Annotated in this window: 98 protein-coding genes, 2 tRNA genes, 1 pseudogene and 1 riboswitch (1 of these 102 running past the window's edge); of the genes and pseudogenes, 44 read left to right on the top strand and 57 right to left on the bottom strand. The window is 57.3% G+C overall.

What is annotated here, in order from left to right; translation table 11 throughout:
• The 6 genes from NT179_01210 to NT179_01185 all read left to right on the top strand — a co-directional run.
• A protein-coding gene (locus tag NT179_01210; GenBank protein ID MCX5720634.1) for a PstS family phosphate ABC transporter substrate-binding protein crosses the window boundary here: on the top strand, positions 1 to 861 show its 3' portion. 150 nt of this gene lie to the left of the window's left edge; 861 of the gene's 1011 nt are visible here — the last part of the coding sequence; its start codon lies beyond the left edge, outside the window; it ends in the stop codon at positions 859 to 861.
• Positions 862 to 939: 78 nt separating this feature from the next.
• Positions 940 to 1884 (top strand): phosphate ABC transporter permease subunit PstC, encoded by a 945-nt coding sequence (gene pstC / locus NT179_01205; protein MCX5720633.1) that lies wholly within the window; start codon positions 940 to 942, stop codon positions 1882 to 1884.
• Complete coding sequence (pstA, locus tag NT179_01200) at positions 1884 to 2807, top strand: phosphate ABC transporter permease PstA (GenBank protein MCX5720632.1); 924 nt, start codon at positions 1884 to 1886, stop codon at positions 2805 to 2807. The genes pstC and pstA overlap by 1 nt, the downstream gene beginning before the upstream one ends.
• A 1-nt stretch (position 2808) precedes the next feature.
• On the top strand, positions 2809 to 3609 hold the full coding sequence (gene pstB / locus NT179_01195) for a phosphate ABC transporter ATP-binding protein PstB (protein ID MCX5720631.1): 801 nt from the start codon (positions 2809 to 2811) through the stop codon (positions 3607 to 3609).
• A 4-nt stretch (positions 3610 to 3613) separates the two neighbouring features.
• Positions 3614 to 4306 (top strand): phosphate signaling complex protein PhoU, encoded by a 693-nt coding sequence (phoU, locus tag NT179_01190; GenBank protein ID MCX5720630.1) that lies wholly within the window; start codon positions 3614 to 3616, stop codon positions 4304 to 4306.
• 197 nt (positions 4307 to 4503) lie between these two features.
• The gene (locus tag NT179_01185; protein ID MCX5720629.1) at positions 4504 to 5196 is read left to right on the top strand and encodes a carbonic anhydrase; all 693 of its coding nucleotides are present in this window, start codon (positions 4504 to 4506) and stop codon (positions 5194 to 5196) included.
• 339 nt (positions 5197 to 5535) lie between these two features.
• Here NT179_01185 and NT179_01180 read toward each other — a convergent pair whose 3' ends face one another.
• The 6 genes from NT179_01180 to NT179_01155 all read right to left on the bottom strand — a co-directional run bounded on the left by NT179_01180 (position 5536) and on the right by NT179_01155 (position 7660).
• Positions 5536 to 5802: a hypothetical protein gene (locus tag NT179_01180; GenBank protein ID MCX5720628.1), complete on the bottom strand. Its 267-nt coding sequence runs from the start codon at positions 5800 to 5802 to the stop codon at positions 5536 to 5538.
• A gap of 20 nt (positions 5803 to 5822) precedes the next feature.
• On the bottom strand, positions 5823 to 6338 hold the full coding sequence (locus NT179_01175; protein MCX5720627.1) for a phosphate-starvation-inducible PsiE family protein: 516 nt from the start codon (positions 6336 to 6338) through the stop codon (positions 5823 to 5825).
• A 4-nt stretch (positions 6339 to 6342) separates the two neighbouring features.
• On the bottom strand, positions 6343 to 6468 hold the full coding sequence (locus tag NT179_01170; GenBank protein MCX5720626.1) for a hypothetical protein: 126 nt from the start codon (positions 6466 to 6468) through the stop codon (positions 6343 to 6345).
• Positions 6469 to 6520: 52 nt separating this feature from the next.
• Positions 6521 to 6904, bottom strand: a complete 384-nt coding sequence (locus NT179_01165; GenBank protein ID MCX5720625.1) for a CBS domain-containing protein — start codon at positions 6902 to 6904, stop codon at positions 6521 to 6523.
• Positions 6901 to 7209, bottom strand: a complete 309-nt coding sequence (locus tag NT179_01160) for a hypothetical protein (protein ID MCX5720624.1) — start codon at positions 7207 to 7209, stop codon at positions 6901 to 6903. Before NT179_01160 ends, NT179_01165 begins: the two co-directional genes overlap by 4 nt.
• A gap of 211 nt (positions 7210 to 7420) precedes the next feature.
• Positions 7421 to 7660, bottom strand: coding sequence for a hypothetical protein (locus NT179_01155; protein MCX5720623.1), 240 nt, complete (start codon positions 7658 to 7660; stop codon positions 7421 to 7423).
• A 260-nt stretch (positions 7661 to 7920) separates the two neighbouring features.
• On the opposite strand from NT179_01155, the gene NT179_01150 reads away from it, so the two are divergent.
• Together NT179_01150 and NT179_01145 are read left to right on the top strand one after the other, a co-directional pair.
• A complete protein-coding gene (locus NT179_01150) occupies positions 7921 to 8160 on the top strand; it encodes a hypothetical protein (protein MCX5720622.1) in 240 nt (79 codons plus the stop codon).
• A gap of 122 nt (positions 8161 to 8282) precedes the next feature.
• Positions 8283 to 8357, top strand: a tRNA-Thr gene (locus tag NT179_01145).
• Positions 8358 to 8426: 69 nt separating this feature from the next.
• On the opposite strand, the gene NT179_01140 is transcribed toward NT179_01145, so the two are convergent.
• Genes NT179_01140 through NT179_01130 form a run of 3 tightly spaced genes read right to left on the bottom strand, consistent with a single transcriptional unit; the run spans position 8427 to position 12810 of the window.
• Positions 8427 to 9869 carry a response regulator gene (locus NT179_01140; GenBank protein MCX5720621.1) on the bottom strand — a complete coding sequence of 481 codons (1443 nt, stop codon included), beginning with the start codon at positions 9867 to 9869 and terminating at the stop codon, positions 8427 to 8429.
• Positions 9870 to 9871: 2 nt separating this feature from the next.
• Entirely contained in the window at positions 9872 to 10345 is a 474-nt protein-coding gene (locus tag NT179_01135; protein MCX5720620.1) for a response regulator, read from the bottom strand.
• A 38-nt stretch (positions 10346 to 10383) separates the two neighbouring features.
• Positions 10384 to 12810: an ATP-binding protein gene (locus NT179_01130; GenBank protein MCX5720619.1), complete on the bottom strand. Its 2427-nt coding sequence runs from the start codon at positions 12808 to 12810 to the stop codon at positions 10384 to 10386.
• 369 nt (positions 12811 to 13179) lie between these two features.
• Between NT179_01130 and NT179_01125 the strand changes: the two genes are divergently transcribed.
• From NT179_01125 to NT179_01115, 3 genes are all read left to right on the top strand, one after another.
• On the top strand, positions 13180 to 13917 hold the full coding sequence (locus NT179_01125; protein MCX5720618.1) for a Crp/Fnr family transcriptional regulator: 738 nt from the start codon (positions 13180 to 13182) through the stop codon (positions 13915 to 13917).
• A 302-nt stretch (positions 13918 to 14219) separates the two neighbouring features.
• Positions 14220 to 18323: a PAS domain S-box protein gene (locus NT179_01120; GenBank protein MCX5720617.1), complete on the top strand. Its 4104-nt coding sequence runs from the start codon at positions 14220 to 14222 to the stop codon at positions 18321 to 18323.
• Positions 18324 to 18495: 172 nt separating this feature from the next.
• A complete protein-coding gene (locus tag NT179_01115; protein ID MCX5720616.1) occupies positions 18496 to 19221 on the top strand; it encodes a response regulator in 726 nt (241 codons plus the stop codon).
• 41 nt (positions 19222 to 19262) lie between these two features.
• On the opposite strand, the gene NT179_01110 is transcribed toward NT179_01115, so the two are convergent.
• Positions 19263 to 22901 (bottom strand): response regulator, encoded by a 3639-nt coding sequence (locus NT179_01110; protein ID MCX5720615.1) that lies wholly within the window; start codon positions 22899 to 22901, stop codon positions 19263 to 19265.
• Positions 22902 to 23318: 417 nt separating this feature from the next.
• Between NT179_01110 and NT179_01105 the strand changes: the two genes are divergently transcribed.
• On the top strand, positions 23319 to 24089 hold the full coding sequence (locus NT179_01105; protein MCX5720614.1) for a Crp/Fnr family transcriptional regulator: 771 nt from the start codon (positions 23319 to 23321) through the stop codon (positions 24087 to 24089).
• Positions 24090 to 24217: 128 nt separating this feature from the next.
• On the opposite strand, the gene NT179_01100 is transcribed toward NT179_01105, so the two are convergent.
• Positions 24218 to 25048, bottom strand: coding sequence for a hypothetical protein (locus NT179_01100; GenBank protein MCX5720613.1), 831 nt, complete (start codon positions 25046 to 25048; stop codon positions 24218 to 24220).
• Positions 25049 to 25170: 122 nt separating this feature from the next.
• Here NT179_01100 and clpB point away from each other — a divergent pair, with 122 nt between their 5' ends.
• Positions 25171 to 27765 (top strand): ATP-dependent chaperone ClpB, encoded by a 2595-nt coding sequence (gene clpB, locus NT179_01095; GenBank protein MCX5720612.1) that lies wholly within the window; start codon positions 25171 to 25173, stop codon positions 27763 to 27765.
• Between the two features lie 28 nt (positions 27766 to 27793).
• On the opposite strand, the gene NT179_01090 is transcribed toward clpB, so the two are convergent.
• The 3 genes from NT179_01090 to NT179_01080 are packed head-to-tail and all read right to left on the bottom strand — an operon-like array spanning position 27794 to position 30005.
• Positions 27794 to 28219, bottom strand: coding sequence for a hypothetical protein (locus NT179_01090; protein MCX5720611.1), 426 nt, complete (start codon positions 28217 to 28219; stop codon positions 27794 to 27796).
• Positions 28220 to 28254: 35 nt separating this feature from the next.
• A complete protein-coding gene (locus NT179_01085; protein MCX5720610.1) occupies positions 28255 to 28473 on the bottom strand; it encodes a hypothetical protein in 219 nt (72 codons plus the stop codon).
• Between the two features lie 2 nt (positions 28474 to 28475).
• Positions 28476 to 30005 (bottom strand): YifB family Mg chelatase-like AAA ATPase, encoded by a 1530-nt coding sequence (locus NT179_01080; protein MCX5720609.1) that lies wholly within the window; start codon positions 30003 to 30005, stop codon positions 28476 to 28478.
• A 117-nt stretch (positions 30006 to 30122) separates the two neighbouring features.
• Here NT179_01080 and NT179_01075 point away from each other — a divergent pair, with 117 nt between their 5' ends.
• Both NT179_01075 and NT179_01070 read left to right on the top strand, forming a co-directional pair.
• Positions 30123 to 30689, top strand: a complete 567-nt coding sequence (locus NT179_01075) for a hypothetical protein (GenBank protein MCX5720608.1) — start codon at positions 30123 to 30125, stop codon at positions 30687 to 30689.
• 19 nt (positions 30690 to 30708) lie between these two features.
• Positions 30709 to 30945 carry an Lrp/AsnC ligand binding domain-containing protein gene (locus NT179_01070; GenBank protein MCX5720607.1) on the top strand — a complete coding sequence of 79 codons (237 nt, stop codon included), beginning with the start codon at positions 30709 to 30711 and terminating at the stop codon, positions 30943 to 30945.
• Here the strand turns inward: NT179_01070 and NT179_01065 are convergent.
• On the bottom strand, positions 30942 to 31940 hold the full coding sequence (locus NT179_01065) for a Gfo/Idh/MocA family oxidoreductase (protein MCX5720606.1): 999 nt from the start codon (positions 31938 to 31940) through the stop codon (positions 30942 to 30944). The two genes, NT179_01070 and NT179_01065, sit on opposite strands and share 4 nt — an antisense overlap.
• A 175-nt stretch (positions 31941 to 32115) precedes the next feature.
• On the opposite strand from NT179_01065, the gene NT179_01060 reads away from it, so the two are divergent.
• Positions 32116 to 32913 carry a dienelactone hydrolase family protein gene (locus tag NT179_01060; GenBank protein ID MCX5720605.1) on the top strand — a complete coding sequence of 266 codons (798 nt, stop codon included), beginning with the start codon at positions 32116 to 32118 and terminating at the stop codon, positions 32911 to 32913.
• Positions 32914 to 33053: 140 nt separating this feature from the next.
• Positions 33054 to 33902, top strand: coding sequence for a hypothetical protein (locus NT179_01055; GenBank protein ID MCX5720604.1), 849 nt, complete (start codon positions 33054 to 33056; stop codon positions 33900 to 33902).
• A 79-nt stretch (positions 33903 to 33981) separates the two neighbouring features.
• On the opposite strand, the gene NT179_01050 is transcribed toward NT179_01055, so the two are convergent.
• Positions 33982 to 34404 (bottom strand): DUF423 domain-containing protein, encoded by a 423-nt coding sequence (locus tag NT179_01050; GenBank protein ID MCX5720603.1) that lies wholly within the window; start codon positions 34402 to 34404, stop codon positions 33982 to 33984.
• Positions 34405 to 35056: 652 nt separating this feature from the next.
• Here NT179_01050 and NT179_01045 point away from each other — a divergent pair.
• Positions 35057 to 37732: an SIR2 family protein gene (locus tag NT179_01045; protein ID MCX5720602.1), complete on the top strand. Its 2676-nt coding sequence runs from the start codon at positions 35057 to 35059 to the stop codon at positions 37730 to 37732.
• A 236-nt stretch (positions 37733 to 37968) separates the two neighbouring features.
• Here NT179_01045 and NT179_01040 read toward each other — a convergent pair.
• Together NT179_01040 and NT179_01035 are read right to left on the bottom strand one after the other, a co-directional pair.
• A tRNA-Leu gene (locus NT179_01040) sits at positions 37969 to 38057 on the bottom strand.
• A 160-nt stretch (positions 38058 to 38217) separates the two neighbouring features.
• On the bottom strand, positions 38218 to 38478 hold the full coding sequence (locus tag NT179_01035; GenBank protein ID MCX5720601.1) for a YtxH domain-containing protein: 261 nt from the start codon (positions 38476 to 38478) through the stop codon (positions 38218 to 38220).
• Between the two features lie 353 nt (positions 38479 to 38831).
• On the opposite strand from NT179_01035, the gene lgt reads away from it, so the two are divergent.
• Entirely contained in the window at positions 38832 to 39620 is a 789-nt protein-coding gene (gene lgt, locus NT179_01030; GenBank protein MCX5720600.1) for a prolipoprotein diacylglyceryl transferase, read from the top strand.
• Between the two features lie 74 nt (positions 39621 to 39694).
• Here lgt and NT179_01025 read toward each other — a convergent pair whose 3' ends face one another.
• The 6 genes from NT179_01025 to NT179_01000 all read right to left on the bottom strand — a co-directional run bounded on the left by NT179_01025 (position 39695) and on the right by NT179_01000 (position 47602).
• A complete protein-coding gene (locus NT179_01025) occupies positions 39695 to 40081 on the bottom strand; it encodes a metallopeptidase family protein (protein MCX5720599.1) in 387 nt (128 codons plus the stop codon).
• Positions 40082 to 40099: 18 nt separating this feature from the next.
• Positions 40100 to 40504 (bottom strand): tetratricopeptide repeat protein, encoded by a 405-nt coding sequence (locus tag NT179_01020; protein ID MCX5720598.1) that lies wholly within the window; start codon positions 40502 to 40504, stop codon positions 40100 to 40102.
• A gap of 13 nt (positions 40505 to 40517) precedes the next feature.
• Positions 40518 to 43868 (bottom strand): UvrD-helicase domain-containing protein, encoded by a 3351-nt coding sequence (locus NT179_01015; protein MCX5720597.1) that lies wholly within the window; start codon positions 43866 to 43868, stop codon positions 40518 to 40520.
• The gene (locus NT179_01010; GenBank protein MCX5720596.1) at positions 43861 to 47061 is read right to left on the bottom strand and encodes an exodeoxyribonuclease V subunit gamma; all 3201 of its coding nucleotides are present in this window, start codon (positions 47059 to 47061) and stop codon (positions 43861 to 43863) included. Before NT179_01010 ends, NT179_01015 begins: the two co-directional genes overlap by 8 nt.
• A gap of 100 nt (positions 47062 to 47161) precedes the next feature.
• Positions 47162 to 47323: a hypothetical protein gene (locus tag NT179_01005; GenBank protein MCX5720595.1), complete on the bottom strand. Its 162-nt coding sequence runs from the start codon at positions 47321 to 47323 to the stop codon at positions 47162 to 47164.
• A 15-nt stretch (positions 47324 to 47338) separates the two neighbouring features.
• Positions 47339 to 47602 (bottom strand): thioredoxin family protein, encoded by a 264-nt coding sequence (locus NT179_01000; GenBank protein MCX5720594.1) that lies wholly within the window; start codon positions 47600 to 47602, stop codon positions 47339 to 47341.
• A gap of 195 nt (positions 47603 to 47797) precedes the next feature.
• Between NT179_01000 and NT179_00995 the strand changes: the two genes are divergently transcribed.
• Complete coding sequence (locus tag NT179_00995) at positions 47798 to 48022, top strand: hypothetical protein (protein MCX5720593.1); 225 nt, start codon at positions 47798 to 47800, stop codon at positions 48020 to 48022.
• 231 nt (positions 48023 to 48253) lie between these two features.
• On the opposite strand, the gene NT179_00990 is transcribed toward NT179_00995, so the two are convergent.
• Together NT179_00990 and NT179_00985 are read right to left on the bottom strand one after the other, a co-directional pair.
• Positions 48254 to 49360: a DNA topoisomerase IV subunit A gene (locus NT179_00990; GenBank protein MCX5720592.1), complete on the bottom strand. Its 1107-nt coding sequence runs from the start codon at positions 49358 to 49360 to the stop codon at positions 48254 to 48256.
• Between the two features lie 8 nt (positions 49361 to 49368).
• Entirely contained in the window at positions 49369 to 51369 is a 2001-nt protein-coding gene (locus tag NT179_00985; protein ID MCX5720591.1) for a DNA topoisomerase VI subunit B, read from the bottom strand.
• A 338-nt stretch (positions 51370 to 51707) separates the two neighbouring features.
• Here NT179_00985 and lnt point away from each other — a divergent pair, with 338 nt between their 5' ends.
• The 5 genes from lnt (at position 51708) to NT179_00960 (ending at position 57995) form a co-directional block, all read left to right on the top strand.
• Complete coding sequence (gene lnt / locus NT179_00980) at positions 51708 to 53327, top strand: apolipoprotein N-acyltransferase (protein ID MCX5720590.1); 1620 nt, start codon at positions 51708 to 51710, stop codon at positions 53325 to 53327.
• A gap of 16 nt (positions 53328 to 53343) precedes the next feature.
• Positions 53344 to 54493 (top strand): peptide chain release factor 2 gene (gene prfB / locus NT179_00975; GenBank protein MCX5720589.1). Its coding sequence is split into 2 segments (ribosomal slippage): positions 53344 to 53409 and positions 53411 to 54493, totalling 1149 coding nucleotides; the frame shifts between segments, so codons are not numbered across the junction.
• Between the two features lie 28 nt (positions 54494 to 54521).
• Positions 54522 to 56003: a lysine--tRNA ligase gene (lysS, locus tag NT179_00970; GenBank protein MCX5720588.1), complete on the top strand. Its 1482-nt coding sequence runs from the start codon at positions 54522 to 54524 to the stop codon at positions 56001 to 56003.
• A gap of 2 nt (positions 56004 to 56005) precedes the next feature.
• Positions 56006 to 57286, top strand: coding sequence for a lipoprotein-releasing ABC transporter permease subunit (locus NT179_00965; GenBank protein ID MCX5720587.1), 1281 nt, complete (start codon positions 56006 to 56008; stop codon positions 57284 to 57286).
• An 82-nt stretch (positions 57287 to 57368) separates the two neighbouring features.
• The gene (locus tag NT179_00960; GenBank protein MCX5720586.1) at positions 57369 to 57995 is read left to right on the top strand and encodes an ABC transporter ATP-binding protein; all 627 of its coding nucleotides are present in this window, start codon (positions 57369 to 57371) and stop codon (positions 57993 to 57995) included.
• A 206-nt stretch (positions 57996 to 58201) separates the two neighbouring features.
• Here the strand turns inward: NT179_00960 and trpA are convergent, their stop codons facing one another.
• From trpA to NT179_00920, 8 genes are all read right to left on the bottom strand, one after another.
• Positions 58202 to 59020, bottom strand: a complete 819-nt coding sequence (gene trpA, locus NT179_00955) for a tryptophan synthase subunit alpha (GenBank protein MCX5720585.1) — start codon at positions 59018 to 59020, stop codon at positions 58202 to 58204.
• Positions 59017 to 60210 carry a tryptophan synthase subunit beta gene (gene trpB / locus NT179_00950; protein ID MCX5720584.1) on the bottom strand — a complete coding sequence of 398 codons (1194 nt, stop codon included), beginning with the start codon at positions 60208 to 60210 and terminating at the stop codon, positions 59017 to 59019. Before trpB ends, trpA begins: the two co-directional genes overlap by 4 nt.
• A 242-nt stretch (positions 60211 to 60452) precedes the next feature.
• On the bottom strand, positions 60453 to 61088 hold the full coding sequence (locus NT179_00945) for a phosphoribosylanthranilate isomerase (GenBank protein ID MCX5720583.1): 636 nt from the start codon (positions 61086 to 61088) through the stop codon (positions 60453 to 60455).
• A gap of 7 nt (positions 61089 to 61095) precedes the next feature.
• Positions 61096 to 61917, bottom strand: coding sequence for an indole-3-glycerol phosphate synthase TrpC (gene trpC, locus NT179_00940; GenBank protein MCX5720582.1), 822 nt, complete (start codon positions 61915 to 61917; stop codon positions 61096 to 61098).
• A 7-nt stretch (positions 61918 to 61924) separates the two neighbouring features.
• Positions 61925 to 62938, bottom strand: coding sequence for an anthranilate phosphoribosyltransferase (gene trpD, locus NT179_00935; protein MCX5720581.1), 1014 nt, complete (start codon positions 62936 to 62938; stop codon positions 61925 to 61927).
• Positions 62939 to 62961: 23 nt separating this feature from the next.
• Positions 62962 to 63525: an aminodeoxychorismate/anthranilate synthase component II gene (gene pabA / locus NT179_00930; GenBank protein MCX5720580.1), complete on the bottom strand. Its 564-nt coding sequence runs from the start codon at positions 63523 to 63525 to the stop codon at positions 62962 to 62964.
• A 24-nt stretch (positions 63526 to 63549) separates the two neighbouring features.
• Positions 63550 to 65046, bottom strand: a complete 1497-nt coding sequence (gene trpE, locus NT179_00925; protein MCX5720579.1) for an anthranilate synthase component I — start codon at positions 65044 to 65046, stop codon at positions 63550 to 63552.
• A 15-nt stretch (positions 65047 to 65061) separates the two neighbouring features.
• The gene (locus NT179_00920; GenBank protein MCX5720578.1) at positions 65062 to 65694 is read right to left on the bottom strand and encodes a LysM peptidoglycan-binding domain-containing protein; all 633 of its coding nucleotides are present in this window, start codon (positions 65692 to 65694) and stop codon (positions 65062 to 65064) included.
• 236 nt (positions 65695 to 65930) lie between these two features.
• On the opposite strand from NT179_00920, the gene ligA reads away from it, so the two are divergent.
• The gene (ligA, locus tag NT179_00915; GenBank protein MCX5720577.1) at positions 65931 to 67958 is read left to right on the top strand and encodes an NAD-dependent DNA ligase LigA; all 2028 of its coding nucleotides are present in this window, start codon (positions 65931 to 65933) and stop codon (positions 67956 to 67958) included.
• Here ligA and NT179_00910 read toward each other — a convergent pair.
• The 6 genes from NT179_00910 to NT179_00885 form a co-directional block, all read right to left on the bottom strand.
• Positions 67951 to 69231: a hemolysin family protein gene (locus NT179_00910; GenBank protein ID MCX5720576.1), complete on the bottom strand. Its 1281-nt coding sequence runs from the start codon at positions 69229 to 69231 to the stop codon at positions 67951 to 67953. The genes ligA and NT179_00910 overlap by 8 nt on opposite strands.
• Before the next feature lie 285 nt (positions 69232 to 69516).
• A complete protein-coding gene (locus tag NT179_00905) occupies positions 69517 to 70194 on the bottom strand; it encodes a septal ring lytic transglycosylase RlpA family protein (GenBank protein ID MCX5720575.1) in 678 nt (225 codons plus the stop codon).
• A gap of 2 nt (positions 70195 to 70196) precedes the next feature.
• Positions 70197 to 70607 (bottom strand): hypothetical protein, encoded by a 411-nt coding sequence (locus NT179_00900; protein ID MCX5720574.1) that lies wholly within the window; start codon positions 70605 to 70607, stop codon positions 70197 to 70199.
• A gap of 32 nt (positions 70608 to 70639) precedes the next feature.
• Entirely contained in the window at positions 70640 to 71047 is a 408-nt protein-coding gene (locus tag NT179_00895; GenBank protein MCX5720573.1) for a hypothetical protein, read from the bottom strand.
• A gap of 13 nt (positions 71048 to 71060) precedes the next feature.
• Entirely contained in the window at positions 71061 to 74600 is a 3540-nt protein-coding gene (locus tag NT179_00890; GenBank protein MCX5720572.1) for a vitamin B12-dependent ribonucleotide reductase, read from the bottom strand.
• Positions 74601 to 74941: 341 nt separating this feature from the next.
• Positions 74942 to 75313 carry a DUF4359 domain-containing protein gene (locus NT179_00885; GenBank protein ID MCX5720571.1) on the bottom strand — a complete coding sequence of 124 codons (372 nt, stop codon included), beginning with the start codon at positions 75311 to 75313 and terminating at the stop codon, positions 74942 to 74944.
• A gap of 166 nt (positions 75314 to 75479) precedes the next feature.
• Between NT179_00885 and NT179_00880 the strand changes: the two genes are divergently transcribed.
• Positions 75480 to 75776 (top strand): hypothetical protein, encoded by a 297-nt coding sequence (locus tag NT179_00880; protein MCX5720570.1) that lies wholly within the window; start codon positions 75480 to 75482, stop codon positions 75774 to 75776.
• Here the strand turns inward: NT179_00880 and NT179_00875 are convergent.
• Both NT179_00875 and NT179_00870 read right to left on the bottom strand, forming a co-directional pair.
• Entirely contained in the window at positions 75771 to 76988 is a 1218-nt protein-coding gene (locus NT179_00875) for an MFS transporter (protein MCX5720569.1), read from the bottom strand. The genes NT179_00880 and NT179_00875 overlap by 6 nt on opposite strands.
• A 196-nt stretch (positions 76989 to 77184) precedes the next feature.
• On the bottom strand, positions 77185 to 77595 hold the full coding sequence (locus tag NT179_00870; GenBank protein MCX5720568.1) for a hypothetical protein: 411 nt from the start codon (positions 77593 to 77595) through the stop codon (positions 77185 to 77187).
• 115 nt (positions 77596 to 77710) lie between these two features.
• Here NT179_00870 and miaB point away from each other — a divergent pair, with 115 nt between their 5' ends.
• The 3 genes from miaB to NT179_00855 all read left to right on the top strand — a co-directional run bounded on the left by miaB (position 77711) and on the right by NT179_00855 (position 80640).
• Positions 77711 to 79081, top strand: a complete 1371-nt coding sequence (gene miaB / locus NT179_00865; GenBank protein ID MCX5720567.1) for a tRNA (N6-isopentenyl adenosine(37)-C2)-methylthiotransferase MiaB — start codon at positions 77711 to 77713, stop codon at positions 79079 to 79081.
• A gap of 406 nt (positions 79082 to 79487) precedes the next feature.
• Complete coding sequence (locus tag NT179_00860; protein MCX5720566.1) at positions 79488 to 79619, top strand: hypothetical protein; 132 nt, start codon at positions 79488 to 79490, stop codon at positions 79617 to 79619.
• 73 nt (positions 79620 to 79692) lie between these two features.
• Positions 79693 to 80640, top strand: a complete 948-nt coding sequence (locus NT179_00855) for a hypothetical protein (GenBank protein ID MCX5720565.1) — start codon at positions 79693 to 79695, stop codon at positions 80638 to 80640.
• Positions 80641 to 80815: 175 nt separating this feature from the next.
• Here the strand turns inward: NT179_00855 and NT179_00850 are convergent, their stop codons facing one another.
• The 4 genes from NT179_00850 to NT179_00835 are packed head-to-tail and all read right to left on the bottom strand — an operon-like array spanning position 80816 to position 83171.
• The gene (locus NT179_00850; protein ID MCX5720564.1) at positions 80816 to 81529 is read right to left on the bottom strand and encodes a ribonuclease H-like domain-containing protein; all 714 of its coding nucleotides are present in this window, start codon (positions 81527 to 81529) and stop codon (positions 80816 to 80818) included.
• Entirely contained in the window at positions 81526 to 81918 is a 393-nt protein-coding gene (gene mutT, locus NT179_00845; protein MCX5720563.1) for an 8-oxo-dGTP diphosphatase MutT, read from the bottom strand. Before mutT ends, NT179_00850 begins: the two co-directional genes overlap by 4 nt.
• Before the next feature lie 17 nt (positions 81919 to 81935).
• Positions 81936 to 82616 carry an A/G-specific adenine glycosylase gene (locus tag NT179_00840; protein ID MCX5720562.1) on the bottom strand — a complete coding sequence of 227 codons (681 nt, stop codon included), beginning with the start codon at positions 82614 to 82616 and terminating at the stop codon, positions 81936 to 81938.
• Between the two features lie 3 nt (positions 82617 to 82619).
• Positions 82620 to 83171 carry a peptidylprolyl isomerase gene (locus NT179_00835; protein ID MCX5720561.1) on the bottom strand — a complete coding sequence of 184 codons (552 nt, stop codon included), beginning with the start codon at positions 83169 to 83171 and terminating at the stop codon, positions 82620 to 82622.
• A 366-nt stretch (positions 83172 to 83537) separates the two neighbouring features.
• Here NT179_00835 and NT179_00830 point away from each other — a divergent pair, with 366 nt between their 5' ends.
• Genes NT179_00830 through NT179_00815 form a run of 4 tightly spaced genes read left to right on the top strand, consistent with a single transcriptional unit; the run spans position 83538 to position 84703 of the window.
• Positions 83538 to 83864, top strand: coding sequence for a PilZ domain-containing protein (locus NT179_00830; GenBank protein MCX5720560.1), 327 nt, complete (start codon positions 83538 to 83540; stop codon positions 83862 to 83864).
• Positions 83865 to 83918: 54 nt separating this feature from the next.
• Positions 83919 to 84122 (top strand): hypothetical protein, encoded by a 204-nt coding sequence (locus NT179_00825; protein ID MCX5720559.1) that lies wholly within the window; start codon positions 83919 to 83921, stop codon positions 84120 to 84122.
• A 6-nt stretch (positions 84123 to 84128) separates the two neighbouring features.
• On the top strand, positions 84129 to 84392 hold the full coding sequence (locus NT179_00820; GenBank protein ID MCX5720558.1) for a type II toxin-antitoxin system RelE/ParE family toxin: 264 nt from the start codon (positions 84129 to 84131) through the stop codon (positions 84390 to 84392).
• On the top strand, positions 84389 to 84703 hold the full coding sequence (locus tag NT179_00815; GenBank protein ID MCX5720557.1) for a hypothetical protein: 315 nt from the start codon (positions 84389 to 84391) through the stop codon (positions 84701 to 84703). Before NT179_00820 ends, NT179_00815 begins: the two co-directional genes overlap by 4 nt.
• Before the next feature lie 218 nt (positions 84704 to 84921).
• On the opposite strand, the gene NT179_00810 is transcribed toward NT179_00815, so the two are convergent.
• The gene (locus NT179_00810) at positions 84922 to 85461 is read right to left on the bottom strand and encodes an NUDIX hydrolase (GenBank protein ID MCX5720556.1); all 540 of its coding nucleotides are present in this window, start codon (positions 85459 to 85461) and stop codon (positions 84922 to 84924) included.
• Positions 85462 to 85558: 97 nt separating this feature from the next.
• Here NT179_00810 and NT179_00805 point away from each other — a divergent pair, with 97 nt between their 5' ends.
• The 9 genes from NT179_00805 to NT179_00765 all read left to right on the top strand — a co-directional run bounded on the left by NT179_00805 (position 85559) and on the right by NT179_00765 (position 103142).
• Positions 85559 to 86737: a class I SAM-dependent RNA methyltransferase gene (locus NT179_00805; GenBank protein MCX5720555.1), complete on the top strand. Its 1179-nt coding sequence runs from the start codon at positions 85559 to 85561 to the stop codon at positions 86735 to 86737.
• 201 nt (positions 86738 to 86938) lie between these two features.
• The gene (gene lon, locus NT179_00800; GenBank protein ID MCX5720554.1) at positions 86939 to 89335 is read left to right on the top strand and encodes an endopeptidase La; all 2397 of its coding nucleotides are present in this window, start codon (positions 86939 to 86941) and stop codon (positions 89333 to 89335) included.
• Between the two features lie 654 nt (positions 89336 to 89989).
• The gene (locus NT179_00795; protein ID MCX5720553.1) at positions 89990 to 96283 is read left to right on the top strand and encodes a hypothetical protein; all 6294 of its coding nucleotides are present in this window, start codon (positions 89990 to 89992) and stop codon (positions 96281 to 96283) included.
• Entirely contained in the window at positions 96204 to 96971 is a 768-nt protein-coding gene (locus tag NT179_00790; GenBank protein MCX5720552.1) for a hypothetical protein, read from the top strand. Before NT179_00795 ends, NT179_00790 begins: the two co-directional genes overlap by 80 nt.
• A 513-nt stretch (positions 96972 to 97484) precedes the next feature.
• Complete coding sequence (locus tag NT179_00785; GenBank protein MCX5720551.1) at positions 97485 to 97913, top strand: DUF1810 domain-containing protein; 429 nt, start codon at positions 97485 to 97487, stop codon at positions 97911 to 97913.
• A gap of 686 nt (positions 97914 to 98599) precedes the next feature.
• Positions 98600 to 99025 carry a peptide-methionine (R)-S-oxide reductase MsrB gene (msrB, locus tag NT179_00780; protein ID MCX5720550.1) on the top strand — a complete coding sequence of 142 codons (426 nt, stop codon included), beginning with the start codon at positions 98600 to 98602 and terminating at the stop codon, positions 99023 to 99025.
• Positions 99026 to 99035: 10 nt separating this feature from the next.
• Positions 99036 to 100190, top strand: coding sequence for a GNAT family N-acetyltransferase (locus NT179_00775; protein MCX5720549.1), 1155 nt, complete (start codon positions 99036 to 99038; stop codon positions 100188 to 100190).
• A 142-nt stretch (positions 100191 to 100332) separates the two neighbouring features.
• Positions 100333 to 100426, top strand: a riboswitch (cyclic di-GMP riboswitch).
• Positions 100427 to 100526: 100 nt separating this feature from the next.
• Positions 100527 to 100880 carry a flagellar basal body protein gene (locus NT179_00770; GenBank protein ID MCX5720548.1) on the top strand — a complete coding sequence of 118 codons (354 nt, stop codon included), beginning with the start codon at positions 100527 to 100529 and terminating at the stop codon, positions 100878 to 100880.
• 75 nt (positions 100881 to 100955) lie between these two features.
• Positions 100956 to 103142: a radical SAM protein gene (locus tag NT179_00765; protein ID MCX5720547.1), complete on the top strand. Its 2187-nt coding sequence runs from the start codon at positions 100956 to 100958 to the stop codon at positions 103140 to 103142.
• Here the strand turns inward: NT179_00765 and NT179_00760 are convergent.
• The 5 genes from NT179_00760 to NT179_00740 all read right to left on the bottom strand — a co-directional run bounded on the left by NT179_00760 (position 103131) and on the right by NT179_00740 (position 110039).
• Positions 103131 to 106220 carry a CusA/CzcA family heavy metal efflux RND transporter gene (locus tag NT179_00760; protein ID MCX5720546.1) on the bottom strand — a complete coding sequence of 1030 codons (3090 nt, stop codon included), beginning with the start codon at positions 106218 to 106220 and terminating at the stop codon, positions 103131 to 103133. The genes NT179_00765 and NT179_00760 overlap by 12 nt on opposite strands.
• 1 nt (position 106221) lies before the next feature.
• Positions 106222 to 107403, bottom strand: coding sequence for an efflux RND transporter periplasmic adaptor subunit (locus NT179_00755; GenBank protein MCX5720545.1), 1182 nt, complete (start codon positions 107401 to 107403; stop codon positions 106222 to 106224).
• Positions 107404 to 107423: 20 nt separating this feature from the next.
• Positions 107424 to 108662, bottom strand: a complete 1239-nt coding sequence (locus tag NT179_00750) for a TolC family protein (GenBank protein ID MCX5720544.1) — start codon at positions 108660 to 108662, stop codon at positions 107424 to 107426.
• Between the two features lie 138 nt (positions 108663 to 108800).
• Positions 108801 to 109214: a hypothetical protein gene (locus NT179_00745; protein MCX5720543.1), complete on the bottom strand. Its 414-nt coding sequence runs from the start codon at positions 109212 to 109214 to the stop codon at positions 108801 to 108803.
• 189 nt (positions 109215 to 109403) lie between these two features.
• Positions 109404 to 110039, bottom strand: coding sequence for a peroxiredoxin (locus tag NT179_00740; protein ID MCX5720542.1), 636 nt, complete (start codon positions 110037 to 110039; stop codon positions 109404 to 109406).
• A 102-nt stretch (positions 110040 to 110141) separates the two neighbouring features.
• Between NT179_00740 and NT179_00735 the strand changes: the two genes are divergently transcribed.
• A complete protein-coding gene (locus tag NT179_00735) occupies positions 110142 to 110576 on the top strand; it encodes a DUF5069 domain-containing protein (GenBank protein MCX5720541.1) in 435 nt (144 codons plus the stop codon).
• 233 nt (positions 110577 to 110809) lie between these two features.
• On the opposite strand, the gene NT179_00730 is transcribed toward NT179_00735, so the two are convergent.
• The 5 genes and pseudogenes from NT179_00730 to NT179_00710 all read right to left on the bottom strand — a co-directional run.
• Positions 110810 to 111277 carry a type II secretion system protein gene (locus NT179_00730; protein ID MCX5720540.1) on the bottom strand — a complete coding sequence of 156 codons (468 nt, stop codon included), beginning with the start codon at positions 111275 to 111277 and terminating at the stop codon, positions 110810 to 110812.
• A 125-nt stretch (positions 111278 to 111402) separates the two neighbouring features.
• Positions 111403 to 111990, bottom strand: a complete 588-nt coding sequence (locus NT179_00725; GenBank protein MCX5720539.1) for a type II secretion system protein — start codon at positions 111988 to 111990, stop codon at positions 111403 to 111405.
• Positions 111991 to 112182: 192 nt separating this feature from the next.
• A pseudogene (locus NT179_00720) lies at positions 112183 to 113176 on the bottom strand (IS481 family transposase).
• Positions 113177 to 113315: 139 nt separating this feature from the next.
• Entirely contained in the window at positions 113316 to 113813 is a 498-nt protein-coding gene (locus NT179_00715; protein MCX5720538.1) for a hypothetical protein, read from the bottom strand.
• A 132-nt stretch (positions 113814 to 113945) separates the two neighbouring features.
• Positions 113946 to 115343: RHS repeat-associated core domain-containing protein (locus tag NT179_00710; GenBank protein ID MCX5720537.1), on the bottom strand; the 1398-nt coding region annotated here is incomplete at its 5' end.

The following is a 115343-nucleotide window of genomic DNA, read 5'->3' as shown; positions in this document are numbered from 1 at the left end:
GAAGAATTTCAGAAAGCGAACCGAGGGCACATACGAGTAACCGTGGGCATCGCAGGCACAGGGGGAGGATTCAAGAAGTTCTGTCGAGGTGAAACGGACATTGCGGATGCCTCTCGACCGATCCTCAAAGAAGAAATGGCCCTCTGTCAGAAGAACGGCATTGCCTATTACGAACTGCCCATTGCTTTCGATGCCTTGACGGTAGCGGTGAGCCCGAAGAACACCTGGGTCACCTCGATGACGGTTGAAGAGCTCAAGAAAATCTGGGAACCGGCCGCGCAGAGCAAAATCACCAGATGGAACCAGATCCACTCAGACTGGCCTGACGCACCGCTCATGCTCTTTGGCGCCGGCTCCGATTCCGGCACCTTCGATTACTTTACCGATGCGATTGTGGGAAAGCCCAAATCCAGCCGTGGCGATTACACCGCCAGCGAAGACGATAACGTGCTCGTTCAGGGGATCGAAAACAATAAGCATGCATTAGGGTACATCCCCTTTGCTTATTACGCCGCGCAGATGAAGAAGTTGAAAGCGGTGGCCATTGTCGGAAAGAGTGGACCGGTGCTGCCCAGTGCGGAAAGTGTCATCAAGGGCAGCTATCAGCCCCTCTCGCGTCCCCTCTTCATCTATGTCAGCGAGGCGGCAGCCAAGCGGACAGAGGTCAAAGACTTCGTCGTCTACTACCTGACGGAAGGCCCCAAGCTGATCGCAGAAGTCCGGTATATTCCGTTGCCGGAACAGGCCTATGGTATGGCGCGTGAGCGATTCACGAAAGGCGTCCTAGGGACCGGATTCGGCGGGGTGCCTGAGGTCGGACTGGCGGTTGAAGAAATCATGAGTCGCCCCCCCAAACAGTAGAGTTCCATGAGGCTCCTGTTGCAGCTCTGATTCTGGGGGCATGATGAAGAGGTCAGTCTGTTGATGAGCCAGTCTATGATGGCAGCACAGAAAACGATTCCGATCAAGAACCCAGGCGCAGGAGACGAAGCGGCTGCGCGCCGTCGTGCGCGGCTGCGATGCGAGAGGGCGATCGAAGGAGGATTGTTTGTCGCCGCGCTGACCTCCGTGGCCGCGACCGTGACGATCATCGCCGTGCTTCTTTCTGAGTCGATCGGATTTTTCAAGATGGTGCCGCTCACAGACTTCTTCACCGATACACTCTGGACCCCCCTCTTTGCCGATCCTCACTATGGGATCCTGCCGCTGCTCGCCGGCACGCTCGTCACTAGCGGAGTTGGGCTCCTCGTGGCGATTCCTCTCGGAACGGTGGCAGCGATCTATCTCTCAGAATTCGCTTCGTCGCGTGTGCGGGAAGTCATCAAGCCAGCGTTAGAACTCCTGGGGGCCGTTCCGACCGTGGTCTACGGATATTTTGCGCTATTGGTCGTCACACCGGGGCTCCAACGGATCTGGCCTGATCTGCCGGGGTTCAATATGCTTGGACCAGGCATCGTAATCGGCATTATGATCATGCCCTTCGTCATCTCGCTCAGCGAGGATGCGATGCGCGCCGTGCCGATGGTGTTACGGGAAGGTTCCTATGCGATGGGGGCCACCCGCCTGCAGACGGCCTGGCGCGTGGTCGTGCCGGCTGCCACATCAGGCCTTGTCGCCGCCTATGTGCTCGGGATCTCGCGCGCGGTCGGCGAAACCATGGTGGTGGCGATCGCCGCGGGACAAAATCCGAATCTGACCTGGAACCCTCTGGAGCCGGCCGCCACCATTACCGCCTACATTGTTCAAGTGGCGCTCGGCGATCTGCCCCACGGCAGCATTGGCTACCAGAGTATTTTTGCGGCAGGGCTGGTGTTGGCCGTGATGACCTTCGCGTTCAACATCCTCGGCCATATGCTGCGGAAGTGGTTTCGGGAGGCCTACTGATGTCCGTCCAGTCCTCTCGACAGAAGCACCCCTCTATCGCACGGCGAAAAATCGCCGAAGCCCTGTTCAAGGCTTTGGGGATCTGTTCACTTGCCATGGCAGTCGGGACACTCATGCTCTTGCTCGGCGCGCTCCTGTACCAAGGTGTCACACGCATCGACTGGCAGTTCCTCATGTCCTATCCCTCTCGTCATGCCGCACAAGCCGGTATCCTTCCCGCCTGGGTCGGCTCGACCTTGATCATGCTAGTCACGGCGGTCGTGGGTGTGCCGCTAGGCGTCGCCGCAGCCATCTACCTGGAAGAGTATGCGCGGAGAAGCTGGATGACCGAATTGATCGAGGTCACGGTCACGAACCTGGCCGGCGTGCCATCCATCATCTATGGCCTGCTGGCGCTCGGACTGTTCGTCTATATCCTGGGTCTGGGCGAGAGCATTCTTGTCGCGGGCCTCACCTTGGCACTGCTGATTCTCCCGGTGGTAATCGTCACGACGCGTGAAGCGATTCGCGCAATTCCCGTGGAGATCCGTGAGGCGGCCTACGCATTGGGCGCCACCAAGTGGCAGACGGTCGCGCATCACGTCCTGCCCTATTCTGCAGCCGGTATCCTCACCGGCATTATCCTAGCCTTGAGCCGGGCCATCGGTGAGACGGCCCCCATCGTCACGATCGGCGCCCTCACCTTCATCGCCTTTTTGCCGCCTGCTCCCTTCAGCACACAACCGCCCTATCTCTCGTTCGACTGGCTCCTGTCACCGTTTACGGTCATGCCGATTCAGATGTTCGGATGGGTGTCGAGGCCTGGCGAGGACTTCGCCAGCAACGCAGCGGCGGCCGGCATCCTCTTAGTCGGAATGACCCTCACCATGAACGGAGTGGCCATCTATGTACGATATCGCATGAGAAAGCAGGTGACTTGGTAGGATGAATCTCACCGACTCACCCCACGCTCAGGGTTGGCCCAAGTCCCTCAAGGCGGAAACGCGCGCCTTGAGTTTTTCTTATGGCAGCAGACTGGCGCTGAAGAACCTGTCGATCCCCATCGGTGAAAACCAGATTACGGCATTGATCGGGCCGTCAGGCTGTGGAAAATCGACCTTTCTCCGCTGTTTCAACCGTATGCATGACCTCTATGCCGGCAACCGCTATGAAGGGGAAATTCTGCTCTATCCTGATAGCCGCAATATCCTGGCAGCAGAGGTCGATCCCATCGAGGTGCGGATGCGGATCGCCATGGTGTTTCAAAAGCCGAATCCATTTCCCAAGTCAATTTACGAGAACGTCGCCTACGGCTTGAAGGTGCGAGGAACCACCGAGCGATACCTTCTAGATGAGAAGGTCGAACAGGCCTTGCGGAGCGCAGCCCTGTGGGAAGAAGTCAAAGATCGGTTACTCGCGCGGGCAACCTCCCTCTCCGGCGGCCAGCAGCAACGGCTCTGTATCGCCCGTGCCCTGGCGACCGATCCGGAATTGCTCTTATTGGATGAACCGACGTCAGCGCTCGACCCGATCGCCACGGCCAGCATCGAGGAACTGTTGCTCGACTTAAAACGGCGCGTGACAATCTTGATCGTCACGCACAATATGCAGCAGGCGGCGCGGGTGTCCGATTGGACCGCCTTCATGTACCTCGGCGAACTGGTGGAGTTCGGCCTCACGAAGCAACTCTTTACCACGCCGTCCAAGAAGCAAACAGAAGACTACATCACCGGACGATTTGGTTAAACTTATGACACAACGCCACTTTGACGAAGAACTCGCAGCCTTGAAGAGCAAGCTCTTACGCATGGCCGGTCTGGCAGAAGACCAGATCGACAAGGCCCTCGCCGCATTGGTGACGCGCGATTCAGCCCTGGCTCGCCAGGTGATTGAACGGGACCATCAAGTCAATGCGATGGATGTGGAGATCGACGAAGACTGCATTCGGTTGCTGGCCCTCCATCAGCCGGCCGCACGAGACTTGCGATTGGTCACGACGGCGATGAAGATCGCCACCGAACTCGAGCGCATCAGCGACCTGGCCGAGAATATCTGCGAGCGATCGATCGAGCTGAACGAGGAACCGCAGCTCAAGCCCTACATCGACATCCCGCGAATGGGAAATTTGGCGCGGATGATGGTGAAGGAAAGTATCGATGCCTTTGTGAAGGACGATGCCTCACTTGCTCGGAAGGTGCTCGCGAACGACGACTCCGTCGACGACCTGATGGAGAAGGTATTCCGTGAGCTGTTGGCATTCATGATCGAGGACCCTCAGACGGTTTCGCGCGCCATTCGCCTGAGTTTTATCGCCAAATACCTCGAACGGATGGCAGACCATGCGACTAACATCGCCGAGCTGGTCGTCTACCTCGTAGAGGGGAAAATCATCCGCCACACCACCCCGCCAGGCTCCTCAACGCAGGATCTCACGCCGCAGTAAGCTCCGCTGGCAGTTGGTTCCAGAATTAGGTTGATGACCACGGGAGAATGCCAGATGCCTGTTCGCATACCCCCTCTTCAGTGGAGGGCAATGTTGTTGTCAGGCGAAGGCTATGACGGTATAGTGGCCCATCCATTGCCGGATTGCCGTTTTCCGGTTCTGAAAACTCACGTCAGCGCATGGGAGAAAGAGAAGGTATGACCCGATCGAGACTGTTGGCGCTCAGCGTAAGCCTCAACGTGCTGGCCGCAAGTATCGTGCTGATCGGCTGGGTGGCCCCGAATGTGAAGACCACGTTCAACCCCGACGTCGATGTGCCGGTCATTGCCAAGACCGCGCGCATCCACCCGCTCGGGGCGGTCAGTGGCTCGACCGTCATCGGTGAGCACGTGTTTGTCGCTCCTGGGGCATCAGTTCGCGGGGATGAAGGAGAACATATTTTCATTGGCGATAACAGCAATGTGCAGGATGGCGTCGTCGTGCACGGACTTGAGACGTTCGAAGGAGGCCATGAGCTGCTTGAGAACGAAGTGGAAGTCGAGGGGAAGAAGTACTCCGTCTATATCGGGCAGCAAGTCTCGTTGGCCCATCAATGCCAGGTCCACGGCCCGGCTAAAGTTGGCAACGATACCTTCGTAGGAATGCAGTCGTTCGTATTCAGGAGCGAGGTTGGAGATCACGTTGTGATCGAGCCGGGAGCGAAACTGATCGGTGTCAAAGTCGCCGCAGGACGCTATGTGCCAGCCTTCTCCCTCATCACCAAGCAGGAGCAGGCCGACGCCTTACCCAAGATCTTCGAAGGCTATACCTATCAGAAGCTCAATGAAGGGGTTGTACGGGTTAACGTGCAATTGGCAGATGCCGGGCAGCCGCAACCAATCACTCGATAGCCGGCAATAAGACTCCGTTGTGCGGAGAGATTTCTTGCAGAGTCCCTTGATCGAAATCCACGATCACCACTTCAATCTATCGCGATAGCCGTCCCGCCCGTTCACTCGCTTCAGGCGCAGCAACAAGCCCCGCGAATCGTTTCGCCGCCGTCCCTCCTTATCGGAAAGGCCAGCGCTACAACCAGGCCATGAAATGCTAGTTTGCCTGGAAGATCAGCTACGCAGAGAGACTGTCGGATTTCGAACGGAGGCCGCTCCCTGCTGTTCCGATCAGCACCCGCTTACCGGAAAGCCTATGGAGCGGATATGAGGGAAGCGAACGGCGCGTGGAGGAAGTTATTAGGCGACGAACGTGGTTGAGAAGAGCGTGTAGTCACATCGGTGGCGGCGAAGGACAACCTTGTTGCATCGGGCCAGTTGGTCGACGCGGTGGAAGATTTGATTCCAACTGTACTCAGGCATGAGGCAAACGAGCGAGTCCAATGTGATGACGGTCTGCTCATCGAGATGGTCGAGAATGATTGCCGTCAGCGCATCGCCATCTGGCCGCTCCCGTTGTGAAGGATGTACTTCCGGAGTTGATTCAAGAAGAGAACTGACTGTCATAGGCACCTCCTGGTGAAAAATTAGGGACATGATGGTCCCGGTTGACTGGCCTGTTGTGTGAACGTCGCTGGCGTCGGGCTATATCGGATGGCCACGACGCGCATGAGCCCCAGCGTGATGACAATGCCTCCCAGTATCGCGAATTGATGCCACTCCCCGCCGGTGAACCATCGGGAGATGATCTCGGTCAGCATGACGACGAGCACCGTGTCTACGATAAAGGTGACGCGCACTCGTCCGTCCGAACAGTAGGTCAACGTCGTTCTCAGGACTTCCACGACTGCAAGCAAGGTGAGCGCATCGACAATGATGTGCCGGAGCGCGACTTCAAGATCGGTGGATAGGAGCAGCCGCAGGTCAAGAAACGTTTTGACGACGCCACCTGCCAGGCCAAGTAGGATCGTCAGGGTGAGCAGGCTCAGAATGAATCGCGTGCCCGCTTCCCAGACACGAGTGAAGTCGTAAGCCGTGAGCGTAATGATGAATCGCTTGGGCCAGCCGTTCGACAAAGTCTGCTCCATGGAGATCTGGGGCATGGTGTTACTCGTGTCCCAAGAAAGCACTCCGGAAATCTCGGCCAAGCGAGAAGAGGAACAGCATGCCGCCGAGGACGAGCGTGAGCTGCACGCCCATGGCAAGCAATGAGGTGAAGAGATCAAGTGCCATGTCTGCGAATTCCCTTTCTTGTGACGGATCGTGTGAAGCAAACCATGAATGCTTAAAACTCATCGATAGAAACCGGGTGCAATAGGTCGCGCACCGACAAGATCCCCACAATCGAGTTTTCTTTGAAGACGGCCAAATGGCGTGTCCCATGCCGCTCCATCAGATCGGCCGCCTCAGTCACAGACCGGCGTCCGTCGATGCCGATAACGGGGCTGCTCATGATATCTTCCACGGAGATGCCATAGGGCACCCCATCTACCCCAACGACTTTCCTGACAATATCCGGCTCCGTCACAATGCCGACGATGCGGTCATGCTTAGTCACGAACAGACTTCCAATTTTGTGGTTCTTCATAAGTTTCGCCGCATCAATGGCTGAGGTGCCTGTTGCGATATTGACCATGTGGCGGGTCATGAGCCGATCGACTGTGATCATAAGGCCTCCCTTGGTTGTACGAATGTGGTTGGGTTCAAGTCGATGGTGCGATTAAAGGATGATGCGCAGTGGGGGCAGATGATGGCATCCATCCTTGGGACGGATGTGATCATTGTGAGGGCATACCCCCCTGTCTGTGTCCGAAGAAGAGGGACGATGACTCGTGCGTGCATGGCTAGCAATGTTTGGATGGCCCGCACGATTGGCGCGGCGAGCAAGAGCGTGATGGTCAGCACGAATAGATAGGCGTCAGGGTTTTTCATCGCTTGCTCCAAGGTTGAGAGGGCGGTGTTCTGCATATTCATATGGCACTACCTTACCCAGGACACATTCCAGTTGCGTCAATTCCCTGTAAACTCCATGTAACATATGGATCGAAGGAGCTAAGGAGCTATTGAGCTACTCTGGATGGTGGCATGGCTGGTCGCTCCGGCCCATGCCGGAGCGATTCGGATCAGCAATTGATGCAGGTGAGTGGGTGCGGAGGGTTCTCGGCGACGAGGAGGAAAAGAGAGATTACTTCTCCCGTTCGATCATTCGCCAGCCTTCCTTCTGAATGCAGCGTTCCGTGGCGTTAATGAGGAGGAGCTGGCTGCCCTGCTGCAGTTTAGGGTCCCGCGCAGCGTCTTGCTGGCATTTATTGTAGTCGCTCGTGAAGGCGTCCCCTGGCTTGTTGGGGTGGACCCATTCTGTCGAGGAGCAGGCAGCCAGTAGAAATCCAATTACGATTAGTGGCGACATCGAGACCTTGCGCATCAGCTCCTCCTCAATGAGTAAATTGTAAGAGCACGATACCCCTGTTACCGGCGAACCGTCAAGCGGAAGAACCTCTGAACTTTGGAAGTTACAGGATCGATAGCTCAATTATTAATCTGACAGTAGCACGTTAGTGTGCCCAGTAAATACAATGCGTTATGATTGGAAGTTAAACTATTTAGAGATCTACTGTCCCTATGATTGCCGTAGGGATCAGGGTCTGGTATCGTGAGCCATCGATCACACGAACGGAGGCACTTGTGACAGCTGTTGATGGCCTGATGCTGGATGCGAAACAAGCGATCATGGAAGAGCATCTTCGCCGATTTCAAATCCTCCAGCAGGAAGGGCGCTGGCAGGAGGCGCTTCAACAAATTCAAGTGACCCTAAGCTGCACGACAGACCTGCTCAATGAGTCACTCCGGGTCCTCGACGAATTCCTGGAGCCCCAGGATGGTCCTACTACTGATGACTCCCCTCCCCCTCGCGGAACGATGTAGCCGCCTGGCACATGCTCACTGCCTGGCAGGTATCGGCAGGATTTTCTCGTAGCTTGACAGGCTGAGAGGCAGTTGTTAGGTTTTCGTAACGGTGCGCGTTCCCGCGCACCGATCTTATTCAGGCTGGCGTAGCTCAATGGCAGAGCAGCGGTTTTGTAAACCGCAGGTTGGGGGTTCAATTCCTCTCGCCAGCTCCACAACCGACTCCCCTCTCGTTTCCAGATCTTCTCGACGCCACGCAAGGGATACGGGTCCCCACATATCCGCTACAGCTCGGCGCATCCGTTATCGCCAGGGAACCTCAGCGTCAGGGAGGTGCCGCGGCCTGGCGTGGAGGCGATGTCGAGTCTGGCGCCCAGCTTCTGCGCGCGCGTATGGATATTGTCCAGTCCGTGCCCGCTGCCCTGGCGCGACTCCACGTCGAACCCGACGCCATTATCCACAATGTCGAGTCTCACACGATCGCCGGACAGCCCGAGCCGAATTGCGCTCGTAGTCGCCCTGGCATGTTTCGAAATATTGCTGATGGCCTCACGCAGGACAAACAGGATCTGCGTGCTGGTTTCCGCGTCCAATTGCGCGAGCGCTTCCGGATCGATGTTCAGGCTGAAGCGGGTCGGTGTCGTGTGGTGGGCGGCATGAACCAATGATTCCATCGCCCCATCCAGGTCCATGGGCAGCACGAAGTCAGCCGGCTCGCCCACGATGAAGTTTCGCAATTCCGCGATCACGTCGTTCACGCCGGCCCGGGCCGTTTTCAGGCGAGATGAAATCTCTTGGTGGTCGCTCCCGAGAAGCTGTAACATATACTCCAGGCCCAGTCCAATGCCGTAGAGCGATTGAATGCTTCCGTCGTGGAGGTCCAGGGCCAGACGCTCCTGCTGATCCAAGGTCCATCGCAGCATCTGCTCGCTTCGCTGAAGGGCCTTTTCCCGCTGCTGGCGCTCCGTCATATCGCGGGCAATGCCGGCCGTGCCGGAGAATCGGCGGTGGCGCTCATAGATCCCGGATGCATTCACGGCAAAGGTCTTCAGCTCGCCGCTCTTGGTCTTCATGCAGATCGGCAGTTCCCTGGTGGCCCGTAGCCCCGTGCGGCGCTCATGGAATTGGCGGCCATGGTGCGGCAGATAACTCTGGCAGAGAATCGTGGAATAGTGCGCGCCGATGAGTTCGTGGGGCGCATAGCCCAATGCGCTGATGACTGCGGCGCTGATATAGCGGAAACGCCCCTCCTCGTCCAACTCATACACCAGGTCGTTCATATTTTCGATCAAGCGGCGATACCGGTCCGTGGTCTGCGCCAGCGTCCGGCGCAGGTCTCGCTTTTCCGCGACTTCGCGGGCCACCAACGGCAGCTCCAACGCCATATTCGCCGATTTCTTGAGGTAGTAGTCCGCTCCGGCGCGCAACGCCGCAATGGCCACCTCTGTGTCTTCATGGCCTGTGAGCATGATGATGCCGGCATCGGGCGCCCGCAGCCTGATCTCCGGAAGGATCTCCAGTCCGGTCTTGCCGGGCATCTGGTGATCCAGGAAAATCATGGTCCAGTTCTGCTGCACGATCAGGGAGAGCCCCTCCTCCGCCGTCCGCGCGATGGTGATCGAGCTCTGCGCGTGCTTCGTTTGCAACGCGCCGCTGGTCAGCTCCGCATCGTCCGGTTCATCGTCGATCAGCAGGATGTACTCTTCGTGCGGTTCCGTTCTCTTCATATTTAACCGTTGCTGCCGGTCTGCCCGGCTATCCGGCCCAGGGGCGGCGGAGTATTGGTCAGGACCCAGTAGAGTTCCAAGGTCTTCATCGTTGAATAGAAGGTTTCGAACAGGACCGGTTTTCGAATAAACGAGTTTGCCCCCAAATCGTAGGATTGCACAAGGTCTTCATCCCGCTGCGAGGTGGTCAGTACGACCACAGGAATCCGCCGGAGGGTCGGCTCCTGCTTGATGCGTTTCAGGACTTCGATGCCATCCACTTTCGGCAACCGTAGATCCAGCAGAATGAGGCTGGGGGCGGTGCAGGGAGGATTCGCCGGGGTCCCGTCGCCGAGCAGATGGCGCAACGCATCGTCCCCGTCGCGGAGCACTGTCAGGCTATTGACGATCTTCCCGATACTCAGGGCAGCCTGGGTCAGCTCAATATCGTCTTCGTTATCTTCGATCAAGAGAATGTCGATTGCGGCAACGCTCATGCCCATGAGTCCTCCTCCATGTATGACAGCGCCAGCCCTCAGGCTCCCTGCGGGGGCTGCGTGGTAAAGATTGCTGTAGGCAGATGACTCTTGGGAGAGTCGGACGGCTTGGGAATGGTAAAGCGGAATGTACTTCCCTGTCCCACGACCGACTCCACCCATATCTTGCCACGATGGAATTCCACGACCCGTTTCACGATGGCCAGTCCCACGCCGGTTCCCGTATAGGCCCCCGACAGGTGCAGGCGATGGAACAGCTTGAAGATGCGTTCGTGAAATTCCGGCGCGATGCCGATTCCGTTGTCCTGGACTTCGAACAGGAAGTGAGTCTTCTCTTCTTTGCAACGCAGCACGATGCGCGGCACTGTGCCAGGCCTGACGTATTTTATCGCGTTGGTCAGGAGGTTCGTCCAGACCTGCCTCAGTCTCGCGCGGTCCGCCCAGAGTATCGGCATAGGGCCTTCGATGAGGATCGTGGCGCCGGATGCTTGAATCACGCTCTGGAGATCGTCCCGGACCTTCTCGAGCAGGTCGGCCATCGAGACCCAGTCAAAGGCCTGCGCCATTCGATCGATGCGGGAATATTCAAGCAGGTCCTGGATGAGGCTTTCCATTCGTCTAGTCCCGGCCTGGACGCGGGCCAGGTAATGCTGCTCCTGTTCGCTCAGATGGTCCTTGGCCTGACTGACGAGCAAGTCGGCAAAGCCATGGATCGCGCGAAGCGGGGTTTGGAGGTCGTGGGAGACGGCGTAGACGAAATTCTCCAGCTCTTGATTGCTGGCCTTGAGGGAGGATTTTGTCGTGCGCACATCCTGCAGTAGCAATGTATTTTCGATGAGGACGCCGGCCTGGCTGGCGAAGGCCACGATGATCTGTTCGTCCGTCTCGGTGAATTCGTCGCCGTCCTGCTTTTTCGTCAGATAGAGGCGGCCGAAGAGATTGCCATGGGCCTTGATGGGGACCCCGAGGAAGGCATGCATCGGAGGATGGTGCGCGGGAAATCCGATGGAGGACGGATGGGCCGTCAAGTCTTTGAGCCGCAGGGGATTGTCGCCATGAGCCAGCGCGCTCAATACGCCGCGTCCCTCGGGAGGCGCTCCGATGGCCGCCTTAGTCGCCTCATCCATGCCGACCGTGATGAATTCCGTCATGGTCGTGCCGTCCTTGTCGAACAGGGCCAAGGCGCCATAGCGGGCGTTGGTGAGGGCGCAGGCTGCTTCAACTAAGCGATAGAGGAAGCGCCCCAGATCGTCCGACTCCGCCGTGATCTCCTTGATGCTTTGCACGAGGAATTGCAGGGCTTCGGCCTGTTTTTTGAGGATGCTGGAGGTGGATTGGGCCGCGGCTTCTTGCGCCTTGAGGGTCTCAACCATCCCGGCGAGCTTTTTTTGCAGCATGCCGATCGCATCGGCGCGATTTGTGTCTTGCGGGATGATCACCGCCTGTCCTCGTTTGATCTGCTGGGCCGCGTCGGCCAAGGCTCTCAGCGGTTGCAGGACGTGACGGCTGGTCTGCCGCCAAATCAGCGCGAACCCCAGCAGCATACTGACCATGATCCCCGCGGAAATCGGGACAGAGAACGGCGTTTGGGACGAGCTTTCATCAAATGACGGGTAGACGCGAAGGTTCCATCCGAGGCCCTTATAGGCGCTAAAGCCGCTGGATGAGGCTGAGGCCAGTGGCAAGTCGGGAGTAAGAGGGCTCTCATTATCCTGGAACCGTCCGATCGGGTGACCCTCCTTGTCGAACAGGGCTACGCGGATCTTGTCGTATTGCTCCGTCGGCGTTTCCGCATACTGCATCATTTTGGCGATGGCCGATTCAGGGATACTGGAGGACCAGACACCAACCGTGCGGCCCTCTTCCCCCTTCGCAGGAGATCCTTGGATTCGCGTGGCAAAGGTCATCGTCCGCTGGGCGTTGGGGCCATAGACTTGCTGGACCAGCGGATCTGCTTGAAAATCATACACGGTAATCCCAGGACTCCTGAGCGCCTCTTCAAACCAGGCTTGGCCGCTGACGCTCTGTCCGACCAGTTGCGAACTGGCGATGGGGCGACCTGCCCCGTCGATGGTATTGACGGCCCTGATGATCCCCTTCCGATCGGCCACCACGACTAAGGTGTAATAGGGATTGTAGGTGTTGACCACCCCCCCTGCGATGGCAGTGAGGCGATCTGCCTCCATGGCACGCACTGCCGGCAACTGCGAGACGAGTTGGGTATCGCCATAGCGCTCGAAGATCACGCGGTCCAGGGTATCGAGGATATGGGTTGCCAGGGCTCGCGCATGTTCTTCCGTTGCGTTTTTGAGGTGGGAGTATTCTTGCTGCGCAAACCACATCGTGAGCGCCATGGGAGGAGCCGACGCCGCCAGTAGCAATACGATCAGGCGGACCTGTAGACTTCGCCTGGCCAGGGCCAGGATGCGAGTGGCGGCAGGCATTCGCAGGATTGACGTCCCCATCAATGACAACGGCTGCTGCTCCTTAAAGAATGGCATGGTTCACGCGTGAAAAATCAGTCGATACAATGACTTGCAATTCGGAGTGAGCCTACGTCAGTCAAGGCCGGCCAGGTGTTAGCCGAGGGAAATGAAGAATTTGCTACACTAGATCATGTGAAGTGTGTTGTATTAACAGGACCTTTATCAAAATACAATGATCCAAGATCATGCTTTGCCATGACGGAGCGCATAGGCCAGCGGGGTGGGAGCAATTATCCGATGCAGGACAATACCATCGCCACAGACTGTCGTGCAATTGAGCCGGAACATATGTGGTCGTCCCCTTCTCTGAAACGTCTATGCTGAACGGAGTACCCGGTGAAGCGAAGAATGTCTGACCCTGCGACGAGTGCTCGCGGAACGTGTTATGCCCCCTGCGATGCCTGTCGGGAGCAGTCCCATTGTCCCTTGCCTGCAGTGGCCAAGGGCTCGACTGGCCCCAGCGCGATCCATGTCTTCCAGACCCGGTACCGTGCCGGGCAGCACATTCTTAACGAAGGTGAACCGGTGACCGGGCTCCATGTGCTCTGCAACGGGTGGGCGACGGTGACGAAAAACGTGGGGACAGCGCAGGGCGATCGCACGCTCTATGTCGTGGGGGCCGGGGGGTTATTGGACGTCAGCGATAATCTTGCCGTATCCAAGACCTACTCTGGTACCGCAAAATCATTGACGAATTCGACCGTAGCCTTTGTCAGGAGCGATGAGCTTGTCACGCGACTGGAGAGCGATCACACCTTTTCCGGCAAACTCCTCCGGCTTCTCGCCAAGCAATTGCACGCGCTGGAGGAGCAATATATTTTCCACCAGTCCCAGGACGCGGCCAGCCGAATTATTCATGTGCTCGTAGCCTTCGCCAAGCCCTATTGCGTTGAGCCGGACAAATCGGTGACGGTGCCCATGAAATTGAGCCGATCCTCGTTGGCTGAGATCGTCGGAACCACGCCGGAAACCATTAGCCGCGCTATTTCCCGTCTGAAACAACAGCGCTATATGCTCGAAACCCCCCGTGAGACCATCATCCCCGATATCGAGCGGCTGCGCGCCCTCATTCAACCGGCGGCTTAATAGTGCATACCACCCTCCCCGTTCCTGCTCCTTCCTCTTAAGTTCAAGAACGAACAAGCCGAAGAGATAGGTGACGAGCAACGTTATAGATACCGACACCTGTCCACATCGGCGACGTCTGCTCCTGAGGCAGCTCAGTAGAAGCCGTAGCGCCGATCTCAAGGGGAGCAGGTGGAGCAACGCTGATTGCCGACAGCACTCGTTCCGGGTCGCACCGGAAGCCGGATGCCGGCATGCGAGCGCGATTGTTCCCCCTCCCTCTGGGTCGCTCACGCGAGCAGGTATCGGCACGAGGCGACCCTATGATGAATCAGCGCATCCGTTCCTACACTCACTGGCTACCGGTCTTGATCGTCGCCATCACGCTGGTCGCGATCCTGATCGGGGGCCTCGTCCTCCATTATGTCGAAACGACCATGGTGGCCGCTGCCGGAGAAAGCCTCTCATTGGCCGCAGTCAATATTGCGGACAAACTGGACATGCAGATGGCTGAGCGTTACGGCGACATCCAGCTGCTCTCGCAGTCATTGGAGTTTCAAGGGCACGATTATGCGGTAATGGAACGACGGCTTCACGCTTTAATGGCGGTCTATCCCGTGTATCGCTGGGCAGGAGTCACCGATGCCAACGGCCGGGTCCTGGTGGCGACCGATCGAACCAGCAAGGGACGCGATCTGAGTTGGGAGCCTGGCTTCCAGACTGTGAAGGCAGGAGAGGGCGCCGTTGTCCAGGATGCGATACCGGACGACGAGGGGGTCCTGACTGTGACATTCGTGAGTCCACTCCACGATGCGCGCGGCGCATTTATCGGGGCGGTAATATCGCAAGTGGGATTGCCGGTGCTGGAGGATGTCTTCGCGCGCGTCGTGAACGCGTTGCAGACGCAATGGGGATCTGGGACGCGCATCGAGTATCTGTTTTTGGATCATACCGGTACGGTATTCGTCGATTCGCTGCTAAGAGAAGAAGGGCTACTCAATCTCAAGCAACAGGGAGTTGCCTCGGCACTGTTGCTCGATACGGCCCCGGCCGGATTCATTGAGGAACAACATGATCGCCGGAAGGTCGATGTCGTGACTGGCTATGCCCAGACCAAGGGGACAGCAGAGCTCAAGGGACTGCAGTGGGGCGTGTTAGTGCGCGTAGACCGGAGCGACATCCTGATTCCAATCAGGACTGTTATGTGGAAGGTCGGAGCGGCAGGCGTCGGCATGCTGCTGCCGCTGTTCGGAGTCTTGCTCTGGAGTACCACCCGCCTCACGCAGTCGTGGGAAGCAGCGGACGAGGAGCGCAACCGGGCACAGGCGGCAGAACGCAAGTTTCACACGTTGCTGGAGATGGCGCCGGATGCCATCGTGATGACCGATACCGAAGGCACCATCGTGTTAACCAACCGCCAGGTGGATCTAGTGTTCGGCTACCCACCGGGCCAGTTGATCGGCCAACCCATCGAGATTCTGGTGCCGGAGTCTCTTCGGGATATCCACCGCATGCACCGAATACGCTACCACGAATCGCCCCAGCCCAGACTGATGGGGACCGGCCTCCGTTTTACCGGACGTCGACAGGATGGGACCGAGTTTCCGATCCAGACCAGCTTGAGCCATGCGGAGACAGCGGAAGGCTCCTTCGCGATGGCGGCCGTGCGTGATATAACTCAGCAACAAATGGAGGCAGTCGAGCGGGAACGCCTGAGTCGTGACATTCGTCTCTTACTGGATGCCGCGGTCGGAGGGTTGTATGGCATGGACCGTCAAGGCCACTGCACTTTTATCAACCGGGCCGGCGCTGAAATGCTCGGGTATCAGCCGGAGGAGTTGCTCGGCAAGAACTTGCATGAAGTTATGCATCACTCTCATCGAGATGGCTCGCCCTACCCCGTTGACGAATGCCCCATTTACTACGCATGCCAGATGGGACAGGGAGCCCAGCTCGATGACGAAGTGTTCTGGCGGCGAGATGGGACGTCCTTCCCCTCGGAAGTTATATCGCGCCCCGTGCACGAGGCCGGCCTGCTGAAAGGCGCGGTGGTGACCTTTTCCGATATCACCGAGCGCAAGCAGGCCGAAGCGGCACTGCGTGAAGGCGAAGCACGCTTGCGGACCGTCGTGGACACGGCGCTCGATGCGGCCATCACCATGGACGTGGATGGCAACATTATCGCCTGGAACGCGCAGGCCGAAACGGTCTTCGGCTGGACCAGCCAGGAGGCCATGAGCCGGAGGCTTTCACAACTCATTGTGCCGCTACAACACCGCGAGGCTCATGAGCGGGGAGTGACGCGCTATCTGGCCGACGGCGTAGGCCCTGCGCTCAATAAACGCATCGAAATCACTGCCCTGCGCAAGAACGGCGAGGAGTTTCACGTGGAACTCGCCATCACTCCCGTCCGCGTCGGGACCACAATGTTCTTTAGCGCGTTCCTGCGCGACATCACCGAGCGCAAGCAGGCGGATCAGGCCATACGCGATGCCCTGGCCACGCTGGATGCCACAACGGACGGGACGTTTATCTTCGCTCCCCACACCTTGCGCTTCAGCTATGTGAACGAGGGGGCCGTGCAGCAAACGGGATACAGCCGTGAAGAGCTGCTGCGCATGACGCCAGTAGATATTAAGCCGACGTTCAGCGAGCAGCAGTTCCGTGCGTTAATCGCACCGCTGGCAAGCGGCGAGTTGCGGACGCTCACATTAACGACACTCCATCGGCGTAAGGATGGTGAAGACATACCGGTGGAGATTAATCTGCAATGCGTCGGAGTCGGCACGGATCAGGCATGCTTCATCGCGATCGTACGCGACATCACCGAGCGCGAGCATGTGCAGCAAGAACTGCTGGCGGCGAAAGAACTGGCGGAGAAGAGCGCTCAAGCCAAAAGCGAGTTCTTGGCTACCATGAGTCATGAGATCCGCACCCCTATGAACGGGGTGATCGGCATGACCGGCCTCCTGCTCGAAACAGACCTCACGCCGGAGCAACGGGAGTTCGCCGAGACTGTCCGCAGCAGCGGTGATCACCTGCTTACCGTCATCAACGACATCCTCGACTTCTCCAAGATTGAAGCCGGCAAGATGAACCTGGAAATCATCGACTTCGACCTGCGCACCGCGGTGGCTGAATCGGTGGATCTGTTGGCCGAGCGCGCAGCCAGCAAGGGGGTGAACCTGGCCTGCCTGTTTCATGCAGATGTGCCAGGAGCCCTTCGCGGCGATCCAGGACGACTCCGCCAGATCCTGATCAACCTCCTGGGGAACGCCATCAAGTTTACGGAGCAGGGTGATGTCGTGCTGTCCGTCACGCTGCTGCACCAAACCGATACGGATGCCACAGTACGGATTGCCGTGCAAGATACTGGCATCGGCCTATCCCCTGAGGCGCAAGGGCAGCTGTTTCAGTCGTTCAGTCAAGGCGACAATTCGACGACACGCAAATTCGGCGGCACAGGGCTGGGGCTCGCCATCTGTAAACAGCTCACGGAACTGATGGGTGGACAGATCGGGGTGGAAAGCCAGCTGGGCGAAGGCAGCACGTTCTGGTTCACGGCTCAGTTCGGCAAGCAGCAACAGGCAATCGCCTCGACGAGCGCCATGTCATCACAGGATTTACAGGGGCTGCAGCTCTGTATCGTGGATGATAGCCCCATCAACCGGCGCATCCTGGAACTCTATGCCAAGCGATGGGGAGTCCGGTGTCTCATGGCGGAGGATGGCAAGAAGGCCTTGGCGCTTATGCGCAAGGCTGCGGCAGGGGGCCAGGCCTGTGACCTCGCGATCATTGACATGCAGTTGCCAGGGATAAATGGCCTGGAATTGGCCAAGACCATCAAGGCCGATCCCCTGCTGGCGCCAATCAAGCTAGTCCTCCTGACGTCTCAGGGCCAGCGCGGCGATGCCAAGGCAGCCCGCGAGGCCGGGTATGCCGCCTACCTCTCCAAGCCGGTGCATGCCCTGCAACTGCACACGTGTCTCACTGCCATGCTCAAACAATCCGCAGATAAGACTGCGCAACCAGCGCTGGTCACACGTCATAGTTTGGCTGAGAGGACGGCACAAGCCACGGCAAAGATTCTGCTCGCCGAGGATAATGCCGTCAACCAGAAGGTGGCCGTGCGTATCCTGGAAAAGTTTGGCTATCGAGTGGATCTTGCGGCCAATGGCCTAGAGGCCCTCGAAGCACTGGCGCGTACCCCCTATGATGCAGTCTTGATGGACTGCCAAATGCCGGGGATGGATGGCTTTGAAGCGACGCGAGAAATCCGCAGGCGAGAAGGTGATGGGCACGGGGCCAGAGCCAAAAGACGGCTCTTCCCCCTCGCCTCGTGCTTCGCGCCATGTGCCTATTATCGCCATGACGGCGAATGTCATGCAGAGGGAGCGAGACCTGTGTTTCGCAGCCGGCATGGATGACTATGTCGGTAAGCCCGTGCAGCCCAAGGTATTGGCAGAGGCCCTCGCGCGCTGGGTCACCATGCAGGCCCCGATCTCCGACTCAACAGATGACTGTCCGCGGCTGACCGCCTCAGGCGAAACGGCCGCTTGATCACCACAGTAGTACGGCAGACGACAAGGAACGAGTACGATGTCCATTCTGATTGTTGAAGACAATCCGGTCAACGCGAGACTGTTAGTGCTCATGCTGAGCGCCCACGGCTATCAAACGGTGGTAGCCAGAAACGGCAAAGAAGCACTGGAGACTGTGTCTGCAACGCCAGACATTCAGCTGATCATCACCGATTATATGATGCCGGAAATGGATGGGTTGGAGTTTATCGTGAAGGTCAGGGCCTTGCCGACATTTAACCAGGCTCCCATTATGATCGCGTCATCGCATGGCGATCTTGAAACCGTCAAACGTGTCCATGGCTTACAGTGCGATGGTTTCCTGGTCAAACCCCTCGAGAAAAAGCAGTTGATCAAGCGGGTTGAGCAGCTCTTGCGATCTCAGCCGCGCCTGCTTCTTGGCAAACAGCAAACGATGGACAGATTGGACATCGGGCTGGCGGAATATAACGATCTAGTCACTGCATTTGTGGCCCAATTGGCCGCAACCCTACCGCTTGTGGTACTGGAACAAGGAGACTCGGACGAGCCTATTTCCGAGAATCTTGGCCGGTTGCTCAAGGAGCTTGCGGAAAGCGCATCTATGCTGGGCGCCGATAAATTCGCACGATTGTATTCGCAGGGCATGGGCAGCGGCCTGCCAGCTCGGTCGCAATGTTGTATGCTTCTGAAGACGATTCAAGAATTGGAGACGGCGCTCCTAGCCTATCTACAGTCTCAACCAAATCCAGTGGTGAGGAGCTGACGCGTCCCCCCATCAGTCGTACGCTCCAGCGGGATAGGCATTTAGTTGTCGGGACTATTACTGCCGACATCCCGGCTGGGACTCTGGGGCACAGCCCGGTCAATCACAGACAATAATTCCTGTTTCGAAAATGGCTTTGCGAGGGTGTGGGTGACCTCGAACTGCGTGGCGAGCGAGAGATAGAATCCGGCCTCGACCGACCCTCCTCCGGACATGGCGATCGCTTTGATGTCTGGCCAGGCTCGCCGCACCTGCTGAACGGTTTCAAGCCCGTCGCGTTCCGGCATCAGCATATCGATGAGCAGGAGGTCCGCCGGATAGTCTCCGAGGCACTTCAGCGCCTCTGCTCCACTGGCACAGGTCCGCACCTCATACTGTTCAGCAGTCAAGAGGGCCTCGAGCATTGCGCGAATTTGCGCGTCATCGTCCACGACAAGAATGCGCAGGGCCTGACGGCTTGCCTCGAGACTCGATCCTGTTTCGGATAACGGACGTTCCAGCACCTCGCGCACCTTGCGCGCGAGGATCTCATTGGATACCGGTTTTTGAAGGATGTCCCCCAGTTCTTCGAAGGATTCACAGTCGGGAATCGTCGTATCCGCATACCCGGTGAGGAACAAGACCCGGAGACCAGGACGAACCTGTTTCAACTGCCTGGCGAGTGCCCACCCGTTCATCTCCGGCATGATGCCGTCCGTGAGGAGCAGCTGAATCTCGCCGGAATGTGCCGCGGCTCTGGCGAGCCCTGCCGCTCCATTCTCTGCTTCAAACACCGTATAGCCCTTCCCTTCCAACACCGTTTTCGTCAGGGCACGGACAGCGGGGTCATCCTCCACCAAAAGGATCGTCTCAAATCCCCAACATTCGTCCACCGCCGTCTGCACCAGAGGGCTGGGCTGGCCGGACGGCACAGATTGCGGAAGCGTAATCGTAAAGGTGGTGCCGGCCCCAACTACACTGGTGACCGTGATGGAGCCTCCACTCCGTTCCACCACACGATAAACCGTTGCGAGGCCCAAGCCTGTTCCCTTCCCGAGCGCCTTCGTGGTGAAAAACGGCTCAAAGATTCTCGCTTGGGTGATCGCATCCATTCCGACTCCGGTATCGGTGACGGTCAGCGTGATCAATCCCCCCTGATTCGGCGCATCCATGAGGGTAGGTTTGTGAGGCGTGATGGCCGTCTTGATCGTGAGCTCTCCCCCATCCGGCATCGCATCGCGCGCATTGACCGCAAGATTAATCAAAATCTGTTCCAACCCGACGGCGTCCAGGGTGGCGAAACAAGGCTGGAAGGCCAGGACGACTGAACATCGGATCTGCTCCCCAAGTAATCGCTGCAGCAGGGAGGCCGTGCTGGAGACGATCTCGTTCACATCCACGACCTTGGTTTCCAGCTCCTGGTTGCGGCTGAAGGACAAGAGTTGATTCGTGAGTCCGGTTGCCCTGTCTGCAGCCTTTTTGATCTGCTCGATCTTCATCCATGCGTCTTTCCGCATGTTGGTTTTTGCCAGCAGGAGCTCGCTGTAGCCCTTGATGATGGTCAGCAGATTATTGAAGTCATGGGCAATGCCTCCGGCCAACCGACCCATTGCCTCCATTTTCTGCGACTGGCGCAGTTGCGATTCCAGCAAGATCCGCTCGGTCAGGTCGGCAAAGGTGACCACCACGCCGGTCAATGTTTGCTCCGCGTTGCGAAGTGGGGTCACAACGTATCGCACGGTAAATGAGGTCCCGTCGCGACGCCACAATGTATCCTCCTCTAATTCGCAGGGCAGGCCTGTGCGGAGGGCTGTCATGATGGGGCAGTCTTCCAACTCATAGGCGGTTCCATCTTTCCGCGTGTGATGAATGAGTTGGTGCAGGACCTCTCCCACGAGGTCGTCCGGCCCATAGCCGAGCATCTGCGCCCCTGCGTGATTGATGAAGAGGCATCGGCCAGAGAGATCGAGGCCGTAAATGCCGTTCTGCACTGCGTCCAGGATCGCGCGATAGCGGTTCTGGGTCGCCGTCACGTCATCGAGCAGATGGGCCACCTCGATCGCCGCACCGGCTTGATAGGTCAGCACACTGATCAGTTGCTCATCCAGTTCCGTAAACTCGCCCGTTTCCGCTTCTGCGTCCTTCCCGTTCGTTAAGCCCGCAGCAGCAGTTCCCATCCGTTTCTCTGTGAGGTAAATGCGCCCGAACACCCGATCGTGAACCCGAATCGCTGTCCCCAGAAACGAATGCATCGGGGGATGATGAGGACAGAATCCTGCCGACGAGGGATGTTGCGTGAGATCCTTGAGCCGGAGGATGTCGGATTCCTTGGCCAGGGCGCCCAGCAGGCCCTTGCCTGTCGGGAGAGCCCCCATCCTCTGTCTTGTTGCGTCATCGATGCCGAGGGTGATGAATTCCTTGATCGCCGTCCCTTGCTCGTCAAAGGTGGCCAGCGCCGCATAGCGTGCCCCGGTTAATTGCTGGGCCGCCTGGAGAATGCGGGTCAGGAGCGCAGGCAGCGAGACGGCTTCTTGGACGAGGGCCCGGCTGATGACCGTCAAGGTTGTGAGCCGGACGATCTGGTTCTGCACCTCACGCTCCATGGTGGCCATCGTGCGCGCCAGTTCGCCAAGCTCGTCTTGGCTTTCGAGGAGCGCTCCAGGCAACGAAAATACCGGAGGCATGAGCGAGTGGGAATCAGGGGAAACAGACAGCACCTGAGATTGGGCAATCACGGCTTGGGCATGGGCAATTAAATGGGAGACCGGAGCCAGCAGGCGGCGCTGGATGACCAAGCCGAGCGCCACAATCCCTCCCAGCATGAGCAGGCCGGTTACGCTCCAAAGCGCCCATACTGGGAATCCCTGCTCCGCCTCCGGTTTCGGCGAATAGACCTCCACGCGCCATCCCATGCCTGGCCACCTCGAAAACCCTGACGACACCGCAGTCGCCGCTGGCGCGCCGGGGACTGCTGGTCCGATCGTGAGAATGGGGTTTCCGGAGAGAGTTTTTAACGTGAGGGAAGGAGCTGCATAGGTTGCTGCTGGCGCCTGCGAGCCGATCAGCGCCTCGCGCAAGGGCGTGAGCGCCATCCGAGCCGACCAGACGCCAAGGAGGTTCCCGTTGTGGGCGCGAATGGGCGCGGAGAAACTCATCACAGGGCCATGGTCCCGACCCGTCCGGTTGACCAAGGCATCGTCGTGGTAGTCCTCCACCTGCACCGGCTCAGAGCCGGCCAATGTCTGCTGAAACCAGGGCTCGTCCTTGACCGATTGCCCGATGACATCCTGGGCCGTCACCGCCTGCCCCTTCCCATCCATCCTGCTGGCGGTAATGATCCGCCCTCTGCTATCAGTTACCACGGCCAACGTATAGTAGGGAGCATAGGCCGTTAGCAGTTGCTCGGTCAGTGGTTCGAGCGACGCGCGCTCAAAGGGGCGGGACTGGCTGAGATGGGAGAATACGATCGCGTCGCCGTAGCGCTCGAATACGAGGCGGTCCAATACCGTGATGGCTTGCTGCGCCTCCACTTCCGCGCTGGAGAACTTTGTCTCGGCGAGGTCTCGTTGTGTGAGCGTGAAGACCCACAGGCTCGTGCCCATCACTGGGATCACCAGCAGAAATATTCCGAACCCGATTTTGAGGGATAGCCGACTCGGCAACCAGCCTGGCAAGGAGCCATTAACAGAATTCGACTTCATAAATGCCATTTTTGCCCTGCAGGGTCTATTGATTCGTCTGACAGAAACCGATAAAGACATACGGACAGCCGCAAGTGTAGCCAATCATCTGGTGACGCAATATGATTTAAGTCACACCCCCCACTGGCGCTGATCGTGCAGAGACGCCTGGAGGATGTGGTGAGCCTGCATAGAGGCCTTTTGCAAGAGCACATTAGGGAGACGAACGCGGCAGAAATCCGTGAACCGATCATACTGATAATTACGGAACCGGAGTGAGAGGTTTTATGGCCCTAACTGAAACCTAGCTATCGAGGGCTTACGGCCTTAATGGAAATATGTAGTCATCCTGGGCGTCAATGAACATGTGCCACTCTTCCCTACGGACAGACGCAGTGGCTGGCTGACCATCGGTCCATGTAAGAGGATGGGCAATTGATGAGGCTGAAACAGCAGAGACGCTCTGGTCCGCTGGCCACGGTCTCCTCACTCGCAACGCTCTGCGCAGGCTGTGATACGGCGCATATCTGCGCTGTCTCAACAGCCAACCAGACTTCCACCACCGCCGACGAACGCCGCCCCAAGCAAGGCGTCACGATGACGCATTATCGGGCCGGTGATTTCATCGTCCATCAAGGCGATCAGATCACAGATCTGGAGATGATCTGCCGGGGGCTTGCGATGCAGTTGTCGGTCGATCGGCAGGGCGAAGAATCGCTCGTGCGGATAATTGGGCCTGGAGGGATACTCTGTCTGTCGGAGTGGCTGCAAGCGAAGCCGACTCATTCGGCCTCGGTGAAAGCTGTCACCGATGTCTTTGTCTCAGGACTGAATTCCGAGGAGGCACGGGCGTGCCTCCTGCAAGACGCGGCGACGATTGACATCTTTCTCCGGCAAATCGGGTCAGACGTTCAACAGCTGGAATCCACAGCTGCCGGCCTTCGTTCACCTCATGCTTCCGCGCGAGTACTACAGTATCTTCTTCAATTGGCGAGCTGGCTGCATCTTAAGAATGCCCCGACTCTCCGTTTTCCCGTTGTCATCCCCCGTTGGGTGATCGCGAAAGCCACGGGCTTAAGGCCGGAAACCGTCAGCCGTGTCATGGCGCAGCTGTCCTTGAAACGTCTCATTGCCTATCATGAGCGCCGTATCGTCATCCCCCAGTGGAAACGATTGTCTACGGCAGTGGACGCAGGCCTATCGCCTTAACCACTTTCGCGAGCGTCCGAACGGTTTCTTCTCTCACAGCCCCCGCAACTTACCTCTAGCTGCTCACCATCCATTCCCTCCGGCAATGCCTCAGGAAGAAATAGAGGCGACTTCAGGAAGACAGCCTGCTAGCTGGTTCGATTGAATGGCGAGGCGAAACGTCGTTGGCGGCGAGAGAAGCCATGAAGCGAGGCAAAGAGATGGCCGCGGAACAAGAGCATGGCCACAGCCAGCGGCGGAGTGAGGAGTAGCCCGAGATACCAGCTGATTGACGAAGGGATGCCGGCATAGTCCAGCCAGCTGCCGAGGATCGCGAAGGGCAGCACGAGGAGCTGAAAAAAATCCAACCCCGCTCCCCTTCCCACTCGACTGGAGAGGGAGAAAAACGATTGCAGTCCCATTGGTGAGAAGACGGTGGGGATCAGGATCAGCGCAAAGGGAAGAAACCATTCAATCCAATTTTCGAGGACGAATTCATAGGAGCTTTTGAACACGTCCAGCGGAGAATCATGGCGCACTTGATAGATCACCTCCGGGGCCGGGTTCAGTAAGAGAAAGAGCAGCAGCAGCACGGCATAGGAGAGGAGCTGTCCATAGGGGTTGGTCTGCATGCTCATGTCGAGCGCCATGAGCGGCAGCCAGAGCACGAATCCGACGCCGATCACATCCCAGAAATAATGGCCGAGGCTGTCGCGAATGTCGTGGATCGTCAGGACTCTGGTCTGGGTGATCGATTGCTCGATCAGGCTCAGGGTGGCGCCAACCAGGAGCGCATTGGCTGCGCCAAGGAGGAAGCCTCCAATCATGCCGAGCGGCGCGGCGATTTGAGAGGCCAGGACCAACAGAAACCCGAACCCGACCACCGCCAGCATCGTCATCCAGCCGCGGGCGAGCGATTGTCCGGTTTTTCTGAAGGCGGTTCGGTAGAGTTCGATCGTTTCAGCTAGAATGCGCGACATGAGAGACAATAGTCTGCGAGAACTTCTCTGGTCAAGCAGGCCGCCCGGGAGGTTGACTTCCCCTATCCTATGATTATGTGGATAAGCAGCAGAATACACCGCCGAAGGGAGAGGAGTACCTAATGGACATGAACCGCATGACCGTCAAAGTGCAAGAGGCCCTTCAGACTGCCTCATCCCATGCCTCACGGCGAAGTCATCAGGGCATCGATGTGGAGCATCTCTTACTGTCGCTCGTGGAACAGGAAGGCGGTCTCGCCTCCTCTCTCCTCGACCAGGCGGGAGTATCGGCCTCATCCGTTCGTCAGGCAGTGGAACAAGCGCTCGCGAAACTCCCTCAAGTCCAAGGTGCCGGAGCAGGCCCGGGACAGCTTCATGTCACCTCCAGGCTCAGCCAGGTCTTGGCCAAAGCCGAAGACGAACAACGAACGTTGAAAGACGATTATCTCAGTGTCGAGCATGTCATCCTTGCCATGGTCCAGGAAGGAGGCGTCTTCAAGAAGCTCGGCCTGACGAAGGAACGGCTCTTGGGGGCCTTGCAGCAAGTACGAGGCTCGCAACGGGTCACAAGCCAGGACCCGGAAGGCACCTACCAGGCATTGGAAAAATACGGCCGCGACCTCACTCGATTAGCGGGGCAAGGGAAGCTGGACCCGGTCATCGGACGAGATGAAGAAATCCGCCGCGTCGTGCAGATCCTTTCGCGGCGCACCAAGAACAATCCCGTGCTCATTGGCGAACCGGGCGTCGGGAAAACTGCCATCGTCGAAGGGCTCGCCTCGCGTATCATCAAAGGCGATGTGCCGGAAGGACTGAAGAAAAAGCGCGTCATCACCCTCGACATGGGATCGTTGGTGGCAGGCGCGAAGTTTCGCGGCGAGTTCGAGGAACGATTGAAAGCGGTCTTGAAAGAAGTGCAGACGGCAGAGGGCCAGATCCTGCTCTTCATCGATGAGCTCCATACGGTTGTGGGAGCCGGCGCGGCGGAGGGGTCGATGGACGCAGCCAATCTGCTCAAGCCCATGCTGGCCCGCGGCGAATTGCATCTGATCGGCGCGACCACGCTGGATGAATACCGGAAGCATATCGAGAAGGATGCCGCGCTGGAACGGCGGTTCCAAACGGTGCTGGTCGATCAGCCCTCGGTGGAAGATACCATCTCGATTCTGCGCGGCCTCAAGGAACGGTACGAAGTGCACCATGGGGTGCGTATCAAAGACGCAGCCCTGGTCGCAGCGGCAAAACTCTCGAACCGCTATATCGCCGATCGCTTTCTTCCGGACAAGGCCATCGATCTGGTGGACGAATCGGCCGCCAGATTACGGACGGAAATCGATAGTTTGCCGGCCGAGCTGGATGAAGTCTCGCGCAAGGTGATGCAGCTGGAGATCGAGCGGGAGGCCTTGCGGAAAGAGCAGGATCAGGCCAGTCAGGCGCGGCTCGTCACGCTGGAGCTGGAGTTGGGCGAAAAACAAGAAGTACTGCGGGAACTCAAGACTCGCTGGGATTCAGAGAAAGCCTCCGTCGCGAAACTGCGCAAAATGCGGGAAGCGATGGAAGAGGTCAAGCAATCGATGGAACGGGCTGAGCGGGCCTACGATCTAAACCGCGTGGCGGAGCTGCGCTATGGAGAGCTGCCCCGCTTGGAGCGTGAACTGGCTCTGGAGCAGGAACAGCTCGGCAAGAAACAGGGTGAAAGCCGGCTGCTCAAAGAAGAGGTCGATGAAGACGACATCGCGGCCATCGTAAGCCGTTGGACCGGTATCCCCGTCTCACGGCTCGTCGAAGGTGAAACGGAAAAACTCTTGAAACTGGGCGAACTGCTGCATCAGCGGGTGGTCGGCCAGAATGAAGCGGTCGAGGCGGTCGCGGATGCAGTTCTCCGGGCCCGCTCCGGCATCAAAGATCCAAACCGGCCCATCGGTTCGTTCCTCTTTCTCGGTCCAACCGGTGTCGGCAAGACCGAGTTGGCGCGGGCCCTGGCCATGACACTCTTCGATGACGAGGCGAACTTGGTGCGGATCGACATGTCCGAGTATATGGAGAAACATACGGTGGCCCGTCTGATCGGAGCCCCTCCCGGCTATATTGGCTATGAAGAGGGTGGACAATTGACGGAAGCAGTCCGGCGGCGGCCCTTCTCCGTCATCCTGTTCGACGAGATCGAAAAAGCTCATCACGATGTCTTCAATGTTCTGCTGCAAGTCTTGGATGACGGCAGGTTGACGGACTCGCAGGGACGGACCGTCGATTTCAAGAACACGGTCTTGATCATGACCTCGAATATCGGCAGCCCGCAGATCCTGGAGGCGCAGCAACGGCGCGCGTCGTATGACGAGGTCTGTGCTCTCGTGATGGTGGAACTGCGGGAACATTTCCGTCCTGAGTTCTTGAACCGTGTCGATGAGACGGTAGTGTTCCATCCGCTGGAAACGGAGCAGCTGGCGAAGATCGCGGAGATTCAGCTGGAGCGGTTACGGGCCCGGTTGGCGGAACGGCGGATCACCCTCACCATCACACCGGCTGCCTTACGGCACTTAGGTGAGCGTGGATACGATCCGGTCTATGGAGCGAGACCCTTGAAGCGGTTGATTCAGCAGGAACTGGAAACGCCGATGGCGCGGCAATTGATCAAGGGCGAGTTGCGCGATGGGGACACGGCTACTGTGGACCTGAAAGATCAGCACATCGTGATTGTGCCGTCGGTCACCGCATAGGATATAAGAACGGGTCCGTTGTCTGGTATCAGCCGAGGACGACGGACCCGCCCTTCACATCTTGCGTCGTGCCGCTGGCACGAAGCTTGTCGATTTTCCATTCGGTGGGAGAGACCTCGAACAGGTGGCCCTTGATCGTGTGGAAGGCCCCTTTCGTGAAAGCCACCAGGTCCGGCGCCTTCAGTTCCATCTTCAAGATAACGTTTCCCGATGCCAGATGGGTGAGCTCCAGACTCTTCGGCGTTTTGTTCACTTCGTAGGCGCGTTTCTCGTTGATCATCAGGGTGCTGTCGTTAAGCTTGGCCGTGACCTTCCCTGCCGCATCGAACAGGGCAAAGTTCACAAGCAAGGCGCCGGTCGTCTGTTTTACGGCGAGCTGAATCTGCGGAATCCCCTCGACCTCAATTGTGCCGTCTGTATTGCGATACAGGTTTGACCCTACTTCCACGTCCATGTTCGATCCTCATTTCCCTACGATGTGAAAACGAATTAGGCTTTTTTGATCCGATCCAGAATTAAGGCGAGACAGCCTCCGAGCAATCCCCCGCCCATGATGGTGGTGAACAGCTCGACCAGTTTGAGTTCCCAGACGGATCCCTGTGCTTGCATGACTTCCCTGATGCCGCCCTGCAGCATGATCACGGCGAGCGCCATGAGCGAGCCGACCACAAACCACCAGAGAAATACTTTCATGGTTGGCACCATCATTCCTAAAACTCCATTCGACGGTCGAGACTGCGATATTGAATCGCTTCCGCCAGGTGCACCGGCTCAATCGTATCAGAGCCTGCAAGATCGGCAATCGTCCTCGCGACCCGCACTATGCGCCCATGGGCCCGCGCAGACAACCCGAGCTTCGCCAATGCCTGTTCGAGCAGTTCCCGAGCCGGAGCCGCCAGCACACAATACCGCTTCAGGAGGCGCGGCTTCAACTGGGCATTCGTATGGATGCCGTCCTGGCGGTACCGCTGGCGCTGCCGGTCCCTAGCAGCCAGGACGCGCGAGCGGATCGTGGCGGAGCTTTCCGGCATGGGCCGCTGGTCGTGGAGGTCCCGGATGGAGACCGGAGGCACCTCAATATGCATGTCGATCCGGTCTTGGAGCGGCCCGGACAATTTCGCTCGATAACGGCGGATTTGCTGCGGGCTGCAGAGGCATTCATGCGCGCGATCCCCATAGTAGCCGCAGGGGCAGGGATTCATCGCGGCGATCAACATGAAGCGGGCCGGGTAACGGAGCGAGCCGCTAGCCCTGGTCAGGGTTACCTGCCCCTCTTCCAGCGGTTGCCGTAATCCGTCCAAGACCGGGCGGCGGAACTCCGGCGATTCGTCGAGAAACAACACCCCGTTGTGGGCCAGGGAGACTTCTCCAGGCCGGGGGATCGTGCCTCCTCCGATGAGTCCTGCATCGGAAATACTATGGTGGGGCGCGCGAAAGGGACGGACGGTCAGCAGCGGGTGCTCGGCGGTCAATTGTCCTGCGACACTATGGATGCGAGTCGTCTCGATTGCTTCATCCTGTTCCATGAGGGGGAGAATCGTCGGAAGGCGTTTGGCCAACATCGTCTTGCCGGATCCAGGCGGTCCGATCATTAAGAGGTTGTGTCCTCCTGCTGCGGCAATCTCCAAGGCCCGCTTTGCAAGGTCTTGCCCCTTCACATCGCCATAGTCCTCATCCTCAACAGGCCTGGTGGTGAAAAACCGGTCTCGGTCTGCCTGGGCGGGAGCCAGCGGAACCTTGCCTTGAAGAAATCCCACTGCCTCAGGGAGTGTGTGGAGTGGGTAGGCCGTCACTCCCTGCACCATTGCAGCTTCCTGGCTGTTATCTGCTGGTAAAAGCAGACGCTGGTCCTGACGACAGGCGATCCCGATGGATAGGGCGCCAGCAATCGCTTTGATCTGTCCGTCCAGCGACAGTTCTCCGACGCAGACGCAGTTTCGGACATTCTCAGGCGGAATGACCTCTTCCGCGACGAGGATGGCTATGGCTATGGCCAAGTCGAGCCCGGACCCTTCCTTCTTGATGTTCGCCGGCGCGAGGTTGACGGTAATCTTCTTGGCGGGAAAATGGAAACCGGTATTCTTGAGCGCGGAACGGACTCGGTCGCGGCTTTCTTTTACTGTGGCATCGGGAAGGCCGACGACCGAAAATTGCGGCAGCCCTCCGGCAATATCGACTTCCACGTCGATCAGGTGGGCATCGATCCCGACGAGTGCAACGCTCAGAACCTTTCCAAGCATAGGTCGCTCCGGTGCAAGGCCAAAGGCTCCTGGATTATAGAAACCGCAGTGTTTTGTTTCAACCGAGCGAGGCGAAAACTGCGTGATATGGTTTCATTTCATCTATATAATTCCTCAATGGGTACTCTCTTACCGTCTTTGTCATTTTATTGTCTCCTCGGTAGCCTGCTCCTGGGATCTGTCAGTCCTGTCTTCGCCCAAGTGCCTGGCCGTGCAGTCACCCCATCCGCACCGATCGGCGCATCGATGGCAGTCCTGGCGATGCTGCAGGATGCCGACGTGCTGCCACCGGAAGAGACCCCCGAGGCGAATCGCATCATCAAGCTGGCCATCCAATTTCAATCGGTCTTTATGAAAAGTCCTGATCCTGCTGTCCGCACATTTCTAAGTCAGGCGCTGATAACACAGGGGGAACGGTCTGCCGACGACAGCCTCTCCCGATTTCGTGCATTAGGCTGGACTTCTGAGGTGCTGGAAGCGCTCAATAGAGAATGGATGGCGACCGCAATCGATCAGCGAGTGCTACTCGCGCCGGGCTTTCGCCAGTTCAACGTCAGTCTGGAGGATTTCGATCGGTTGATGGAACTCGTGGCGAAAGCGCAGACTGCGTTCATGCAACGGGGGCAAACTATTCACCAGGTGTTTGCGCAACGACGGCGGGAAATGCCGGGCGGCGCACCGTAACCGTAACAGGGAGGATGCCATGGCCACGAAAGCGTATATCCTGATCAAGGTCAAAGCCGGACGGACGAAAGATGTGCTGCAATCCCTCAAACGCCTCCCCGGCGTCGAGCAGGCCCATTCCTGCTTCGGGCGGCCGGACATCATCGTCTTCATCGGCGTAGCGGATGAACGAGCCCTCTCGGATGTGGTGATCACGAAGATTCACCAGATCGAGGGAGTCGAAGAAACGGACACGCACATCGTGGCCGACGCCTAGCAAGTCTGCTCACGTAATGAAGCGACGTTGACGGTGGCCCCGCCCTGTTCTGCGGACCGGTAACAGGCGTCGGCCACCTCAACAGCGCGGCAGCCGTCACGCCCGGTAATCGGCGGGGGCGTCTTCGTTTGAATCGCATGGACGAAAGCACGGAGCGTGGCGAGAATCGTCTGCTCTGGTTGGACAGCCCATTCCTGAGGAGCCGCGTCCCCGATGACGCCGGTCACCAGCTGGTGACGCCAATCGGCGGTGAGCTGGCCCTTGGTTCCCACCCACTCGGTCCTCGCCACCCTGCCTGATTCAACTCGCGCAATGTCCATGACGCATCTCATGCCACTCGCTGTATGGGCCTGCACGAGCGCCAGGGTCTCCGGCGCCAGGGGCGGGAGCTGGTCCATCTCGCAGCGGACGTCAACGATGTGCTCGCCTGTGAGAAAGGGCACTAGATCTAAGAGGTGCACCCCCAATTCCAGGAGCGCCCCTCGTTGCCCCGGCACCGGTGACAGGGCCTGGGCACTGGCTTTTGTTTCAATCCGGCTGGTGAAGGTGGCGTAGCGAAGCCGGCCGATTTCAGGCAAACGCTCTTTCAATAACAAAATCGTCCGGTCGAAGCGCAGGGTCTGCGCGGTCATGAGGACGATGTTCGCTGCTTCTGCCGCTGCCACCATGGCTCGCGCATCACGGCCTGTCTCGGCTAACGGTTTTTCGATAAGCAGCGGCTTTCCTGCCTTTACGGCTGCTAGACAGATCTCACGACAGAGAGAAGGAGGCGTGACGACCACGACTGCTTGCACCGCCTGGTCGGCGATCAAATTGTGATAGTCGCCATAGACAGGGATCTCTGGCGTGGGAAGGGCGCCAATCCCCTCCCCGATTCGTTTCCTGCAGAGAGCCACAAGCCTGACCCCTGGCAGATCCTGCGAGAGATGGTGGAGATAGCGGCTGCCGTGGCGTCCGACACCGATGAGCCCGATTCCAAGCGCTGTGGTGGTCATATGTCCTCTTGTGCGGGGAAACTGTAATCGCGATCACGCGATTGGTCAACCGCAACCAAGCCTCTGCCGCCAGATTGACAACCCGGCGGCGCGATCCCTATAGTACCCCGCGTTGTATCGGCCCTGTCTGAAAAGGGCGCACCCGCAAAGCCTTGATGGAAAAGAGATTGCCGCAATGATATCCACCATCGCCCCCTTTACCCTCGATCAAATTGGCACAGGCACCGCGCGCTTCCCGAGCGGCATCGCCATTCCGACTCTGACAGATGCCGCGGTCGATCCCTACATCCAGACCCGCGTCTCGAAACATGTGCATGTCGAATGTGTGCAGTTCTGGCCCCAGCCGAAAGGCCTCTATCCAGGGCTCGTCCTCCTACATGAAGAATGGGGACTGACCGCGCAGATCAAGGATCTCGGCGCCAGACTGGCCTGCGAAGGCTACGGAGTTATCATTCCCAATCTGTATGGACGGCTGGGCGGCATGGTGACGGCGAATGCAGAAGTCGCGGATGCGCTCATGGCCAAATTGAACGAAACGCTCGTCTTGCAAGACATCAATTCCTGTTGCGAGTTTCTCAATACGCGCGACCACATCAAGCAAAACATCCACGGAGTCGTCGGCTACGGCATGGGCGGGTCCTACGCGATCCGGTTCGCCTGTCAGAGGAAACGGCTCCGGGCGGCGGTCTCCTATTACGGGCGGGTGGCGCAGCCCGCCACCGAGATCAAAGATTTGTACCCTCCCCTGCTCTATCACCAGGCAGGGCAGGATCAATGGGTGCCCAGCGGCGACGTGGACCGGCTGCGCGCCGCTGCGGCCGAACATAAGAAGCGCGTCGAGATCAAGACCTACCCTAATGCTCCCCATGCGTTTTGCAATGAGCAACGGGTGGAGAGCTATCGGGCTGATGCAACGGCAGAAGCCTGGGAAGCCACCGCCGCGTTTCTCAAGACCTGCTTCCAAGGCACCTGATCAGGCTCCCCATGACATTGTCTCAACGACAGAATCGCGCGATGCGCCAGCAGGTACGATCGTTTCGACGAGCCACGGCTCGAATCTGGCTTGTCCTTCTCCTCGTGACCGCCTCTTTCTTCGGAGCCTGGCTCAACGCCATGGCATACGAATCCCTTCCCAGTGGCACGCCTGATTTCCCCTCGGTCATACAGCCCCAGGCCGATCGGCTCGTGAAGCTGGAGTCGGACAAGGATGCCATCGCGCTGTTCGTGACCACGATCGGTCCTGCGCTTCAACTAGGCGATGCGGCCAGAACCCTGGGCGCCAGCGCCTTGCCGGTTAAGGTCGCCAAAGAACTGCTGGTGCCGGATTTGACTGCTGCGACCCATCGGTTCATCGGCAGTTTGGCCGCCTGGCACCTTGCCTCGACTGTCAGAGAAGCCGTGAAAAACCGGCAGTTCACCTCTGTGACCGAGCGGCTCTCCAAAACGGCGAAGCCTCTGACCTGGCTCGATCAACAGGGCAAAGCCTCCTGGCATGATTCACTGACGCAACTATCCGATGCCGCCGCCTCCCCTGAATGGGCCAATGGGAATCAGGCGGAAGTGGTGGAACGAGCCGTCCGCCTGGAAGTGGCAGCGCTCCAGGCCAGCTATCAGGAATGGGACCGGATCAGAAATTGGAAGGATCTGGTGCGCGGGATTCGCGGGCAGACCAGACTCTGCGGAACCTGGCAATGGATCATCCATAATCACCAGCAGCACCATCAAGAGCAGAAACTCTCGCTCCTCTTTCCCCCGGTCGGCGCGGCGCAACCGACTCCAGGTCTCGTGGAAACGATCGTGCTGGGCGACAATGTGTACTTACGGTGGGAGATCGACGGCCAAGTCCAGGAAGACAGTCTGCAGTTCAGCAAAGAAGGTCAGCGTCTCGAAGGGACCTTCGTGAATTCCCAAGGCGGCTGGGGCTCGATCAGTGGAAAAAGATCGGCCAGCTGCACGCCTTAACGTAACGCAGTAGCGCGCAAGATTGGCGAAAAGCGCGCGATCCTAAGTTCGAAGTTTAGGATTCGAAGTTCTAAAGATCTCAAACTTCGGACCTCGAACCATCCCCCGCCTCGCGTATCGCAGTCCGCCAAACTCGCCAGCCCAACAACAGCCAGCCTGCCAGGAATGCCGCCCCTCCGATCGGTGTAATGGCGCCTATCCAGCGAACCCCTGCCAGAGACACCACGTAGAGACTGCCTGAAAAAAGAAAAATGCCGATGGTGAAGAGCCAGCCGGTCTGTTCGAGCCGTTGCCCCGGATAGCGATCGATCGCCCAAGCCACGATACAGAGTCCGAAGGCATGGTGCATCTGGTAGCGGGTGGCGGTGTCGAAGACTTGCAGACTGTGCTCATCCAGAATCTTTTTCAGCGCATGGGCGCCGAACGCGCCGGCCGCAACCGCCAGTCCCGCAAAACCCGCTCCCAGCACTAAAAATCGTTGAGAGGGCGATCTGCCGGTCATGAAACCTCCGCTGGTGGACATTCAGTGAAACGCAGGGGGAGCATTGCGATGGTGGGGATGGAGGGGCTTGAACCCTCACGGTGCTTTCGCACCTCAGGATTTTAAGTTCGCCCACCAGTTCGTACTACCGGGCACTATAGGTGCTTAATCCTCTCGTTTCAAGAAGTTATCTAACCAGACTTCACCTCGATTGTCCCACATATCCCCCCTTCGCCTGCCTGTACGGGCAAAGCAGCTGGCTGCTATGTCCTGAACAAGGGGGACCAATGGAAGACGTATCTCGTTCGATCCAAGGCGCTACCAGCCACCAAAAACCTGAATGGAGCCGAAAGCAGAAACGCGGGTATCACCGGATACGCTCCTTGCTCTTCTTTTGGGAGTCGCATGGGTACCAGGTTCACTGGGTAACCCTCTCGACTGCTGAGGGCGGCGATGGGTCAAGGCTCACCTGCAATCTGTCGCGAATCGACAGACTGCGCAGCTGAGGGCTCATGGGCCATAGGCCCCCGCTTCACTTGATCTATATGGTCAGAGTAGCACGGATAGACTATGACGGTTTCATCGCTCTCGACATTATCAGTCGCACCTTGTAGCATTGAAGAATTCTAGCTACTGGAGTGCTGTTTTAACTGATGAAGATGCAGGAGGTCTCATGCAGGACATTGTGAGGGCTATTGCTAATCGGACCTGTGTGATATTCGCTGGTGCTGGTCTGTCACGCAATGCTGGGCTACCCAGCTGGCTTGAACTGATAACACATTTAGTTCAGACCTTGTCCCAAAATGGGAAAATAGCTGAAGCTTATCTCGCCACAATTAATTTGCTGCTTAATGATAAACGCCTACCAGAGTGCATGGATCTACTCTTAATGGCGACGAATAGAAAAGATATCCTCCTATTGCTGAGAGAGGCGCTGAAACCGAAAAGTAACAGTACCGTTCATGATGCGCTTAAGAAGCTTCAATTGAGAGGTTATATCACCACAAACTATGATCGTCTTCTCGAAGACATATGTGGCAGTACAAGTTACCACCTCACTAATTCGCTTGAAAAATTATCACTTATCCCAACAGCCCTTGGCAGTCACGACGTTCAGTTTGTTCTTAAGCTGCACGGTGACATAGATGACATGTCACCTCCCGATCATAGCGAGGTTACAAAGGGAGGTCCCTTCATCATTTTGTCTAAGACTGACTACACAGTTATGTTGCAGGGCGACAGGGGAATAGCTCTAAAATTGGCATTGTTCTCGGTTCTACAGAATGCTTCCATCTTATTTTTGGGTTATACCTACGGAGACCCCGACATCACGCTCGCTTTCGATTTCCTTTCTAAAAATTGTCAATTCCCTCGCCAGTCATGGTTTGTTGGCCTTAGTGGACAGCCCATGCCGGCATTGCCATCGAATATTACCGCTATCCAACCTTTCGCGGAATGGTCTCAGCTTTCAGACTGGCTTATCAGCCTTTCAACCCAAGTTGAAGTGGGACGTAGCTCAACCACTCCTAGCTCTGTCCCGCATTATGCTGTGCCAGCTAAAGACAGGCAGGCACTTTTAGCTCTTGGTGAATTTATCAACGGCTTAGAGACGGAAGACCTTTTCGCCAAGACTATTCTGAGCATTCTTGTGCCAGAACTAAGATCGAGAGCCACAATAACTGAAGCCTGGGTGTCGCAGTTTATTGCCTCGCTGCTTGACCTCGGCCCAGTTTGGGCGGACACATTTGCACAGGCAGTACTGAAAGAGCTCCTTGAATTTAAACTGGTTACACCAGAAGACGACCCTCAGGTTTTCCGTGTTAACGCCATTCATATTAATCAACTCTACCGGAAGGCAAGTACCGAATGGGATGAGGAGCGAACCGCATTTACATGTTCTATAACGCAACGGCTGATGAAGTCAGGGCTGATTCTGAATGCAGATTTATTCCTGAAATTCGAACAAGTCCTTCAATCCTTGTGTATGGAATATGGACATAGCATGGCCGAGTGGATTCACAGAGGAATTGGGGAAGAAATACGACTGCTTGATATTCAAGGTGTTGTTGCCCAGCACTTTGAAGGTGAAGAGACTAGACGCCAGATGGAGGAACTCCTCCGCCTGATCTTTGAAAAACCAGCTGAGGGCGAAATAAGCTATATCTACCGACTATTGAGCTCAGCTTTCCTTCTCAACTCTGTAAAGCTCGACCCAACTGCGTCTAAGTTTATTCATGAAGGCATAGCTCAATATCACTTATATCTTGATGCCAATGTTCTCTTGCCACTAATTGTTCGGGAGCACAGTAATCATGACTGGGTCGCCTCGCTTATAGCGATGACCAAAAAATCTGGTGCTAGCTTGTATGCAATCGAGGACATCCTTGAGGAGGTACGAGGGCACAGAAAAGTGGCACAAGATATTTACGATGTATATCGGAATGACTTGGAGGATTTGTCGCTATATAGATCAATTTCCGGTCAGCGCAGTAACTGCTTTGTCGACGGCTACATAAACTGTCCACAGCGCAAAACTCAAAAATGGGGAGACTATCTACGGTCATATAGTGACAGTAAAATATACGAACTTTTAGCGAAGCATGGCGTAGTTGCGGAGAAGGTGCCAGCGGAAAATTTAGATCTTATTGCTTACGCTGATGTTTTGCAGGCCATTGAAGAAGAGTGGGGAAAACGGCTCCACGGTGCAATGCGTAATCGAGCTTTGAATAAACATGAAGCGAAACAATTCTTGCACATTTACGGTCAACGGAAAAGGCAGCTTGAAAAAGGCTATTCTGATGATGTGTGGTTTCTTTCGTCTGAAACGGTTTTTGAACGGGTTTTCCTAAAGGCTCCACAAAAATGGGGCAGGCCTCCGACCTTTCCTCTTTCAGCTTGGGCCTCATTCATTGACTCGAGAATGGTATTCCAGCACAGCAAACGCAAACATGTCTTGAGCGCGATACTTCAAGGAAATTCAATTGCCTATTCTTTGCCAGGGTCCATCGCGTTAGTTCGGAAAAAACTTTTTGGGAGCACTCGGGTTTTGTCTAAGGCGGAGCACGACGCACTGAAAGTTACCTTCTCCGGAGGGCAATTGATCAAGCGGCTAGATAAAGCTCGAAACGAAGTGTTGAAGCGTTCTCACAGGGACCCGGAAAGTCTCAAGGAATATTTCAGCATCCAGGAGTCTGTTGAACAGGAGGTTAGGGACGACCTCAACGAAAAGCTCGAAGCTTTATCCAAAAATGAAAACATGTATAAGCAAAAGGTCGAGCAACTCACAAAGCAACTCGTGGAAGCTGCAAAAGTTAAGCGGCCTAAAAAGGCCAAAAAAACAAGGAAGTAGAGCTCCATCTTCGTGGTGCCCCAGCTCTCCACCTGCCCGAATCATCTTGATGATGGCCTTGTCCGCTAGCATATTTAGCGCGTACAACCTTCAAGTATGGCATTGCCTCCCCCCCCCTCAACTCTCTCGACCACAATGACCAGCCGGGAGTTGCGGCAATCAAAGAGCTAAAGGGCAAAGCAGGGGGATAGGTGAGGAGTCGAGATATGAGAGGCACAGCCTAAGTATGTGAACGGTGGTGGGGATGGAGGGGCTTGAACCCTCACGGTGCTTTCGCACCTCAGGATTTTAAGTCCTGTGCGTATGCCAATTTCGCCACATCCCCTCTCCACTCTGGCAAGGAGTTGGGATAATCCCACGAAGGAGAGGAGGGCCGCAAGCCTGAAGGGGAACATCGCGGTGAGGGCTGGTTTGGCGAACCGACAGTCTGCCCCATGGCTGGAGCAGACTGCCGGAGAAGCAGATTTCTTGACGAGGCGATCGCTCTAGACTGCTTCGATCTGCGGTCGCAGACTATCCCGCTGGATCAAAGACTTGCTGCGATCCATCACTTCTTTCACGCCTGATTGCACCGACCGGCTCAACCTCGTCGCCTTCAATTGCACCTTCTTCGCGTAGCGACCGACATCGCGACGGGTCTCTGCGCCTGTTTGCGGCGCAAAGAGCAGCCCGATCCCCGCTCCGATCACCGCACCGCCCGCCACCAACGCTGCGACCTTTGCCACCTGACGTCCCTGGTCCGACATGTGAACCTCCTTACGGTTGAATGAGGGCTGCACTTCCGGTTCCTTGCCCGATCATACCCTGTGCCTACGCAGTAAACGTGCCACAGGAGAAACCGCGTAGATGCAGGACAATTCTTCACCAGACTGCCCGCCCGATGAGAATCGCCTAATTTTTGGTGGCCTTTTCCTCACAGGCCAGGACACAGGCGTGACAGAAAACCAACAACTCCGGAATCGACCAGGCCCAAACTGGCTCCTGGCAAGGGTCAGGACGAGCAGCTTCCGTGAAGCCTTCCCTCGCTTGCAATGGACAGGAGCCTCACCTATGATCTGCCAACTTCTCACATGAGGCATGCATGAGCTGGTTCCACGCAATCCCCTATCCCAACATCAGCCCGGTTTTTTTCGAACTAGGTCCGCTGCAGTTTCGCTGGTACGGCTTGATGTACCTGATCGGATTGGCCAGCGCCTATTTTTTGATTGTGCGGAGGGTTGAGTCGAAGGGCCTGCCCCTTACCAGGGATCAGGTCTACGATATGGTCATCTGGGCCGCCCTCGGGGTGTTCATCGGGGGGCGGGTCGGCTATACGCTCTTTTATAATTTTGCGTACTATGTGCAACATCCGGTCAAGATCCTGGCGGTCTGGGAAGGGGGCATGTCCTTCCACGGAGGATTGCTGGGCGTCATCGTGGCCCTCTTTTGGTTCAGCCGCAGGCAGCATATTCCCTCCTACACCATCGCGGACCTGGCTGCTGCAGCCACACCGATCGGGCTGGGGTTCGGGCGGCTCGGCAATTTCATCAATGGAGAGTTGTACGGTCGCGCGACCGATGTCGAGTGGTGCATGGTGTTCCCGCATGGAGGGCCTGCCTGCCGCCATCCGTCGCAGCTCTATGAAGCTGGCCTTGAGGGGCTGCTCTTGTTTACGCTGCTCTGGGTCATCGCGAAGGCCCTGCCGCCGCCGGGAACGATTTTCTGGAGCTTTATCGCAGGCTACGGACTCTGCCGGATGGTCGTGGAGCTCTTTCGTGAACCGGATGCCCATCTCGGATTTATCCTGGGCTCCTTTTCGATGGGGCAGCTGCTGTCTCTCCCCATGATCGTCGTGGGAGTTTTCATGCTCGCCCTCGGTTATCAACGCCGCGCATCACGACAGGCCTAGCAAGGATTTCCTTGCTCATCGTTCCTCGCTCACCGCTCATCGTTTCCCAGCTGGCGGCATTTTTCAGCAGCCTGCTAGTACGGCATATCCTCGTCATCCAACCCGACATGATGCCCCAGCTCATGGACCACCGTGTCGCGGACCTCGTGAATGACTTCGTCCTTTGTCCGGCAGAGACGCAGGATGGGGCCTCGATAGACAGCGATACGGGCAGGCAACTCACCGGCAGGCTGAAAGAAGGACGTCTCGTCGATCGAGACTCCCTGATAGAGACCCAGCAGATCGTCTGCCGATTCCAACTCAAATTCTTGCAGGACTTCGGCTGAAGGTTCTTCTTCGACCACAATAGAGACCTCGTCAGCCAGCGATGCAAATGGGACAGGCAGTCCTGCCAGCGCCTCCTGAATCCATCGGTCGAATTCTTCCGGCGAGACAGTCAAAGGCTGGCGAGATCCTGTCACGCTGGTTCCTCGTGATGGCTACTGAGGCTTGGCATCCAAATAGGACTTCTTGCTGAGATCATCATTGAAGTTGCTCACGCGAAATGGCGGAGCATCCCAAATGATCTTATTCCCCGGAGCCAGATTCGCCGCCTCCATGTAATGTTTCTTCGCTTCGACCTTGTTGCCTGCCCGATACAGCACCGTAGCCAGGTTATAGTGCGCTTCGGCAAAGGTCGGCGCGGCCGCAATGGCTTGACGATAGGCCTCTTCCGCCTCCGCCCATTTCTGAGCGGCAAATAAGGCGTTGCCCCGTTCCAATTGCGTCACAATGGCAGAAGGCATGCCCGCGGGAGCCTGTAACACGGTCGGCGGTTTCGTGATCGGACTGGTGCAAGCGGTGAGACAGAACAGCAGGAACAGACTCATCGATCTGACATTCATTGGCAGCCTCCTGTTAGATATCAACGGCAACGCCAGACCTTAAAAATATTAACTGAGACGAGATAGACGATAATCCTAACGAACTCGCGACAGCTTGAGCATAACTTTCCGCTTGAGGCCTGTAGCGATTCACTCGCGATGGCACACCTTCTGCAGCCACATCGTCAGTCTTATAGTCGGCAATCCAGATCCTGTCGTCAAGCCGGTAAATCAGATCGATCACTCCCTCCATCGTCTGGCCCTCGCCTACAGACATGACGAAGGGCACTTCCCGTCCGAGCACCGTTGCCCGTTGCAGTATTTTGTAAGGCTCGGAAGAGAGGAAGTTCTCGAAGAGTACCGTAAGTTCCTCCGAGACTGCTGCCAGCAATTCCGGATGGTCCCGGGCCACAGTGCGACGAATGGCCTGCTCGATGACCGGCCTGATCTCAGTGCAAGGTCTGGTGAAGTTCCACTGCTCGAGTACCGCATGGGCGGAAATTCCGATCAGTCTGGACAGGTCTGCCTCGCGCCCTGTCCCAGCGCGAGAGGCAACGGTCTCTGGCTTGTGTCCCGGGAGGCTTGAAGGGGTCAGTCGTCGTGGCGTCGTGCGACGAGTCTCCCATTCAACCTTTCTGGCCTGACGGCGAATGAGAATCGGACCAAGAGCCGGCTTCTGGACCATCGCGGACAGGGGCTCCTGTCTGCGCCGTCTCACTGCCACAGAGGCTTGCGTGATCACACGAGTAAGTCGGCTCGTACCGATGCAGATCTGGTTGTCTTCCGAGGGAAGGGCCTCGTCGGTCATCGCCTCTCCGAGCAACGAAAGGACTGTGTCATGGCCTGGCTTGCTGGTCTGGCCGCCGGATAAGACCAAGAGATCGCGCGCCCTGGTCATGCCGACATAGAGGAGCCGACGTTGCTCCGCCTCTTCCCGCGCCGCCATCTTCATGTCTACGAGCAAGGCGCCGAGATTCGAGCGGCCTCCCATCTGGAGGCTATAGCACCGGCTCGACCAATCATGATGGATGGAGGGGCCTTTGCGGAGATTCTTGGAGCTCTGGTGCAGACCAGGCAAAATGACGACAGGAAATTCCAATCCTTTCGCCTTATGGATGGTCAACACGCGGACTGCGTCCAGCGATTCTTCAGCCAAAGCGCTTTCCGCCTCATCCGGCTGTTCCGAGACCCTGGTCATCATGAGATCCACGAACCCGGTCAAGGTGAGATGGGGGCGATCAGCCAGCGCTTCTGCCATGTCCCTGGTCTTTCGCAAATTGGCTACTGCTTGCTCACCATGGAGCGAAGCTGCTGCCAATTCCAGGACCGGCAATCGATCGAAGATCAGATCGATCGCATCAGGCACAGGCCGCAAGGGAGCGAGCTGATGGAGTTCTGCCAATCGCTCATACAGCCGCCCAACCAGTTCCGCTTGAGGATGGTTCCAGGCAGACAACAGTTCCCGTTGCTGATAGTCCAATCCCTCGATCTGCTGGAGGGCCAGGAGATCCCGGTCCGCCAGACCTCCCAGGGGTGAGCGCAAGATGCCGACCAGCGCAATCGTATCGTGCGGGTTGTCGATGACCCGGAGCAGATTGACCAAGTCGATAATTTCCTGCCGCCGATAAAAATGTTTTTCCCCGTCGGTGATATAGGCAATGTCGTACCGGCGCAGGGCATCGAGGTAGACCTGGGCCTGGGTCAATTTTCTAAAGATCAAGGCGATATGGCCCGGTTGCAGCGGCCCTTCCCGTCGCTCGCGATCCGTGACGGTCGTGCTTGCGAGGAGTTCCTCCTTCAGCCAGCGAGCCAGCGCTTCCGCCTCAGCCCTGGTCGCAGCCTGCACATCGAACTCCTCATCCTCCTCTCCCGGCGTCACGAGGCGAAGCTGCGCTCCGGAGACTGAGACTTCAGGTTTCCGTTGCGGCCTGACAGCCAGCCGTTCATTGGCCGGCTGCACATGTTCGGTCGGATAGAAGAGCCGGTCGAAGACATTATTCACCACATCGAGCACGGCCCCGTCGCTGCGAAAGTTCGTCACCAGGGAATAGATACCTCCCCCTCCTGCTCGAATTTTCTCCACCACCCGCTCGAAGGCTTCAATGTCGGCTCGACGGAAGGCATAGATCGATTGCTTGGGGTCCCCCACGATAAACAATTTACCAGGCTCCAGATCCACCTCATGCCAGGCGGTCTGATGGCTGCCAGCCCGCTCACCGAGGTAGAGGATGATCTCGTACTGAACCGGATCTGTGTCTTGAAACTCATCGACCAGGATCGCCCGATAGGCCTGTTTGATTCTGGCTCGCACGGATGGATGGTCGCGCAAGAGAGTTTTGGCCCGTGCCAACAGTCCGTCGAAGGCAATCCACCCGGAGGTGAGAAACCGGCGTTGGACCAGATCCAGGAAGGGGCGCACCAGCGTGATCACTTCTTGGAAGTAGGCCTGGTCGACCGCGAGGAGTTGTTGTGCCAGTCCAATGATCGAATCCGCCTCCTGGAAGGTGACCTCATCCCATCCGGCAGGGGCCTTCCCCAGATCCTTCTCCAGTACGGCCCTTTCATCCGGCGCGAGGTCCTCGAACCCGGCTGGCCCCTTCTCCAATAACAGCTCCAGCGACCGTACCGCTGCGGCGAGCATTTGCTCCGCCTTCCGTCTCTTCGGTCGATCCTGTTCTGCCAGGATGGTGGCGGCTCGGCCCTGAGTGGCCAGGATCCAGTCACGCAAGGTTCCCTCCAGCGAGCTGGCGCGGCATTGCCGTTCCAGTTCATCCAGGTCTACAAAATCCCCTGCGAGGGCAGCGGTAAACTGCCGGAGATCGTCGAGGCCTGTTCCAGCCAGCACCAGTCTCCATCGGTCATGCTGTGGCCCGGCCGATCCCAGCTCATCGTCCAGCCAGCGATCCCAGCAAGAGTGAAACAGTTCCTTGAAGCGAGATCCATCATCCTCTTGAAAAGATGGATCTATTCCTGACTCCATGGGATGGAGGCGCAAGAGGTGCGCGGCAAAACTGTGCAGGGTGCCGATCTGAGATTTCTCCATCTGCTCCAGCGCTGACTGCGCCCGGTCGCTGACTTGCTCAGCTGAGAGATGGTACCGGGTCCGGAAGATCTCGATCAGCTCATCTGCCTGATCAGTCAGGCGAAGGAGCTGCGCCCGCAGCCGCTGCTTCATCTCGGTGGCAGCCTTGTTGGTAAAGGTGAGGGCCACGATCTCCGTGATGGCCAAAGGGTTCGGCTCTCTCAGGAGGAGATTGAGAATGCGATTGACCAGAATCGTGGTCTTGCCGGTCCCGGCTCCTGCCACGACGACGACATTGCGGTCCCAAGTGGTCTCAGCCAGGAACCGGTCCTGGGAGTCTGTGAGTGTCAGCGCTTCACTCATCGTTGATCTTCTGCTTTCTCAATTTGCGTAACACCTTGGCCTGGGGCGACCGGTAGGAGCGCCACCAGACCATCGCATCGTGGCGACGGCAGGCGCCGGAAAATTCGCAATAGTCGCAATAACCGTCTGGCAGGATGAAGAATGCTCTATTCGCGATCCCTTGAATCAAGGTGGAGAGGGTTTCTCGGATCATGTCCCCCGTGTGACTGGTCCAGAGGCCCGCGTCGAAGGTGGAGCGAGAAATCTGCTGCTTCCACTCAGGCGCTAGGAAGAGCAATTGGACATCGGTCGCAGGCGGCAGCGACGGCAGATTCATGCTGGCGTAAAGCGGCGGTTGCAGCCGAAGTCCCCGCACGGCCGACAGGGCCAGGTTGCGATCGACGGCGCTGATCTCACTCCCCTGTTTGAACTTATAGTCCACGATCCGGAGCGCCGGAGGCTCAGCCCGGTAATCGACCCGGTCCAAGGTGCCATGGATCTTTAAGGACACCGACGCATCGGACTCCAGCGAGACGACTCCTTGGGCTGCCGCCTCGAATGCCACAGGACGGAATCCGGTTGCGAGATATTCCTCCTGATCGGACGACACAGCAGCAGTCACGAGCTCTGTCACCTGTTCACAGGCCAAGGTCCAGAGCAGCGCATGTCCGGTCCCTTGAGTCGCAGCATGGGAAGCGAAGGTCTCGGTCACTGATTCATGCACGGTTGATTGCACCCTGACATCTGGTAGCAACACATCCGGCCATTGGAGCGACAACAACCGCTCGTAACTCACCCGCAGCGATTCATGCACCAGAGTCCCGAGCATCAAGGGAGGCAGGTGATCCTCCTGAATCCGCCGCACTGGCTCCAGCTTAAGCACCTTGTCCGCAAAATACTGAAAGGGACAGGTCGCATACCGTTCCAATGAGGTCGGCGAGAAGCTTCGCTCCTTGGCAGACGATGAGATAGGCGCCGGCGCTCCGACCATGCCGTCGAACGGACCAAGTTCGGGGGATTCCCGCTCAATAGTTTTCAAGGTGGCGAGGCCCTGCTCTACAAGAAGCAGATCCCGTCCCACCGCATCGAGCACTGGCAGCGCATCCTGGCCCTGCATGAGGCAACCCAGGGCCAGCTCCTCAGCGGGCAAGAGATCTTGGATCGACGGCTGCTCACTGATTCTCTGGGTCAACCTGCGAGGGACTCGCTCTTCCTGCTGTGCGATAAATCGTTGATCCCGCACCGCCATGGCGATGAAACTGGAAGGGGCCATGACTCGCCCTGCTTCATCGGCCCGTTGGTACGACAGATAAAGCCGGTTAGTTGCCGAGCGGCTGAGGAGCTCAAATAACAACAGCTCCTCTTCATGTCCTGCCAGCTTCTCATCGATCTTGTAACCCAGGGTCGATTCCAGCACGACTCGCTGCCTGTCTCGGAGAAAGGGGTCCTCCCGCACGTAGCGGGGGAAAAGCTTTTCGTTCATGCCCATGACAAAGAGCGTTCGAACCGTCCTGCCTCGGGCCGTCATGGCATCCAGCACTTGTACTCCCTGATGGCGCTCCTCCTCGACAGGGAGACTGGTCTCGTCCAATATCCGCTGAAACAAATCGACCCACTCCTCCCATGAGAGGCTCCCTCCCAGCGGATCCAATTGCTGCAACCGGGCTAGAGAAGATCGGATCAGTACACCGACCTTGGTGAGATCCGTCTGCTCGGCTGACTCGCTCGACGATGATTCGAACAGGCCCGGCACATGAATATGGGATTGCAGCAATGACTGAAATGCGTCGGTCAGGGTGCCGACCGATCCATGAGCAGGAAGGGCTCGGCAATCCTGAATCAGCCGCGATACGAGTTCCCATAAATAGGCCAGTTGCGCTATCTCGCCCGTTCCGGCTGTTGGCTGATCGTCTTTGTCCGACTCAGCCCCTGCATCGCGAAGAATGGACGAACTGGCCGGCTCTCCCAACCGTTTCCATTCCGCCTCCCCCTTCGTAATCCCCAGGGTATAGACGAGCGAACGCCAGAGGTCCGGTCGAAAATTCACACTGGTAGAGCCGTCGCCACCAGCCTGATAGAAGGGGGACGTGACCACATCCAACATCGCCCCACGGTCGAAATCGTTCAGCGGGAGCGAGGCAAGACGCAAGAGGGTCTTCACCAATGGTTCACGCGATAGGGGTTTGCCCGCCGTGGTCGTGAAGGGCACCAGATGACGGTCGAACACCGATTGCAGCCTGGCTTGATAGGGTTCCAGGGTGCGGGCCACGACGCCGATCTCATCGAAGCGATAGTTGTTCACCTCGACCAGAGTCAGGATTTCACGGCAGACTCTGGCCAGCTCCTCCTCGACCCCGATCACGTTCATGACGGACAGTTCGACCAGCTCCGCTATTGCGGTTCGGTCTCCCTCCCCGCTCCGATCTTCATGGGTCTCTGCCAGAGGAAGCAGATGCCGCTCGAAAAATTGGCGGGCGAAGAAATAGGCCGGACGGTCCTGTAACGGAAAATACACGGTGGCAGGAACAGCGCGGACGACCGATTCAAAGAACGAGAGCTGGACCTGCGAGAGGTCGTAGAACCCATAATAAAACAGGCGATGCAGTCCCTTGAGGAATGGAGCGCCTGAAAGATCCCGATCGAGTGAGGCAGCCAGGTCATCAGGAGAACCGACCCTGAGCGATCGGCAGGCCTCCATCACGGCTGCATGGAGGGTGAACAGGGACCGGAGCCAGTCCCGGTCTTCCTCTTCGAAGACCTCTTCCGTCAGCGCCTTCAAGCCCATCGTCGGCGCCACCACTGCGTCTTTCAAGTCGCGCACTGTCGCCCAGAGGCCTTTCCAGGTTCCCGGAGAGGCAGGCAAACGAGCGAGTGGTTCGAGCCCCGGCAGGTTGCGCTTGACCACCTGGCGCACCAATTGCTCGAAAAAGAAATCGTCAACCAACTGCAGTGGAGGCTCCTGACTGGACCCAGGCAATGCTGCGAGATCGTCGCGCAGACGAAGGGCCAGCTGGTGGAACGTCAGGAAATGGATATTGAGGAAGGATCGGGGCTCGTGACGAGCGAGAGACTGTTTCAGCTGCTCGACCAGAGAAGCGGAGGGCACGATGACAGCGAGGGGAGCAAAAGGATCGTCGCTCTTACAGCGCCGAATGTCTTCAACCAGCTCATGCTCGAGAACTGGATTGAAAGGCCCGGTGACGATGCGAAGCATCAGGAACCGTGACGCATGATCGGTGAGGGGTGATGAGCAGACACAGGACAGAGAGCCATGATGTTCTTCTTGTCGCTAGAGTACATCACAGATCACAGGGCTAGCCGGTTTCCGGTCCCAACAGCTCGCCGTTACAATCGACACAGCACCAGTCGCCATCGATGAACTTCATCGGATCGCCGCACATCGGACATTCCGGCGGAGGCCCTTTGTCGATGCGAGGGAGCTCGGGCAATTCAAAATCGTCGTCGTCATCGACCATAGAAGTCTACTTCCCCTACTCGCGCGGTTTCATTTTGAGCAGCAGCGCTTTTTCGGCGCTCTCGCGACTCGGAACACCGACGAACGTCAATCGTCCATCGATAATGCTGGCAGGCACAGCCCTGACCGAATGCCGGTCTGCGAGGAGCCGGCCATCCTCGGTGGTGATATCCACTTCGCGATAGCCGAAGCTATATTTGACGCGCAACTGTTTCCAGAGACTCTTTGCCGAGGGGCAGGCCCCGCAACTCGGCGAAATTAATAGCACAACGTTTGGCATCGGTTCCCTCCAACAGCTGCGCGATCTTACCATCGGGTCTGACGGGGGAGCAAGCAAGGGCGCTCCAGCTGTTTGACTTCCTTCCGTGGAAGGCGCAGCATGGCCATCTCATCCATGAAATTATAAGCATACTGTGCGCTCGTTAACCTTCAGCGTGACCCCACGGGCCCTAACCTCAGTGAGAAGGAGATTGAGATGAAACGACTAGCAGCCCTTTCGGCCGCAGTGATCATGGGAGCGCCCTCGCTCGCCCTGGCAGTGGAACATAGCGCTGGGTACCGCGGAATCGGACAGCTCTATTTCACCTTCATGGCCGCGATCCTGATCTACGGCGTCTACGACAGCTTCGGCAAGAAGGCCATGTATGTGGCGGCACCGATCATCATTGGCGGGCTCTATATGATGCTGCCCCCGAGCTAAATTCAGACGTCAGACTGAGACTGGCTGGCCTAGCAGGCTGCGGAAAAACTTGGTGCAGACGGGAAATCAGGCTGAAAGGCTCTGAATGGTGTCGCAGTCTGAATAGCCACAGGATGCTCAAAACGGCCGTCCAGCAAGGACGCAGCGAACGAAGAGGCGAGGCGTACGCCGCGGTACGTTGAGCCTCTTCGTGAAGCGAGAACGCCGCTGGCGGACGTTTTCAGCATCCTGCTAGTCCAGCCAGTCTTTCTCTTTGAGCTTTCGGGGCAGATATTTTTTCGTGAGATATTGGAAGTCCTTATTGGCGAGGGCGTCCAGTTCGTACTTCAATCCACTCGCAAGCATCCTCTTGATTTCCACCTGCCATGCCGGCTTCTGAAACCACTGATAATTGAGCAGCTCTTTCGCGCGGGCGATGTCCTTTTCGTTCAGCTTGATCCCGACATTGCGCGGCAGTTCGTATCGTTCAGGATCGGCGCTGGAGAGGCCGATGAATTTGGCTTTGGGAATCGCCATCCGCTCGCTCTCGAAGGCCAGATTGATTGAGCCCTGTTTGACGACGGAGTAGATGTAATAGCCCCAGGGATCGTTGTCGACCAGGACATAGACCGGCAGCCGATATTCTTCGTGCAGCCTTCGCGCCAAGCGGCGCACCCCGCGAGGCGGTTGCCCATTCCCCGTCAGCAATACGCAATTATAGCGCCGCCAGAACTTGTCTTCCGAGAGGCGGTTCCACTGCGTACCTTTTTCGACCAGCAACACGAAGTCCGCCGTGCAACGCCGGATCTCCACATATTCCGGCTCGACAATCGACGGCACAGAATAGCCACCCTTCCCCAGTTTGGCGCAATCCACGCGATCGCCGTCGTCACCGAGCACAAGCGGGCCAACCACACTCCCGCCATTCTCAGCCCGCACATGGAGCTCCTCACGGAGCGCCACCAGCGAGACTTCCAGGTCCTCGATGATCGGATCCGATTCGTCCTGAGTATCGAACGTATTCTCGTGCGAGTCCTGGATCGTATGTTTGGTCCGGTAATAGATCTCTCTGAGCGAGGTCGTCAGTTCCGCTCGCTGCAGTTCCGAAAGGGCATCCGCGACCAGGATGGTTTGCATGAACTTCTTGGCCATGCCCACATTGAAAAATGAGCGCGCCTGCTTCTTGCTCCCCATTTCGAGCAGACCCTTGCGGGGATTGAAGGTCACGTTCGAGAGTGCGCGGAGCGGAATCTCCATCGTCGGATCCTTGCCTCGCTGCGCGGAGGCGATCACCATATCGGCCAGCCCGATCAGTTTCTTCTCGACCGTCCCGTTCTTCGTCCGTTTCGTTTTGGCCATGGATCGTCCTATTTCTTCTTTCTTGCCGGATGAGCCTTGCGAACCATCGAAACCGTTGCACCCTTGCTCGGCTTCTTCTTGGCAGGCTTCGCCTTCGCAGCAGGCTTTCGGCTCTGTTTCACCAAGGGCTGTTTCTCGTCTGCCTCGATGACGGCTGGAACGGCGATGGCCGGCGCCTCCCCTTCAATCCCCTCCGCTGTGACAATGATGGAATGGGGCAGACCTTCCGGTCCTGCGCCGGTCTTGCCCAACGTTTCATCGGTCTTGATGCCGCCGGTCCGCGAGGAGGCAATCTTCTGCAGCTGGGCTTTCAGCTTCTCCGTGGCCAGCTTCCCGCCCTTCAGGCTGTTGCAGGCTGCCACGACTTCTTCGATGTAGAGTTCAAAAATGTTGCGCCGCCGGAACTCGCTTGCCGCCCGCTCGCGCCGGCGCAGGAACAGTCCGAGCCTCCTGCCGCACTCGCGAAGCGCCAGGGTGATTTCCTTGTGGATTTCGTCGTATTCCGCAATCGCTTCTTTGGACTCGCTCGTAAAGGGCACCCAGACGGAGGCAATATGCACGAAGATGACCATCGGTCCGGCCGGCAGAGCTCCGCGCGACTGAGAGATCCCGTAATTGCGCCAGGTCGTGGCGAGCACCGCCTTGAAGGTGGCGCAGGAGGATTGCTGATAGAGCAACGGGACCCGGTTGGCGTAGCGAATCACGCGAGCAAGTTCCGAGTCTCCCTCCTCATGCTCCCCTTCTGCCAGAGGCAGCGATTGCTTCTCAGGCTTCGTCTCGCTATCCGGCGCTTTCCCGAAAGCCAACCCCGCTTCAATGATGAAGGGATTCCCTCGATAGACCGAGGGGGGACGGCTCACCGCCGTATAGAACTCCCCTTTGATCTGTTTGTAGAGGCCGGAGAGGATCGCCTTTTCGCCGATCGGCGAGAGGCAGTTGGTTGGCGGCGCCATGATCTTCGTCGCTTGAATGGTCTGATAGAGGGTTTCGGCAATCGCACCGCGAATGCCACGGGGCTTCGCCCTGGGCGAGACCTTTGCCGCCTTGCACATCTCATCCGCAAGCGCAGGAGGCACCCGGCAGAAATCGCTCGACAGAAGACCTGAAACAGTTTGGCTCTTGCTCTCCTGAAGCATCTTGAGGAACATCCCGAATTCGATGCCATAGGGATGAGGCTTGATCTCTTTCGGCGAAGGAGGCAGTTCGTGATAGGCGCGGGGGTAATCCTTCGTTTCGCCTTCGGGCGTACGATAGATCAGACGGACGTGCGGGTTAGCAATCGAAGTCTGTTCAAGGTACTCGTCCACCGAGGCGCGGCCCTTCTGATAGCGGCCCTCGACTTCGATCGCGACCTGAGTGCCTTGCGGCCTGTCCCATTCGACGGTCTTGTTCTCCAGCACCAGCGGCTCGTTCTTCTTCGTATCGATCTGGACGGAAAAATACTGGGCTGCAGCCCTGGGACCGGTGCGGGAGATGATCTTGACCGGTTTGCCCGTCGTCAGTTGGCCGTACATCCCTGCCGCTGAGATGCCGATCCCCTGCTGGCCGCGGCTCATCCTCAGCCGATGGAACTTGGAGCCGTACAAGAGTTTGGCAAAGACCCGTGGAATCTGCTGGCGGACGATTCCTGGGCCGTTGTCCGTGACGGTGATCCGGAAGCGGGTGGCCTGGCTCGCTGCCGGAACTGCCGCAGCTCCGACCGCCACGGCTTCCAGTTGCACCGTGACCTCGGGAAGAATCCCCGCTTCCTCGCAGGCGTCCAATGCATTGTCGACCGCTTCCTTCACACAGGTCAGCAAGGCTTTGCGCGGGTTGTCGAAGCCCAGGAGATGGCGGTTCTTCGTGAAGAACTCCGAAACGGAAATCTCCCGCTGCCTGGCTCCCATTTCCACTGCCGTGACAGCTGGGGCAACTGGAGCTTTGGATTTCTTGGGCGCTGATGGTGGGGAAGCAGTTTTCGACGAGGAGACAGTCGGCGCAACAGATGCGGAAGACTTAGACTTGGCCATTCATCCTCTCACAGGTTAACGTGACGAAACCGGAGAATCGTTCAGCGTCCATTAGGGTGGGAGGAGCGCGCACCTACCGAGGACAGCATAGGTACGGCGGAAATCTCGGCGGGACTTCAGGCTTCCCAGTCAAGCTGGGCTTGCACACCATCCCGACACTCGATCCCCTGATGAACCATATTCCCTCGGGGCGTTAAGCTCCCCCCACAAGGCTACGGTATTCCTCAGATATGGATGAGTCAAGCATTGGCGCATTAACGAGATGCGACGTAATGCTCTGAGTCGATCTGGTCGATTCGAAGTTGCATCCCTCTACGGCTTTCGATAAGGTGCGGGGCATGACCCATTCCCTCGCGCGTTCGCTCGTCCTCGCCGCCGCGAGCGGGCTGTTCCTCCCGCTGAGCTTCCCGAACTACGACCTCGGTCTCTTGGCCTGGATCGCCCTTGTGCCGTTGCATTGGGCGCTGGACGGCAAAAGCAAACAACAGGCGTTCTGGATCGGCTGGCTGACCGGCACGATTGCCTTTACCGGTATGATGGCCTGGGTGGTCACCACCATGAGTATCTACGGTAAGGTTCCGCTGGTGATCAGCTACGGCATCATGTTGCTGCTCACCGTCTACCTGGGTCTCTATGTCGCCATCTATTCCGCCGGATCCGTCTGGTTTCGGAGCCTGATTCCCCGCTACGGGCTCTTTGCGGTTCCCTGCTTATGGGTGAGTTTGGAACTGATCCGGACCTATGCCTTGAGCGGAATGCCCTGGGGGCTCCTCGGCTATTCGCAATATCGCCAGATCGAAGTGATTCAGATTGCGGATCATCTGGGAGTTTATGGGGTCTCGTTTCTCATTGTGCTCGTCAATGTCGCAGTGGCCGAACTCCTCTCCTGGCTGATGCCGTTGCTCCGGAGATTCCGTCCGGCCAGACTCCCCTGGGAGCTCGTCGCGGTGGCGGTCTTACTGGTGGGCCTGTCCTGGGAATACGGCCTTCGAACCTTATCAGAGGCGCCCTTTGCTCACATTCCCCGCTCGTCCATCAGCGTCGGGGTGATCCAGCCGAACATCGATCAGGCTGTGAAGTGGGACACAGCTTATCGAGAGGAGACCCTCGCGCGGTTTGACCGGCTGACGGGACAGCTTGGCCATGCCTCAGACTTGGTGATCTGGCCGGAAGCAGCAACACCCTTCATCTTTGAGCGGGAGCCGGTCTATCAACTGCAGCTTATCTCCCTGGCCAATCGCGCGCAATCGCCCATCCTGTTCGGTAGCCCCGCCCTGCGTTTCTATCCGGATCGGAAGCCCTATCTCCTGAACAGCGCCTATCTCCTCTCGCCGGAGGGCCAGCTCCTCGGCCGCTATGACAAGCAACATCTGGTGCCCTTCGGAGAATATATTCCGTTGAAATCCTCACTCCTATTTTTCCTCGACCGATTGGTCGAAGGCATCGGCGATTTCGAAGCAGGGCCCGGCCCGACGATCATGACGGTGACGCCGAAACCCGGCACAGCCGGCGTGCAGCCGCGACCGGTCAAGTTCGGCGTCGCAATCTGTTATGAAGTGATCTTCCCAGACCTGGTAAGGCAATTCGCCGCGAACGGGGCGGAATTTATGGTGACCATTACGAACGATGCCTGGTTCGGCCGCTCAGCCGCTCCCTCTCAGCATTTTGCGATGGTGGTGTTCCGCTCGGTCGAGAATCATTTGGCCTTTGCCCGTTCGGCGAACACCGGCATTTCCGGCTTCATCGATCCGTTCGGACGTATCGTCGAAGCGACGCCGATCTTCACGGAACAGGCCGTGCGAACCAGGATGCAGGCCTGGCGCCCCCATACGTTTTACAGCCGCCACGGGGATGTCTTTGCCTACGGCTGTGCTATAATCTGCGCGCTTTTGTGCCTGTTCAGCTATTTCCGCACCAAGGGACCTGAACCGGACACAGTGGCTGCCACACCGATTTAAGCTGAAAGGGTCGCGCATGTTGGATGAAGTACGGATTCGCCTTCGGGCCGTCGCGGAGCAAGTAGCGGAACTACGGGGGCATCTTTGACTTCGCTCGCATGACGACCGAGTTGGCCCATCTGGACGAACAGACCTCGCAACCGGACTTTTGGAGCCAGGCGCAAAAAGCGGCCAAGATCAGCAGAAAGAAATCCTCGATCGAGCGCGAGCTGCAGCTGTGGCGTGAGATCGACGGGAAGATGAGCGATCTGGGCGCGTTGCTGGAGCTGGCGGAGGAAAGCGCCGACGCCGGACTCCTGAAGGAACTGAGCGCCGAGCTGGATCAATTCGAACCGAAGCTCGCAGCCCTGCGGCTGGAACTGCTCCTCTCGGGCGAGCTGGACCCCAACAATGCGATCGTGGCGATCCATCCTGGCGCCGGCGGAACGGAATCGCAGGATTGGGCGCAGATGCTGCTCCGCATGTACGTCCGGTGGGCCGAGAGCAAGAAATTCAAGATCGAAACGCTGGATCTGCTTCCAGGCGAAGAAGCGGGAATCAAGAGTGTGACCCTGTCTGTGACCGGACCCTATGCCTACGGCTACCTCAAGGCCGAAGCTGGCGTACACCGACTGGTGCGTATTTCACCCTTCGATGCGAACAAGCGGCGGCATACCTCCTTTGCCTCGGTGTTCGTCTATCCGGAGGTGGATGACGAGATCGACCTCGTGATCGAAGACAAGGACCTGCGAATCGATACCTTTCGGGCCGGCGGCGCCGGCGGCCAGAACGTGAACAAGGTCGAGACGGCCATTCGCATGACCCACCTGCCGTCCGGGATCGTGGTGCAATGTCAGAACGAGCGGTCCCAGCTCCAGAATCGCAACGGCGCCATGAAGGTCTTGAAGGCGCGCCTTTACGAACTGGAACTGAAAAAGAAAGAGGCCGAGTTCAATGCGATTGTCGGCGAGAAGAAGGACATTTCCTGGGGCAGCCAAATTCGCTCGTATGTGTTCCAGCCCTATCAAATGGTCAAGGATCACAGGACCGGCCATGAAGTGGGCCAAGTCGCCGCCGTTATGGACGGCGATCTGGACGGATTCATCGAAGCCTATTTAAAGATGAAGCAGCTCGGAAAAACCGCGCTCAGCTATCAACAGTCTGGCACGGACGAGTTCGATAGCTGACCGAAGCCCTCTATTGATAAAGGCGCACATGGAAGAACTAACCGAACAGCAACAACAACGTATTAAAAAGCTCGACGTCCTTCGCGCAGCGGGCGTGGCGCCCTACGGCACGCGATTCGAAGTGAAGGACCGCGCCGGCCAACTGATCAAGCTCCATTCTGAAAAGACCAAAGAGGTTCTGGATGAGCAGAAGATCTCCTGCACCTTTGCGGGGCGCATCGTCGCCCTGCGCCGATTCGGCAAGGCCGGTTTCGCCGTGCTGCAAGATGGATCGGACCGGCTGCAAGTCTATCTCAAGAAAGACCTCATCTCGGAACAGGCCTATCTGGTCGCAGAGCAGCTCGATCTGGGCGATTGGATCGGCGTGACCGGCATCCTCTTTCGCACCAAGACCAATGAATTCACCGTCGAGGTTTCAGAGCTGACCTTCCTGAGCAAAGCCCTGAGACCGCTCCCGGAGAAGTGGCACGGGTTAACGGATGTGGAGACCCGCTACCGCCAGCGGTATGTGGACTTGATTGCCAATCCGGAAGTCCATGCCATCTTCGTCACGCGCAGCAAAATCATCGCTGGCATTCGTGCCTTCTTGATCGAGCGGGGCTTCCTGGAAGTCGAAACGCCGATGATGCACCCGATTCCCGGTGGCGCGGCAGCCAAACCCTTCGTCACGCACCACAATGCCCTCGGCGTCGACCTCTATCTCAGAATTGCGCCGGAACTCTATTTGAAACGGTTGATCGTGGGCGGCTTCCCCCGCGTGTTCGAAATCAATCGCAACTTCCGGAACGAGGGCATCTCGACGATTCACAATCCTGAATTCACGATGCTGGAGTTCTACGTCTCCTACGCCGACTATCAGGACCTGATCATCCTCACGGAAGAACTCGTCTCCTCCCTGGCGCAGCAGATCCTCGGCAAGACGGTCATCGACTATCAAGGCAAGGAGATCACGCTCACGGCCCCCTGGCGCCGCTGGTCCTACCATCAGTCGATTCTGGAAGTGAACCATCTCGAACCCTCCGTCTTGCAGGATAAGGATCAAGCGATTGCGGCGGCCAAAAAACTGGGCATCGCAGTCGATCCGAAATGGCCGCTCTTCAATATCGTCAATGAGATCTTCGAGGAGACCGTCGAGCCGAACCTGATTCAGCCGACCTTCATCACCGACTACCCGATTGAAATTTCCCCGCTCGCCAGGCGCAAAGATTCGAACCCGGCCCTGACCGATCGTTTCGAGCTCTACATCGCCGGTAGAGAAATCGCCAATGCCTTTTCCGAGTTGAACGATCCGCTGGATCAACGGGAACGATTCGAAGGCCAAGCGGCGCAGCGGGCAGCGGGCGACGACGAAGCCCATCTGGTCGATGAGGACTTCCTGCGCGCCTTGGAGTACGGCATGCCGCCGACCGCGGGAGAAGGCATCGGCATCGACCGGCTGATCATGCTCTTTACCAATCAAGCATCGATCCGCGACGTGGTCCTCTTCCCACAACTCAGGCCGGAGAACTAACGGTGGCCCTTCCCTACGAGATATTTGTCGGATTGCGCTACCTGCGCGCGAAGCGCCGGAATCGGACGATTTCCTTGAACACAGTGGTCTCCATCGCCGGGATCACCCTCGGCGTAGCAGCCCTGATCGGGACGGTCGGGATCATGACCGGCTTCAAAGAGGACATCCAGGCCAAGATCCTCGGCACGACGGCCCACATCATCGTCCAGGACCGGATGAAGGATGGGATGAGCGACTACGAGCCTGTCACGAAACAGATCGAGACTGTGCCTGGTATCGTGGCTGCCACCCCCTTCGTACTCAAGCAAGTCATGCTCACGACTCAAACAGGCGTGCAGGGCATCGTCCTCCGCGGTATCGATCCGCACCGAGAGGGCCTGGTCACCGAGCTGGCCAAAAATCTCTCGGCGGGACAATTGGCCGACCTTGGGCGACCAGTCAAGATCAAACAGGCTCCGGTAGATGACCCGACTGGCCAGCCCATTGAAGTGGAAAGACCCGGCATTATCCTAGGTAAGGAATTGGCGCTGCGACTCGGCGCCTTTGTCGGGGACACCATCAATGTCGTCTCCCCCCCAGCCGGGCCAGTCAGCGCTATCGGGATGGTGCCGAAGATTAGAACCTTTGCCGTCGTCGCCCTCTTTCAATCTGGCATGTACGAGTACGATTCATCCCTGGCCTATATTGACCTGACCGAGGCGCAGAAGTTTTTTAATATGGGGCAGACCGTGACGGGCATTGAAATCAAAGTAGCAGACGTCTTCCGCGCAACAGAAACGGCCCGTGCCGTAGAACAGTCACTCGGCTTTGCCTATGGAGCGCGCGACTGGATGCAGATGAACCGCAATCTCTTCTCGGCGCTCAAGCTGGAGAAGACGATGATGTTCCTGCTCTTGGTCCTGATCACGATCGTGGCCTCTTTCAACATCGTCAGCACCCTCACCATGATCGTCACCGAGAAGCAAAAAGAAATCGCGATCCTCAAGGCCATGGGGGCGACGCGTAAAAGTATTCGCCGCATCTTCATGCTGAACGGATTGATCATCGGCCTGTCCGGGACCGCCATCGGGATTCCGCTCGGCTACGCCTTTCTCTGGCTGATCCAGACCTTTTGGACCTTCGATCCCACGGTCTATTACATTTCGCGAATCCCCGTCCATGTCCAAGCGATGGATGTCATTCTGGTGGCTGGCTCCGCCATTGTGATCAGCTTTGCCGCCACGGTTTATCCTTCACTCCAGGCCGCCAAACTCGAACCGGTGGCAGCGCTCCGCTACGAATGACCATGCAAAGCCAATCGACATTTTCCTTTCATCCTGGAGCCCTGGCGTGATCACCGTCACCGATCTCTACAAATCGTTTCCGATGGGAGGACAGTCCCTCACGGTACTGAAAGGCGTCAATCTCCAGATTCAACGGGGCGAGTTGATCGCCGTGGTCGGAGCCTCTGGGGCTGGCAAGAGCACGTTGCTTCATATTATCGGCACGCTCGATCGTCCCACGAAGGGAACAGTCCATTTCGACGGCCAGGATATGTTCCAACTGTCGGAAGGCGAACAGGCGGAATTCCGAAACCGGCGTATCGGATTCGTCTTTCAATTTCATCACCTCCTGCCGGAATTCACCGCCCTTGAGAATGCCTGTATGCCGGCCCTGATCCAGCGGAGACAGAAGGCAGATATTGAACCGGAAGCGATCGCGCTGCTGGAAGAGGTCGGGCTGGGAGCTCGCTTGCATCACAAGCCTGGTGAATTGTCGGGAGGCGAACAACAGCGAGTGGCAGTCGCGCGAGCCCTCTTGCAGAAACCGGATCTTGTGCTGGCCGATGAGCCGACGGGAAATCTGGATAGTCACACAGGCGATGCGCTCTTCGCCATGATGCGGGCGTTGAACAAGGCCCGCGGCACCACCTTCGTGATCGTCACCCATAACGATAAGCTGTCGGCACAGGCAGACAGAATCATCCACATGCAGGATGGTCAGATCGTCTAGTCGGGTGCTGAAAAAGTCCGCCAGCGTCGTTCTCGCATCGTTCAGGCCCTCAACGTACCCTAACGGGTACGCCTCGGCCCTTCACTCGCTGCGGCCTTGCTGGACGAACTTTTTGAGCACCCTGCAAACTATCCCGGCAAATGCAGAAACTGCTGATGAGTGAAAAGTGATCTTGATTGGAATGAGAGGCTGGTTGAGCCAGAAACCTAGCGGGGAGTTTCCGGAGTGGTTCTCATAGCAGTTTTCAATGAGCGGACGAATTCTGCCACCTGCTTCACCATCTCAGGTTTCTGCTGGTACGCTGCCATCTTTTTTACGATCGCGCTCCCGACGATCACCCCATCGGCAATAGCTGCGACATTGGCCGCATCCTCCGGCGTCGCAACTCCAAATCCGACTGCGACAGGAACCTTCGTGACCTTCCTGATCTTCTCGACGTTCTTCTCGACATCTGCCACGTTCAGCAGTTTCGCGCCGGTAATCCCGGTGAGGGACACGTAATAGATGAACCCCTGGGACTGGCGGGCCACAAATGTCCGTCTGTCTGCCGTGCTCGTGGGAGCAAGCAGGAATATCAGTTGCAGCCCTGCTGCAGCGGCTGGTCCCCTGAGCGGGCCTGCTTCATCCGGCGGCATGTCCGGCACGATCAGCCCGTCAACACCGGCCTGAGCCGCTTCATGGCAGAACCGTTCCGGGCCAAAGGCGTGAATATTATTGTAGTAGGCCATCAAGACCAGCGGGATCTGAGTCCTGGTCCTAAGGCGCGTGACCATGGGGAGGATCGTGCGCAGCGAGGTCTTGCTGCGTAAAGCCCGTTCTGCCGCCTGTTGGATCACAGGACCATCGGCAATGGGATCGGAAAACGGGACACCCAGCTCGATGATATCGGCCCCGGCCCGTTCCAGCTCCACGACCAGCTCTTCGGTCACTTGCAGTGAAGGGTCTCCTGCCATCACATAGGCAATGAGCGCCTGCTCGCCTTTTCGTTTGAGCTCTGTAAATGTACGGTCCAGTCTGGATGTCACAGTGTGATCCCTCGCATCTTGGCGACCTGTTGAACATCCTTATCTCCACGGCCTGAGAGATTCACGACCAGAATCTGGTTCTTCTTCATCGTGGGCGCTACTTTTATCGTATGGGCAATGGCATGGGCGCTTTCAAGGGCCGGCATGATCCCCTCTTCTCTGGCCAGCAAGTCGAACGCGGCCATGGCTTCGTCATCGGTCACAGAGGTATAGGAAGCCCGTCCTTGATCCCGCAAATAACTGTGCTCTGGGCCGACCGCTGCGTAGTCCAATCCGGCTGACACAGAATGGGTCAGCTTGATTTGTCCGTCATCGTCCTGGAGCAGATAGGTCATGGTGCCTTGTAAGACGCCTGGCTTTCCCCCTTCAAAGCGGGCTGCATGTTTGCCGCTCGCGACCCCCAGGCCTCCCGCTTCTACGCCGATCATCTGCACCTTCTTGTCCTTGATGAAGGCATAGAAGAGTCCCATGGCATTGCTGCCGCCTCCGACACAGGCAATGAGACAATCGGGCAGCCGGCCTTCCGCCGCCAGGATCTGTCGCCTGGTTTCTCGCCCGATGATGGATTGAAAATCACGGATCATCATCGGATAGGGATGGGCGCCGAGCACCGACCCGAGGATGTAGTGGGTCGTGCGGACATTCGTCGTCCAGTCCCTCATGGCTTCACTGATGGCATCCTTCAGCGTACGGCTTCCGGAATCAACCCCCGTAACAGTCGAGCCGAGTAATCGCATCCGGAAGACGTTCAGCGCCTGGCGCTCCATGTCTTCGGTCCCCATGTAAATTTCACATTGCAGCCCGAACATGGCCGCCACAGTCGCGGTCGCGACCCCGTGCTGCCCAGCCCCGGTCTCCGCGATGATGCGAGGCTTCTTCATGCGCTTGGCCAGCAGCCCCTGCCCGATCGCGTTATTAATTTTATGGGCGCCGGTATGGCAGAGGTCTTCACGCTTCAAATAGATCTTCGCGCCGCCCAACCGTTTGGTGAGCCGTTCAGCAAAATACAGAGAGGTGGGACGTCCGACGTAATGCTTCAAATAGTAGGCCAGCTCCGATTGGAAGCGCCGGTCTTTTTTGACACGAGCATATTCCTGCTCCAACTCCAGCAGAGCCGGCATGAGTGTTTCAGGGACATAGCGTCCGCCGTACTCACCGAATCGACCGTGCTTGTCAGGAACAGAACCCATAACTGTCCTCTTGCTCATTTAGTAGGCTGTGAAAAACCTCTATGGCGCAGCAGAACTTCGACCGTACACATCTAGAACAAATGAACCTGTCTCGCAGGATGCTCAAAAAGTTCGTCCAGCAAGGCCGCAGCGAGTGAAGGGCCGAGGCGTACCCGTTAGGGTACGTTGAGGGCCTGAACGATGCGAGAACGACGCTGGCGGACTTTTTCAGCATCCTGCCAAGTGACGCAGTATAGACGGGCTTATGCCAGAGAGACAACTCTGACAGCGCGAATGAAGGCGCGCACTTTTTCGTGATCCTTTTTGCCTGGCTCCCGCTCGACTCCGCTGCTCACATCGACTCCGTAGGGTTGCACCGATTGAACGGCCTTCGCAACGTTATCCGGTGTGAGCCCCCCGGCCAGGAGAATGTGCGCAGCCCTGGCCACCTCTGCGGCGAGCTGCCAATCGATGACCTGGCCTGTGCCTCCATAGGCTTGATCGGAAAAGGCATCCAGAACGAAGCCTCGCACGCCTGCCCTGCCTTGAAACTCCGCCAAGGCCAGAAAGGAACTCCGGTCTTTCACTCGCAATGCCTTGAGCACAGGACGGCCCAACTCTTGGCAATAGGCAGCCGATTCGTGTCCATGCAACTGGGCGAGCGCCAGCCCGCAATCGTCCATCAGGTTCCGGACCACTTGTTGTTCTTCATCGACGAACACACCAACCGGCGTGACCAAGGGAGGCAGGCTCATGATGATCTGCCTGGCCAACGAGGGTTGGATGTAGCGGGGGCTCCTTCGATACAAGACGAACCCCAACGCATCGGCCCCTGCCTCGACCGCCACTGCTGCGTCCTCGGCACTGGTAATGCCGCAAATTTTAACTTTGGTTGGCATGGACATCTTAAGCATGTGACGGTGAGGGAACTCCCATCAACTCCCGCATCTTGGCTGCCGTGTCGTCTGCGCGAATGAGCGATTCTCCCACCAGCATGGCATGGATGCCGGCTTCGACCAACCGCACCACGTCCTCCCGTTTATGGATGCCGCTTTCGCTGACGATCAATTTGTCCGCTGGAATCCGCTTCGCCAAACGCAACGTGGTGCCAAGATCGGTCGTAAAGGTCTTGAGGTCACGATTATTGATGCCGATCAGCCTCGCCTCAGGAACTCGCTCCAAGACTCTATCTAGTTCGCGTTCATGATGGGTTTCGATGAGCACATCCAACCCCAATCCGCGAGCAAGGGCATGAAAATCGATCAACTGTTGTCGTTCGAGCGCCGCAACGATCAAGAGGACCGCGTCGGCCCCATAGGCGCGCGCCTCGTAAAACTGGATTTCCTCGACCATGAATTCTTTGTTCAAGGCAGGCATCGGGACCGCTTGTTTGATCTCGCGCAGATAGTCGAGGCTGCCCTGGAAGAAATCCTTGTCGGTCAAGACGGACAGGGCCGAGGCTCCATTGGCATGGTAGGTCTTGGCAATCTCCAGATAGTCAAACCGTTCTGAAAACTCCGGACGGAGCAGGCCAAGACTGGGAGAGGCCTTTTTGACTTCGGCGATCAGCGACGGGCTGCCGGCTATTTTCGTCGCTTCGAGGGTGACGGCAAAACCGAGCGGGCCTGGCGCATCCAGAATCCTCTTCTTCAACTCGGAAAGGTACCCGCGGCTTTGCTTGTGCCGGAGTTCCGCTTTCTTATGCTCTAAAATGCGATCAAGGATCACGATACCCTTATCCCTTATTCGTATATGCGATGAGGCGGGCCAGTTTTTCGGCGGCGGCGCCTGAATCGATAGCCTGGCCTGCCAGGCGGAATCCCTCTTGCAGGTTCGCAGCCTTGCGGCCTGCGACAAGGGCCGGAGCCACATTCAAACAAACGATGTCCCTCTTCGGCCCTTTCCGTCCCTGGAGAATGTCCCTGGTGATCGCGGCATTCTCTTGCGGCGTTCCTCCTGCCAACTGTTTGGCCGAAACCAGCGCCAGGCCGAACTCTGCCGGATCCAGGAGATAGTTGGACAGTACGCCCCCCTTCGCTTCTGAAATCTGTGTTTTCGTCGTGAGGGTAATCTCATCCAGCCCGTCCATCCCATGAACGATGAAGCAATGTTGCGAGCCCAGCCTCATGAGCACATTTCCGAGCAAGGAGGTCAATCGACTTTCATAGACGCCGAGCACTTGAATGGTGGCTCCGGCAGGATTCGTCAGGGGACCCAAGAGATTCAGTATCGTCCTGATGCCCAGCTCCTGCCTTGGCGCGGCGCAATGTTTCATGGCTCCATGATAGAGAGGAGCGAAGAGAAACCCGATTCCGACCTCATTGATACAATCCGCCACCCGTTCGGTCGGCAGGTCGATCTTGACTCCGAGCGCCGACAGGACGTCCGCACTTCCTGACTTGGATGAGACGGAACGGTTGCCGTGTTTCGCGACGGTCAGCCCGGCTCCTGCCACGACGAATGCAGCCGTGGTGGAAATATTGAACGTATGGGCTCCGTCCCCTCCTGTGCCACAGGTATCCACGACCAGGGGATCTCCCACTGCGATGCGAACGGCCTTGGCTCTCATGGCTTGCACGGAACCGACGACTTCCTCGACGGTCTCTCCCTTGAGTCTGAGTCCCATCAAGTAGGCAGCAATTTGGGCCGGCGTCGCAGCCCCTTCCATAATTTCCAGCATCACCGATTCTGCCTCTTGCTCGGTGAGGGAGGAACGGTCGGCGAGTTTGGCAATCGCGTCTTTAATCATGGCTGGGAAACCAGGTGGTCTGGCTAGAGTTTCAGGAAGTTACGGAGGAGGTCTTTCCCCGCCGTTGTGAGGATCGATTCCGGATGGAACTGCACCCCTTCGATGCCCAAGGTCCGGTGGCGCAATCCCATGATTTCCCCCTCGGCCGTTTCGGCGGAGATCTCAAAACAGGAGGGCAATGTCTCCCGCTTCACGATCAGCGAATGGTAGCGGGTCGCGTCGAAAGGATTAGGCAGGCCCTGGAAGATCGTTTTCCCGTCATGCCGGATCTTCGAGGTCTTGCCGTGCATTAACCGTTCGGCGCGAACGACGTCACCGCCAAAGGCCACGGCCAGAGATTGATGACCGAGGCAGACGCCCAAGAGAGGAAGCTTCCCGCCGAAATGCTTGATCGTCTCGACCGACACGCCTGCTTCCATCGGGGTGCAGGGTCCCGGAGAAATGACAATGCGGCTGGGCTTCAGCGCTTCGATCTGCGCGACCGTAATCTTATTGTTACGGAAGACTCGCACGTCCTCACCCAGTTCCCCGAAATATTGCACGAGGTTGTAGGTAAAGGAGTCGTAGTTGTCGATCATCAATAGCATGGCTTGACTCGCGCGTGGCGCCGGTTATTCTAATCCCTGCTCGGCTAATTCTACGGCCTTCATCATGGCCTGAGCCTTATTACAGGTCTCTTCATATTCATGTTCAGGATTCGAGTCGGCAACGATGCCGGCCCCTGCTTGAATGAAGGCCTGGTGCTTCTTCACAACAACTGTGCGGATATTGATGCACATGTCCATGTTGCCGGAGAAACTGAAGTAGCCCACCGCGCCGGCATAGGGACCGCGCCTGGTTGGCTCCAATTCGTCGATAATCTGCATCGCGCGAATCTTCGGCGCTCCCGACACCGTGCCGGCGGGAAAGCAGGCCCGCAACACGTCGTAGGCCGTCTTCGACTCATCCAGTTGTCCCGTCACATTCGAGACGATATGCATCACATGCGAATAACGCTCGACGTGCATGAGCGAGTCCACTGTGACCGATCCAGGCTTGGCCACACGTCCGACATCGTTCCGCCCCAGATCCACCAGCATCACATGCTCGGCCCGTTCCTTCTCGTCCGCCAAGAGCCGCCGCTCCATCTGCTGGTCTTCTTCCGGCGTAGCGCCTCGGCGGCGCGTACCGGCGATCGGACGGACGGAAATGACACCGTTCTCACAGCGCACGAGCGTCTCGGGTGAGGAGCCGACCAGTTCAACCCCCGCGATACGCAGGTAATACATATAGGGAGAGGGATTCACCACCCGCAAGGCACGATAGAGCTGGAGGGACGGCGCCTGCACATTGGCCTCCCACCGCTGAGAGACCACCGTTTGCACGATGTCGCCGGCCTTGATGTATTCCTTCGTCCGCACGACCATCTTCTCGAAGTCCGCCTTGCTCATGTTCGAGGTGAAGGTCACGGGCTTGCGGCGGCGATGAGGCTTCGTGCGGCGAAGGGGACGTTTGAGCCGCGCGATCATGCGCTCGATCCGTTCCGTGGCAGAACGGTAGGCAGCCTTGATGCCACGCTCCCCTTTCGCCGTGATATGGGCGGTGGCCACGACTTTGATCTTCTGGGCGACATTGTCGAAGATCAACATCGTGTCGGTGAGGAGAAAAGCAAAGTCAGGCAGGTTGAGCTGGTCCTTCTGTCTGGCAGCCAGGTCCTCGAACGTACGCACCATATCGTAGCTCAGATAGCCGACCGCGCCTCCCACGAAAGGGGGCAGGCCTGGCACGGTCACAGGACGGTAGCCCTCCATCATCTCTCTCAGACGTTCGAGGGGGTTCCCGCGGCTGGGGATACGTTTTTTCTTGGAGCCCTGCACGACCAGGAGGTCGCCCTTATCTTCGTAGACGACGACGGGAGTGCCACTGCCAAGGAAGGAATAGCGCGCCCATTTCTCGCCCCCCTCGATGGACTCCAGGAGGTAGGCAGAAGGGCCATGATCGATTTTGGCAAAGGCAGAGACAGGGGTCTCATAGTCCGCAAGGATCTCCCGATAGAGCGGAATGAGGTTCCCCTGCCCTGCATACTGCCGAAATTGGTCAAGACTGAGTGAGTATTGCGGCGGCGCCACTGTATCGTCCTATTATTATTGGCCTACGATGAGTTTCTGTCCGATCTCGATGGTATTGTCCTGCAGCTTATTCCACTTTTTGACCTTGTCGACGGACACGCCATATTGGCGGCTGATCCGATAGAGCGTTTCGCCTGCCTTCACGACATGGGTCGTGGGAGCTCCCAGGCCTCCCTGCGATGACTCGGCCAAGCCTGACAGGGAAGAAGACTCGGGAGGGAGCCCGAGATCCGAGGCACTCAGATCCACTGTGTCAGTAATATCAACAGGGGGCTCAACTGCTCTTGCCTTGCGTCCAGGCGCAACCGGGCGCTTCATATCGGCCTTGGCCTTACGTTCCAGCAGCGCCGATTCCTTCATCGCCTCTGCTTCCTCCTGCGCACGGGCCGCTTGCTCCCGCACGGCCTGGATCTGCGCCGTGAGCTCACGGTTCCTGGCTTCAAACTCCATCAGTTCGCTCTTGCTCCGTCTGGCCTCATTATCCAGCTCGCTGGTTCGCTTTTCTTCCTGAGCCAGGAGGCGCTGGAAGTTCAGGCTGCGCGCCTTTTCCGCCTCGTATTTCTCCGCCATGACACAGCCGCTCAACAACAGTCCCACGCAGATGACGGGGACGATTCGATAGCTGAATCTGGACATCAACTTATTCATGCGATTCTCCTCTTTCATGGATACCTCCTATGACGGTCGCGAGGGAAGGTCCCTCTCGCAGTAAGGAGCGGGCACCCGCTGCAAGCAACGGGAAATCGACCCAAATCGAACAGGTAGAATAGTGTCTAACGCGGCGAAAGTCAAAGCGAATATGGATCATACTCCGTTTGACCCACTCCCCGCCCCTATGGTACGGTCGGGCCGTCACATCTTGTGTTCGTCGCCATCCAGCCCCTATGACCCACGCCGATATCCTTGCCAAACTGACTGACCTCAAGGACGAAATCCGTCGCCACGACAATCTGTACTATGCCAAAGACCGGCCGGAGATTTCAGATACGGAATACGATCGCCTCTTCCGCGAGCTGATCGATCTGGAGCGACAGCATCCGGAACTCGTCACGCCCGATTCTCCGACTCAGCGGGTCGGGGCGCCGCCGCTCGAATCACTCACCAAGGTTCCCCACGAACAACCCATGCTCAGCCTGGACTCGATCGTCGAGCCGGGTGAGGTGCAGGCCTTCGATCAACGGATGAAGCGCGAGCTGGAAACCCAGTCAATCGAATACAGCGCGGAACCAAAGTTCGATGGTTTGTCTGTTGAGCTCGTGTACGACCATGGAGTCTTTACCCGTGGCGCGACCAGAGGAGACGGAACCACCGGAGAGGATGTCACGGTCAACCTCCGCACGATTCGTTCGCTGCCATTGCAGTTGCACGCCCAACCAGGACTCCCCGGTCATCTTGTCGTGCGGGGCGAAGTCTATATGCCCCTCGCCGATTTCCAAGCCTTGAATCGGCGGATCACGGAGCGAGGCGACGACGCCTTTGCCAATCCGCGCAATGCCGCCTCCGGTTCACTCAGACAGTTGGACTCCACGATTACGGCAACCCGTCCCTTGGTCGTGACCTGTTACGAAATCATGGCCCAATCCTCACCGGTCCCGCCGACTCATTGGGATGAACTGGAACGCATGGCCCAATGGGGTCTCCCAGTCCCGACGCATCGACGACTCTGTGCTTCGATCGATGAGGCAATGGACTTCCACCGTGAAACGGAATCGATCAGGGATCAGCTGCCCTATGAGATCGATGGCGTGGTCGTGAAGGTCAATCGCCGGGACTGGCAGGACCGCCTGGGCATGAAATCCCGCAGTCCCCGCTGGGCCATCGCCTACAAATTTACGCCGCGCAAGGAAATCACCGTCGTGCAGGATATCGCCGTCTCCGTCGGGAGAACCGGAACCCTCACGCCGGTCGCCCTCTTGAAACCGGTGGAGGTCGGTGGCGTCACCATCAGCCGCGCCACCCTGCACAATGCCGATGAAGTGGCGCGGAAGGACATTCGAATCGGCGACACGGTCAAGGTGGAACGGGCCGGCGATGTGATTCCTGCGATCGCCGAACGGGTTCCCATTCCAGGAGAACAGCGCAAGGCCCCCTTTTGCATGCCGGATCATTGCCCGGTCTGCGGATCGAGCGTCGCTCGCGAGGGCGCCTATTTCTACTGCACAGGCCAATCGGTCTGTGGCGCACAATTGAAGGGGGCGATCGAACATTTTGCGTCCAAACATGCCCTCAACATCGAAGGCTTGGGGAAGAAGACCGTGGCGCAGCTGGTCGACGAGGGGCTGGTGCGATCGCTCGCCGATCTCTATCGCCTGACCAAAGACGACCTCATCACACTCGATGGATTTGCCGACCGATCCGCCACCCTCCTCCTGGAGTCGATAGCTGGCAGCAAAACCGTGTCTCTTGATCGGTTTCTGATGGGACTAGGCATACGACAAGTCGGACAACATATCGCCAAGGTCCTGGCCCGCGAGTTCAAGTCGCTCGATGAAATCATGTCGGCTGACCGGGAACGGCTGCAGCAGATCAGGGAGATCGGTCCTGAAATTTCAGACAGCCTGGTCGCCTATTGCTCAGAGCCGCGCAACCGTGAGGTCATCGCACAACTCCAGAAATCAGGCGTCCAGATTGCTCCTGGTATGGCGAGGGGGGATAGAGCGACATCTCCCCTCGCAGGCAAGACCTTTGTCTTCACCGGGGGGCTGGACCGCTTCACGCGAGACGAGGCGCAACGGGCGGTCGAAACAGTAGGAGGACGCGTCTCCTCCAGCGTGAGTAAGAAAACGTCCTATGTCGTGGCGGGACGGGACCCAGGGTCCAAACTTGAGCAGGCTAAAACCCTGGAGGTGACGATTCTGACGGAGCAGGAGTTTGCAGCCCTGATCGGGGAAGAGGGAAAAGAACTTAGCTGACGAGGTCGAGGTTGGGAGTTTCGAAGTGCGCAGGCGATTTCTCGTCTCGATAGATTTGGACACTCCGGATAGATCGAGGCTCTGCTTCATGGATGAGAATTCGGCAATTGGCGATCCGCACTTCTTCTCCCACCTTGGGGATCCGGCCGATTTCCTGCTGAATCAGTCCGCCGATCGTCACCGCTTCATCTCCGAGATCGACTTTCAGGAAGTCGTTGATCTTGCGGACTTCGGTTCTACCATGCACCAGGATATGGTTCTTCCCTAACCGCTTGATGAGTTCTTCTGTAATATCTGTTTCGTCCATGATCTCCCCGACTACTTCTTCGAGAAGATCCTCCAGCGTCACGATCCCCATCACGCCGCCAAATTCGTTGACCACGACGGCCATATGCCGCTTTTCCTGCTGAAACTGCTTCATAAGATCATCCGCCGTCTTGCCTGAGGGAACGAACAACGGAGGATAGGCAATGTCCTTGAGTTTGGCCTCATTCTGCCCCTTGGCGAGTTCGGTCAGGGCCCTCGTCTTATAGAGAATGCCCGTGATGTTATCGAGCGATCCGTCATACACCGGAATCCTGGAGTATTTCGAGTTATAGAGGAGTTCTTGGGCCTCTTTCAGGCGTAGATTTCCATCCAATGAAAAAACATAGAGACGAGGGGTCATCGCGTCTTCAGCTGTGATGTCTTTGAGCTGAAAGACGTTCTTGATCATCTGCACCTTCTCAAACTCGATCGTCCCGGTCTTCCCCCCCTCATCCAGCATGATCTTCAGCTCTTCCTCGGTCACGAGGGGCAGCGTCAAACCCTTTCCGCCCGTCAATTTGTGGATCAACGGCACGATCACAAACAAGAAGGGCTTGAGGAATAGTTGCACCCCGTAGACCGGGTAGGCCATGTTCAGCGTGACCGGCACAGCAAACTTGGCGGCCAACGTTTTGGGGATCACATCGACGGCGACCAGAAGGACAAAGGTCAAGAGGCCGACCATGACGGCCATCGCCTCGTCGAAAAAGTTGCGGCCCCCATAGATGTTCAGCGTTAAAAATGTGGCATACATCGGCGTCGCCACGCCGACCAGACGATCGCCGACCAGAATGGTCGACAGAAGCTTTTGCGGATCGCTGCGGAGATGGAGGGCCAACTTCGCTCTGGCACTGCCGGTTTGGGCGAGCGCCCGTAGTTTTGTGTCGTTGACCGCAAAGAAGCCGATCTCGGCCGTCGATATCACGGCTGAAATAACGATAAGGGCTAAGAGAATTAGCACATCCATAGATTGCAATTTACTTGAGGGGACCGACTCTGTCGGTTAAATGAAAATGGCCGCAGGCCAAGGGGCTATCCCCTATTGCCTTGGGCCGGCAATGAGAGCTTTGGCGGAACAGCGTGACGTGATAGGAACCTATAGGACCTGTATCCATTGGCTAGTAGATGTATCACAGGATAAGCTCGCGAGCAAGCATACGATGAAAACTAACCACAAAATCATATGGTTGTGCTTCATGGCCGCAGAATAACGACTGAATTGAGGGGATAGCATGACTCGATGGCGGAAGCCCTAAGAATCGTCTCGAAAGATAAATGGGTGGAGCGAAAGAGATGATTCAAGACGGGACGCTGCTGCTTCAGCTTGAGCTTCTGTTGCAAACTGACCGATCTGAACCCGATAGCGCTTGCCTTCCGGCAGATCGACAGCCTGGACTCTGCCTCCCGAGTAGAAATGGTTGGCCCGCTCTAACAGGCTCAAAGCATTCTGCTGATCGGAAAAGGACCCGACCTGGACTCGTAAGACCCCCATATCGGCAGTCCTGCCTTGATAGCCCACGACCCGCAACTCGATCTGGTCTGTGCCAGGCCCGGTCATCCCGAGCGCCTGAGCCCCGGCAAGTGAAAGGTCCAGCACCCTCCCTTTGGCGAAGGGCCCCCGATCGTTAATGCGGACCGTCACCTCCCGTCCGCTACTCATCGATCGAACGACCGCAATGGAGCCAAGCGGCAGGGTCCGGTGAGCAGCCGTCAACTGATGCATGTCGTACCGTTCACCGCTGGCCGTCTTGTTCCCGTGAAATCCAGGCCCATACCAGGAAGCGACACCCCGCTCCACGAAGCCGACAGGGTAGCCAGGGAAATAGGCAGGCGTGAAAGGGCCGCTACAAGCAGTCAGGGTCGCGGCAAAGAAGGAGAACAGTAGAATCAGCCGGAGAAACTGATAGGAGCAAAGCCCCTGAGAAGCCATGGCTAGAACTCGTCGAGCGATTGATCCTGCAGGATGGTGAGCGCTTTTGCCGTATTCGAAACCGTGAGGACGACGATCGCCCGCTTTCCCTCACGGGAAGGGGTACAGTAGCCGCATTTAATATTGATACGGGCCTTGGTCAAGAGATCCGCCACTTCCTTCAACGCGCCAGGCTTGTTCTCCAGGCTCAACAGCAAGGCCGTTTCCTCTGTGAACTTGATCTTCGCAGCCTTCAGCGCGGCTCTGGCTCCATCCAGGTCCGCAACTAAGAGTCTCAGCTTTCCCGTTCCAGTCACTTCCGGAGCGGAAAAAGCCTTGATGTTGACCTTCGCCTCCCCAAGGACCTGGGCCACTTGAGCCATGACGCCAGGCTTACTCAGTCCGCTGATGACCAATTGTGTCGTGGTAGGCATGACCGTTACTCCGTAACCAAGAGACGCATGATTTAAAGCACATGACAGAGATCATTCACAAACTCATATTCATACACAGAGCTGAACGGAACAGAGGCCTCCTCTGCCAGTTTCTGCGCCGATTCTTTCCATCCGCGTGGCACGAGCAGATAGAAGGGAATGCCGGGAACCATCGCCCGCTTCCACCTCGACAGGATCTCAGGATCCCCGATCGAGTCGGAGGTTTCTACCTCAGCCATCCACTCCATCCGATTGCCGGATGAACTCACCTGCCACCCGACGATGTCGCACTGTTGCTCGGGATCAGCCCAGGGATTCTGCTCCAGACTGGTGTGGATCGTGACCTTGCACTGAAAGGCCTTCGCCCATCGCTGCGCGACCAGACTGACCACCTGATCATGAACGGTCTCGATGCCCTGTTCCCGAAACGTCGTCCCCATGGAACCCTCGCAATTAGGAGCAGCCGCTCGTTTCGCCACAGGTCTCACACTTGAGACAGGTTCCGTTCCGCACCATGGTGAACTGCTTGCACTGGGAACAGGGATCTCCCTCGTAGCCCTTTTGACGAGCCATTTGAATGGCGGTCATCGTCACGGTTTCGCGCTTCAGCTCGACTGTATGGGTGACGCTCGCATGGCCATTGCCATGGCCGTTGCTCTTATGGCGCGGCGCCGCTCCCCGTCGCGCAGGAAATATGTCGGTGCTGATGGACGTCGCCGCGAGTGTTTCAGGCGTGGCTTCCTCCTCGACACATTCAGGATCCTGCTCGTCCTTCTTGACCGAATCCATTCGCAGATCCTCTTCCTTGACCTGCGCCAAGTCGTAGCGATCGAGATAGGTCACGGCCAGCTCACGGAAAATGTAATCGATGATCGACGTGGACATCTTGATCCGGTCGTTCAACTTGACCGGGCCGTTCGGCTCGAAGCGGGTAAAGACAAAGGCTTCGACGAACTCCTCCAGCGGCACGCCATGTTGAAGTCCGAGCGAGATGGCGATGGCGAAGCAGTTCATGAGGCTGCGGAAGGCGGCCCCTTCCTTATGCATGTCCAGGAAGATTTCGCCACAAGTACCATCTTCATACTCGCCCGTGCGGAGATAGAGCTTGTGCCCTCCGACGACGGCTTTCTGCGTGTACCCGTTGCGCCGGCCAGGGAGAGGACGGCGTTTCGCCAAGTACCGCACCAGCACTCGCTCTGTGACTTTTTCCGCCATCGTCAACACTTCCGACGTGGCTTCGATCGTCTTGCCGCTGTCCGTGGACGCCGACAGGGGCTGGCTCAACTTCGAGCCGTCTCGATAGAGGGCCACGGCCTTGACCATGCTCTTCCAAGCAAGAAGGTAGGAGGACTTGACCTCGTCCAGCGTCGCATCGGCCGGCATGTTGATCGTTTTGCTGATCGCGCCGCTGATGAAGGGCTGAGCCGCCGCCATCATGCGGATATGCGCATCCACGGCGATATATCGCTGGCCGATCCGGCCGCACCGGTTGGCGCAATCGAAGATCGGCAGGTGCTCGGCCTTGAGGTGGGGCGCCCCCTCCACCGTCATGGTGCCGCAGCAATAATCGTTGGCCGCAGCGACTTCTTCCTGGGTGAACCCCAGTGCCTTCAGCATATTGAAATTGGATTCGTTCAATTGCGTGTCGGTCAATCCCAACTTCTCCCGGCAGAAGTCCTCGCCTAGCGCATATTTATTAAAGACAAATTGGATCTCGAAAGCCTGGGCCAATCCGCTTTCCATACGCGCGAGCGCGGCATCGTCGAAGCCCTTCTGCCGCAGCATCTCATGGTTGATGAACGGCGCAGTCTGCAGAGTTTGGCGGCCGGCGCAATAGTTCACGATGTCCTGGATCTGAGCCTCGGTATATTCCAACGTTCTGAGGGCGGCGGGGATGCTTTGATTGATGATCTTGAAATAGCCTCCACCCGCCAGCTTCTTGAATTTCACCAGCGCGAAGTCCGGCTCGATACCGGTCGTGTCGCAATCCATCACGAGGCCAATCGTCCCGGTCGGGGCGATCACCGTGACCTGCGCATTGCGATACCCGTAGGCCGTGCCCAATTCGAGAGCCCGGTCCCAGGCGCGGCGCGCCGCCATGAGCAGCTCGGGCGGGCAATGTTCCGGCTGGATTCCGATCGGAGGAATCGTCAATTGTTCATATTCTTCCGGAGCGGCATTGTACGAAGCGCGCCGATGATTGCGGATGACGCGCAACATGGCCTCGCGGTTTTTGGCATAGCCAGGGAAGGGCGACAGTTCTGCGGCCATTTCCGCCGACGTGGCATAGGATTCGCCGGTCATGATGGCGGTCAGCGCGCCGCAGATCGCCAGTGCTTTGGGCGAATCGTAGGGGATCCCCTGCCGCATCAACACCGTCCCCATATTGGCATAGCCAAGCCCCAGTGTGCGGAACTGATAACTCTTCTCGGCAATGGCACGGCTGGGAAAGGAGGCCATCAGCACGCTGATCTCCAGGACGACCGTCCAGAGACGCACGGCATGGCGAAAATTCTCCAGCTCCAGCTGGGCCTCAGTCGTGAAAAATTGGCCGAGGTTGAGCGAGGCCAAATTGCACGCCGTATCGTCCAGGAACATATATTCCGAGCAGGGATTGGAGGCATTGATACGGCCATCCTCAGGACAGGTATGCCATTCATTGATGGTGGTGTCGTATTGCGTGCCGGGATCCGCGCAAATCCAGGCGGCCCAAGCGATCTGATCCCAGAGGTCCCGCGCTTTGAGGGTTTTGGAGACTTTCCCGTCGATCCGACGCTTGAGCTGCCAATCCCCGTCTGTCTCCAAGGCGGCAAAGAACTCGTTGGGAATGCGTACGCTGTTGTTGGAGTTCTGTCCGGACACAGTCTGGTAGGCCTTGCCGTCCCAATTCGTATCGTACTCATGAAACGTAAAATGCGTGAACCCCTGCTGTGCATAGGAAAACATCCGATGGACATAGGCTTCCGGAACCATATCCCGCCTGGCTGCGGCCAGGGCTTCCTTGAGAATGGGATTCTGCTTGGCATCGGTCTCAATTTTCATCTGACCGGCGCCATCGACGACGTGGCAGGCCTTTAACACGGCATTGAGGCGTTGAGCGCAGATCTTCGAGCCGGTCACCATCGCGGCGACCTTTTGCTCTTCGACCACCTTCCAATTGATAAATTCTTCGATGTCGGGGTGATCCAAATCCAGGCAGACCATTTTGGCGGCCCGTCTGGTCGTCCCGCCTGATTTAATGGCGCCGGCTGCGCGATCGCCGATGCGCAGGAAGGACATCAAACCGGACGAGCGTCCGCCGCCGGACAAGGGCTCGGCATCGCCGCGAAGCTTGGAGAAGTTGGTGCCGGTTCCCGATCCGTATTTGAACAGGCGCGCCTCTCGCACCCAGAGATCCATGATGCCGCCCTCGCCGACTAAGTCGTCGTCAACGGATTGAATGAAACAGGCATGCGGCTGCGGATGCTCGAAGGCGTTGGTGGCTTTGACCACTTCGCAGGTCTTGGGATCGACGTAGTAATGCCCCTGAGCAGGACCCGACAGGCCATAGGCATAATGGAGGCCCGTGTTAAACCACTGAGGGGAGTTCGGCGCGACCATCTGATGCGCGAGCATGTAACAGAGCTCATCGTGGAAGGCATCGCTATCTTCGGGCGTCTTGAAATAGCCGAAGTTTTTGCCCCACGAGGTCCAGCAACCGGCGAGGCGCTCAAACACCTGCCGGGAGTCACGCTCTCCTCCCAACTGCGGCTTGCCGTCTGCTCCGATGATCGGATTGCCCTGCTCATCTCGCTGGGGCACTCCGGCTTTCCGAAAATATTTTTGCGCGAGAATGTCGATCGCCAACTGGGACCAGGGTTCTGGAATATCGATGTTGTCCAGCTTGAACACGGTCGACCCGTCGGGATTACGAATTTCCGACGAACGCTTCACGAACGGTAGGCCTTCATAGGGACTTTGTCCGCGACGTGTAAATCGACGTTCTATTCTCACGATTTCCCCTCCCCAGTCTGCACGGTTGGTATGAGACGGCTCTCTATCCCAAACAGGAATAACCCGGCATCAATATTATGAACAAAATGCGATCGACTCGATATGTTCTGATTTCGCTCTTTAGTTGATCTGCTCACCTAACGAACAACTACATATAGCTATCATGAAAAATTGTCAACACTAAATGTAGTGGTTGACTGTGGAAATGGAGGACATGCTGTGGATAACTAAAACAGCTTACTGGCAGCCATTTCTCAGATATTTAGACCAACTTATCCACAGCTTTTTGAACGCAAATAGACCCTGTTTTAGGGTCCAATGGATTCCCAGTTGGAAAAAAACTACAGGGCCCGATGCCCTATGGCCACAATAACCTCATCCACCCCCTCAATAGGAATGAATCGGCCATAGATTCCGATGACCACCACCCGAGTACCCAGCACCGTGGTTTCAAACCGACTGAGCATGCCAAAGTTGCGACGAACCGTGTGAGGACGGACCATGCTATTGAGCAGTTCCTGGCTATGTCTGCGAAGGATGCTCCTCACCACCGACCCCTCCCGTTCCGGGGTGGACTGATCCATTCGATCCATGGCCTTAGTGAGCTCTGCTTGAATAAAGTTTAGATACTGATCCGTAGTGGGGTTCGTCAGAGCCAATACGACATTTGCGGCCAATACCGCCACAACCAGACTCAAACGCAGAAGGCTCATCCTGATCCTTAGATTGATTGAAACCGGATTGAACGCGCACCAGGCTCCGAGGGAACGCAGCGATGGCGTCTTTCTTTGACAAACAAGCGCCGCATGATTAGCCTACACTCGATTGGGCTGTTGCGGCAATTGTGCCGCTCAGATTGCCCGCAGGAGGAGAATCACTATGTTCGTTTGGAGTAAACGCCTTGTCGCAACCTTGCTGGGATTATTTGTGCTCATGCTGGGAGTCTTTCTCTTCAATGCAGCTCCGGACAGCACAAGCGGCCTCAAGATTCATACAACCCGCTGGATGGCCCTCAACTATGTCGGCTTGATTGTCTGGGTCTTCGTCTGGATGATCGATCAAGCCAGGATGCGCGGGAAAAATGTCTGGGTCTGGCTCGTCCCCTTTGTCCTGGCGCCCCTTCCGACCCTTATGCTGTTTGTCTTGTTTCTCCAGCGGCGCATCCAGCCGTCATAGATCGGCTGAACCAGCTCTGGCAGCTGCATCGCGCCCGGCTTCCTGATGCAGCTGTGCCCGAAGCGCCCACACCAGCCAGATGCCTGGTAGGGCGATTAGAAACGACCAGAAGAAAAACTGCGCCCACCCGACCAACTCGACCAAATCGGCCGACGGACGACCAGAAAACACGCGACCGAGCGCTTCCAGGGACGAGAGCAAGGCAAACTGGGTTGCCGTATAGCGATGGTCGCACAGCGACATAATCAAAGCGACAAAGGCCGCAGTGCCCATCCCGCCTGTCACATTCTCGATGAGAATCGAAGTGGTGAGCGCCGCGTAGCTCTTCCCCATCCAGGCAAGCCACATAAATCCTAAATTTGAGACCGCTTGCAGGAGCCCGAAGATCAATAACGACCGAACCATCCCGAGCTTAGCCATGGCGACGCCCCCTGCCAATGCCCCGATGAGGGTAGCTGCGAGCCCCAGACCCTTCACATACCCGACCTCGCTGACGGAGAAGCCCAGCCCTCCGATGAGAAATGCTGTTTGCAGGGAGGCGGCAACTGCGTCTCCTATTTTGTAGAAGACGATGAGGGCGAGAAGTCCGAGTACTCCGGGACGGGAAAAGAGTTCCTTCAGCGGTCCGCCGACTGCTTCGGCCAGGCTGGCAGGCGTGGCACAGGGCTCTGACGGCTCCGGACTCAGAATAATCGTGACGACTCCTGTCGCCATGAGCCCCGCCAGCAGCAAATAGGTATTTTGCCATCCGATATGGCCGGCGAGCAGCAAGGCGCCAGCACTCGCCAGCAACAAGGCACAGCGATAGCCATTCACCCAGACGGCTGCGCCGAATCCCCGTTCAGGCCGCAATAACAAATCAGTTCGATAGGCGTCGAAGACGATGTCGAGTGACGCAGAGAGAAAGGCCACCACGAGGGCCAGCATTCCGAGGATCTCCGGGCGATCACCAGGGCCGGTCACGGCCATGGCAGCCAACCCGATCGCAACGCCAAGCTGCATCACGAGCATCCATCCGCGGCGGCGGCCCAGCCAGGGAGGCACTACGCGATCCATCAGCGGCGCCCAGAGAAATTTCAACGCGTAGGGAAGCCCGACCAGCGTAAAGATGCCGATGGTCTTCAAGTCGAGCCCGACGACGGTCAGCCAGGCCTGCAACGTACCGGCTGTGAGCGCCAGCGGCAGCCCCGAGGCGAACCCCAATGGCAGCATGATACCGATACGTCGGTTTGCAAGAGTCTGGATGAGCGACGAATTTTTCATTGAGCCGGTTCTGCCTGCATGGGGTCGTAGCATACCATCGAAAGGGAGGGGAGACTCAGGACATTCTTGAAATCGATCGGGAGAAAAAGGAGTGAGTAAGTCGAAGAGCCGCTGGACAACCCATTACAAAAGCGCAGGCTGAAACTTAGCAGGGCTTGCTATCGAAACCGCAGGGCCTATAGCGGGATAGATCGAACTCCATATTCTCCTGGTAGACCCGTTCATTGCCATTCACACCATCCTGCTCCGGATCGTTGTACATGGTGTGGTTCCACCAATAGAACAAGGGATAGGCCTCAGTCTGGTACACGGGATTCCCGTAGCTGTTCCTTGCATATTCGTGGACCAACCGGCCTGTGACGTAATCGACATGACCGTCGCCATGAAGTGAGTACAACATCAAGAAGAGCCGCGCCTCGTGATCGTAATGTTCGTCGATCCTGGTCGCAAGGTCCGGCTCGACCGGAAGACTATCCTTCGCCCACCCACCTGACAGTGGAAGGAGGAGGAGAAGGAAGCACGTGAGGATAGAAGCGGGAAATGGCGAAGGTGTCACAACAGGCGAGAGCCTACCACGGCCTCCGAAGACCTTCAATCGAAACCACGCGCCACGTACAGCCACACTGAGCTCCTTGCTCCTGCTAGAAAGATCTTCCTATAATGGCACCGCTATGATGAAACGCACCGACTCCACACAGACCACAGCCACACCGACTCACGTCCACCTTGAGACCTTCGGCTGCCAGATGAACGAGTACGACTCGGAACTCGTGCGTTCGCTCATGAAACAGGATGGATTTGTCTTTACCGACGAGCAGGAGCGGGCCGACGTCATCCTGATGAACACCTGCGCCATTCGCGAGAATGCCCATAATAAAGTCTATAAGCACCTGTCGGAGCTGAAAAAGATCAAACGGCAACGCCCCTTGGTCGTCGGCGTCTTGGGCTGCATGGCCCAAAACCTGAAAGAAGAGCTTACGGAGATCCAGCCGCTGGTCGATGTGCTGGCCGGCCCTGACTCCTACCGCCAGCTGCCGATGTTGATCCGCAAGGCCCTGCTCTCACAGGAAGAAGGGCTGGATGAGAAGGGGCTCGCGGTCGACCTCTCGGAATATGAGACTTACCACGATATAGTGCCGGACAGACACGACGGAGTGAATGCCTGGATCGCCGTCATGAGGGGCTGCGACAACTTCTGCAGTTTCTGCGTGGTCCCCTACACACGCGGGCGTGAGCGCTCCCGCGACGCAGACGGCATTATTCTGGAAGCGCACCGGATCGCCGAGCAGGGATTCAAACAGATCACGCTCCTCGGACAAAACGTGAACTCCTACCGATTCGGCGACTGGGATTTTGCGCGATTGATCCTGGCCGTCGCAGATGTGCCAGGCATCGAACGGGTGCGCTTCACTTCCCCGCATCCCAAAGATTTCCCCATGCCGTTGCTGGAAGCCGTCGTGTCTCATCCCCATATCTGCAAACAGATTCACTTGCCGCTTCAATCAGGCAGCGACCGGATCCTCGGATTGATGAATCGCGCCTATACCATTCGCGAATACCGCGCCTTGGTCGACCGCATCCGCGCCCTGCGGTCCGACATTGTCCTCAGCACTGATATCATTTGCGGTTTCGCGGGGGAACGTGACGAGGACTTTGAGGAAACCTACCGGCGTGTCGAGGAGATGCGATTTCACTCGGCCTTTATCTTCAAATACTCCGAGCGGAAGAACACCATCGCCGCCCGCAAGTTTCCCGACGATGTATCCGAGGAGGTCAAAACCGAACGGGTCACCAGGCTCTTCGACCTCCAACGGAATATTTCCTACGGGCGCAATCGGGAATATCTCAAGGCCGTGCTCCCTGTTTTAGTCGAAGGGGATGCCAAGCGATCAGCAGCCCAGGGCATGGGGAAAAGCGACGGCAACATCACCGTCATCTGGGACAAGCAAGCAGTCCCCTCGCAACCGGGAGATCTGCTCTCCCTCGCCATCTACGACGCCTCCTCCACGACCCTCTACGCGGAACCGTCGTCAGTTCATTAACTCGTCGTCAGCCAGTTGCCTCAAGCCATTTCTGCCTGGTTCGCGCCAAAAAACGAACAGCTCTGCACGAGATTTGCCGCTCCAGATGCGGCAAAACACTTCTCGATCACGGGAAAATATTACCCAGCACTCTCCTCACCTCACAAAAATCTCATAGCCTTCCATCCTGGACCTGCGAATTTAAGATGATATTGCTCGACAACATACTCATTACAATCAATATGTTATGTATATTATATCAATCAAAAGATAACCCATTGACCTTCCTGTCACCAACAACCTCACACAACCACTAAGTCGAAAATCATCGAAATAGCTCGACCAAGCCTCCCTCCTTCTAAAGGCACAGTCTTTGCTTGAAGAGGAATCACTGACCACACTTTCACATTCACTCCCGGAGGCAGGCATGAGCGAGAATCGAGATCACCGCGTGAAGGAACAGGCGGATAGCTCCATGAGCTTGGAGACCGTCATCGCGATGGGAATTTTTGGATGGATCGCCCTCAGCATGACCATGATGGGACTGGGAATCTGGTAGTCACTCAGACTCACCCCTCTGCATCGCACCACGAATCGTCCGTACCGGTCCGCCCTGACAAAGGAGTGCCCCGATGAAGAGCTCTGTCACACCAACGAACTTGCTGCGCCAGGTCCTGCACAGCCTTCTCGGGATCGCAGCCCTGACCCTCGTCAGCACCGGCTGCGCAGGCGGAGCAAGGACCGCCCCGCATGCAACGGTCAGCGTTCACGTGGAAGAGGTGACCGATTGGTCATTTGAAACCAGCCATCCCGTTGTGATCGACCAACCGACCATCGGAAAAGTTCTACTGGGACTCTATCGCATGGACGGCCAGAGCAGATCCTCAAAAACGCCCGCGTCAGGCAGCAAGCCGCTGACAGTCTTCAGCGATGAGGAAACAGCGCTTCTGGCTCCCCTGCTCGCAAAAAGTTTATCTCAGGCGACCCCCAACCAGCTAGTTGGCTTCCGCCTCACCCCACTGCCTGAATCAGGCGCAGAATCTATTCGAGGCAGTCTATATGTGCAGCATGGATCGATCTATTTAACGATCGGCAAAGGCAGCAAGCCCACAGGATTCCTGCCCAAATCTGCCGTGCGCACTGAGCCGGCCCCGGCCTATGTCGCCGGCGGCACACTCGATGCCACCACGATGATCATCGACTATCAGGCATTGGCCAAGGCAGAGGCAGAACAGCCTGCGCCCACGAAGGCAGCATCTCTAGCCAAAGCCCAGGAAACAGGAGAGGGAGCCCTCACCCAGCAGCAGCTCGACGAGCTATCCAACGCGAATCAAGAACTCGCCAGGAAAAACATTGAAGTCACCATGCTGCGCAGGGAATCAGATTGGATGAAGCGAGAGCTGCGGGAGCGAGACGAAGAGATCAAAGCGATCAAGCGAACAGCGGCACTGCCTACCGTGATACCGCCTCAACCGGTTGCGCAGGCTATCGTAGCCCCTACCAAACCGGCCTTGCAGACCAAGGTATCGGATAAACCGGCGCAAAAAAAGAAACAGGCGAAAGTCACCAAGACACACTAACCAGACGGAGCCCTGCTATATCGAACGGGGCCTTCTTCGAGGATCGCAGGATGCTCAAAAAGTCTGTCCAGCAAGGCCGCAGCGAGTGAAGGACCGAGGCGTACCCTGGAGGGTACGTTGAGGGCCTGAACGATGCGAGAACGACGCTGGCGGATTTTTTCAGCATCCTGCCTGCTCAGCCGACGTCCAGCAACTCCGGATGGAGCAACATGACATCGCTAGACAGAGGCTGCCGAAAAGTCATCCGCGAGTAACAGGCGTAGGTCACATAGGTATCTTGTAGACAGTACCGAGCCAACTCGGCTCCCTGCCCCTTCTCCCACATCTCAGCCACCTGCGATCCGCTCCCCGATTTGGTTTCGACGTTCAACGCCCGCGCCAGCACATCGAGCTTCACCCAGCCCCGCGTATCCCAATTGCTCCAGACCGCCATCGTATCGTAGACCGGTTCCGTGCGGAATTTGGCAAGGTTGATATCCAGGCTCGGCTTGACCTGATGGATAATCGATCGCTTCTTAATGAACGGCAGGTCGAAACCCAAACCGTTATGGGTGATAAAGAGCGACGGGCGGCTCTGCGCCAAACGGTTCCAGAATTGTTGCAGCAACTCCCGCTCATTTCCGCCATACCAGGCCACGGCACCGCGAGGCTCCAGCTGGTCGGAGAACTCCAAGAGGCCGATACAGACGATCCGGCTGAACGTGCCGTCGAACGAGGACTTCGCATACTGTTCATCCTCGACTCGTCGCTGCTCATCGGCTGCCCCTGCCGCAAACAAATCATAGCCCTCTGCCGGCGCAGATTCGTCGCTGGCTGGCAGTTTGCCCGCGAGACGAGCCCATTCCTCCCGAGGCGCTTGAACCGTTTCAATGTCCAGAACGACTTTCATACAGCCTGCCTCCGTAACGCTTCAATGATCGGACGGTCCGCTGGCGGAAACTCAAAGTCAGCCAATTCGTGCGGCCAGACCCAGCGAATCTCTGCGCAGTCGACCGCAGTGGCCTGACCCGATTCGATCCCGCAACGAAAGAAATGCAGCTCCACGGTTTTCTCAGGATATTGGTGCCGAACGATCTGAAAGGGCACTGGCGCGTCGATGCGAATATTCAATTCCTCGAACAGCTCCCGCTCCAGACATTCTTCGAAGGTTTCCCCAGGCTCTCGCTTGCCGCCAGGAAACTCCCAGAAGCCAGCCAAATGCACGTCGGCTTTCCGCCTGGCGATCAAGTACCGGCCTTCACGATAGACCAGACCTGCCGCGACTTCAACGACCTTCATAGCGCCCGATGCTCCGGCTACTTCCGAACGAAGGGGTACGTTTTGCAGAACGACTTCATCGGACATTGCTGGCAGGATGGATTTCTCGCCGAGCAACAGGTCGCCCCGAAGTCCATGATCGCCTGATTGAAGTCATAGCCCTTTCCGCGCGGGATCAAGGCTTCCGACAATTGCCAGAGTTTCGGCTTCTGCGTCTTGGGATCGCCCTTGGCCACAAACACCCGATGCAGGACCCGAATCACGTTCGTATCCAGGATCGGCGCATCCTCGTTGAAGGCAAAGGACCGGATCGCGCCGGCCGTATAACGTCCGATTCCCTTGAACGACAGCAGCTCCTCCGCATCGCTCGGGAGCTGTCCCCCGTACCGCTCCACCGTCTCACAGGCAATGCTATGCAGCCGCTCAGGCCGGATATTGTAGCCCAGCGGATACCAGGTCTTCTTCACATCAGAAACCCGCGCATCGGCCAGTTCCTCGAAGCTGGGATAGCGGTCCAGGAACTCATGGTACTTCGGAATCACCCGATCGACCTGAGTCTGCTGCAACATCACTTCAGAGACCAGAATGTGGTAGGGATCGGAGGTCTTGCGCCAAGGCAGATCGCGGCCATGCGTGGCATACCACTTTAGCAGCCGCGTCTGAAAACGGCGCTTCGAGGAGGGATCGAGCCGGAGCGGTTTCTTCGCGCCCTTCTTCATCCGCTAAGGCTGCGGGGGGAGCTGCCCCGCCTTAACCGCCAGAACCGTCACATCAAAGTGCAGAGTCTTTCCTGCGAGCGGATGGTTGAAGTCCAGCACCACCGTCTCCTCTTTGACTTCCTTCACGATGGGAAACGCGGTCGATCCATCGGCAGATCGCCCCTGAAGCTGCGCGCCGACCTTCTGCGCGGCAGGCGGAATGAGCTCCTTCTTCACCTCTTGAATCCCTTGCGGATCAATCGGTCCATAGCCGTCCATCGGGGCAACGGCGATGTGCTTGCGCTCGCCCTTCTTCATCCCTGCCAACGCCGCTTCCAAGCCGGGAACGATCTCATGCGCTCCCTGCACATAGGTCATGGGTTCCTTGCCGACGTTGGATTCCAGCACGGATTGATCGTCGAGGGTCAAGGTATATTCCAACGAGACGGCGCTTCCGGCTGACACAGTCACATTCTCGTCAGATACAGGAGACTCGGCATTGACCGGTGAAACCAGGAACAGACAGAACATCAGGCAGCTGGAACAGACTCCTCGCAAAAGTGACAATGGTGTCATCGCTCAAATCCTCCATACGATTCTATGAACAGGGTCCTGCTGGAAACACCGCGGCAGGAAAGGGGCAGCCTAGCGATCGATTCCAGCGACTCAAAACGAGGGGATATGTACCACAGTCCAGAGCCCCTTTCCAAACCTGGCAGGATGGCCCGGCCGATCCCCTGCCACCAATTGCCCTTCGCAGCCCGATGCCAGAATCTTCCCGTTGCTGCTCATTGATGCATCTGCCCGTGAATATATCAGCCAGGACCCTGCTGCGCGGGTGGATTGCGTTGACAGCCCCCCAGGCGCGGGGTAGCCTTTCAGAGGCGATCTACGCCAGAAAACTATCATTGCAGAAGAGCCAATCGGAGCACAGTTACAGTTATGGTTACGAGAAAACATCCCCGGTTCCCTGTGTCGCTCTCCAGCACCCTGGTGCACCAAAGCCGCACCCGCCATGAGGGATCGGTCCGGGACCTTTCGGCCAAGGGCTGCCGCGTGGAGAGCATCTTCAACCCCTTTACCGGCATGCAGCTGGCCATGCAGTTGCATGTCCCAGGCGAACCTCAGCCGATTATGATCGACAATGCCACGGTACGCTGGTCCGGGTCCGCCGGCATCGGCATCGAGTTTCTGGCGATTGCCCCCCCTCATCAAGACCGCCTGAACCGCATGATCCAGCAACTCCAACCAGCAGCAGGGCTGCAGTAGGCGCCCTCTCGTGAGTTGCATTTCAGGCCCTCGCCTCCGTATCCTCCTATCATTATGGAACTTTCCTCTCTGTCGCCGGAGCAACTGAAAGACCTTGTGCGCGGGATCGTCGACGATCGCCTGCGCGAGTTGCTGGGCGACCCGGACCTCGGACTGCAGCTGGACGAAGACCTACGAACCAGGCTGAAAGCATCGTTATCCAATACAGAGCGGCTGTCCGGTGAAGACATTGCGGACCAGCTCGGACTCCGCTGGTAAGGACCCATGGCCTGGTATCGCCTCGCCTATCGCCCAGCCATCCTCCAAGATCTTGCAGGCCTGGAGCCTGCCCTGGCTCAGAGGCTGTTCGACAAGACTAAATGGCTCGCCTCGAACGCCGAGAACTTGCGCCACGAACCTATTGCGCCTGACCTGGCAGGCCTCTTCAAATATGCCGTCGAAGATTGGCGGATTTTTTATTCCATCGATCGCGAGGAGCACCTGGTGGATATTCACCATATCATCAGCCGGAAAGAGCTTGGCTCATGATTGCCATTACTGTGTCCGCCATTGCGAAGCTCAAAGCGATTCAACTCGAGCATCCCGAGGATCCGGTCGTCAGAATTGCCGTGCGCGATCTGGACGAATCACGCTTGAGCTTCAGCATCACGTTGGAAGAAAACAGTCAGCCCGACGACGACGTGCAGCCGATCGATGGCCTGACGATCGCAGTTGACCGGCAGAGTACGCCACGGATGGAAGGTGTGACGGTAGACTATACGGAAGCAGAGGGGTTTCGTTTTCTGCATGAAGGCGAGGGCCGAAGCCTGCCGCTGCTCACGATTCCCACGCTCAATTAATGGAAGGGGCCGCCCCTGGCAGACTGCGGGAAAACTCAGTTAATACGGAAAGCATGGCCAAAATATTCCGTAAGGTGTTAGGGTGAGAATACCCTCAGGATGCTCAAAAAGTCCGTCCAGCAAGGCCGCAGCGAGCGAAGAGGCGAGGCGTACCCTTGCGGTACGTTGAGCCTCTTCGTGAAGCGAGAACGCCGCTGGCGGACTTTTTCAGCATCCGGTTAGATCAATCGATCAGACAATGTCGCGACATGCACCTGAAACTCGCCCCGCGCCACATCCTCGACATAACGGCGCAACACGTCCTTGACCACGGGAAAGGCGATCTCGTCCCAGGGAATGGCAGAGAGGGAGAAGAGCTGCACCTCAAGGCTTTCCTCACCGACCCCGAAGTCCGGCGAGTGCATCGGCCCGCGGAATACCAGGTAGGCCTGACCGATGTGCGGCAAACTCAAGACCGCAAACAGGCAGATCCGCTCCACCTGAGCCTGCGCCTCCTCGAAGGTCTCGCGAACGGCTGCCTGCTCGGTGCTTTCGCCGATCTCCATAAAACCGGCAGGAAAGGTCCAGAGACCGGACTTGGGCTCGATGGCGCGCCGACAAAGAAGAATTTGTCCATCCCATTCCGGAATGCAGCCTGCGACGATTTTCGGATTATGGTAATGAATAGTCTGGCAGGAGCCGCAGACAAACCGCAGACGATTATCGCCGGCGGGAATTTGCTGGGTGACAGGCGTGGCGCACACGCTGCAATAATTCATAGGATAGTGACGGGTGATGAGTGAAGGGTGACGAGCGAAAAAAGGATGGTTCGCGCGTCTCGCCTGTCCCGCACGTCTTGCGAGGCGTTGTATAAATATGGATAGCACAAAACTACGATTCTTTGCACCCTGTCCGCAGGGGCTGGAGGGGGTGCTCGAACAGGAGCTCCACGACCTGGGCGTGCCGATGACCACGAAGACGGACGGAGGGATCGCCTTCCTGGCTCCTTGGGCCACGATGTATTGGGTCAACCTCAAGAGTCACATTGCCAGCCGCGTCCTCTGGGAAGTCGGACAGGCCCCCTACCTCTCGGAAGACGATGTCTACCGCGCGGCCTATAGCCTCCCCTGGCCTGACTGGTTCACCTCGTCACAGACTATTAAAGTGAAGGTCAGTGCGCGCCGTTGCCCCCTTACCAGCCTGGATTTTATTACGCTGCGCATTAAAGACGCGGTCTGCGATAAGTTCATGGCGGTGCGCCATAAGCGACCGGACGTGGACACAAAGCGCCCGAACATCCGGATCGACGCCTTCCTCGATGAGTCCACCGTCACCTTCTATCTGGACACCTCCGGCGAACCCCTCTTTAAGCGAGGCCATCGAGTCCTATCCGTCGAGGCGCCCTTGCGCGAAAACCTGGCGGCTGGCTTGCTGCGATTGGCTGGCTGGGCTCCCAATGAGGTCCTGCTCGATCCCATGTGCGGCAGCGGCACAATCCCGCTCGAAGCCGCGCTGATGGCGCGAAAAATCGCGCCGGGACAGTCCCGCTCATTCGGGTTTGAACGGTTGATCGTCCACGATCCCAAACGCTGGGGCCATCTGCGAGAGGCCTCCAGGATCAAACAACTGGCCACAGTACCGGCTGCCATCTATGCCTCCGACCGGGATCCTGCCGCGGTCAAGATCGCGCAGCGGATATTTCAGGGGGCGGGAGTCGGAATCGATATTCGCCTGAGACAAAGCGACGTGCTCGACCTCGAAGCTCCAGCTGAACAGGGCGTGATCATGATCAACCCTCCCTACGGAGTCAGACTCAGCAAGCCGGAGGAACTGGATGACTTCTACCCCAAACTAGGCGACTGGCTAAAGCAGCGGTTCAGCGGGTGGCGGGCCTATATCTTTACCGGAGATTTGCGGGTCCCCAAACTGATCGGTCTCGCTCCATCGAAACGCATTCCCCTCTTCAATGGCCCGCTGGAATGTCGCCTGTATGAATTTTTGATTATGTCAGGATCGATGCGCAAGACGATTGCCCCGCCCGATAGTACGGAGTAACGTCTCTTCATCAACAGGCGACTTCCGGCAGTGAAAACTGCAAGAAGATCGCTAGGCGCAATGACCTCCCACTCCCGCGATTACAAGTAGTTGCCTCAACTCCTTCATCCCTCCCCTTGACTTCTGCCCGACGGAAGTTATCTACGTCTTACAACGTATATCTCGCGTCTTCTCACCGACCGAGCGAAGGGGTGCTTCCACATGAATATCGAGACTCTCGCCATAAAACTACCGGTCCTCCCGATTAAGCGCACCGTGCTATTTCCCGGGGTCATGATGCCCTTGACCGTCGGACGTGCACGATCGGTCGCTGCCGTAGAGGCGGCGATGAAAACAGAAGAGAAGATGATTCTGGTGGTCGCGCAACGCGACCCCCAAACGGATGAGCCGGGGCTCGAAGAGCTCTATACAATCGGCACCAAGGCCATCGTGAAACAGGTTGGGCGGTCGGAGGACGGCACGATCCATGCGCTCGTGCAGGGACTCGAACGGGTTGCGCTACTCAAAGTCGAACAGACAAAGCCGTTTCTTCTCGTCGAAGCCAGGCGACTCGATAGTCCGGCGGACGAGGGCACAGAAGTCCAAGCCCTCCACCGAGCCATCCAGGGGTTGGTCACAGATCTACCTCGATTAATTCAGGCCCCCGGCATTCAGGAAGCAGCAGCGGCCTTCAGTAACGAGGACAATCCCGTCTCCTTGGCCTATCGCGTGGCCTCGCTCCTCAATCTCACGGTGCAGGACGAGCAAAAACTGCTCGAAAGTTCCTCCACAATCGAACTGCTGCGATCGCTCTACGGCGCGCTCTCGAAAGAAATCCAGATACTACAGTTGCGAGATAAAATCACCAGCGAGGCTTCAGCCAAGATCGGCAAGACCCAGCGAGAATATGTCCTCCGTGAACAATTGAAGGCGATTCAAGAGGAACTGGGTGAGGGCAAGGGAGAAGAGAGCGAGATCACCGAGCTCAAAAAGAAGATTCAAGAAGCCGAGCTTCCGGATTCTGTGCGCAAGGAAGTGGAGCGGGAGATTGCCAAGTTAGCGAAAGTACCGCCCTCCTCGCCTGAGCATCAGGTCCTGAGGACGTATCTTGAGTTGGTACTGGAGCTCCCCTGGAAGAAATCCTCGGAAGACCGGCTGGAGTTGAGCAAGGTTCGCCAGGTGCTGGAAGAGGACCACTACGGCATCAAAGAAGTGAAGGAACGGATCGTCGAACATCTGGCAGTGCTGAAACTAAATCCCACAGCCAAGGCGCCCATCCTCTGCCTGCTCGGACCTCCTGGCGTCGGCAAGACCAGCCTGGGCCAGTCGATTGCCAGATCCATGGGACGGACCTTCGAACGGTTGAGCCTGGGAGGCGTGCATGATGAAGCGGAATTGCGCGGTCACCGCCGGACCTACGTCGGAGCCCTGCCTGGACGGATCATTCAGGCCATGCGTCGCGCCAACGTGAATAATCCCGTCTTGATGTTGGACGAGGTCGACAAGATGGGCCGCGACTTCCGTGGCGATCCGGCTTCGGCCCTCTTAGAGATCCTGGATCCGGCGCAGAACCACACGTTCCGCGACCACTATCTGGATCTTCCGTTCGATCTGTCGAAGGTCTTCTTCATCACGACCGCCAACACGCTGGATACGATCAGCCAACCCCTGTTGGACCGTATGGAAATCATTCGCCTGCAAGGCTATAGCGAAGGGGAAAAAGCAGAGATCGCCCGCCGCTACTTGTGGCCGAGACGGCTCAAAGAAGCAGGTCTCGACGCAAGCCAAGCGCTGCTGTCGGATGAGGTATTGAATCTCGTCATCAGCCGCTACACGCGGGAAGCGGGCGTACGGCAACTGGAACAGATGCTGGGACGGCTGACCAGAAAAGTCGCCCTGACTTTCGCGGAACTTCCGGAGGGCCAGGAGCGGCAGCCCGTCACCATCCATGCCGAGGTCCTCGAAGACTGGCTCGGCTCCGAGCGCTTCATGCCGGAGGAGGCACGCAAAGTCTTGCCTCCTGGCGTGGCCACAGGGCTCGCCTGGACCCCAAGTGGCGGGGATGTGCTCTATATCGAAACCACCCTGCTCCCCGGCAGCCACGAACTGACAATCACCGGTCAGTTGGGAGACGTCATGCAGGAGTCTGCCAGGGCTGCGCGAAGCTACCTCTGGTCGCACGCGGAAAGCATGGGGCTCGATATTTCCCGCTTCAAACGGAATGGGTTGCATATCCATGTGCCATCCGGTGCCATCCCGAAAGACGGACCATCGGCCGGTATCACCATGGCCACCGCGCTCGCATCGTCCTATAGCGGGAAAGCGGTGCGGAGCGATACCGCCATGACCGGCGAAATCAGCCTGAGCGGGCTGGTATTACCGGTCGGCGGGATCAAAGAAAAGGTGCTGGCCGCGCATCGCGCCGGCATCCGACGCATCATCCTGCCAAAGGCGAACGAGAAGGACCTGAAAGAGGTCCCGCAGGAAGTGCGGAATGAGCTGACCTTCATCCTGGCCGAGCGGATCGAAGAAGTGCTCCCGGCCGCATTCAACCAGGATACACCGGCATCCGCGAGAGCAGAGCGGGACGAACCGCTCGCCACCTCGACTGCGTCCTAACCCGTAGGAGGCCCCGGCGCACCGCCGGGGCCTCATCCATTAGCTTAGGTGCTCCCCCTCAACTTTCCTTCCGTATTCCCCGCTCAATTCAAGCAATGGTGGGGAGCGGCCAGGTGCCCACCTTGCTCGCAGAACAGAGGACAACCTTGGCCACTCCCCTTTATATGGTTGGGGGAAAGGACAGAGAATACCGGCCTGGTAATTCCCTGTGCTCGCGCAACGCGCGGTCGCGGACTCCCCTCGTTGGACGCGCGCACGATGGGAGCCCGCTAGGCCGCCCTTCCAATACCGGTAGGGAGTAGAGAAAGGAAGAGGCTAACTGTACTTTGTGCTCGCTGAGGGAAATTTGCCCCGTAAATTTTCTAATGTATTGACATGCAACCATAGCAACCCTTGCGTCTTTTCCTCTAACCTTCTTACAATGCCCCCACGCTTCGGTCGCGCGACCGTCACAAAGGCGTATTATAAAAGGCTTCTGCCCCCTTTCCCAGCAACGGACATTCCGGTAGCTTGTTCGAATTTCTGGATGAGCACCCACACGAGATCGGCCGCCAGAAGACAGCGATGCCTCGGCGGGTCTTTAATCGTTATGCGTTACAGATTGGTAGATAAATATCACGCGGGTGGTACTACTTGTGAGAAGAGTGACTTCAGATGGCCAAAATTAATCTAGTCGGTCCAAGCCGAGACGGTGATCAGTTCCACTATTGGTGGGCCGCCCGCCGTTGCCTGCTTCTCCTTTCGCCCGTTGCCAGCTTGAAAGCGATTACGATCGAGGGCGCATCGCCATCTGAGGAAGCGGCGGAAGATCGCATCACAACCGGCGAAGAGCTAATTGACGTCGGTGAGTATTACGGGAGTGAGCATCGTGAACGAGCAACACTGATCCGCTACATCCAGCTTAAGCATTCAACACTGAGGGCGAATGAGGCGTGGACACCGAGCGGGTTGGAGAAAACGTTAACGGGATTTGCTGAACGGTACAAGGCACTTCAAGAGCACCCTAATACAATAGACCTGAATGGCAAGTTGGAGTTTTGGTTCGTTTCGAATCGGCCGATCAATACCGAATTTCTAGAGGCTATATATGACGCCGCTGGAGGTATTCCGGCACGACACGTCAAAAATCTCCAGAAGCTTGAGCGGTTCACATGCCTCAGTGGCACAGCACTCGCATCCTTTTGCAAGCTTCTTCGACTTGAAGGAAGTCAGGAAGGGCTGTGGGATCAACAGAACCTACTGGCCCAAGATATCAGCTGCTACCTCGTCGATGCGGACGTGGACGCTCCCGTTCAACTGAAGGAATTGGTGACCCAGAAGGCGCTCTCCAGAAGTGCCAATAATCCGTCGATCACCAGATTGGATGTGCTTCGGGCGCTCAAGACCGAGGAGAAGCGCCTATTTCCTACTCCATGCCTTATCAGAGATCTCGAAAAGGCGGTGCCGCGTGAGCAGGAATCAGAGCTTCTCCAAGCGATCCTGCAAGCGAGTGGTATTCCCATCATCGTTCACGCTGCCGGTGGGGTTGGGAAATCGGTTTTTGCAACACGTATCAAATCGGGATTGCCCATTGGCTCATCAAGCGTTCTTTATGACTGCTTTGGCAATGGTCAGTACCGTAATCCCAGCGGCTATCGGCATCGCCACAAGGATGCTCTGGTTCAAATCGCAAACGAACTGGCCGCCAAAGGGCTATGCCACCTCCTCATTCCCACCCCTCATGCCGAACCGTCGGACTACGTGAGAGCTTTCATTTATCGTCTAAAGCAAAGCATCGCCTCGCTTAGATCAAAGAACCCGCAAGCTCTTCTGTCCATCATAATCGACGCCGCGGATAATGCTCAGATGGCGGCAGAAGAATTCGGCGAAGTGCGATCTTTCGTGCGTGACTTGCTCCGAGAGCAAATGCCAGAGGGGGTGCGTTTGGTCGCACTGTGCAGAACCCATCGGCAGGAATATCTTGATCCTCCGCCTGACGCACTACGGCTTGAACTTCACCCTTTCAGTCGCATCGAAACTGCGACACTTTTGCGGCAGGCTTTCATCGACGCCTCCGAACAAGATGTCGACGAATTCCATCGTTTGAGTTCTCAAAACCCTCGCGTTCAAGCGCTGGCGCTTTCGTGGAAAGCCCTGTTAAACGATACTCTCCGCGCTCTCGGTCCTAATCCGACTACAGTCGAAGACACGATCGGAAATCTCCTCAATGCTTCCGTTGCAAAACTGCGCGACGCGGTAGGGACTGTCGAGAAGACACAAATAAACAGAATCTGCGCTGGCTTGGCCGCGCTCCGGCCTTTGATTCCTTTGTCTGTTCTAGCCTCAATCTCGGGGGTCCATGAGGCTGCGATCAAGAGTTTCGCATTCGATCTCGGGCGTCCACTCCTTGTCACGGGTGACACGATCCAATTCTTTGATGAGCCCGCCGAGACGTGGTTCAGAGATAAGTTCAAGCCCACCACAGGCGATCTTGTGGCTTTTGTGGCGACCCTGAAACCACTCGCCTCAACCAGTTCATATGTGGCATCCACTTTACCGCAACTCATGCTGGAGGCGGGGCAATTCACGGAGCTTGTGGCGCTCGCGCTGTCTTCCCAAGCCCTACCGAGCACCAGCCCCGTTGAGAGGCGAGATGTTGAACTTCAGCGGCTTCAATTTGCCCTCAAGGCAAGCTTGCGGGCGAAGCGCTACACTGATGCAGCTAAGCTAGCACTGAAGGCTGGCGGCGAAAGTGCCGGTGATGAACGGCAGCGCAAGCTTCTTCAAGCGAATACAGACTTGGCTGCGGTCTTCATGGAGAGTGACCGAATTCACGAACTCGTTTCGCGAAAGACATTTGGTTCGGGTTGGGTTGGTTCCCACCACGCCTATGAAGCTGGGCTGCTGTCCGGACGGAGCGAACTGTTGGGTGACGCACGGTCTAGATTGCGGATGGCCCGCGAATGGCTACGAAACTGGAGCAGGCTTTCAAAAGAGGAGCGACAAAAAGAGGAATTATCTGATAACGACATCCTTGAGATGGCGACCGCCTTTTTCAACATTCATGGCGCTAGTAGCTGTGCCCGCGATCTCCGAATATGGCGGCCCCGTGAGGTCTCGTTTCGCGTCGGACGAACTTTGGCCAGCCGGTTTATTGATCATGGCCGATATCAGGACCTCGATGAGCTGGCGCTAGCCGCTAAGAACGACCTGTTTCTTGTACTTGCGATTACATTGGAATTACATGTGGTCCATAGAGCACCTCCCAAGAGAGTTGTGGAACGTGCTCTCCGCTTGGTCATGAATCCACGCATCAGGCTAAAGGACAGTGGTGGCTGGAATAGTGAGGAAAACGTTATCCGGGCAGTGACCGCACTGGTAGAAGCTGCACATAAGCTATCGATTGGCACAACCGACGAGCTGATCGCACTTCTGACACGCTATTTGCCCGCGTCACCTCCACGAGGTCTCTCGTCTCGACATGGCCAGCAGCGGTTTCCGCTACTTCGTGCGTTCGCACTGCGAGCAGAACTTGGCAGACAATCAATACAATTGATCGATTTAGCGCATGACGAGCTCCGAAAAGAACTGGGAACCCAAAAGTCGCACTCAGATTCTCAGGATGCCCGGAACTTCAAAGAAGATATCGGAGCTCTCTTACCCTGGCACTGTTTATGGGCAGCAACCTTGGTCGGTCGGATGTCGCCTACGGAACTTGCAGATGCTATCGCCGAACGGAAGGCCTCGTATGAGAAGGCAGAAGGGATCAGCTACCGGGAGCAGTCGGAAACATCCGATGAAATTGCTCGAGTCTGGTTTGATACCTTGCTGACCGCGAATAGCGTTGATGCTACATCGGTCGATGAATTCGAGCAGTGGATCAGCAGCCTTAAGCGGCCATTGTTCACGAAGACGCTCACACACCTGGCACGATTGGCAGCCCGATCCCCCTCGCTGGAAGCGCGCGCGCTCGACTATGCTGGGAAGGCCTTCGGCCTAATCCAAGGTGCGCGCGAAGATGCAGAGTCGAAGTCGGGCAGCTATGTCGAGCTGTCCAGAGCAATCTTGACGGTAAGCCGGTCAGAAGCCGCTGCTTATTTTAATCAAGCCGTGGAAGTCGCAAGCAAGATCGGTGACGAAAATTTAGAGCGGTGGGGGGCACTTTTGGACTTGGCCGATCGTGCTGCCTCTCGAAATACCTCGAAGCCAATTTTGGCATATCGACTCGCTCGTTGTGCCGAACTGACTTACGACTATGTCGATCGTGACAAACATTTTGACTGGGAAGCCACTGTCGAGGCGATTTCCTGTCTATGCGGAAAGTCCTCTCTGGCGATCCTCAGTCGTTGGCGGGACCGAGGTTTCGGGTGGGCGGGACGAATATTGCCAATCGCGGTCAACTTCCTTCTCTCACGTGGCGACCTCGACCCAAATATTGCACTGGCATTGATAACCTTCCGTGTGGACTGGAATGAGCCACTCTTGCTCAAAAATGTCCTGGCGACCTGCGCAAACAAGACTGAAAAGGAGACGGCGACTGGGCTCGCCTACCGTTACATGACACTGGACCAACAGAGTGTTGGAACATGGCGCGAGCTCAAGAAGGTCTTAACCGGGCACGGCATTACACTCCCTGACCTTGATGCTAGAATCGCTTTGAGTGAGCGCGAGGAACAATCCAGGAAATTGACAGAGAACGGTTACCACATAGGTCAAGGAAGTAAAGATGAGCGCGATTGGAACGCAATCTTTGAGGGTGTTGATCTAAGCACCGTCAATGGTATTTCCCAGGCCTATCAGCGATTCAAGGACTTAGACCCACCGTACTACCATGAGAATTTCTTTAAAGAAGCGTGCCGCCGAGTGCATGTTGGCAAAGAGGTCGAATTCATCGCTGCTGTTGCGAATGTAGCCAATTTCGACCTCTTTCATTTCCGTAACATTCTTGAACAGCTCCCCGAGAACTGGAGAGGCCGGCTCGCAGTCAAAGCGGCCCTTGCCCAGACCCTGAGGACATTTTGCCGACGATTCTGCATGGCCATTACGAAGAGCCGGTACTATGAGATGCTTCCTTTCAAAACTGCCTGCGAGCTATCTGGAATTCCTGAAGGGGACGTGGTCGATGTGGTTCTTCTCGCCATAGGAGAAACAGCCGAAATCGCTGATGCGAGCCGCTTGTTCACGCTGGTGGGACTTCTTGCCTCAAAACTGGCTGAAAATGAAGCGTCGGAGGCCCTTTCGTTCGGGCTTGATCTATTTGCCCCCGCTCTAGAGGACACAGATGGCGATGGGCCGTGGGCACCCAGACTTGAGCCTCCCAGCGAGATTGAAGGCTCAGTAGCTGGCTATATCTGGGGCTGCCTCGCAGCTCCGCGGGCAAGTTTGCGCTGGGAAGCTGCACATGTAGTCCGAGCACTTTGCACGTTAGGACAAGCGAACGTACTCGAGCATCTCATCACTCTGGCGAAGGGAGCATCACCCGACGCCTTTCATGACGCCCGATTGCATTTCTATAAACTGCACGCACGGCAATGGTTGCTCATCGGATTGACCCGCGCCGTAAAAGATCGTCCGGATCTTGTCGCCCCACATGCTGACTTTTTGATCGAGCTAGTGTTCGCCAATGAACCTCACGTCCTCATTCAGGAGTTTACCAAGAGGACCCTCCTTACTTTGTTGGATGCCGGATTCTTGACATCGCAGACTGACCTGCGTCGGCGCCTGTCGGCCATCAACACATCACTGTTTTCGGCTGTCCAATCGAAATCTTATCGTCGCCATGAAATCGAGGAAACCAATGACAAAGATAAGAACGATACCGAAGGCAAGGAAGATCGGTTCTATTTCGGTATCGACATGGGGCCGTACTGGTTTGCTTCTCTTGGAAGCTGTTTTGCCAAGTCGCAAACCAGTATCGAACGTGAAGCATTACGCGTAATTAGAAGCGATTGGCAGATATCTGGGGGGAATCGCTGGGATGAAGATGAGCGCCACCGGCGCAAAATTTTTAGAGATATGGAGGCCTATCACTCTCACGGCTCATATCCACGTGTAGACGACCTGCGCTTCTATCATTCCTACCATGCGATGATGGTGGTAGCAGGAACACTCCTAGCAACAACGCCCGTACATCATGACCCCGACGAGTCGAAAGATGAGTTTCAGAATTGGATCGCACGCCATGATCTTTCTCGTCTGGACGGGGGATGGCTAGCAGACCGTCGCGATCCGACGCCACTTGAAAGGCCAGAGTGGAAGGATACGAAGGACACGGAGGAATGGCGTTGGTCGATCGCGAGGAAAGACTTTGATCGAATTCTTATCACGCCTGACGGTCGGATGAATCTTTGGGGCCATTGGATATGGAGGTCGGAACGTCGAGAAGAATCCATTAGCGTTTGCAGCGCGCTGGTTTCGCCTAATCGCTCTGCAGCTTTACTGAGGGCCTTACAGAACGCGGGCAATCCACATGACTATCGAATTCCTGACGCCGAGGATGAACTGCAAATCGATGAGGATGGGTTTCAGCTAAAGGGATGGATTGTGGACCGATCCCGCGACCGGGGGATAGATGAACGAGACACATGGGCTGGAGATATCAGATATCCCCCTCCTGAACCTGCCGATTATGTCTTGCGCCTTATGAAACTTAACTCTGACACGGAGCGTCGGCGATGGTTCATCCAGGGTGAATGCACTGATGTAGCGTGGTCGTTAACTTGGGGGCAGTTCCAGGAAAAAGACGATGAAGAAACGAGTCACGAAAGCGGATCTCGTTTTCAAGCATCTCGTGGATTCACTGTAGCGCTCCTGTCGCATCTGAGAATGGATCTGATCGTCTCAGTAGAGATTGAACGTCGCCGGCCATATACCCGATGGGAAAGGAGTAATGATGACGACACCAGATATATCCCGCGAAGCACACGGCTCTTCCTCATCAAGGTCGACGGTACTATTAGATCGCTGTGAAGCGACGGTTCAACTTGGCAGAAAACTGACGAATGAGCTTGGCATCGATCAGTCTGTGGATACTCTCGGCCGATGGATGGCTCATTACATTGCGGAGCTAATTCAGGATGCGGAGAAAGCCAGCGCTGAGGAGCGACCAGAGAAGATGCGAGTCTGTTGTGACGCAATCTTAAACCTTTGGAAGCATCGGCACAGCTTGCAAGATGGCAAACGTCCATTTGAGGAAATCGAACCACTGCTAAGAACTCTTGCGAGCCTCGACCCTGAAAACACCACATCAAGATATTTTAGCTCGGTAAGAGCTGCTGCTGAAAATGCTGAAGACAATAGCGAAACGAAATCCTGGTTAAAGCTTATTGATGGCTTGGACTATTCGGCAAAAATACTCATTCGCTATTGCCTAACACAGGCCGCACAAAATTCGCTCAATAAGTCCGTGGAGTGGGTCGCCCTTGCTAGCGCCGCTGGTGTTGACGAAAGCGCCGAATTCCCTCTAGTTCGCGTCATTATTCAAGAGGACGCTGAATTGCAAGCATCTGACCCGAGCAAGATAGAAAGGAAGCGCATCGAGGATCGCATCGATAAACTAGAGTCATTCGTGAAGATGGCTATGGCAGTGGTCTCTGAGTTGCGAAAGGAAGTTCCGCAAGCTCAAGTATCAGGGAAGAAAAAGAAGGCACGAAAATAAAATCAGATTAGGAACGGGCTGAATTTCTAATAGAAACGTGGGGGAGGGCTGCAACAGAGCATTTCGCAGCGTGTAACAGAAATCTGGGTTCTATAGCCTCTTCAGTTAATTTAGTTGCGAATTCGTACTCACTCTACCTCCTTTAGAGGGAGACTGGTAGATCCTCGATTGCGCGCGTCGAACGCTAAACATGCTCCATCCAACCTTGCTGTTATCTCTTTAGGGATGGGGGGCTGATTGATCTTCCACTGCGCGCGTCCAACGAGGGCCTTCCGAGGCCGCGCGTTGCGCGAGCACAGAAGATCATCAGGCTCCATTCCCTCCTCGGTTCCGCGAGCAAGAAGGGCACCTGGCCGCTCCTTCCTCATTCCTTCCTAGGGCGCCGCGCTCCGTGAGCAAAAATAGCTCCTCAGCCCCTAACTCCCTACCCCGCGGCGAGAAAAACGGGGACATTCTGACTTTCTCGGCGCGTGGCAGTCTCAGGGAAGAAGACAAAGGGGCGCGGGCAGAGCCATGACTGACGATTATAAGCTACAACGCTTTCTTGAAGAGCAAGACCACGTCTATGATGCAGTCCTTGATGAGCTGCGGGCCGGGAGAAAGTCCAGTCACTGGATGTGGTTCATCTTTCCGCAGATCAAAGGTCTCGGTCACAGCGGAACGGCACAGAAGTTCGCCATCACCTCTCTCGATGAGGCCAAGGCCTATCTGGAACACCCCATCCTAGGTCCAAGGCTCAGAGCCTGCACACAGCTTGTTCTCGATGTGGAAGGGCGCAGCGCTGAAGAGATCTTCGGCTATCCGGACCATCTGAAATTCCGGTCCTGCATGACCCTGTTCATGACCGCGACCACCGACAACAAGGTCTTCAAAGATGCCCTGCTCAAGTACTTCGACGGCAAGCCCGACCAACTGACCCTTGATCTCCTGGCACATCACTAGCAGGCTGTTGAAAAAGACCGCCAGCGTCGTTCTCGCGTCGCTCAGAAGCTCAACGTACAGCGGAGAGTACGCTTCGCCCCTTCGCTCGCTGCGGCCTTGCTGGACAGCCTTTTTGAACAGCCTGCGGGGCAGTGGGGGGACCGTTCGCAACCACTTGAACACCACGTTTCCTTGAGTCCCAAATCGTTTCTCAACACCCTGCTAGTTTTAGTCCGCCTTTTCCATGCGAGCGCAGAGACGGTTGCCCCGCCTGCGACTTGCGCGAGCACGATAGATCTCTGAAACCCTCTCTCCCAGTGCGGGGCTGGGGCTCAGCGCGAACGTCATAGGAGAAGCGGAGACCCACGGTCCCTTCCTCCCTCCATTCCCAGTGCGGTGAAGACGGTTGCCCCATCTGCGACTTGCACGAAGGCGCGGGCACCACACTTGTTGATCAGATGCGACCAGCCTCCGGCTGGCGATGCCGATGTTCGAAGTTCCGTTTTCCTCGAAGCGAGGAACGGAACAAGTTTCGGCATCGAGCAGATGAGCAACGTAGTGTGGTCACGCCGAAGTGCCGGAGCCGGTGGGGCAACCGTCTCCACCGCACGCATCCTCATCTTGCCCTTCCGTAACGCCTTATGTAAGGATTGCCCGCGCGATTCGACTGATTTGCCATGCAGGCCTACGAGAAAGGGAGAATCCCCATGCCACAAAAAATTGACATCGGTCCAATTGCCAAAGTGGTGAAGACCGACGAAGACTGGAAGAAGCTCCTCGCGCCGGAGGCCTACCGGGTCCTAAGGCATGAAAACACCGAGCGGCCCTTCAGCAACAACTTTCACGACAACAAGACAGCCGGCATCTATTTCTGCGCCGGATGCGATCTGCCGCTGTTTTCATCCGAGCATAAGTTCGACAGCGGCACTGGCTGGCCCAGCTTCTGGCAACCGATCGCGCCGGAAGCCATCGAGACCACGACCGATTACAAATTGATTCTCCCAAGGACCGAAGTCCACTGCGCCCGCTGCGAAGGACATCAAGGGCACCTCTTCAAGGACGGACCCAAGCCGACGGGGCTGCGCTACTGCATCAACGGGGTGGCGTTGAAGTTTATCCCAGGGCAGCAATGAGACAGAGCTGATGCAGCCGACTGAGTCCGTAACCATACGCTGGGTTTCCTCGGTAGAGGAGATCCCCTCTGATCTCTGGGACCGCTGTTTCCCCCCGCCCCTTGAGGGACTCTGGTGGTATCGGGCGCTCGAGCGGAGCGGCCTGGAATCGCAATTCACCTTCGCCTACGCCATTCTTGAGCGAGGCGCCCTGCCGGTCGGCATCGCCCCCGCCTTCCTGATGGATGTCCCGATCGATCTTGTCGCGCCTCCCGCGATTGCCAAGATCCTCCGTATCGCCGGAGCGGTGATCCCTCGCCTGCGCTATCAACGGACCCTCTTCGTCGGCTCCCCCTGCAGCGATGAAGGCACGATCGGCTTGCTCCCTGGAGCAGAGCTGGCTGACGTGGCGCCGATCCTCCATGACGCACTCACGGTCCGAGCTCGCCAGGCTGGCGCGCCGATGATCGTCTGGAAGGATTTCCCGGACACGATGTCCGCCGCGCTGGATCCCTTATGCGCCAGCCGGGGCCTCTTCAAACTGGTCAGCTATCCCGGCACTCGCCTTCCCTTGCCTGCAGGCGGCTTCGAAGCCTATCTGCAGGCCCTCACCTCCTCCCACCGCCACAACCTTCGCAAGAAGCTCCGGCGCAGCAAAGAGCTCGGCGAACTTCACGCGACGATACTTCAGCATCCCAGCCCTGCGCTCCTCGAAGAAATCTTCCCGCTTTTCTTGCAGACCTATGAAAAGGGCAAGACGAAGTTCGAACACCTGACGCCAAAGTTTTTCGAACTCATCGCAGCGGAAGACACGTCCTACTTTGTCCTGCTGCGGAACCAACAGACAGGGAAGCTCGTGGCCTTCATGCTCTGTTTTCGCATCGGACCCCGCGTGATCAATAAATTCATCGGTCTGGATTATGAATTGAGCGGTCCCTGGTTCCTCTACTTTCGCCTTTGGGAGCAAGCGGTCATCTGGGCCTCCTCTGTCGGCGCAACCGACTTTCAAAGCGGCCAAACCGGCTATCGCGCAAAGCTCGACCTCGAACATCGCCTCGTTCCTCTCAATAACTACTGCCAGCACCGGCACCCCTGGCTGCACCGCCTCTTCGCCACCGTCGCCAAGAGCATCACCTGGGCAACCCTCGACGACGATCTCGCGCAACAGACCCTCCCTAGCGACTAGGCAAATTCTTCTCTTGCAAGTGCTGGTTGCATCTCATTGGTGACCATTGCATGCCGTTCACCGCGAGTGCTGAACCCCAATCGGTGCTATACTCGGACTAGCAAAAAGACGGGCGCTTCACGATCTATCGGAAGCACTCGCCAGGTGAAAAGGGCAAACCATCCGAGAGGGTGGGACGCAAAGCCAAGGGACCTAAGCAGGAACGAAGTTGTTCCAGGGTCAGCCTAGCCGCCACATGACCGGTTGCACTGCGCAACTGTACGGCTAACCCCCTCACTTCTTTCCTCTCCCGCGGCCACCTGATGTTCTACTCAGACTCATCATGGAGGTGCCAGTATGATATCCGCCATGCATTCTGCCCTGTCCGGAGTCGCGGCCTATGCGAAACAAATCGAGGTCTCGGCTCATAATGTGGCCAACGTCAACACCGACGGATTCAAAAAATCGCAGACGGATCTTGTCGAGGGAAGCAACGGGGGGGTGCGTCCCGTCGTTCGGAAAGACGACTCCGCCGGCCCGACCGTCCTGAGCGACCGCGGTCATGGTCCCACCCAGGTGGAATTGTCGAACGTCAATCTCGCAGACGAAGCCGTCACCCAGATCATCGCCCAGCGTGGATTCGAGGCGAATATCAGTACCCTGAGGACGGCAGACGACATGCTGGGGACGATTCTGGACATGAAGCGATAACCCCTTCAACGCGAGGGCCAGCCAGCGAGGGAATGTCTCGTAGCATTCCCTCAGGCAGTATGGTATGTCGAGCCCATGGCTGGCCCACACGTTCTCCTGCTCATTCCTCCGCTCACTCAGCTGAATACGCCCTACCCGGCCACGGCCTATCTCACGGGGTTTCTCCGCAGCCGCGGGATTGACGCCGATCAGGCAGACCTCGGCATCGACATGGTGCTCCGGATCTTCAGTCGATCGGGACTCCAATCGGTATTTGATCAGGTACGCCAGCGTGAGGATGAGCTGCCAGGTGAAGCCAGACAGATGCTCGCGATCGAGCCTGCCTATCTGAACACGATCGAACCGGTCATCGAATTCCTCCAGGGACGCAATCCTTCTCTGGCCTTACTCCTGGCCCGTCCAGGTTTTCTGCCCCAAGGCCCTCGATTCGCCGGCCATCGAGGACGAACGTCGTCTTTGCGAGCTTTGCCGGAGCAGGATCGCGCCAAACGATATGCCACCCTCTACCTCGAAGACCTTTCCGATCTGATCCAGGCGACTGTCTCTCCGCATTTTGCCCTGAGCCGCTACGCCGAACATATCGCCAGAGCCGCCTCATCGTTCGAGACCGTCATCGACGCGATCGCCATCCCTCCGACTCTGACGGATCGATTCATGCTCGAATCCTTATGGCAACATCTCGACCGTTTCAATCCAACCCTCATCGCCCTCACAGTCCCCTTTCCCGGAAACCTCTATGGGGCCTTTCGCATCGCCCACTCGATCAAGAGCCGGAGGCCGAATCTCGCCATTGCCCTGGGCGGAGGCTATGCCAACACGGAGCTACGTCGTTTGTCAGATCCCCGCGTGTTCGACTATGTCGATTACGTCACGCTCGACGACGGGGAACGGCCGCTGCTGTCGTTGATCGAACATCTGGCAGGCGCCAGGTCACGACAGCAACTCTGCCGGACCTTCTATCGGGAGAAGGATCGCGTGATTTTTGCGAATAAGACATCTGATCCGGAATTCAGCATGGGTGAGGTCGGCTGTCCAACCTATCGTGGCCTGGACTTGAGTCGATACCTCACGATCCTGGACAGCACGAACCCGATGCATCGTCTCTGGTCGGAAGGTCATTGGAACAAACTCACGGTCGCCCATGGCTGTTACTGGAAGCAATGTACGTTTTGTGACGTCGGGCTCACTTACATCAGCCGCTACGAAATGACGCCGACCGACCGGCTCATCCAGCAGATCGAACAACTGATTGCCGAGACAGGCTGCCGGGGATTCCACTTCGTCGACGAGGCTGCCCCTCCCGCTGCCTTAAAATCGTTGGCCTTGGCGCTGCTGGAACGGGGCATCACAATTTCATGGTGGGGCAATATTCGCTTTGAAGAAGCCTTCTCGCCAGACCTCTGCCGTCTCCTGGCCGCCTCAGGCTGCATCGCCGTGACGGCAGGACTCGAAGCAGCCTCAGACCGTCTGCTGGAGAAAATCAAAAAAGGCATTACCGTCGATCAGACCGCGCTAGTCGCAACCTCGTTCAAAGAGGCGGGCATACTCATCCATGCCTACCTCATGTACGGCTGCCCCTCTGAGACGGTTCAGGAAACGGTGGACTCGTTGGAGCGAGTGAGGCAGTTGGTGAAAGCGGGCCTCATTCAGTCCGCTTTTTGGCATCGCTTTACCGCCACGGCCCATAGCCCGATCGGCCTCCAGCCTGCCGCCCATGGTCTGCGTATTCTCGGACCGGAGTTTCAGGGTTTTGCGGAGAACGATCTCCAACATGAGGATCGACGGAGTAAGACGCCGGAATGGCTCGGAGAGGGGCTCCGACGGTCGATGCTCAATTATCTGGAAGGACGCGGTCTCACCCTCGACCTGCGCCAATGGTTCGACCATTCCGTGCCAAAGCCACGAGTCTCCCCCACCTGGATACAAAAGCTCCTCAAGAGCAGAATCATCGAAGACAACCCGCAGGCAGAACGACGATTCGTCTGGCTAGGAGGCCAACCGGTCTGTGAACCGATTGGAAGAAAAACGAGGATCATTTTGCCGGGCCGGACCAGCGATCAGGCCCTCACCCTCTCCACCCAACAGGCCCAGTGGCTTGAGGATCTGATTCGGCGCTCCACCCCTCACAACAACCCCTCTCGCCCCTACCCATTGCTCAAGGAAGAGAGAGCGACATTTCCAGGGACAGCAAAAGAGTTTGAAGCCTTCCTCGGCACAGCCTCCTGGGAAAAAGTCCGGACCGCTGGCCTACTACTCGTCTGACATCACACCTGACCCATTGCGAGTGATCCGACCGTAGAGAGCCGGGATGACCAGCAAGGTCAAGATCGTCGAGGTGAAGAGGCCTCCGATCACGACTGTGGCGAGGGGCCGCTGAACCTCTGCTCCCATACTGGTGGCCACCGCCATGGGGAGAAAGCCAAGGCTGGCGACCAGCGCCGTCATCAACACAGGCCGGAGCCGATCCATAGACCCCTGCATGACAGCCTGATCGGTCGGAAGCCCTTCTGCTTCAAGCTGCCTAATGTGACTGACCAGCACCACCCCATTGAGCACGGCAATGCCAAACAGGGCAATAAATCCGATGACCGCTGAAATACTGAGAGGCAAACCCCGCAGCCATAGGGCCACGATGCCTCCGGAGAGGGCCAAGGGGACGTTGAGGAAAATCAGCAGAGCCGGACGCATGGCTCCGAAGATGACCGACAGGACCCCCAGAATCAGGAGGAGCGTGACCGGCACGACCAAGGCCAACCGGCTGGTCGCCTCCTGAAGATGCTGAAACTGTCCTCCCCACGTCAGTTCGTACCCGGTCGGGAGAGAGATCTCCCGTACCACGGCTTTCTGAGCCTCGGCCACGAAGCTACCCAAGTCCCTTCCACGGATGTTGTTCTCCACCACGATCCGTCGCTGCACATGTTCCCTGCTGATCTGAGCCGGTCCCGTATCGACTCGAATAGTTGCCACGCGGGACAGCGGCACAAGCTCACCATGAGCGGTGGGGAGGAGCAGATTGCCCAACGAGGCAGGATCGGCCGAGGCGCTATCGGCTAACCGCACGACAAGATCGAACCGCCTGGGGCCCTGAACCACTGTGCCGACAACATGGCCCACACGGGTGGTCTGCACGAGGGTCAGCACTTCGTCTGCCGTGAGTCCATACCGGGCGATCTGTTCCCGGTCCACAATCACTCGCAAAAGAGGCAGCCCCGCCACCTGCTCGACCTTGACGTCCGCTGCGCCCCGCACGGTTTCCAGCACGCGGGCCACTGCCTCAGCCTGTTGCTTGAGGACCTCCAGATCCGGACCGAAAATCTTGACCGCAAGATCGGAGCGAGTCCCGGCAATCAACTCGTTGAAACGCATCTCGATCGGTTGCGTAAATCCGAGACCGACGCCAGGCACCGCATCCAGAATGGCCGGCTTCATCTTAGCGATCAGGTCTTCGCGCGTCCCAGCCGTCGTCCATTCCTGCTGCGGTTTGAGAATCACGAAGACGTCCGACAACTCCACGCCCATCACGTCGGTCGCCACCTCAGGACTTCCTGTTCTGGTCACGACATTCACGACCTCGGGAAATTTGCGCAGCGCCCGCTCAACGTCTAACGCTCCCTTGACCGATTCGCTCAGAGACGCGCTGGGCAATCGCCAGAGTTGAATCGCCATATCCCCTTCGTCGAGGCGAGGCACGAACTCGATGCCGAGCCAGGCGCTCAATCCGAGGCTCACGACAAACAGACCGACCGTCGGCGTCACCACCAGAGCCGGGCGAGCCATCGCCCACCTGAGACAGGGCTCGTAGACCCGGCAGAGCTTGCCGATCAGAGGCGTAGACTCCTGTCCAGGCCTCGCCCGCACAAACCAAAAGGCGAGCAGCGGAGTGACAGTCACAGCGAGGAGCAGCGAACCTGCCAGGGCCAGGATGACGGTCAAGGCCATGGGACGGAACATCTTTCCCTCGATGCCGGTCAGAGTCAGGATCGGCACATAGACAAGAATAATGATGCCCACGGCGAGGGCCATGGGGCGTAGGACCTCGCGGCCTGCCGCTAAAATCTCGTTCAACCGTTCCTCCTGGCTCATCACGCCCTTCTTCGCCAATCGCCGGAGGATATTGTCCACCATCACGACCGAACCATCCACGAGCAAACCGAAGTCGATGGCGCCGAGGCTCATCAAATTGCCGGAGAGCCCCGCCTGCATCATCCCGCTGAATGCGATCAACATCGACAGGGGGATAGCGGAGGCCACGATCACGCCGGCGCGAAGATCGCCGAGAAAAAGAAACAGCACGGCAATGACAAGGAGTCCTCCCTCGAACAGATTATTCCGGACCGTCTGGATCACCTTCGAGACCAACAGGGTTCGGTCATAGTAGGGTTCAACGGTCACGCCGGGAGGCAGAGTCGCTTCAATCTCCTTCACTCTGGTCTTCACCAGCTCGACAACCTGCTGCGCATTCTCGCCCGCCAGCATCTGCACCATCCCGATGACGGTTTCTCCCTCGCCCATCACCGTCGCAGCGCCGATGCGGAGCGCCGAGGCTTCCTTCACCTCGGCGAGGTCTGCAATGTAGATCGGGACTCCCCCAGGCCCATGCGCCACCACGATCCTCGCAAGGTCCGAGACCTGTGTCGCCAAGGCTTCGCCGCGAATGAGCAACTGCTCCCTCTGACGTTCGATATAGCCGCCACCCGCGATGGCATTGTTCCGTTCGAGCGCCTCGAACACCTGCCGCAGCGACAGGTTGAAGGACTGAAGCTTTGCCGGGTCCAGCACGACTTGAAACTGTTGGGGTTCTCCTCCCCAAATATTCACTTCCACCACGCCAGGCACAGCCCGCAGCCTCATCCCGATCTCCCATTCGAGGAGCGTCCTGAGCGCCATGGGACTGTAGCCCTTGCCTTTCAACGTGAACTGATAGACCTCGCCCAATCCGGTCGTCAGAGGTCCGATGATCGGGCGGCCATACTCGGCAGGGATCCGTTCCATCGCGCGGGTCAGCCGCTCCGAGACCAACTGTCTCGCCCGGTAAACGTCCGTCCGATCGTCGAAAATCGCCGTCACCACCGAGAGGCCGTAGCGCGACACGGAACGGAGCTCACGCAAAGCAGGCAGTCCGCTCAGCGACGCTTCGATGGGAAAGGTGATGAACTGTTCCACTTCAACCGGACCAAGCGCTGGGGAACGGGTCAGGATCTGGACCTGCACCGGCGTCAGATCCGGCATGGCATCGATAGTGAGGTGCATGAAGGACCAGAGGCCGATGACGATGACGAGACCCATCGCCACCAGGGTGAAGAACCGATAGCGCAGCGAGAGCGTGAAGAGCCGTTCCATCTTACCCTCCCTCTCCGGACCCGATATGTTCTTTCAATAACACGTTCTTCAGATCGAAGACCCCATCCACCACGACCAGCTCGCCTCCCGTCAGCCCTTTCTTCACTTCAGCCCAGCCCCCTCCTTCGCGGCCGACTTCGACCGGCACGAAGGCATAGCCAGTTTCGCGCTGCACGAAGACGGCGCGCACATTCTCCACCATCGTCAGGGCCGACACAGGAACGGCCAAGACCGGCGCGCTCGCGATGGCCAGCTGCACCTCCACATATTCGCGGGGTTTCAGATGCTGTTGCCGGTTCGCGACTTCGAAGCGGACACGGATCGTACGGGTGGTCTCGTCCGCAACCGGCGCAAGATAGGTGAGCGGAGCCGTCACCGGCTCCCCGCCCCTGGACAGGATGGTCCCCACATCTCCCTCTTTGAACTTGCGGGCCTGTTCGATTGGCAGGTTGGCAAAGACCCAGACGCGGCTCGTATCGACGATCTCGAATAGTTCATTGCCCGGCGTGACTCCCTGCCCCAGCACCACATTCTGTGCGACCACTGTGCCGGCGATCGGCGACTTGAGGGTGTAGCGATGGCCTTCTTGATGGCTTCCATGTTCCAACTGATGGAGCTCCTCTGTCGTCATGCCCATGTTCAGCAGTTTCTCGCGCACATGTTGATGGCGAGCCTGCGCTTCGATCGAACGGCCTCGCTCTTCAACCAATCGTCGCTCCGTCACGATCTGATCGGCCCACAACTTCTTCGTCCGCTTGTACCCGCTCTCTGCGACATCAGCCTGGGCTTTAGTCACGAGATATTCCTGTACCAATTCATCCAAGCGCATACTCTCGATGGCCAGCAGGGGCTGATCCCGCGTGACGCGATCGCCCAGCTGAACCTGGACGGACTGGACCTGCCCTTCCAGCCTGGACGTAATCTTGGCGACCTGTTTCAGGTCCAGCGACACTTCTCCCGGAGCCGTCACCACTTCCGGCACCACATGGGCTGCCGCCTTCTCGGTCCGCAACCGGTCCTGCACGGATGCCGGAGCCTGAATAATATTGCTGCGAGGAACGCTTGCCTGCGGACTCGCTTTTGACTGCTGAATCGTCGGCTCAGTTCCTCGATCGCCGCAGGCCGCGACGAGCAGGCCTAGCGCCAACATACAGGCGGTCTCTGCTATCCATTTAACGCTCATGTCTGGCTCCTTCTGAATCGTCACACGCCACCGACAGCCCGCTCAAGCCTGGCGAGGGCGATAGAGAGGTCCGCACGGGCCTGAACGTACTCCAGCAATGTTTGTCTGTAGACCCGCTGGGAATCGAGCAGGTCCAGAAGGCTCGCGGCTCCCTGCTGAAAACTGACCCGCGCGACCCGGAGCGTCTGTTCCGCCTGTTTCAATAACCCGGTCTCGAATACTTGTAGTTGCTCGTTCGCGGTGCGGACATCCTGCACATGTTGCGTGATGGCCTGGGTAATTTCGTTTTGAGCCCGCAGCCGCTCTGCCTCGGCGCGATGCCTGGCCCCGAGCGCGCTCTCGATCTCTCCCTGACGCTGATACCAGAGAGGCAGGGGAACGCTGAGCCCCGCTGTGACCGACTCATCCCCTGCTTCACGATGATAGCTCCCTTGCACCGTGACGTTCGGCACCCTCGACTCCCGCTCGAACGTCGCACTGAACTGCGCCTGCTCGACCAGCTTGCTCAGCCGTCGAAGCGTTGGATGTTGCTCCATCGCACGAGCTGCCAGCACGTCCAGATCAAGCCCCTGCCGGACCGGTTCGAAATCGCCCTGGATGGAAAATTGATTGCCCAACATGCCGGCCGTCACCATATCTAACTTGGCCCTCACCACCACCAAGGCATTCTGGGCACGGGCGACCTCTTTTTTGGCCTTCTGCACCTCGACGGTGGCCTTCATCGTTTCAAAGACTGTGGCATCGCCCGCAGCAGCACGAGCCTTTACGGCTTTCAAGACCTCTTCGACCATCGTCAGATGCTGGCCTGCCAACTCGACATCCCGTTGCGCAAGCAACACCTGGTAAAAGGCGATCTTCGCCTCGGCAATCACGTTGAGGCGCGTTTCCTCCATCGCGGCGCTGGCCCCTGCCGCTCCTGCATCCGCCGCCTGCTGTCTGGCGCGGCGTTTCCCCTGCCATTCCAGCGGCTGCTCAACCGTCACCGTTCGCTCTGTCATCTTGACCCCATTGCTTGGGTCTCGAATGGCCCCTCGCCCTGCTGCGCCTGAAATCGACGGATTGAGATAGGCCCCAGCTGCGACTTGCTGGCCGCGACTTTGGCTCATCGTTCCCTGAGCCCCTGCCATGGCCGGATTGTGCGCAAGGGCCAATTCCAGCACGGTGCTTAATGTATGAGTGGAACTGGGCTCGCCGGCCACTGCAAGGCCGGACGTACTCAGAGCCAGAATCCCCAGCCACCCGATCAGTTGACGAATCATCGCTTGCCCCTCCCTTCGCAGGCTAAAGCGGCCTTCCTGACCTCCGACCTCCGGTCGAAAATACGGAACGGCACAGCCTCACCGGCATCTGCCGGAAATCGCCTGCGTTATTGAGTCGTCACGAAACGAGAAAATGGATTAGAGGGACAGAAAGGGAGGAGCGCGTAGAGGCAGCGCAGTGGAGAGAAACAGAATGGTGTGCGAGCTATCCGGATGGAACGAATCGAGGACCAGGGCTGGTTGGACCATGGGGTTCTCGACGATCGGCAATCCTGGAACCATGACTCCTGGCTTGGGCAACGGACGATCGACCGGAACGGTCAGCAGTGCGAATTCGATCTCAGGATGATTGAGTCCATGACCAGGATGGACCAAAGACTGTAAATGTTGATGCGTGGCATCGGGACAGGTCAAGTCGTGGACTGCATCCTCATATTCGCACTCAAGGTCCTGGGAGAACACCGTATGGATGGTGCCGCCATGCACATGGCGCTCACCCCCATGAGCATGATCCGCCTCGGGATGGACATGGACGAGTGGAACGATGAGCATCCAAAGGGACGCCCAGAGTAGGACCAGCAGGCGGGAGCAAGAGGGTTTAACACCTATCTGTTTCATGAGTACCGAAACCCTAGCACAGTTCGCCTCCCTCAGCAATCCGCCGGCCTCTTTTCGCTAGAAACAGCAAGGGCGGGAGAAGCACTGCGCCTCTCCCGCCCACGAAGATAATCGAACCGTTCGTTACTTGTTCGGCTGCGGGGTATAGCGCAGGTACGGCTTCACAGTCTTGAAGCCCTTCGGGAAAAGCGTCTTCGCTTCAGCATCGTTCACTGCCGGAGTGATAATGCAATCCTCTCCATCCTTCCAGTTGGCAGGCGTGGCAACTTTGAACTTCGAGGTCAGCTGCAGCGAATCGATCACGCGCAGCAGTTCATCGAAGTTCCGGCCACATGAGGCAGGATAGGTCAAGGTTAACTTCACCTTCTTGTCCGGCCCGACAATGAAGACCGAACGCACCGTCATATTGTCCAGGGCGTTCGGATGGATCATGTCGTAGAGGGTTGCAACTTTCTTGTCCGGGTCCGCAATGATCGGATAGTTCATCGTGGTGTGCTGCGTCTCATTGATGTCGTTGATCCAGCCCTTGTGCGAATCCAGCGGATCGACGCTGACGGCGATGACCTTCACGCCCCGCTTCTTGAACTCCGGCGTAATCTTGGCGACGGTCCCCAATTCGGTGGTGCAGACAGGGGTATAGTCCTTGGGGTGCGAGAAGAGGATCCCCCACCCGCCGCCCAGCCACTCATGAAAGTTGATGGTCCCTTCGGTGGTCTCTGCCGTAAAATTTGGTGCCTCATCTCCCAATCGTATTGCCATAGTCGCCTCCTTTATATTCAAGCCAATGACTCGACAGCGCAAACTCTAATACGATACTGTCCTTTCTGGACGAAGTGCAAGAGGGATGAGGAGGAATACAAAATGAGCGCACCATATCCGAGGAGTCCGAAGATTCGCCTGGGAGACATCGCCCATTTGGGGCGCATGATCGACAAGGTCCGGCTCCGTCAGGCTGGCCAGATTCAAGACTATAACTACTTAACCGTGGGGTTCGACCACTACCTGCTCGACCTCCTCAAGCTCGATGCCTCGGCATTCGAACAACGGGTGCGTGAGGGAGGAACCGACGCGGAAATTCTGGACTGGGTGCGGGCGCACATGCGAAACCTCCCCCCTGAAGAACTCACCCAGTGGAACCAACGAATCGAGACCAGCGGACCGACGGATGAGGCAGGCAAGGCCAGATTTCAGCAACGGCTCGAAGACGTGGCAAAGAAACGAGGCGTACCGGTAGCAACGCTCCCGCACGTGACCGCCTGGTCTGACTTGATTGAACTCGACGAGGACCGGCTCTGAAAAACGCGAGATGAGCAAGACTGGCGAAGAACGCGGGATTGGCGCGGGAACAGAAGGGGTGAAGCAACGTTTTTAGAGGATCTCCATTGTCGGCACCACGACACACCTAGGGGCGTCCATTGGGGATGAGGGGTTGTCCGCGGGGTAGTTCGCGTAGAATCGCGGAACGGATCCGTTAGCGGTCACGGCGACACAAGTCCGCATCGGCAAACAACCGAGGCCACCGCTACCCCTTACGGGGCGACTGCAGCTGAAGAGGGATTCGGGTATTGGAAGACCCAATCATGATAGGTGGCACGTCCCTCGAAATGACGGACCGCAGGAGGAAAGTCATGCTGCCGGAATGGCTTTGCGTGGCTCTTGCTTCGGACCCCCATGATGCCGCCGGTCGGCGCGCGAAGATATTCCCATTCTCTATGCCCCATGGGGTCAAGATAGACCTTGCGCAAGAAGGGCTTGGGCAATCTCGTGAGATCAGCTAATGTCTGGGGGTAGACCTCTCCCGGCATCACGCGGCCTGCCTTGGTCGCCGCGGAATAGAATGCGAGGGCATTCTGAATCTCGATCCCTTTGGCCAAGAGATCCGCCTCAAGCTCCCGCTGGACGATAACCTTCCACTGCTTTGCCGCAGCGGTCGTAGCAATACCGATGAGGACGATCGCGAACATGAGCATGAGGTAGGTCACCCCCCGCTCGTTCATGACTCGTTGCTGGCGGCTAATGAGCATACCAACATATGGCGACACCGGCACCGAGACTCCCGTTGATCGAGACGACAATCATCGGGTCGATCAGCGTGAACTTCTCGGAGCCCTGCACTCCACGCTTACCAATCTCGATACTTCGTTCCATCTAATGCCGTGTCCTGACTTTGCGTCATAACGTCGTACACGTCCTCCCCACACCAACTCAATGTGTTCGGCGCATCCTTATAACATCGGAACAGCCAATCAGCCTTGCCGGTCAAGGGATCAAGGGGAAGATGCCTCAGATAGCGCCTCGTCGTCGTCCCCCTGACCGCCGCCTCCTCACTACCTAGCGTGACGCCCAACAGCATATCCAACGACTTCGGATAGCCGTAAACACTCGTCACATCTTTGCACGTGAGCTTATTCTTCACGCAGACTGGCCCCAATAAGAGATCGCCATCGCGATTCCACTCGAGCTTAAAGGTGTCGATGGCAGCCCGCATGATCCTCAAGTGCTGCCGCAGTTCTATTTCGTGAGTCCGTTTCGCCGACACGCGGCTGAGCGGCATCGCAACAGAGGCGAGGACCATCACAATGGTCAGCGTGATCATGAGCTCCAAGAGCGTCACGCCTGATTCTTTCACCAGCTTCTCACAATGCAGCTTCCTTCTTGGGACGAAACCATAAATGATTCCATGGCAGGTTCCGCCAACGAAATTCAGCATGCTTTTCGCTTGGGCCTGAGACAAAGGGACCGTCCGAATCATCAGATCTTGGCACTGTTCCTGATAGGCATTGCGACTGGCGATCATAATGCCTAGGTGGTGATACTGCAAGCAGGCTGAAGATTCCCGGCCATGTGGTGGACGCACGATCCACTCGGAAGGGGACCCTGTGTGTGATTCGTAGACATCCTTTCACTTTGTTCCGACCTGGCGTTGCGCTTGGGCGTGTCGCCGGAGCGCCAAATCTGTCTGGTAGTGAGCCACCTGGAATCGCTCGATACCAGGATCGTACTTGGCTTCAACTTCATTCTAAAACGGCGTGTCCTCACTCTTCGCGTGTAACCTCTCGATAGGTGTCTGGCCGTTCAGCGATCCGTGAGGCCGATCCCAGTTGTATGTAGTAGTGTTGCCACTCGGCCAATCGCAATTCCAGTCCAGGGCTGTTCAGATCAGCAACCACCCAGAATTCTTCTCGATCGGTCTTCTGGGAGCGCTCCACTTTGCCATTCAGGTGCGGTGAGGCGGGCTTGATGGGACGGAATTTGATGCAATGGTCCATCAGCCACTGTTGGACCGACACCGCGAATAATTCCCGGCCTCGGTCGGTTTGAACCCGCTGCACAGGAAACGGCATCTCCTCCAGGACGCGCTCCAAGAATGCCAGCGTACTGGCCGCCGTGCGTCGACGAAAGATCGCCAGCACCCGACAACGCGTACAATCGTCAACCGCGGTGTACTGATAGCATCCCGGAGCAATCTTGCAGGTGTCGAGTTGCACGCGGTCCCCGGGAATGGGCCGAACGTACCGAAGTAGTGGCTTCCGGCGAGCCGGGCGCACCAGCGGGGGTACCTGACTGATGGCCAGGACTTTGTGAATCGAGTCTAACGAGAGCCTGAGGTCATGATGGCGCCGTAGTTCACTCTGAATGCGTCGTGCCCCCAGCTTCCGCTCGGCTCATAAGCTGAGAATCAACATGCGCTCCTTCTCGAACACACGTCGATTGGGTGACCGTACGGGGCGGCGATTGTGACTGAGGAGACCCGCCTCCCCCGCCTCATGAAACCGGCGTACCCACTTCCGGAGTGTGGGGCGGGAGACTCCGCACCGTCGACACACCAGGCCTGCGTTGCCTGTTTGCTGATAGAGCTGTACCCAACGAAGTCGCCTACGAATTTCGGAGTCCATCGCCCTAGTTTAATTGAAACGATGTGTGCGAATCATACACCTAATGTACGATTGCAAGATCCCACCCCGGTTCTTTACGTCCAGGGTTTCAGCCCTATTCTAGGACCCGCCCTCCGGTTGGACCGCCGTTCGATCTGCTTCACTTGTATCGCTGGAAAATAGCTTCGTATTGCTCTGGTTTGTTTTGCCAACTGAATATGAAGCTTTTGCTGTTTCCGGCGATTTCCACCCTCACAAGAAGGTCCCCATTTTTGAGTATCCTGACCCAATGGTGAGTGAGCATGTTGGCCCGGACCCCTTCACCAGTCACGGCTCGCGATCTCGCGATAATTACAGCCTCCCTCGCGCAGCTAATACGGGCCGCCTGGGTGCTGGGACGCTTGCGAATTTCATTCCCCTCCTGATCATGGAAGACAAACTCTAACTCTCCATCATTCTGAATGAGCTCGACATATTCGATGCGCCTCTGTTGATCGACGGTAAGGTCTATTGCGAGCATCGTATCAAGACCTAGCTTTCGCGATCTTACCCTGAAGTAATCCGGCATCCCTGGCGTTGCGATTCCTATTGCCAGGTATCTTCCACCAAGGGTTGGGCACTGTGCCGAATCGGTAAAGTTAGTGTCCTCCATGGCCATAGAATACTTTCCATCTGAGCTTTGAAGGCAAGCTCCCAGCATCAGCAAGTAGTGAGCGAGGAGCAGAGCTGCAGCCAGACTCCCGACTCGTGGAAATCGCTTCATGCAAAACAGCTCACCCGCCATCATGTTTTAGCGTAGCGGAATATATGGCGCATAGTTTGATATGACTGAACCGGCGACGATTGGAGTCACAACCAATACATTCGCTGCGTTGAGTACCTCCCCAAAAACCGCATGAATCCCTTGGGGATTGATTGCATTTCCTGATTCGTTGTACCAGTAACCAGAATTGAACCAATCGTGAGGTCCTGCATAGGCTTCGACCGCACGGTCTGCTATTGAGCCGGGTGAGTATGAAAACCATAAGAGTGAGCCTTCTTGTCCTTGCATACCACCTAATGGACTTAGAGGCTGGTCAGCTGACAGCAGGCCTTCAACCCAACGCCCTCCTCCCAGCTTAAATCCATCTCCAAGGTAGCCCACACTGACGCCGCTCGCGTTATCTACATTCTTCATAGACGATGCGATCATCTCAACACGCATTCCCGCCGCAGCCATAGCTGTACCTGACGTTGCCAGGCTTATAGCCGCTCCCTCGATAAACGACTTGCCTCTTAGGGCTGAAGAGGCTCCTCCTGCCAATGTTGATGCTAGAACTCTTTGTGCACTCCACGTGTTACCATAATATCCCTGAATTCCTCCAGCCAGCGATCCAGAAAGCGCGCCCTTCCCAATACCTTCCAGTGAGATCTCTCCGCCTGAAGCCGACCCCACGGCACCTCCCACTGCACCACCGAGTATTCCTCCAAAAACGCCCCCTCCTGCCCAGCCTGACACTACAGGAGGAACTGCAATCGAGCCCATAATCGCAGTTCCAGTAATTGCATACCTTTGCGTGGCCTGATCCACATACTGCATGCACATGGGACAGATCGCCCAGCCTGCGACTCTGGCAAATACGCTCTTAGTGATGCTCTGGGTCACACTTCTGAAGATTTTCCCAATACTAAAATGTCCCGTTGGGTCCGTATATCTGAGCGGATTATTTTCGACGTAAGAGTACCGATTCAGACTCTGCGGATCTCGCGGGTTCGGCACGATCGTATCTGCGCTGATGAACCGGCCCAGCGTGGGATCGTAGTACCGAGCTTCGTAGTAATAGAGGCCGGTGCTGTCGAGTTCTTTGCCCGTGTACTTGTAGGGCACATCGATCGCGGGATTGCCCGGACTCTGGTTCCTGTTGGTCCCGCCGTAGGGATAGTACGTGACCGTCTGGACCTTGTTGCCCGTTGCGTCGGTAATCACACTGCTGGAGCCGAGATGATCCCCATGCCAGTAGTTGATGGTGCCGTTGCTGGCGATGGTCGCAATGCGGATGCTCCCCGCCCAGATAAAGCGCGTGCAGTTCGTGTTGTCGCACTCGTAGAGCTTGCTGATATAGCGCGTCGTGGTGCTGCCGACGATCTTCTTCACTCGGCCCCCATCCCCGTCATAGACGAACGTCGTGATGGTCTCGCCTTGAGTGAT

Source organism: Nitrospirota bacterium (assembly GCA_026387665.1).
Classification (GTDB): domain Bacteria; phylum Nitrospirota; class Nitrospiria; order Nitrospirales; family Nitrospiraceae; genus Palsa-1315.
Note: the sequence above shows the minus strand (reverse complement) of the source record. Positions and strands in the feature narration are given on the sequence as shown.

Coding starts and splice junctions, on each gene's coding strand:
- NT179_00750 (MCX5720544.1), bottom strand. CDS start 108,662: ATGATTCGTCAACTGATCGGGTGGCTGGGGATTCTGGCTCTGAGTACG.
- NT179_00805 (MCX5720555.1), top strand. CDS start 85,559: ATGGATAGCACAAAACTACGATTCTTTGCACCCTGTCCGCAGGGGCTG.
- clpB (MCX5720612.1), top strand. CDS start 25,171: ATGGACATGAACCGCATGACCGTCAAAGTGCAAGAGGCCCTTCAGACT.
- phoU (MCX5720630.1), top strand. CDS start 3,614: ATGACACAACGCCACTTTGACGAAGAACTCGCAGCCTTGAAGAGCAAG.
- NT179_01085 (MCX5720610.1), bottom strand. CDS start 28,473: ATGATGGTGCCAACCATGAAAGTATTTCTCTGGTGGTTTGTGGTCGGC.
- NT179_01070 (MCX5720607.1), top strand. CDS start 30,709: ATGGCCACGAAAGCGTATATCCTGATCAAGGTCAAAGCCGGACGGACG.
- NT179_01125 (MCX5720618.1), top strand. CDS start 13,180: ATGTCTGACCCTGCGACGAGTGCTCGCGGAACGTGTTATGCCCCCTGC.
- NT179_00745 (MCX5720543.1), bottom strand. CDS start 109,214: ATGCTCATCGTTCCACTCGTCCATGTCCATCCCGAGGCGGATCATGCT.
- NT179_00785 (MCX5720551.1), top strand. CDS start 97,485: ATGACTGACGATTATAAGCTACAACGCTTTCTTGAAGAGCAAGACCAC.
- NT179_00810 (MCX5720556.1), bottom strand. CDS start 85,461: ATGAATTATTGCAGCGTGTGCGCCACGCCTGTCACCCAGCAAATTCCC.
- NT179_00855 (MCX5720565.1), top strand. CDS start 79,693: ATGAAGAGCTCTGTCACACCAACGAACTTGCTGCGCCAGGTCCTGCAC.
- NT179_01135 (MCX5720620.1), bottom strand. CDS start 10,345: ATGAGCGTTGCCGCAATCGACATTCTCTTGATCGAAGATAACGAAGAC.
- NT179_00790 (MCX5720552.1), top strand. CDS start 96,204: ATGATGACGACACCAGATATATCCCGCGAAGCACACGGCTCTTCCTCA.
- miaB (MCX5720567.1), top strand. CDS start 77,711: ATGATGAAACGCACCGACTCCACACAGACCACAGCCACACCGACTCAC.
- NT179_01060 (MCX5720605.1), top strand. CDS start 32,116: ATGATATCCACCATCGCCCCCTTTACCCTCGATCAAATTGGCACAGGC.
- pstC (MCX5720633.1), top strand. CDS start 940: ATGGCAGCACAGAAAACGATTCCGATCAAGAACCCAGGCGCAGGAGAC.
- NT179_00840 (MCX5720562.1), bottom strand. CDS start 82,616: ATGAAGAAGGGCGCGAAGAAACCGCTCCGGCTCGATCCCTCCTCGAAG.
- NT179_00945 (MCX5720583.1), bottom strand. CDS start 61,088: ATGCCAACCAAAGTTAAAATTTGCGGCATTACCAGTGCCGAGGACGCA.
- msrB (MCX5720550.1), top strand. CDS start 98,600: ATGCCACAAAAAATTGACATCGGTCCAATTGCCAAAGTGGTGAAGACC.
- NT179_01055 (MCX5720604.1), top strand. CDS start 33,054: ATGGCATACGAATCCCTTCCCAGTGGCACGCCTGATTTCCCCTCGGTC.
- NT179_00830 (MCX5720560.1), top strand. CDS start 83,538: ATGGTTACGAGAAAACATCCCCGGTTCCCTGTGTCGCTCTCCAGCACC.
- NT179_00740 (MCX5720542.1), bottom strand. CDS start 110,039: ATGGCAATACGATTGGGAGATGAGGCACCAAATTTTACGGCAGAGACC.
- NT179_01010 (MCX5720596.1), bottom strand. CDS start 47,061: ATGCTTCGCATCGTCACCGGGCCTTTCAATCCAGTTCTCGAGCATGAG.
- NT179_00895 (MCX5720573.1), bottom strand. CDS start 71,047: ATGGGGACGACGTTTCGGGAACAGGGCATCGAGACCGTTCATGATCAG.
- NT179_00985 (MCX5720591.1), bottom strand. CDS start 51,369: ATGGCCAAGTCTAAGTCTTCCGCATCTGTTGCGCCGACTGTCTCCTCG.
- NT179_01115 (MCX5720616.1), top strand. CDS start 18,496: ATGTCCATTCTGATTGTTGAAGACAATCCGGTCAACGCGAGACTGTTA.
- NT179_00990 (MCX5720592.1), bottom strand. CDS start 49,360: ATGGCCAAAACGAAACGGACGAAGAACGGGACGGTCGAGAAGAAACTG.
- NT179_00835 (MCX5720561.1), bottom strand. CDS start 83,171: ATGACACCATTGTCACTTTTGCGAGGAGTCTGTTCCAGCTGCCTGATG.
- NT179_00760 (MCX5720546.1), bottom strand. CDS start 106,220: ATGGAACGGCTCTTCACGCTCTCGCTGCGCTATCGGTTCTTCACCCTG.
- trpB (MCX5720584.1), bottom strand. CDS start 60,210: ATGGGTTCTGTTCCTGACAAGCACGGTCGATTCGGTGAGTACGGCGGA.
- lysS (MCX5720588.1), top strand. CDS start 54,522: ATGGAAGAACTAACCGAACAGCAACAACAACGTATTAAAAAGCTCGAC.
- pabA (MCX5720580.1), bottom strand. CDS start 63,525: ATGCTATTGATGATCGACAACTACGACTCCTTTACCTACAACCTCGTG.
- NT179_00715 (MCX5720538.1), bottom strand. CDS start 113,813: ATGGCCATGGAGGACACTAACTTTACCGATTCGGCACAGTGCCCAACC.
- NT179_00910 (MCX5720576.1), bottom strand. CDS start 69,231: ATGGATGTGCTAATTCTCTTAGCCCTTATCGTTATTTCAGCCGTGATA.
- NT179_01045 (MCX5720602.1), top strand. CDS start 35,057: ATGCAGGACATTGTGAGGGCTATTGCTAATCGGACCTGTGTGATATTC.
- NT179_00880 (MCX5720570.1), top strand. CDS start 75,480: ATGTTCGTTTGGAGTAAACGCCTTGTCGCAACCTTGCTGGGATTATTT.
- NT179_00775 (MCX5720549.1), top strand. CDS start 99,036: ATGCAGCCGACTGAGTCCGTAACCATACGCTGGGTTTCCTCGGTAGAG.
- ligA (MCX5720577.1), top strand. CDS start 65,931: ATGACCCACGCCGATATCCTTGCCAAACTGACTGACCTCAAGGACGAA.
- NT179_01035 (MCX5720601.1), bottom strand. CDS start 38,478: ATGTCGGACCAGGGACGTCAGGTGGCAAAGGTCGCAGCGTTGGTGGCG.
- NT179_01120 (MCX5720617.1), top strand. CDS start 14,220: ATGATGAATCAGCGCATCCGTTCCTACACTCACTGGCTACCGGTCTTG.
- trpD (MCX5720581.1), bottom strand. CDS start 62,938: ATGATTAAAGACGCGATTGCCAAACTCGCCGACCGTTCCTCCCTCACC.
- NT179_01000 (MCX5720594.1), bottom strand. CDS start 47,602: ATGCCAAACGTTGTGCTATTAATTTCGCCGAGTTGCGGGGCCTGCCCC.
- NT179_00885 (MCX5720571.1), bottom strand. CDS start 75,313: ATGAGCCTTCTGCGTTTGAGTCTGGTTGTGGCGGTATTGGCCGCAAAT.
- NT179_00995 (MCX5720593.1), top strand. CDS start 47,798: ATGAAACGACTAGCAGCCCTTTCGGCCGCAGTGATCATGGGAGCGCCC.
- NT179_01050 (MCX5720603.1), bottom strand. CDS start 34,404: ATGACCGGCAGATCGCCCTCTCAACGATTTTTAGTGCTGGGAGCGGGT.
- pstA (MCX5720632.1), top strand. CDS start 1,884: ATGTCCGTCCAGTCCTCTCGACAGAAGCACCCCTCTATCGCACGGCGA.
- NT179_00755 (MCX5720545.1), bottom strand. CDS start 107,403: ATGAGCGTTAAATGGATAGCAGAGACCGCCTGTATGTTGGCGCTAGGC.
- NT179_01005 (MCX5720595.1), bottom strand. CDS start 47,323: ATGGTCGATGACGACGACGATTTTGAATTGCCCGAGCTCCCTCGCATC.
- NT179_01160 (MCX5720624.1), bottom strand. CDS start 7,209: ATGAATATGCAGAACACCGCCCTCTCAACCTTGGAGCAAGCGATGAAA.
- NT179_00850 (MCX5720564.1), bottom strand. CDS start 81,529: ATGAAAGTCGTTCTGGACATTGAAACGGTTCAAGCGCCTCGGGAGGAA.
- NT179_01180 (MCX5720628.1), bottom strand. CDS start 5,802: ATGACAGTCAGTTCTCTTCTTGAATCAACTCCGGAAGTACATCCTTCA.
- lon (MCX5720554.1), top strand. CDS start 86,939: ATGAATATCGAGACTCTCGCCATAAAACTACCGGTCCTCCCGATTAAG.
- NT179_01065 (MCX5720606.1), bottom strand. CDS start 31,940: ATGACCACCACAGCGCTTGGAATCGGGCTCATCGGTGTCGGACGCCAC.
- lnt (MCX5720590.1), top strand. CDS start 51,708: ATGACCCATTCCCTCGCGCGTTCGCTCGTCCTCGCCGCCGCGAGCGGG.
- NT179_00765 (MCX5720547.1), top strand. CDS start 100,956: ATGGCTGGCCCACACGTTCTCCTGCTCATTCCTCCGCTCACTCAGCTG.
- pstB (MCX5720631.1), top strand. CDS start 2,809: ATGAATCTCACCGACTCACCCCACGCTCAGGGTTGGCCCAAGTCCCTC.
- NT179_00825 (MCX5720559.1), top strand. CDS start 83,919: ATGGAACTTTCCTCTCTGTCGCCGGAGCAACTGAAAGACCTTGTGCGC.
- NT179_01075 (MCX5720608.1), top strand. CDS start 30,123: ATGGGTACTCTCTTACCGTCTTTGTCATTTTATTGTCTCCTCGGTAGC.
- NT179_01175 (MCX5720627.1), bottom strand. CDS start 6,338: ATGCCCCAGATCTCCATGGAGCAGACTTTGTCGAACGGCTGGCCCAAG.
- NT179_00905 (MCX5720575.1), bottom strand. CDS start 70,194: ATGGCTTCTCAGGGGCTTTGCTCCTATCAGTTTCTCCGGCTGATTCTA.
- NT179_00730 (MCX5720540.1), bottom strand. CDS start 111,277: ATGAACGAGCGGGGGGTGACCTACCTCATGCTCATGTTCGCGATCGTC.
- NT179_01090 (MCX5720611.1), bottom strand. CDS start 28,219: ATGGACGTGGAAGTAGGGTCAAACCTGTATCGCAATACAGACGGCACA.
- NT179_01105 (MCX5720614.1), top strand. CDS start 23,319: ATGAGGCTGAAACAGCAGAGACGCTCTGGTCCGCTGGCCACGGTCTCC.
- NT179_01130 (MCX5720619.1), bottom strand. CDS start 12,810: ATGGGGACGTCAATCCTGCGAATGCCTGCCGCCACTCGCATCCTGGCC.
- NT179_00815 (MCX5720557.1), top strand. CDS start 84,389: ATGATTGCCATTACTGTGTCCGCCATTGCGAAGCTCAAAGCGATTCAA.
- NT179_01020 (MCX5720598.1), bottom strand. CDS start 40,504: ATGAATGTCAGATCGATGAGTCTGTTCCTGCTGTTCTGTCTCACCGCT.
- NT179_00960 (MCX5720586.1), top strand. CDS start 57,369: ATGGGAGGACAGTCCCTCACGGTACTGAAAGGCGTCAATCTCCAGATT.
- NT179_00795 (MCX5720553.1), top strand. CDS start 89,990: ATGGCCAAAATTAATCTAGTCGGTCCAAGCCGAGACGGTGATCAGTTC.
- NT179_00920 (MCX5720578.1), bottom strand. CDS start 65,694: ATGAATAAGTTGATGTCCAGATTCAGCTATCGAATCGTCCCCGTCATC.
- NT179_00860 (MCX5720566.1), top strand. CDS start 79,488: ATGAGCGAGAATCGAGATCACCGCGTGAAGGAACAGGCGGATAGCTCC.
- NT179_00770 (MCX5720548.1), top strand. CDS start 100,527: ATGATATCCGCCATGCATTCTGCCCTGTCCGGAGTCGCGGCCTATGCG.
- NT179_00725 (MCX5720539.1), bottom strand. CDS start 111,990: ATGCTGAATTTCGTTGGCGGAACCTGCCATGGAATCATTTATGGTTTC.
- NT179_01170 (MCX5720626.1), bottom strand. CDS start 6,468: ATGGCACTTGATCTCTTCACCTCATTGCTTGCCATGGGCGTGCAGCTC.
- NT179_01110 (MCX5720615.1), bottom strand. CDS start 22,901: ATGAAGTCGAATTCTGTTAATGGCTCCTTGCCAGGCTGGTTGCCGAGT.
- NT179_01015 (MCX5720597.1), bottom strand. CDS start 43,868: ATGAGTGAAGCGCTGACACTCACAGACTCCCAGGACCGGTTCCTGGCT.
- NT179_01155 (MCX5720623.1), bottom strand. CDS start 7,660: ATGCGCAAGGTCTCGATGTCGCCACTAATCGTAATTGGATTTCTACTG.
- NT179_01080 (MCX5720609.1), bottom strand. CDS start 30,005: ATGCTTGGAAAGGTTCTGAGCGTTGCACTCGTCGGGATCGATGCCCAC.
- NT179_01185 (MCX5720629.1), top strand. CDS start 4,504: ATGACCCGATCGAGACTGTTGGCGCTCAGCGTAAGCCTCAACGTGCTG.
- NT179_00735 (MCX5720541.1), top strand. CDS start 110,142: ATGAGCGCACCATATCCGAGGAGTCCGAAGATTCGCCTGGGAGACATC.
- NT179_00820 (MCX5720558.1), top strand. CDS start 84,129: ATGGCCTGGTATCGCCTCGCCTATCGCCCAGCCATCCTCCAAGATCTT.
- NT179_01100 (MCX5720613.1), bottom strand. CDS start 25,048: ATGTCGCGCATTCTAGCTGAAACGATCGAACTCTACCGAACCGCCTTC.
- NT179_00900 (MCX5720574.1), bottom strand. CDS start 70,607: ATGCCTACCACGACACAATTGGTCATCAGCGGACTGAGTAAGCCTGGC.
- NT179_01140 (MCX5720621.1), bottom strand. CDS start 9,869: ATGAAGAGAACGGAACCGCACGAAGAGTACATCCTGCTGATCGACGAT.
- mutT (MCX5720563.1), bottom strand. CDS start 81,918: ATGAAGGTCGTTGAAGTCGCGGCAGGTCTGGTCTATCGTGAAGGCCGG.
- NT179_01165 (MCX5720625.1), bottom strand. CDS start 6,904: ATGATCACAGTCGATCGGCTCATGACCCGCCACATGGTCAATATCGCA.
- NT179_00875 (MCX5720569.1), bottom strand. CDS start 76,988: ATGCTGCCATTGGGGTTCGCCTCGGGGCTGCCGCTGGCGCTCACAGCC.